General features: G+C 57.0%; 102 protein-coding genes and 1 pseudogene (2 of these 103 cut by a window edge). 40 read left to right on the plus strand and 63 right to left on the minus strand.

Annotated elements, in window-relative coordinates; all coding sequences use genetic code 11:
• The 6 genes from glmM to RDV48_10940 form a co-directional block, all read right to left on the minus strand.
• Nucleotides 1–1346 carry the 5' portion of a phosphoglucosamine mutase gene (gene glmM / locus RDV48_10915; protein MDQ7823296.1) on the minus strand. 28 nt of this gene lie to the left of the window's left edge, so only the first 1346 of its 1374 coding nucleotides appear in the window; its start codon is at nucleotides 1344–1346; its stop codon lies off the left edge, out of view.
• Nucleotides 1343–2692 carry a hypothetical protein gene (locus RDV48_10920; protein ID MDQ7823297.1) on the minus strand — a complete coding sequence of 450 codons (1350 nt, stop codon included), beginning with the start codon at nucleotides 2690–2692 and terminating at the stop codon, nucleotides 1343–1345. The genes glmM and RDV48_10920 overlap by 4 nt, the downstream gene beginning before the upstream one ends.
• The gene (locus RDV48_10925) at nucleotides 2689–4548 is read right to left on the minus strand and encodes an alpha-amylase family glycosyl hydrolase (protein MDQ7823298.1); all 1860 of its coding nucleotides are present in this window, start codon (nucleotides 4546–4548) and stop codon (nucleotides 2689–2691) included. The genes RDV48_10920 and RDV48_10925 overlap by 4 nt, the downstream gene beginning before the upstream one ends.
• A gap of 116 nt (nucleotides 4549–4664) precedes the next feature.
• Nucleotides 4665–7187 carry an HNH endonuclease signature motif containing protein gene (locus RDV48_10930; protein MDQ7823299.1) on the minus strand — a complete coding sequence of 841 codons (2523 nt, stop codon included), beginning with the start codon at nucleotides 7185–7187 and terminating at the stop codon, nucleotides 4665–4667.
• Nucleotides 7188–7495: 308 nt separating this feature from the next.
• Nucleotides 7496–7699 (minus strand): hypothetical protein, encoded by a 204-nt coding sequence (locus RDV48_10935; protein ID MDQ7823300.1) that lies wholly within the window; start codon nucleotides 7697–7699, stop codon nucleotides 7496–7498.
• Nucleotides 7700–7885: 186 nt separating this feature from the next.
• A complete protein-coding gene (locus tag RDV48_10940) occupies nucleotides 7886–8299 on the minus strand; it encodes a hypothetical protein (GenBank protein MDQ7823301.1) in 414 nt (137 codons plus the stop codon).
• Between the two features lie 840 nt (nucleotides 8300–9139).
• Here RDV48_10940 and RDV48_10945 point away from each other — a divergent pair.
• Complete coding sequence (locus RDV48_10945) at nucleotides 9140–9727, plus strand: hypothetical protein (GenBank protein MDQ7823302.1); 588 nt, start codon at nucleotides 9140–9142, stop codon at nucleotides 9725–9727.
• Nucleotides 9728–9743: 16 nt separating this feature from the next.
• Here the strand turns inward: RDV48_10945 and RDV48_10950 are convergent, their stop codons facing one another.
• Nucleotides 9744–10337 (minus strand): hypothetical protein, encoded by a 594-nt coding sequence (locus RDV48_10950; protein MDQ7823303.1) that lies wholly within the window; start codon nucleotides 10335–10337, stop codon nucleotides 9744–9746.
• Between the two features lie 260 nt (nucleotides 10338–10597).
• Here RDV48_10950 and RDV48_10955 point away from each other — a divergent pair, with 260 nt between their 5' ends.
• The 10 genes from RDV48_10955 to RDV48_11000 all read left to right on the plus strand — a co-directional run bounded on the left by RDV48_10955 (nucleotide 10598) and on the right by RDV48_11000 (nucleotide 23812).
• Nucleotides 10598–11935: a TolC family protein gene (locus RDV48_10955; protein MDQ7823304.1), complete on the plus strand. Its 1338-nt coding sequence runs from the start codon at nucleotides 10598–10600 to the stop codon at nucleotides 11933–11935.
• Nucleotides 11936–11963: 28 nt separating this feature from the next.
• Complete coding sequence (locus tag RDV48_10960; protein MDQ7823305.1) at nucleotides 11964–13466, plus strand: efflux RND transporter periplasmic adaptor subunit; 1503 nt, start codon at nucleotides 11964–11966, stop codon at nucleotides 13464–13466.
• Between the two features lie 2 nt (nucleotides 13467–13468).
• A complete protein-coding gene (locus RDV48_10965; GenBank protein ID MDQ7823306.1) occupies nucleotides 13469–14215 on the plus strand; it encodes an ABC transporter ATP-binding protein in 747 nt (248 codons plus the stop codon).
• A gap of 15 nt (nucleotides 14216–14230) precedes the next feature.
• Nucleotides 14231–15445, plus strand: coding sequence for an ABC transporter permease (locus tag RDV48_10970; GenBank protein ID MDQ7823307.1), 1215 nt, complete (start codon nucleotides 14231–14233; stop codon nucleotides 15443–15445).
• 135 nt (nucleotides 15446–15580) lie between these two features.
• A complete protein-coding gene (locus RDV48_10975; protein MDQ7823308.1) occupies nucleotides 15581–16561 on the plus strand; it encodes a protein-glutamine glutaminase family protein in 981 nt (326 codons plus the stop codon).
• A gap of 27 nt (nucleotides 16562–16588) precedes the next feature.
• Nucleotides 16589–16825: a hypothetical protein gene (locus tag RDV48_10980; GenBank protein MDQ7823309.1), complete on the plus strand. Its 237-nt coding sequence runs from the start codon at nucleotides 16589–16591 to the stop codon at nucleotides 16823–16825.
• 83 nt (nucleotides 16826–16908) lie between these two features.
• Nucleotides 16909–20940, plus strand: coding sequence for a hypothetical protein (locus tag RDV48_10985; GenBank protein ID MDQ7823310.1), 4032 nt, complete (start codon nucleotides 16909–16911; stop codon nucleotides 20938–20940).
• Nucleotides 20937–22175 carry a zinc ribbon domain-containing protein gene (locus tag RDV48_10990; GenBank protein ID MDQ7823311.1) on the plus strand — a complete coding sequence of 413 codons (1239 nt, stop codon included), beginning with the start codon at nucleotides 20937–20939 and terminating at the stop codon, nucleotides 22173–22175. Before RDV48_10985 ends, RDV48_10990 begins: the two co-directional genes overlap by 4 nt.
• 109 nt (nucleotides 22176–22284) lie before the next feature.
• Complete coding sequence (locus RDV48_10995) at nucleotides 22285–23145, plus strand: response regulator (protein MDQ7823312.1); 861 nt, start codon at nucleotides 22285–22287, stop codon at nucleotides 23143–23145.
• Nucleotides 23135–23812, plus strand: a complete 678-nt coding sequence (locus RDV48_11000; protein MDQ7823313.1) for a transaldolase family protein — start codon at nucleotides 23135–23137, stop codon at nucleotides 23810–23812. Before RDV48_10995 ends, RDV48_11000 begins: the two co-directional genes overlap by 11 nt.
• Before the next feature lie 11 nt (nucleotides 23813–23823).
• On the opposite strand, the gene RDV48_11005 is transcribed toward RDV48_11000, so the two are convergent.
• Complete coding sequence (locus RDV48_11005) at nucleotides 23824–25068, minus strand: adenosine deaminase family protein (GenBank protein ID MDQ7823314.1); 1245 nt, start codon at nucleotides 25066–25068, stop codon at nucleotides 23824–23826.
• A gap of 194 nt (nucleotides 25069–25262) precedes the next feature.
• On the opposite strand from RDV48_11005, the gene RDV48_11010 reads away from it, so the two are divergent.
• The gene (locus RDV48_11010; protein ID MDQ7823315.1) at nucleotides 25263–26063 is read left to right on the plus strand and encodes a hypothetical protein; all 801 of its coding nucleotides are present in this window, start codon (nucleotides 25263–25265) and stop codon (nucleotides 26061–26063) included.
• On the opposite strand, the gene RDV48_11015 is transcribed toward RDV48_11010, so the two are convergent.
• The 8 genes from RDV48_11015 to RDV48_11050 all read right to left on the minus strand — a co-directional run bounded on the left by RDV48_11015 (nucleotide 26026) and on the right by RDV48_11050 (nucleotide 39274).
• The gene (locus RDV48_11015) at nucleotides 26026–27621 is read right to left on the minus strand and encodes a radical SAM protein (protein MDQ7823316.1); all 1596 of its coding nucleotides are present in this window, start codon (nucleotides 27619–27621) and stop codon (nucleotides 26026–26028) included. The genes RDV48_11010 and RDV48_11015 overlap by 38 nt on opposite strands.
• Nucleotides 27611–28921: a hypothetical protein gene (locus tag RDV48_11020; protein ID MDQ7823317.1), complete on the minus strand. Its 1311-nt coding sequence runs from the start codon at nucleotides 28919–28921 to the stop codon at nucleotides 27611–27613. The genes RDV48_11015 and RDV48_11020 overlap by 11 nt, the downstream gene beginning before the upstream one ends.
• Before the next feature lie 6 nt (nucleotides 28922–28927).
• Nucleotides 28928–31729 (minus strand): preprotein translocase subunit SecA, encoded by a 2802-nt coding sequence (gene secA / locus RDV48_11025; protein ID MDQ7823318.1) that lies wholly within the window; start codon nucleotides 31727–31729, stop codon nucleotides 28928–28930.
• Between the two features lie 137 nt (nucleotides 31730–31866).
• Nucleotides 31867–33546, minus strand: a complete 1680-nt coding sequence (locus tag RDV48_11030; GenBank protein ID MDQ7823319.1) for a serine/threonine-protein kinase — start codon at nucleotides 33544–33546, stop codon at nucleotides 31867–31869.
• A 22-nt stretch (nucleotides 33547–33568) separates the two neighbouring features.
• Nucleotides 33569–35179, minus strand: coding sequence for a serine/threonine-protein kinase (locus tag RDV48_11035; GenBank protein ID MDQ7823320.1), 1611 nt, complete (start codon nucleotides 35177–35179; stop codon nucleotides 33569–33571).
• A 17-nt stretch (nucleotides 35180–35196) separates the two neighbouring features.
• The gene (locus tag RDV48_11040) at nucleotides 35197–36936 is read right to left on the minus strand and encodes a peptidase (GenBank protein MDQ7823321.1); all 1740 of its coding nucleotides are present in this window, start codon (nucleotides 36934–36936) and stop codon (nucleotides 35197–35199) included.
• Nucleotides 36937–36953: 17 nt separating this feature from the next.
• Entirely contained in the window at nucleotides 36954–37688 is a 735-nt protein-coding gene (locus RDV48_11045) for a metallophosphatase (protein ID MDQ7823322.1), read from the minus strand.
• 44 nt (nucleotides 37689–37732) lie between these two features.
• Nucleotides 37733–39274 (minus strand): amidohydrolase, encoded by a 1542-nt coding sequence (locus RDV48_11050; protein MDQ7823323.1) that lies wholly within the window; start codon nucleotides 39272–39274, stop codon nucleotides 37733–37735.
• A gap of 188 nt (nucleotides 39275–39462) precedes the next feature.
• On the opposite strand from RDV48_11050, the gene RDV48_11055 reads away from it, so the two are divergent.
• Together RDV48_11055 and RDV48_11060 are read left to right on the plus strand one after the other, a co-directional pair.
• Nucleotides 39463–39666, plus strand: a complete 204-nt coding sequence (locus tag RDV48_11055) for a hypothetical protein (protein MDQ7823324.1) — start codon at nucleotides 39463–39465, stop codon at nucleotides 39664–39666.
• A gap of 71 nt (nucleotides 39667–39737) precedes the next feature.
• On the plus strand, nucleotides 39738–40622 hold the full coding sequence (locus RDV48_11060; protein MDQ7823325.1) for a hypothetical protein: 885 nt from the start codon (nucleotides 39738–39740) through the stop codon (nucleotides 40620–40622).
• 3 nt (nucleotides 40623–40625) lie between these two features.
• On the opposite strand, the gene RDV48_11065 is transcribed toward RDV48_11060, so the two are convergent.
• Genes RDV48_11065 through RDV48_11075 form a run of 3 tightly spaced genes read right to left on the minus strand, consistent with a single transcriptional unit; the run spans nucleotide 40626 to nucleotide 43975 of the window.
• A complete protein-coding gene (locus RDV48_11065; protein ID MDQ7823326.1) occupies nucleotides 40626–41546 on the minus strand; it encodes a M28 family peptidase in 921 nt (306 codons plus the stop codon).
• 9 nt (nucleotides 41547–41555) lie between these two features.
• Nucleotides 41556–42947, minus strand: a complete 1392-nt coding sequence (locus RDV48_11070) for a hypothetical protein (protein MDQ7823327.1) — start codon at nucleotides 42945–42947, stop codon at nucleotides 41556–41558.
• Nucleotides 42948–42967: 20 nt separating this feature from the next.
• Entirely contained in the window at nucleotides 42968–43975 is a 1008-nt protein-coding gene (locus RDV48_11075; GenBank protein ID MDQ7823328.1) for an FHA domain-containing protein, read from the minus strand.
• Between the two features lie 340 nt (nucleotides 43976–44315).
• Here RDV48_11075 and mnmA point away from each other — a divergent pair, with 340 nt between their 5' ends.
• A complete protein-coding gene (gene mnmA, locus RDV48_11080) occupies nucleotides 44316–45407 on the plus strand; it encodes a tRNA 2-thiouridine(34) synthase MnmA (protein MDQ7823329.1) in 1092 nt (363 codons plus the stop codon).
• A gap of 140 nt (nucleotides 45408–45547) precedes the next feature.
• Complete coding sequence (locus tag RDV48_11085; protein MDQ7823330.1) at nucleotides 45548–45991, plus strand: hypothetical protein; 444 nt, start codon at nucleotides 45548–45550, stop codon at nucleotides 45989–45991.
• Nucleotides 45992–46106: 115 nt separating this feature from the next.
• Here RDV48_11085 and RDV48_11090 read toward each other — a convergent pair whose 3' ends face one another.
• Nucleotides 46107–46937 (minus strand): DUF1521 domain-containing protein, encoded by an 831-nt coding sequence (locus tag RDV48_11090; protein ID MDQ7823331.1) that lies wholly within the window; start codon nucleotides 46935–46937, stop codon nucleotides 46107–46109.
• 353 nt (nucleotides 46938–47290) lie between these two features.
• Between RDV48_11090 and RDV48_11095 the strand changes: the two genes are divergently transcribed.
• Nucleotides 47291–47602 (plus strand): hypothetical protein, encoded by a 312-nt coding sequence (locus RDV48_11095; GenBank protein ID MDQ7823332.1) that lies wholly within the window; start codon nucleotides 47291–47293, stop codon nucleotides 47600–47602.
• Here the strand turns inward: RDV48_11095 and RDV48_11100 are convergent.
• On the minus strand, nucleotides 47599–48510 hold the full coding sequence (locus RDV48_11100) for an alpha/beta hydrolase (GenBank protein MDQ7823333.1): 912 nt from the start codon (nucleotides 48508–48510) through the stop codon (nucleotides 47599–47601). The genes RDV48_11095 and RDV48_11100 overlap by 4 nt on opposite strands.
• A 103-nt stretch (nucleotides 48511–48613) precedes the next feature.
• On the opposite strand from RDV48_11100, the gene RDV48_11105 reads away from it, so the two are divergent.
• Nucleotides 48614–49582, plus strand: coding sequence for a dienelactone hydrolase family protein (locus RDV48_11105; GenBank protein ID MDQ7823334.1), 969 nt, complete (start codon nucleotides 48614–48616; stop codon nucleotides 49580–49582).
• Nucleotides 49583–49719: 137 nt separating this feature from the next.
• Nucleotides 49720–50682, plus strand: a complete 963-nt coding sequence (epsC, locus tag RDV48_11110; GenBank protein MDQ7823335.1) for a serine O-acetyltransferase EpsC — start codon at nucleotides 49720–49722, stop codon at nucleotides 50680–50682.
• On the opposite strand, the gene RDV48_11115 is transcribed toward epsC, so the two are convergent.
• Entirely contained in the window at nucleotides 50674–51102 is a 429-nt protein-coding gene (locus RDV48_11115; GenBank protein ID MDQ7823336.1) for an Rrf2 family transcriptional regulator, read from the minus strand. The genes epsC and RDV48_11115 overlap by 9 nt on opposite strands.
• A gap of 145 nt (nucleotides 51103–51247) precedes the next feature.
• On the opposite strand from RDV48_11115, the gene RDV48_11120 reads away from it, so the two are divergent.
• The 3 genes from RDV48_11120 (at nucleotide 51248) to RDV48_11130 (ending at nucleotide 54816) form a co-directional block, all read left to right on the plus strand.
• The gene (locus RDV48_11120) at nucleotides 51248–51988 is read left to right on the plus strand and encodes an alpha/beta hydrolase-fold protein (GenBank protein MDQ7823337.1); all 741 of its coding nucleotides are present in this window, start codon (nucleotides 51248–51250) and stop codon (nucleotides 51986–51988) included.
• An 81-nt stretch (nucleotides 51989–52069) separates the two neighbouring features.
• Nucleotides 52070–52636 carry a GNAT family N-acetyltransferase gene (locus tag RDV48_11125; protein ID MDQ7823338.1) on the plus strand — a complete coding sequence of 189 codons (567 nt, stop codon included), beginning with the start codon at nucleotides 52070–52072 and terminating at the stop codon, nucleotides 52634–52636.
• A 128-nt stretch (nucleotides 52637–52764) separates the two neighbouring features.
• Entirely contained in the window at nucleotides 52765–54816 is a 2052-nt protein-coding gene (locus RDV48_11130) for a clostripain-related cysteine peptidase (protein ID MDQ7823339.1), read from the plus strand.
• A gap of 42 nt (nucleotides 54817–54858) precedes the next feature.
• On the opposite strand, the gene RDV48_11135 is transcribed toward RDV48_11130, so the two are convergent.
• From RDV48_11135 to RDV48_11145, 3 genes are all read right to left on the minus strand, one after another.
• Nucleotides 54859–55632: a radical SAM protein gene (locus tag RDV48_11135; protein ID MDQ7823340.1), complete on the minus strand. Its 774-nt coding sequence runs from the start codon at nucleotides 55630–55632 to the stop codon at nucleotides 54859–54861.
• Complete coding sequence (locus RDV48_11140; protein MDQ7823341.1) at nucleotides 55629–57107, minus strand: PLP-dependent aminotransferase family protein; 1479 nt, start codon at nucleotides 57105–57107, stop codon at nucleotides 55629–55631. The genes RDV48_11135 and RDV48_11140 overlap by 4 nt, the downstream gene beginning before the upstream one ends.
• Nucleotides 57108–57292: 185 nt before the next feature.
• On the minus strand, nucleotides 57293–58411 hold the full coding sequence (locus tag RDV48_11145) for a cysteine desulfurase family protein (protein ID MDQ7823342.1): 1119 nt from the start codon (nucleotides 58409–58411) through the stop codon (nucleotides 57293–57295).
• Between the two features lie 228 nt (nucleotides 58412–58639).
• Here RDV48_11145 and RDV48_11150 point away from each other — a divergent pair, with 228 nt between their 5' ends.
• Nucleotides 58640–59785: an AAA family ATPase gene (locus tag RDV48_11150; GenBank protein ID MDQ7823343.1), complete on the plus strand. Its 1146-nt coding sequence runs from the start codon at nucleotides 58640–58642 to the stop codon at nucleotides 59783–59785.
• A 92-nt stretch (nucleotides 59786–59877) separates the two neighbouring features.
• On the opposite strand, the gene RDV48_11155 is transcribed toward RDV48_11150, so the two are convergent.
• The 6 genes from RDV48_11155 to RDV48_11180 form a co-directional block, all read right to left on the minus strand.
• Nucleotides 59878–60876, minus strand: coding sequence for a hypothetical protein (locus tag RDV48_11155; protein MDQ7823344.1), 999 nt, complete (start codon nucleotides 60874–60876; stop codon nucleotides 59878–59880).
• Nucleotides 60877–61044: 168 nt separating this feature from the next.
• Nucleotides 61045–61296 carry a hypothetical protein gene (locus tag RDV48_11160; GenBank protein MDQ7823345.1) on the minus strand — a complete coding sequence of 84 codons (252 nt, stop codon included), beginning with the start codon at nucleotides 61294–61296 and terminating at the stop codon, nucleotides 61045–61047.
• Nucleotides 61297–61382: 86 nt separating this feature from the next.
• Nucleotides 61383–61760, minus strand: a complete 378-nt coding sequence (locus RDV48_11165) for a gamma-glutamylcyclotransferase family protein (protein ID MDQ7823346.1) — start codon at nucleotides 61758–61760, stop codon at nucleotides 61383–61385.
• Complete coding sequence (locus RDV48_11170) at nucleotides 61760–62173, minus strand: gamma-glutamylcyclotransferase family protein (GenBank protein ID MDQ7823347.1); 414 nt, start codon at nucleotides 62171–62173, stop codon at nucleotides 61760–61762. The genes RDV48_11165 and RDV48_11170 overlap by 1 nt, the downstream gene beginning before the upstream one ends.
• A 33-nt stretch (nucleotides 62174–62206) precedes the next feature.
• Nucleotides 62207–62605: a hypothetical protein gene (locus RDV48_11175; GenBank protein MDQ7823348.1), complete on the minus strand. Its 399-nt coding sequence runs from the start codon at nucleotides 62603–62605 to the stop codon at nucleotides 62207–62209.
• Between the two features lie 204 nt (nucleotides 62606–62809).
• Nucleotides 62810–63532, minus strand: a complete 723-nt coding sequence (locus tag RDV48_11180) for a DUF4143 domain-containing protein (GenBank protein MDQ7823349.1) — start codon at nucleotides 63530–63532, stop codon at nucleotides 62810–62812.
• 123 nt (nucleotides 63533–63655) lie between these two features.
• Here RDV48_11180 and RDV48_11185 point away from each other — a divergent pair, with 123 nt between their 5' ends.
• Nucleotides 63656–63913: a hypothetical protein gene (locus RDV48_11185; protein MDQ7823350.1), complete on the plus strand. Its 258-nt coding sequence runs from the start codon at nucleotides 63656–63658 to the stop codon at nucleotides 63911–63913.
• A 781-nt stretch (nucleotides 63914–64694) separates the two neighbouring features.
• Complete coding sequence (locus RDV48_11190; protein MDQ7823351.1) at nucleotides 64695–67040, plus strand: HNH endonuclease signature motif containing protein; 2346 nt, start codon at nucleotides 64695–64697, stop codon at nucleotides 67038–67040.
• A 110-nt stretch (nucleotides 67041–67150) separates the two neighbouring features.
• Here RDV48_11190 and RDV48_11195 read toward each other — a convergent pair whose 3' ends face one another.
• The 9 genes from RDV48_11195 to RDV48_11235 all read right to left on the minus strand — a co-directional run bounded on the left by RDV48_11195 (nucleotide 67151) and on the right by RDV48_11235 (nucleotide 76385).
• Complete coding sequence (locus tag RDV48_11195; protein ID MDQ7823352.1) at nucleotides 67151–67882, minus strand: hypothetical protein; 732 nt, start codon at nucleotides 67880–67882, stop codon at nucleotides 67151–67153.
• 18 nt (nucleotides 67883–67900) lie between these two features.
• Nucleotides 67901–69736: a C10 family peptidase gene (locus RDV48_11200; protein ID MDQ7823353.1), complete on the minus strand. Its 1836-nt coding sequence runs from the start codon at nucleotides 69734–69736 to the stop codon at nucleotides 67901–67903.
• Between the two features lie 124 nt (nucleotides 69737–69860).
• A complete protein-coding gene (locus tag RDV48_11205) occupies nucleotides 69861–71702 on the minus strand; it encodes an ankyrin repeat domain-containing protein (protein MDQ7823354.1) in 1842 nt (613 codons plus the stop codon).
• A 47-nt stretch (nucleotides 71703–71749) separates the two neighbouring features.
• The gene (locus tag RDV48_11210) at nucleotides 71750–72331 is read right to left on the minus strand and encodes a Mov34/MPN/PAD-1 family protein (GenBank protein MDQ7823355.1); all 582 of its coding nucleotides are present in this window, start codon (nucleotides 72329–72331) and stop codon (nucleotides 71750–71752) included.
• Nucleotides 72332–72347: 16 nt separating this feature from the next.
• Complete coding sequence (locus RDV48_11215; GenBank protein ID MDQ7823356.1) at nucleotides 72348–72890, minus strand: ubiquitin-conjugating enzyme E2; 543 nt, start codon at nucleotides 72888–72890, stop codon at nucleotides 72348–72350.
• A gap of 1 nt (nucleotide 72891) precedes the next feature.
• Nucleotides 72892–73149: a hypothetical protein gene (locus RDV48_11220; GenBank protein ID MDQ7823357.1), complete on the minus strand. Its 258-nt coding sequence runs from the start codon at nucleotides 73147–73149 to the stop codon at nucleotides 72892–72894.
• A gap of 1 nt (nucleotide 73150) precedes the next feature.
• Nucleotides 73151–74302 (minus strand): ThiF family adenylyltransferase, encoded by a 1152-nt coding sequence (locus RDV48_11225; protein MDQ7823358.1) that lies wholly within the window; start codon nucleotides 74300–74302, stop codon nucleotides 73151–73153.
• Nucleotides 74299–75093 (minus strand): hypothetical protein, encoded by a 795-nt coding sequence (locus RDV48_11230; protein MDQ7823359.1) that lies wholly within the window; start codon nucleotides 75091–75093, stop codon nucleotides 74299–74301. The genes RDV48_11225 and RDV48_11230 overlap by 4 nt, the downstream gene beginning before the upstream one ends.
• Before the next feature lie 728 nt (nucleotides 75094–75821).
• Nucleotides 75822–76385 (minus strand): Uma2 family endonuclease, encoded by a 564-nt coding sequence (locus RDV48_11235; protein MDQ7823360.1) that lies wholly within the window; start codon nucleotides 76383–76385, stop codon nucleotides 75822–75824.
• 338 nt (nucleotides 76386–76723) lie between these two features.
• On the opposite strand from RDV48_11235, the gene RDV48_11240 reads away from it, so the two are divergent.
• The 4 genes from RDV48_11240 (at nucleotide 76724) to RDV48_11255 (ending at nucleotide 78618) form a co-directional block, all read left to right on the plus strand.
• A complete protein-coding gene (locus RDV48_11240) occupies nucleotides 76724–77197 on the plus strand; it encodes a hypothetical protein (protein MDQ7823361.1) in 474 nt (157 codons plus the stop codon).
• A 465-nt stretch (nucleotides 77198–77662) separates the two neighbouring features.
• Nucleotides 77663–77929 (plus strand): hypothetical protein, encoded by a 267-nt coding sequence (locus RDV48_11245; protein MDQ7823362.1) that lies wholly within the window; start codon nucleotides 77663–77665, stop codon nucleotides 77927–77929.
• Entirely contained in the window at nucleotides 77930–78280 is a 351-nt protein-coding gene (locus tag RDV48_11250) for a type II toxin-antitoxin system PemK/MazF family toxin (GenBank protein MDQ7823363.1), read from the plus strand.
• A gap of 116 nt (nucleotides 78281–78396) precedes the next feature.
• Complete coding sequence (locus RDV48_11255) at nucleotides 78397–78618, plus strand: addiction module protein (GenBank protein MDQ7823364.1); 222 nt, start codon at nucleotides 78397–78399, stop codon at nucleotides 78616–78618.
• 227 nt (nucleotides 78619–78845) lie between these two features.
• Here RDV48_11255 and RDV48_11260 read toward each other — a convergent pair whose 3' ends face one another.
• Complete coding sequence (locus RDV48_11260) at nucleotides 78846–79976, minus strand: hypothetical protein (protein ID MDQ7823365.1); 1131 nt, start codon at nucleotides 79974–79976, stop codon at nucleotides 78846–78848.
• Nucleotides 79977–80049: 73 nt separating this feature from the next.
• The gene (locus tag RDV48_11265; GenBank protein MDQ7823366.1) at nucleotides 80050–80208 is read right to left on the minus strand and encodes a hypothetical protein; all 159 of its coding nucleotides are present in this window, start codon (nucleotides 80206–80208) and stop codon (nucleotides 80050–80052) included.
• A 140-nt stretch (nucleotides 80209–80348) separates the two neighbouring features.
• Between RDV48_11265 and RDV48_11270 the strand changes: the two genes are divergently transcribed.
• A complete protein-coding gene (locus RDV48_11270) occupies nucleotides 80349–80537 on the plus strand; it encodes a hypothetical protein (GenBank protein MDQ7823367.1) in 189 nt (62 codons plus the stop codon).
• Nucleotides 80538–80590: 53 nt separating this feature from the next.
• On the opposite strand, the gene RDV48_11275 is transcribed toward RDV48_11270, so the two are convergent.
• A complete protein-coding gene (locus RDV48_11275) occupies nucleotides 80591–80974 on the minus strand; it encodes a type II toxin-antitoxin system PemK/MazF family toxin (protein MDQ7823368.1) in 384 nt (127 codons plus the stop codon).
• Nucleotides 80964–81197: a hypothetical protein gene (locus tag RDV48_11280; GenBank protein ID MDQ7823369.1), complete on the minus strand. Its 234-nt coding sequence runs from the start codon at nucleotides 81195–81197 to the stop codon at nucleotides 80964–80966. The genes RDV48_11275 and RDV48_11280 overlap by 11 nt, the downstream gene beginning before the upstream one ends.
• Before the next feature lie 547 nt (nucleotides 81198–81744).
• Here RDV48_11280 and RDV48_11285 point away from each other — a divergent pair.
• Nucleotides 81745–84174, plus strand: coding sequence for an HNH endonuclease signature motif containing protein (locus RDV48_11285; protein MDQ7823370.1), 2430 nt, complete (start codon nucleotides 81745–81747; stop codon nucleotides 84172–84174).
• Here the strand turns inward: RDV48_11285 and RDV48_11290 are convergent.
• The 5 genes and pseudogenes from RDV48_11290 to RDV48_11310 form a co-directional block, all read right to left on the minus strand.
• A pseudogene (locus tag RDV48_11290) lies at nucleotides 84152–84424 on the minus strand (DUF86 domain-containing protein). The gene RDV48_11285 and the pseudogene RDV48_11290 sit on opposite strands and share 23 nt — an antisense overlap.
• Before the next feature lie 21 nt (nucleotides 84425–84445).
• Nucleotides 84446–86365, minus strand: coding sequence for a protein kinase (locus RDV48_11295; GenBank protein MDQ7823371.1), 1920 nt, complete (start codon nucleotides 86363–86365; stop codon nucleotides 84446–84448).
• A 13-nt stretch (nucleotides 86366–86378) separates the two neighbouring features.
• Entirely contained in the window at nucleotides 86379–88553 is a 2175-nt protein-coding gene (locus RDV48_11300; protein MDQ7823372.1) for a hypothetical protein, read from the minus strand.
• Nucleotides 88553–91270, minus strand: a complete 2718-nt coding sequence (locus RDV48_11305) for an SNF2-related protein (protein MDQ7823373.1) — start codon at nucleotides 91268–91270, stop codon at nucleotides 88553–88555. Before RDV48_11305 ends, RDV48_11300 begins: the two co-directional genes overlap by 1 nt.
• 150 nt (nucleotides 91271–91420) lie before the next feature.
• Entirely contained in the window at nucleotides 91421–93103 is a 1683-nt protein-coding gene (locus RDV48_11310; GenBank protein ID MDQ7823374.1) for an NERD domain-containing protein, read from the minus strand.
• Nucleotides 93104–93289: 186 nt separating this feature from the next.
• Between RDV48_11310 and RDV48_11315 the strand changes: the two genes are divergently transcribed.
• The 4 genes from RDV48_11315 (at nucleotide 93290) to cysK (ending at nucleotide 97292) form a co-directional block, all read left to right on the plus strand.
• Nucleotides 93290–93838, plus strand: coding sequence for a type II secretion system protein GspG (locus RDV48_11315; protein MDQ7823375.1), 549 nt, complete (start codon nucleotides 93290–93292; stop codon nucleotides 93836–93838).
• Nucleotides 93839–93979: 141 nt separating this feature from the next.
• The gene (locus tag RDV48_11320; protein ID MDQ7823376.1) at nucleotides 93980–95179 is read left to right on the plus strand and encodes a cysteine desulfurase family protein; all 1200 of its coding nucleotides are present in this window, start codon (nucleotides 93980–93982) and stop codon (nucleotides 95177–95179) included.
• Nucleotides 95172–96308, plus strand: coding sequence for a hypothetical protein (locus RDV48_11325; GenBank protein MDQ7823377.1), 1137 nt, complete (start codon nucleotides 95172–95174; stop codon nucleotides 96306–96308). Before RDV48_11320 ends, RDV48_11325 begins: the two co-directional genes overlap by 8 nt.
• Nucleotides 96309–96323: 15 nt before the next feature.
• Nucleotides 96324–97292, plus strand: a complete 969-nt coding sequence (gene cysK, locus RDV48_11330; GenBank protein ID MDQ7823378.1) for a cysteine synthase A — start codon at nucleotides 96324–96326, stop codon at nucleotides 97290–97292.
• 27 nt (nucleotides 97293–97319) lie between these two features.
• On the opposite strand, the gene RDV48_11335 is transcribed toward cysK, so the two are convergent.
• From RDV48_11335 to yedF, 5 genes are read right to left on the minus strand one after another with little or no spacing between them, the layout of a single operon-like run.
• Complete coding sequence (locus RDV48_11335) at nucleotides 97320–98147, minus strand: HesA/MoeB/ThiF family protein (protein ID MDQ7823379.1); 828 nt, start codon at nucleotides 98145–98147, stop codon at nucleotides 97320–97322.
• A 9-nt stretch (nucleotides 98148–98156) separates the two neighbouring features.
• The gene (gene selD, locus RDV48_11340; protein MDQ7823380.1) at nucleotides 98157–99203 is read right to left on the minus strand and encodes a selenide, water dikinase SelD; all 1047 of its coding nucleotides are present in this window, start codon (nucleotides 99201–99203) and stop codon (nucleotides 98157–98159) included.
• Entirely contained in the window at nucleotides 99178–99465 is a 288-nt protein-coding gene (locus tag RDV48_11345) for a DUF3343 domain-containing protein (GenBank protein MDQ7823381.1), read from the minus strand. Before RDV48_11345 ends, selD begins: the two co-directional genes overlap by 26 nt.
• Nucleotides 99458–100612: an aminotransferase class V-fold PLP-dependent enzyme gene (locus RDV48_11350; protein ID MDQ7823382.1), complete on the minus strand. Its 1155-nt coding sequence runs from the start codon at nucleotides 100610–100612 to the stop codon at nucleotides 99458–99460. Before RDV48_11350 ends, RDV48_11345 begins: the two co-directional genes overlap by 8 nt.
• Nucleotides 100613–100614: 2 nt before the next feature.
• Nucleotides 100615–101202, minus strand: a complete 588-nt coding sequence (gene yedF, locus RDV48_11355; protein ID MDQ7823383.1) for a sulfurtransferase-like selenium metabolism protein YedF — start codon at nucleotides 101200–101202, stop codon at nucleotides 100615–100617.
• A 124-nt stretch (nucleotides 101203–101326) separates the two neighbouring features.
• On the opposite strand from yedF, the gene RDV48_11360 reads away from it, so the two are divergent.
• The 4 genes from RDV48_11360 to RDV48_11375 all read left to right on the plus strand — a co-directional run bounded on the left by RDV48_11360 (nucleotide 101327) and on the right by RDV48_11375 (nucleotide 105067).
• Nucleotides 101327–102853 carry a response regulator gene (locus RDV48_11360; protein ID MDQ7823384.1) on the plus strand — a complete coding sequence of 509 codons (1527 nt, stop codon included), beginning with the start codon at nucleotides 101327–101329 and terminating at the stop codon, nucleotides 102851–102853.
• 102 nt (nucleotides 102854–102955) lie between these two features.
• Nucleotides 102956–104053 (plus strand): carbohydrate porin, encoded by a 1098-nt coding sequence (locus tag RDV48_11365; GenBank protein MDQ7823385.1) that lies wholly within the window; start codon nucleotides 102956–102958, stop codon nucleotides 104051–104053.
• 27 nt (nucleotides 104054–104080) lie between these two features.
• Nucleotides 104081–104824, plus strand: coding sequence for a SagB/ThcOx family dehydrogenase (locus tag RDV48_11370; protein ID MDQ7823386.1), 744 nt, complete (start codon nucleotides 104081–104083; stop codon nucleotides 104822–104824).
• Between the two features lie 3 nt (nucleotides 104825–104827).
• Nucleotides 104828–105067, plus strand: a complete 240-nt coding sequence (locus RDV48_11375) for a hypothetical protein (GenBank protein MDQ7823387.1) — start codon at nucleotides 104828–104830, stop codon at nucleotides 105065–105067.
• 9 nt (nucleotides 105068–105076) lie between these two features.
• Here RDV48_11375 and RDV48_11380 read toward each other — a convergent pair whose 3' ends face one another.
• A complete protein-coding gene (locus tag RDV48_11380) occupies nucleotides 105077–105994 on the minus strand; it encodes a bifunctional enoyl-CoA hydratase/phosphate acetyltransferase (GenBank protein ID MDQ7823388.1) in 918 nt (305 codons plus the stop codon).
• Nucleotides 105995–106005: 11 nt separating this feature from the next.
• Nucleotides 106006–107076, minus strand: a complete 1071-nt coding sequence (gene buk, locus RDV48_11385) for a butyrate kinase (protein MDQ7823389.1) — start codon at nucleotides 107074–107076, stop codon at nucleotides 106006–106008.
• Between the two features lie 392 nt (nucleotides 107077–107468).
• Between buk and RDV48_11390 the strand changes: the two genes are divergently transcribed.
• Entirely contained in the window at nucleotides 107469–109001 is a 1533-nt protein-coding gene (locus tag RDV48_11390) for an aromatic amino acid ammonia-lyase (protein MDQ7823390.1), read from the plus strand.
• A 106-nt stretch (nucleotides 109002–109107) separates the two neighbouring features.
• Here the strand turns inward: RDV48_11390 and RDV48_11395 are convergent, their stop codons facing one another.
• The 7 genes from RDV48_11395 to RDV48_11425 form a co-directional block, all read right to left on the minus strand.
• Nucleotides 109108–110934, minus strand: coding sequence for a hypothetical protein (locus tag RDV48_11395; protein MDQ7823391.1), 1827 nt, complete (start codon nucleotides 110932–110934; stop codon nucleotides 109108–109110).
• A 209-nt stretch (nucleotides 110935–111143) separates the two neighbouring features.
• Nucleotides 111144–111761 carry a hypothetical protein gene (locus RDV48_11400; protein ID MDQ7823392.1) on the minus strand — a complete coding sequence of 206 codons (618 nt, stop codon included), beginning with the start codon at nucleotides 111759–111761 and terminating at the stop codon, nucleotides 111144–111146.
• Nucleotides 111762–111782: 21 nt separating this feature from the next.
• Nucleotides 111783–113375 (minus strand): protein phosphatase 2C domain-containing protein, encoded by a 1593-nt coding sequence (locus RDV48_11405; protein ID MDQ7823393.1) that lies wholly within the window; start codon nucleotides 113373–113375, stop codon nucleotides 111783–111785.
• A gap of 13 nt (nucleotides 113376–113388) precedes the next feature.
• Nucleotides 113389–113622, minus strand: a complete 234-nt coding sequence (locus RDV48_11410; protein MDQ7823394.1) for a SelT/SelW/SelH family (seleno)protein — start codon at nucleotides 113620–113622, stop codon at nucleotides 113389–113391.
• A 73-nt stretch (nucleotides 113623–113695) separates the two neighbouring features.
• Nucleotides 113696–114460 (minus strand): TatD family hydrolase, encoded by a 765-nt coding sequence (locus tag RDV48_11415; GenBank protein MDQ7823395.1) that lies wholly within the window; start codon nucleotides 114458–114460, stop codon nucleotides 113696–113698.
• Nucleotides 114457–115221: a PilZ domain-containing protein gene (locus tag RDV48_11420; GenBank protein ID MDQ7823396.1), complete on the minus strand. Its 765-nt coding sequence runs from the start codon at nucleotides 115219–115221 to the stop codon at nucleotides 114457–114459. The genes RDV48_11415 and RDV48_11420 overlap by 4 nt, the downstream gene beginning before the upstream one ends.
• Nucleotides 115222–115237: 16 nt before the next feature.
• A protein-coding gene (locus tag RDV48_11425) for a PilZ domain-containing protein (protein MDQ7823397.1) crosses the window boundary here: on the minus strand, nucleotides 115238–115343 show its 3' end. It continues 665 nt past the right edge of the window; the window shows 106 of its 771 coding nt (coding positions 666–771); its start codon lies beyond the right edge, outside the window; its stop codon occupies nucleotides 115238–115240.

Consider the following 115343-nt stretch of genomic DNA (forward strand, 5'->3'; position numbering starts at 1 on the left):
TCCCTTGTGAAAGCCCCCAGGGCATCTTCTGCAGCAGCCCGGGTCCTCGCTTCGGCGAAAACCCTTATGATGGGCTCGGTGTTCGAGGGTCGAACATGGAGCCAGTATCCCGGGAAATCAAGCTTGAGGCCATCGTCGGAATTGAGAAGGGCTTTTCCCTCATAACGCTTTTTGAGCTGGCGGACAAGGCGCGAGGCCTCTTCCCTGCTCCCGGGAATCTTTGCCTTCACGAGGCAGTATGCGGGAGCCTTCTCGGCAAGCTGTGAGACCGTGAGGGACGTTTTTGCCATGGCTTCAAGAATTACCGCCATGGCCGTGAAGCTGTCCCTGCAGGGATGGATGGCCGGGATGATGACGCCGCCGTTCCCCTCTCCTCCCACGGCCACTTCACCGCCAAGAGCGCACATCCGCTCGACGACATTTATTTCACCTATCCTTGTGCGCACGACAGGCACCCCGAATTCAGCAGCCACGTCATCAATGGCCCTTGATGCCGAAAGGTTGGTCACCACCGTGCCCCGTCTCTGCCCGAGGATGTGGCGGACCGCAAGGACCAGCGTCATGTCCTCACCCATGGGCTCACCTTTCTCGTTGACCACGGCAAGCCTGTCGGCATCGGCATCCTGAACAAAGCCCACGTCGGCCTCCTCGGCGGTGACCTTCCTGCACAGCTCGGTGATATTCTCCGGGAGAGGCTCGGGGGGATGGGCGAAGGCGCCGTCAGGGATCTCATTGATGGCCGCCACGGTGCAGCCCAGCTCCTCCAGGAAGCGCCTCGAGAGGACGGCCCCTGCGCCGTTCGCGCAGTCCACGGCTACCTTGAAGCGCCGCTTCCTTATTGATTCCACGTCAAAATAGGAGAAGAGCTTCTCGAGGTGGGGTTTCGTCGGATCGGCGACTCTTTTCACGGGACGCTGTTTATCGACGCCTGCAAGGGAGAACTCGCCCTGGTGGTAGATATCCAGAAACTCCTTCACCTGGATGCCGTTCAGGAAGAGGCCCTCGCTGTTGATGAATTTGAGGCCGTTCCATTCCTTGGGATTGTGGCTTGCCGTTATCTCTATTGCTCCCGAAGCCCGCGCTTCCCTGGTGTATATCATGATGGAAGGCGTGGGGCAGATGCCGATATCAACAGGACGGCAGCCCACGGAAAGAAGCCCCGAGAGCACGGCACCTTTGATCATTTCCCCGGAAGTCCGTGAATCGCGGCCCAGAATTACCGTGCCCCCTCCCACGTAAGTACCGAAAGCCTGTGCCATGGCAGCGCAGAGCTGCGGGGTGAGGCTCTCGCCCACGATACCCCTCACTCCTGATATGCCAATCTTCAGCGATGTCTTGATTTTCATTTCACCATGGGGGAGAAAAGGTGGATGATGGTATCGACCTTTTCCTGCGCCCTCTCCTTGCTCAGGTCCTCAACATAGATTCTCACCATGGGCTCGGTGGCAGAGGCTCTCAGGTGAATCCAGCCGGTCTCGGTGTCAAGCCTGAGACCGTCTCCTGTCTCTCTCCAGTCGCCCGGCATGAGCCTGGGCATCTCGTTCACGATGGAATATGCCCGGGGAAGGGGGCATGCAATCTTATCCTTTACAAGATAAGCCTGGGGAAGGCGGCCCACAAGGCCCGCCATGGGCTCGCCGCTCAGGGCCATGGCTTCAAGCACCATCGCAATGCTGAGAAACCCGTCAAAGGCAGGCTGAAAGGCCGTAACGGCAACTCCGCCGCTCCCCTCGCCCCCGATAACGGCATCTTCTATCAGCATGGTCTCTGCCACGCTGGACTGTCCCACTCCGCTCCTGAAGAGGGGGCAGCCCCTCGAGCGGGCCACTTCCTCAACCATCCGTGAGGTCATCACTGTCGAGACCACGGCCCCCGGGTTCTTCGCCAGGTATGCCTGGGCGATAAAAGGGAAAGTATACTCCTCCGAAAGGGCCTCTTTATGGGAAGTGATGAGAGAGATGCGGCTTACGTCGCTGTTGGTGACGAAGCCGGCGTGCGCCCCGAGGACTCCCATGATGGAGGCCACCTGCTGCGCATTGCGGATTCCCGGCTCAGGATCATGGGGAAAGAAGCCGCTCGGCTCATTGTTTACCGCGATGATTTCGCATCCCAGGCGGCTGCCCAGCTCATCAACAAGGCCCGCCCCGGCTCCGTTGCAGCAGTCAATTACCGCCCGCAGGCCTGCCCGGCTTATGGCATCGGTATCAACAAAGGCACAGAGCGCGTCCAGATAAGAGCTGAAGGAGCGGTCGAGAGCCCTGGCATGGCCCAGGCCGTCAACGGCCACCTTGGCGAACTGGCCAAGGTGATAGAGATCGAGGACTTCGTCGCCCTGAAAGGTATTAAGATAGGTGCCTTCACTGTTGATGAAGGTAAGGGCATTCCAGTCCTTGCCGTTGTGGCCTGCCGAGATGGAGATGGCGCCCCTTGCGCCGAGTCGCTTCACCATGAACTGGAGCACAGGCGTGGGGCAGACGGCCAGATCCAGGACATCGCAGCCCGTGGAGACGAGTGCTGAAATGGCGGCTTCATGGAGCATGGGGCCCGAAGGCCTCGTGTCACGGCCGACAAGCACAGGGCCTTCACCCAGGTATGTGCCGAAAGCGCAGGCGAAATTCAGCACAAGCTCGGGAGTGATGGTCTCCCCCACTATTCCCCTCACTCCCGAGATACCAATCTTGAGAAGCTTCATGAGGTGCTCCTGAGAAGGAGAAAGCTTTCACCGGGAACGGAGGGAATGGTGAGCCTGCCCTCTTTCACCCTGAAAGAGCCTCCTCCCGGCAATTCGTTAAACAGGCGGTGCTCGCTTATCCCGTGAAGGCCCGCTTCAAGCTCAAGACCCATGCAGGGCACGGGGGAGCGGTTTGCCACCAGGATGACAATTTCGTCAAGGGATTCGCGCTTGAAGGCAAAAAGGTCCTCACCGCCATGGAGGATCTCGAAGCCGCCCTCCGCCAGGGCCGAAGAGGAGCGCCTGAGGGATATGAGCTTCTGGTAAAGGCTTCTGAGCTCCCCGTTCCAGGCCTCGCTGTTCCATGGGAAGCACTCCCTGCAGCCGGGATCACGCTTCCCCGAGAGGCCTATCTCGTCGCCGTAATAGACGGAGGGCACTCCGGGATAGGCGAAAAGCACGGCGGCTGCCATGGCGGCCATGCGCCTGTTCCCCTCGAGGATATGAAGGATCCTTGGCGTATCATGATTGCTCAGGAAATTAAACTGCCTCCTTGCGGTAATCCAGGGGATCGCTGCCATGAACTGCTTCCACGTGGCAAGGAGGTCACACGTTGAGAGCTTTTTCACCTTGATCTCCTGGAAGCCCTTGATCCACCAGAGCTCCTGGTGAGAGAGCCAGCTCCAGAAAGGGAAGGCAAACCCCTGGTAGTTCATCGAGGCATCGAGCTCATCGCCGCCAAGATGGGAAGTGCCGTCGAAAAAGTGCTCCCCCACGAGATACGCCTCAGGGCGCTCCCCCTTGATGACACACCTCAGCTCCCTTCCCACCTCGTGGCCGAGCTGCTGCTCGCCCTGCCGCGCGAGCATGTTGGCCACGTCTACTCTCCACCCGTCGATGGAATAGGGCGGCTTCATCCATTTCCTCACCATGGAGTTGTCGTCGCGGTACATGATGCCCCGCAGGACCTCGCTGCGGTAATTGAGCTTGGGAAGGGTCTTTACTCCCTTCCACATCTCATATTCCCCCGGATGCCGGTAGAAGGTGAAAAACTCGGCACTGGGAGCGCCGGGATCCCTGAGGGCCTCCTGGAACCAGAGGTGGAGCACGCCGCAATGGTTGAGGGCCACATCCAGGATCACCTTCATGCCGCGGCCACGGGCGCTCTCCATAAGGTCGGCGAAGGCATTGTCACCGCCCAGGGAGGGATCGACGGAAAAGTAATCTATGGAGTCATACTTGTGATTGCTGGGAGCTGTAAAAATGGGATTCAGGTAAAGGGCGCTCACTCCCAGGTCAGAGAGGTAGTCAAGCCTGTCGGTGATCCCCTTCAGATTCCCCCCGAAAAAATCCACGTTTCCTGCCTGCTCATGGGCAAGAGGTGCCTCGCCCCAGGACCTTTCAATACGGGTGTAGCCATCGTAGTGGTAAGCACCGTCAACGGCAAAACCCTCGCCCTTGGCGAAACGGTCGGGAAAAATCTGGTAAAAGACGGCGCGGTCTGTCCAACAGGGGTGCTGATCGCCCGCCACTATCCTGAAGTCGCTGCTGTCAGGCAGGGTTGCCCCCGCAAGGCCTGAAGCAGTGTACCACCACACCTTCCCCTCGTGGAGCAGAAAGAAGCGGTAGTGGTTCACCTTTTCATGGACCTTCAGAGTGCCCTCCCACCAGGAGGAGACTCTGTCGTCGTAAGCCTTGTGCATCGGGGAGATCTCCTGCTCCCCGTCAGGGGAGGTCCTGAGTGCCACCTTTTCCGGTACAAAGGCGCAGGGCATGCGAAGCCTCACCGTCACCTCGTCTCCTATGGAAGGGGCAAGGGACGAGACGAAGAGCGGCGAGCCGTCATGATGAATTCCTTTGAGCAGCCTGGTATCCATAATGATATGATTCTCCGTCTCCTCCTCTTTTTCCGCTTTTCAGAAAACCGGGGACTCTCTTATGGATGGGCCCTGCCAGATGATTGTTAAAAACCAGAATCGGGAGGCCAGTCTGTTCAAAGCCTTTCTTTTGAGCCGTTCCCGTACACCAGGAAAGGCTCCCCGTCTTCAGAGGATCCGAAGGTGAAGGTGAGGTCGTGAGGCGACCGGCCCCCGATGGTGAGGGTCCTGAGCCTGTGCAGGATATGGAGGTGGTGTGCCTCGCAGAGCACGATGAGGTTCCACTCGTCATCGGTGCCGCCCTGGGAGCGCCTGATTATGTGATGGACATGGAGACCCCGCCGGCATCGGCAGCCGGGGACCTGGCAGCGGAAACGGTCGCGCTTCAGGATCTTGTGGTGATGGGCAGCTTTTTTCAAGGTTCTCTCGGTCCTGAGATAATCAGCGAGCAGAGCGGCAAGGAATCTCTCTTCCGGGAGTCCGAGGCTGTCGGCGTCTTCCGCCTGGGCAAGCCTGGAGAGAAAGGCATGGGCCGCGAGGTTCCAGACTTCATAGAGCTCCCGGGGGAGGAAGAACTTGATTGTCATAGCGCCTCTCCCCGCCGATGACGAACCGCCGCCTGAAAGGATGTCCAGGAGGAAAATCTCCTCGGGGCACTCACCCATGGGGATGGTGCAGGCTTCCAGGGCTTTTTCCAGTGACTGATGACAGGAACACATTGGGTTTTCGCATCCATGCCCATGGGGTGCCTGCTCTTTCCCATTGCATGCCCCCGCATACAGAGGATCACTCCCCGACTGGTTTTCGAGGCCCGCACACAGGCGCGAATCTTTTTCAATTTTCGTGGAAGCCCCAGAGGCCCTCATCTCTTCCACATCGCTGAAATACTTCCAGGGCGCATCGAGGCGCCTGTCCCGGTAGACGACGAGCTCCTCGTCGTCTGACCGAAGAGGCCACGAGAGATTGAGAGAAGGGCCTGTATACCAGGACCCGCTCCTTATGATGTCCTGCACCTTCTCCGGCAGGTCATGGAATCTCTCGTCGGTGACATAGCGGAATCCGGGAAGGAGCGTGTAGGTGTGAGGGACCAGGCAGTCATATTCAAGGATCCGGGTGACACGCCCAGCCTCTTCCCTGAGGTCCGCCGTGGGCACGCTCGCAGCGTAAGCGATCCACTGCTTCTCATTCCTGGAGTCCGCCACGGGAAGAATGAGGCGGGCCTGCTCCCTGGTGATGACGCCCTTTTTGAAGGCTTCTTCTATGAGGGAGTGGCGGTGGAAGCCCTCGGCGAGCCTGATGAGCTGGCGGGTCTGGGCCATCGAGAAGCCGCAGCGATCCACGGCGTAGTCCTCGATGAACTCAAAGCCGAGAAGGCGGTTGAGCTGCCTCTCGTCCACCGCCCGCAGGAGCATCCCTGTGGCCACGTCGAGCCTCTGGCGGATTGAGGCGGCCTTGATGAGGCGGCTCGCAATCGCCCTGGCAGAAACCGCGCCGGCTTCCCCGCCCTGCCGGCATTCTTCCAGCCACGAAGGGAAGAAGATGCTCCAGGGTGATGACCACGGATTTTCACCGGCCTCTCCCGCGCCATCCTGCCCGACAACCTCATCAGGATTGTTGATGCGGCGGTTGCCCATCCGCCTCTTCAAGAGAGGCACCCGGGAGAATATGGGGCGATTCCCGGCGGCATCAATGGCCGGAAGCTCCGGAGCGACTATCCCTGAGGCCAGGAAGTTCGCAAGGAGCGCCTCGACGAAGCCCGCCATGGGCCCGTCGTAGTGCTCTTTGTCCCTGAAGAGGGAGAGGGCGAAGTCCCAGGTGAGGGCAAGGGAGGGCGCCACGCTGAAGTACATCATCGTGCCCTCGGCGCCGTGCTCATCATCGCAGGCCTCGCCCGCTGTGGAATCCATCGCTGCCTCGGCGCAAGATCCCTGATCCGCCGCAGTATTCTCACCGCACCCGGAGGCTCGCCTGCCCGCCATGCTGCTGCCGGAAGGGGTCACTGATCCGGCCTTTCCTTCCACGAGTGCCCTCTTCACCTCACGCTCGAAGCGGGAAAGCGGCATGCTCTCGGCAAGAGCGGCCCACTCCCCCTCGTTCTCAGGGGTGGCGACCCTCGAGAGGTGCCTGAGGGCGCTCTTGGCGATTTTTCCCTGGAGATAGGCTTCCCGGGTGAGGGGGAGCGACTTGAGAAGCTCGAAGTTGTGCATCAGCTCCGACGCGGTGCGCCCCGAGAAAGAGAGATGCTCCGTGGCGAAAGTCCCCATGGAGCGGTATCCCAACTGATCAACTCCTTTCGATTTCAGAGTAACGAGAAGGCCGCCAAGCACAAGATCCAGTGCCAGGCGGCCTCTGACTGCCTCACAGAGGGTGAAATCGATTTGAGATGCCCGCTCATCCCTGTCGATGGAGCCGAAGGACACGTCCTCCGAAAGCTTTTCCGCTTCGGGAATGAGGCCCTCCCTGGTGATCTTGATCAGGTGCTCGGGCCTGCATGAGGTTCCCGAAGGAATCTCATAAGGCTCCGGCAGAAGAAGCATGTCATCATAATCCTGAGACGAAAAAGGATCAGCGAGATGAAGAAGCTCCTCTTCATCTGGCAGGAAAGTCGAGTGAATGATTGAGGCATCAAACGTATCCATAAAATAATCATACCATATTACAAAGGGAAAATCAAACAGGTTGACCTCGTAAAACCCATTCACAGAGAGGATAGAAGCACATTGCAGGATGCCACCAGGAAGGCTGAAATATGGAAAGGGGGGCAAAAATGACCTTCCCTGCCATCAGGCGCCATCTACGGGGCCTTCAGGCACTCTTCCCGCTGTCTCAATGAGCCGCTCCCGGCCACCGGCTTGCCCGGAATTTTTTTTGCCAAGCCACACCGGTCTGATACATAGGGGCAAGTTTTTAGCCATCTAAAGCTTTTTCCGAAATCAGAAGGCTTTTCCTATCCGTCAAGGATACTACTTACATGGTGACCCTTGGCGCGTTTGGAAGTGTTCTGACAGAGAAAGAAGCTCTCGCCATCCATAAGCAAGGTCCTGAAGCTGTTGTTTTCAAGCTTCTTGAGCTTGCGCAGAGCCTTCAGAAAGAGATTGAAGAGAGACAGCGCCTCCAGGCGAAGCTTTCTGAACTCGAGCAGGAGGAACATAAGGCAGACATTTCGACACCATCCGGCTCACTATTGATGCCCTCTATGATAATCTTGCGGAATACATCAAAACAGGGAAACTACCGCCATTTCCCGAATCAGCACCTTCAGGACACTAAAAACTTACAAGCCTCCTTTTTCCATATTCCCCTGGAGAAAACACTCCGCTTTTGCTTCAGGGACCTGTCAGAAGGTGGAGGCTTTGTTCAGGACAGCCCCGCAATTGCTGCACAGGCTCCCCTGTGCTCCAGAATTGAATGTGGAATTGCAATACTCGCATACCATCAAATCAGTTCTGGCTTTCAATGCGGGAAAGACATACAGGTAGCCATCCATATATTCTATTGAGCATGCCTTTTCGTGCACCAGGTGCAGGAGCACTTCAATAACCTTGGTTTCTTTTATGGAGAGCTCCGATACGGCACGTGCCAGGGTGATCTCGCCTCTGTTCTCCCTTGCTATCCGGTATATCTGCTCTCTTATCCACCGGGGGTTGTTTTTCTTCATATCCTCGCATAGGCGGCATGTGGCTCTTGCAATGCCTGAAACCAATTGTCTTGCCGCATAATCAATGACTCTTCCCGTAAATTCATCCATCATACTTGAGCTTTGACTCCGGGGGGGCAGGGGAGCACCCCTTTCGCCTCTTCTTGCACTCGTGCGTCTTTCCGGTTCAACTGGCTCGAAGCGGAACATCTTCATCACACCCTTTTATTCTCCTGAGATAATCATACACTGTCCTGAAGCATGAGTATGTATTATTTTACCAAAGTCTGAGCAAGCTCACGAGGTTTTTTCTCTTGAGCTGAGCACAGGCAATGGCAGGAAAAGCTCCAAACACAACGTTGCATTGACGTGAAGGACTGACAAGCGGCGGTTCGTGGCTGCCGCAGTTTCTCCCTTTTGAAGTGGACCGGAGACCTCTGGCGCCTTATCGCCGGCGGAAGCGGGAGGCCCGGGAGAACTCGTCCGCTGTAACTGAAGAAATTATCCTCAACTGAAGAAATAAGGGTAGTAAGGGCTCTGGTTCTGCGCTTACAGGACAGGGAGTTTCAGCTCGCTCTCCAGTCTTTTTCCTCGCACTGACGCACCGATTCCCGAAATTCTTCTCTTTTTGATCCCTTTTCACCGCCCTCCGCCGGAAAATTTCCAGACTTTTCCCGAAATTTCTTGTATACTATCTTCTGAGGCCGGGGGGCGCCGGGATCTAAGTTCCTATCCTCCAAAAACCTCTCCGGGCTTCAGTGTGCTTGCTTCAAAGAGGAAGGCGGCGGGGGCCAAAGAATATTGAAATGATACCTTTGCCTTTTTCAAGGTGAGAAAAGTCATCTGCAAGGGCAGGAGTTATTTCGATATCGTCGGCATCTGGTCGGGCCTGGTATTCAAATCCTACCGCAAGACGGACAGGGGATTCTATCTCGCTGAGTGAGAGGAGGCGCCATGGAAGATAAAATTGACTACCACCGCTTCATGGAGTCCATGTTCTGCGGCTGGTGCTACGATAACAGGATCGAAGGCTACCGGCGCTACGAGAATGTCTATAACTATCTGGAGCACCAGCTTCTTGAGCAGCACAAGGTCGGAGTATCCCTCCACACGGCCTGCGGGTACAAAAGCCCGAGGAGATTTCACCACAAGATGAGGGACTGGCTCACGCTCCGGGATCCCATACCCATGAAATTTCTCAAGGCCCTCAAGGTGGACATGGATATCCTGGAGACCACCCTGAACCTCGACAGGAAAGAGTTTCAGCGCATCGTCGAGAAAAGGCCCGTACCGGCCGTCTTTGTCATCTGCCGCTCCCCTATAGCTCCCCAGACCTGCAAAATCCCCCCCTCGGAAACCGAGGAGGAGGCCATAGAGTATGTAAGGAAAGTGGCTGTGACGCACAAGATTCCCTGCCTCATCGAGTGCCCCGAGATAAAGACCATCTGGTGCGATCCCGAAGGCAAGGTGCGCAGCACCCTCTTCCCTCCCTCAATGAAGGTCACGGCGCGCCATGTCAGGTTCTCCTTCCTGAGGGAATGAGCCGGCTGCGGGAAATTCAGTCCGAGCCTCCCAGGGCCGAAGCCCACTTGTCGGCAATCTTCATCATGACCTTGAACCTTTTTGCCGCTGACTCGGCTATCATCAGGGTAATCTCGGTGTTGAGGTCATAAAGGATGGTGAGGAGCTTGACAAGGTGCTTCTGGCGGGCCGCCTCGTTGATGACGGCCATATCCCCGGGGTCAGGCACATCGGCCTTTTTCGCCATAATGGAGGGAGAGCGGCTCCCCCCGGCGATCAGCCATTCATTATGCGCCACCTTATCAGCATCCCTTTCTTCCAGGACTGGTGCTGCCATTTCTCTGCCGGCCGGTACAGTCTCCTGAGGCAAAGACGGCTTCCCGGCAGGGACCTGCTCAACTCCTTCCTGACGGGTTTCCGCCGCGGGCCTGCCTTCCCCCGGGAGGCACTCCTCTCTGCGGCTCTCAAAGGCATCCCACACTATCTCATAGTCATCCTCGCCTGCCTTTTCCTGGTCAGCTCTTTTCAAAAACTGCCTCCCAAGGCCCACATGCTGCATGTTCTGAAGAAACCTCCCAATCGAGGGGGCCGTGATGGCCGCCATTGCCATAAGATCTCCCGTGAGTGTCATTGTGCTCTCTCCTCTCTCTTGTGCTCACTATCAGTCTAACAGCTCCATATTGCATGGCGATGAACAGCACTTTAAATTCACTGAGGTTTTTGTTACAATTTTGTGCAGCCTTTCAAGGGAACAGGCTCCATGGGTGCCGGAAAATGTGCATGGCTGGGGTTCAGCCCATGGCTTCATGCTTACCAAGGAGGAGAATTTCGCAGGGCACAGAAATTCGGGGAGATTTATCATGACCGGGTGGGATCGTCATAGGCGTGAAAATGCGTGCTCTCATTATTATCTGCGTGCTGTGCTTCTGCCTTGGGCCAGTCCCCGCGAAGGCAGAGGATAATGCCGTGCTCACCGTGACAGAATGCGTGAAGACAGCCCTGGGACACCACCCCGATCTCCGGGCGGCAGAGGGGTATGTTGAGATCGCCCGGACAAAAGTGGCACAGTCCCTGAGCCAATGGTACCCCCAGATCACGTCGATGTCAACTCTTTACCATCAGACCGCGCAGACGGGCCAGGGGGTGTTCAGCCCCTCGTCACTAACCCCCAGTACCATCGGCACCGATATCCCCGCTCTCAATCCCAGCTCACTGGCGATTTATGACTACTATAACGGCGGCATCACCGCCAACCAGCTCCTCTACGATTTCGGCAAGACCTCTTCCAACGTGCTGTCGGCGAAAGAAAACCTCAATGCTTCCGAGTATGATCTGCTCACGAAGCGCCTTGAGATTGTCTTCAACGTAAGGCAGGCTTTTTACCAGGCCGTCGCGGCAAAGAAGACCCTCGAGGCGAAAGCCGAGGCCGTCGGGCAGCAGCAGGAGCATCTCGACCAGGCCCGGGCCTTCTTCAAAGAAGGCACAAAATCAAAAATAGATGTCACCAAGGCCGAAGTGGATCTCGCCAAGGCCCGGCTCGATCTCATCAAGGCGGAGAGTTCATGGAAGACATCGCTCGCCACGCTCTACAACAAGATGGGAATAAAAAACGAGGTGCGCCATGACCCGGAGGATCCGCTCAGCGTGGAGAAGATCGAGATAGATCTGAATGAGGCATTCGGCGAAGCGGAAAACCAGAGGCCCGAGCTGAAGAAGTTCATATCCAGCATCAAGAGCTACCGGGCAAAAGGGAAGGCGGCCAAGGTGCAGAACCTGCCGGCACTCTCGGGCATCGCGAATTACAACTGGAACGGCAGCCAGCTGCCCCTCCCTTACAACTACTATTACGGAGTCCAGCTCAATTTCACGCTCTTTGACGGCCACAATGCGAGCGCCCTTGCCATGGAGGCCGAGGGGAACATCCATGTGCTTGAAGCACAGAGGGCATCGAAGCTCCAGGATATCCGCCTTGAAGTGGAGCAGGCCGTCCTCTCCCTCAGGGATGCCGAAGAACGGGTGGCTGTCACCGAAAAGTCGCTCGCCCAGGCCGTGGAAAACTATGACCTGGCAAAGGGGCGCTACGAAGTAGGCCTGGGGACAGGCATTGAATTCAACGACGCGAGGGTCTCCCTCACGGGAGCTAAGACTGATTCCATATCGGCCCTCACCGATTACCAGATAGCGAAGGCAAAGCTGGAAAAGGCCCTGGGCCTTTTCAGGGACCAGTGAACGATCAAGAGGAAACGGGAAGGTACCCATGAAGAAAAAACTGATAATCCTGGTGGTGGTGCTCTTTCTCGGGGCAGCCGCCTACTTTATCATCAGCCAGATGAATAAATCAAAGGGGAAAATCGAGTACCTCACGGCGAAGGTCACGAAGGGCTCCATCATCACCCAGGTCTCCACCACGGGGGAGCTCCAGCCGGTCACCAAAGTGGACATCGGAGCACAGGTCTCCGGGAAAATCACGGCCCTCTATGTGGATTACAACAGCCGTGTAAAAAAGGGGCAGCCCATCGCCATGATTGACACCTCCATCTACCGGAGCAAAGTGACGCTTGGAACGGCAGACCTCAGACAGGCCCAGGCGAACTATTCCCAGGCCCTCTCAGGCTATGAGAACGCCCTTCTCAACGTGACAGTGGCCTCCCACGAGATTGAGACGGCCAGGAGCGATGTGAAGAGCTCCGAGATAGCGATCCTGAAGGCCAGGGATGAAGAGCGCTCGAAAAAAGCCGAGGTCGAGAGCGCCCAGGCGAAAATGAAGAACTCCCTTGCCCAGCAGAACCGCTACAGGGCTCTCTATGCAAAGAACTACACTTCACAGACTGACAAGGAGAAAATGGAGACCGACTACTCCATGGACAAGGCAAGCTACGACGCCTCCCAGGCCCGCTACAAAAATGCCCTGGACAGCATCGACTCGGCGAAGGCCTCACTGGAGCTCTCCCTCTCGAAGTTCAGGACCCAGGAGGCGAAGAAATTGTCACAGGAGGCCCAGGCAGCCTCATCGAAGGCCCAGGCGGAATCGGCGGCTGCCAAAGTGCAGAGCGCCCAGGCAGCCCTCAAAGAATCGCAGATAAACCTGGACTACTGCACCATACGCTCGCCTATTGACGGCATCGTCATTTCCAAGGAGGTGGAAGCGGGGCAGACAGTGCAGGCTTCATTCCAGACACCCAAGCTCCTCACCATCGCCAGGGACCTGAGGCAGATGCAGATCAACGCCGATGTCGATGAGGCCGACATCGCCAGGGTGAAGCTCGGGCAGAAGGTGCAGTTCACCGTGGAGGCTTACCAGTTCGAGAATTTTTCCGGGAAAGTCTTCCAGGTGCGCTCATCCAAGTCCAACCAAGGCGTCGTGACGTACCAGGTCATCATAAGAACCGACAACAGGGACCTGAAGCTCAAGCCGGGCATGACGGCCACCGTCAATATCCACACAAGCCAGGTCGATGACGTGATAAAAGTGCCCGCGAGCGCCCTGCGCTTCAAGCCTGACAGCATCGCCAATTTTCCCTACCCCGCAGGTTACGTGAAAAAGAGCCAGGAAGCTGCACAGGAAGGCGAAAAAGGAGGAAAGACGTCCCGCGAGGTCTGGGTCCTTGGGAGTGACAACAAGCCAAGGCCTGAAAAAATCGAGCTGGGCCAGGGGGACAGAAAGTTCGTAGAGATGACGGCCGGATCCCTGAAGGAGGGCGACTCCCTCATCACAGGCGCCAGGCAGGATTCAAAGGCGCCGGAAGGCACCTATAAATAGCCATGGCCGTTATCAGGACAGAACACCTCACCAAGACTTTCAGGATGGGCGACATCGAAGTCCTCGCCGTGAGGGATCTCTTTCTTTCCGTGGAAAAAGGCGACTTTGTCTCCATCATGGGCCCTTCAGGCTCGGGGAAAACATCCCTGATGAACATCCTGGGATGCCTTGACAGGCCCACGAGCGGGAAATACTACCTTGACGACAGTGACGTTTCCACCTTGAGCAAGGATGCCCTGGCCACGATCAGAAACAAGAAGATCGGCTTCGTGTTCCAGAACTACAACCTTCTGCCCAGGATCTCCGTGCGGGAAAACGTCATACTTCCCCTCCTTTACCGTGAAGAGAGCCTTACCCGCAGGGAGCAGCTCAAGAGGGCCTCGGATGCGCTGGAAATGGTGGGCCTCGGGGAGAGGATGCACTTCAGCGTAAAGCAGCTTTCGGGCGGACAGCAGCAGAGAGTAACCATCGCAAGAGCCCTGGTGAACAGCCCCACGCTCATCTTTGCCGATGAGCCCACGGGGGCGCTTGACACAAGGGTAAGCTTCGAGATCATGGGCATTCTCCAGCAGCTCAATGAAAAGACCGGCATCACTGTGGTGATGGTCACCCATGACCCCGAGATGGCGCAGTTTTCCAAGAGAGTGATAGCCTTCCGCGACGGGATGATCATGGAGGACACCCGCGTGGCGGTCCGTTCCAATGCGAATGAAGAGCTCAGGAAAATAGAAGAGAAAGAAAAAAAGTAAGGAGCCCTTGTTCCCATGCTCTGGCTGAACATCAAGATTGCCCTCCAGGCACTCTTCGTCAACAAGATGCGGTCGCTGCTCACCATGCTGGGCATTATCATAGGCGTCTGCTCAGTCATCATCATGATCTCCCTGGGGGAGGTCACCAGGCACAACATTTACAAGCAATGGGCAGACCTGGGAACCAACACCATCTATGTCAACAACAGCCAGGAGGCCAGAACGGGGATCCAGCGCATCCAGGGAACGAGGAAGTACCTCCAATACGACGATGTGACGGCCATACAGGAGGAATGCCCCTCAGTGCTCTATGCGAGCCCCGTCTCCACCACCCCTGTCCTTGCCGTGTACCGTGACCAGAACTGGAATACCACCATCTACGGCGTGTCGGACACTTTTTTCGCCATTGAAAACCTCGAGACAGAAGAGGGAAGGCTCTTTTCCGACCGCGATGTGGACAACAGCTACAAGGTCTGCGTCATCGCGAAAAAATCCGCCGAGAACCTCTTTCCGGGGGAGAATCCCCTGGGAAAAATCATAAGGGTCAAGGGAGTCCCCCTCACCGTCATAGGCGTCCTCAAGGAGAAAGGGCAGTCCAAGGGAGGCGCCGAGGCGGAAGACAAGATCCTCATCCCCTCCACCACTTATAAAATCTATATTGACGGGAGCCGTTACGTGGGCTTTATTGAGGTCCTCGCGCAGAGCACCCTGTCAATCGGAGCAGCATGTGACGAGATCCGCGGCCTCCTTCGCGAACGCTACAAGAAGAGCGAGAGCGGGGCCGACGTCTTTGAGATAAAGACGCTTCTCGAGCTCCTGAAATCGGCACAGGCATCCCTTGGGATGATTGCGCTCTTTCTTGTTTTCGTGAGCTCAATCTCACTCATTGTGGGCGGCATCGGCATCATGAACATCATGCTGGTCTCGGTGACGGAGAGAATCAGGGAAATCGGGGTGAGAATGGCAATCGGGGCCAAAGGGAGAGACATCATGCTGCAGTTCCTTGTTGAATCCGTCGTGCTCTGCATGGTCGGCGGCCTCATAGGACTCACCCTGGGCTTCCTCATTACCATCGCCATTGAGACCGCTTACAAGTGGCCTCTCATGTTCTCGTTCTCGGCAGTGCTTGTCTCACTCTCTTTCTCCGTCGCCGTGGGGGTGATCTTCGGCTTCTTCCCTGCCCTTAAGGCCTCGCGATTAGATCCGATAGAGGCGTTGAAGTCCGAGTGATGGGGATTTGTGGAGAACCCGGCAATGTGGTATAATGGGTGGCAGGAAGACTATCCCGGCAGCCTCAATCCCAGCAGATACCTCTTCTCGCTATGAAAAGCTTTTCGCGGGGGTACCCGGAAAAAGGAGCGTGCCATGGCCATTATTGACAGGAATGTCTCTGAAACCGCGCATCTGCCGAACCTGCACACCTCCCCGGGGAAAGCCCCGGAGGCCCCGCCTGCGGGGGAGCAGCAAAAGCCTGATACTGATGAAAAGGAGCCGGGAGCATCTTTTTCCCCGGGAAAAGAGCTTGCCTCTGAGAAGAAGCAGGGCGCCAAGGAGCAGGACGGCTCGCTTTCGGATTTTTCCTCCACGTGGAAAAGCGCCCTGAAGCCCGGAGCGGCCGCCGCCCCTGAAGCCGCACTTTCCCGGGGCGCTCCTGAGGCCGGCGAAAAAAATGCCAAGGAAGCGCCTGCCCAGCTCAGGCAGTTCCAGGCCGACCTCAAGAAGGAGCTCGGCCCCAGGGCCGACGTGAACCTCCAGATGGAAGGGGCGGCCATGGCGGGAAAAATCCCCACGACCTCGGAGCTCAATGATCTTTACCGCCAGATCCGCGACGACAAGTCCATTCCCTGGGAGTTCCTCGGAGAGGGATGCTACGCCAGGGGGCATGTGGCCGCCGACAGGCTTATGAAAGCCGGGGTGAACGTGGGGAAGCTCTTCGCCAAGGTGGACGAAAAAGAGCTCGACAATCCCCAGAGCCGCCTCAAAGCCCAGAACAAGGTCTCAAAAGGCTCCTGGTGGTATCACACGGCTCCTTTCGTGATGGCGAAAGATGATGCCACGGGGAAAGTGGAAGGCTACGTCATCGATCCCTCAATGAACAGGGAGCGCCCCATGAAGGCCAAGGAGTGGGTCGATGCCATGTGGAACAAGAAATTCCCCATCGACGTCGATGTGAACCATCCCGATGTCTATGAGCCTCCCGGCAAGGGAGAGCCCTCAGGCCCCGCGCCCTTCTCTTCTGAGCGCTTCAAAAGCAACATTGAGCACGCCAGGCTCACCAACGGCGATTACACCGATGTCCTGGCCTTTGAAAAGGAAAAATACTACAAGCTGCACCCGCCTCAATAACGGGCAGCCTCCCAAGGAGATGAAGCCATGAGTGACGACCCCTCAATCACTTTTGTGGACAGAGTGAAAAAGCTATGGGCGCCGCCTGAGAGCGCAAGCCACACCGTGCTCTTCAGGAGGAATGCCGCCTTTTATTCAGTGGAAAGCAGCAACAGAGCAGCGCTGGAGGCCCTCACCAGGTCCGCGGAGACGGGAAAGCCCGTAAAGGTCACCTCTCACGGCGTCTCCATGCGCATCATCGAGGCAAGCATCGAAGAAGCATAAAAGAAGCCCTGCACAGAAAGAGGATCTCCCCCCGCGCCCTGCCGAAGTGGAGCAGTGAGCGTGGAAAAGGGAGGAAAGAGCAGATGCGCAGGCTCCTTATGCTTATCGCAAAAATCCAGGCCTCCATATTGCGTGCGTTGGAAAAACTGCCCTTCTGGGCTGATACCGTGCGCTTTGCATCATTCCTTTGCTCACCGGTGGTGAAGTCGGCAGCCTTTGCGCTGAAAGTCTTTCCGGGCTTGCGCAGGCTCGATGGGCTCCTTGAAATCGAGAGCCTCAGGCGCCGCCACCCGATTCTCCTCGCATTCTCGCTCATCTATGTCCTCTGGCGCGGCCTGCGCATCACGAATCTCGGCCACATAGGCACCGATCCCATAATTTACCCTCTTATCGGGGCGCTGTCCGGATTCAATCCCTTTCTGGGCATGGCATGCGGGGTGATATATGGCATTGGAGATCTGATCCAGAAATTATTCAAGCCCGACATGTACGGGGCGAAGGGATGGGAAGATCCCAACTACTGGGGCGCCATGGCGGGATATGCCGTGTCTTATTCGTCTCTTGTGATCATGGGCCTCCTGCCCGGCCTGCTTGCAAGGATCTCAGGCCTCATCGTGCGGGCAATTCTCAGGAGGATCTTCTTCAGGCGTATGGCCGCCTCGGCCGATGGAGCCCAGCCCGCCGCTGCCGTCACCTATTCCTTTGCGGAGCTTCTCGCACGGGTAGCCGGCGCTTATGCGGGCGGCTACGTGGTGATGGATAAAATCGCTCCTGTCACGGAGCTTCCTGCCTTCTACTGGAGACCCCATCCCGATGTCTCATGCCACCACCTTGAGGTCAACACGCACCTCCGCGGCAGGGCCGATATCGGCGCCACAGGGTCGTCCATAGGGGCGCTTGTGTCTCCTCCCCCGGAGGAACCGCCTCCCCTTTACACCTACCAGGTGGCCATGAAGGTGATGCCGGCATCAATTGCAGCCGACGGGCGCTCCGGCGCGTGGATCTATGCATGGGTCTATACGCAGGACCCGGCCTGGGCGGCCCTCACCTCGAGCATCACGTTCACGCTCTCGGGAGCCCAGGGCTCATGGGTGCGCCTTTCAGGCCAGCAGTTTACGGGGACCTACCAGATGGCCTACGCCACGGCCCTCATGCCAGGCGAGGTGAAAGGGAAAGGCCCCTTCTCCGCAGGGGTCACCGCATCATGCGTGACCCCTGCGGGTCCCCGCGCGGCGCAGAAAACCATCATCCTCATGCCTTCCACCCAGGGGAGGCTGGTGGTGAGCACACAGCCCGAGGGAAAAGGCGCCCTCGTCCCTGACGGGAAAGACACCCTCTGGGTCTGGGCCCGCCCCGAGCTTCCCGACGAGAGCCCGCCGGAGAAGTACGAAGCTATCCTCGCCACCCTGCACTTTGAAAAAACAGGCCCCCATGCGGACTGGTGCATTCTCGGGCCCAGGACCGACACGGTGGGCTACAAGGGTGTCTATTGCATGGCCTCGCCTCCAGGCGGCGACATGAAGCAGACGCCCCCTCCCTCGGTGTCAATCTCCATCACCGCCAGGGACGGCGACAGCATCCTGGCGGCAGCGCATACCGTAAAGCTCCTCCCCCTCCCGGTCCTCAAGGCGGCTCCCCTGAGGCCCAATGTGATCTTCGGCGCCCCCGGCCCCACCGAGGTGAAAATCGCGGTGGAGAATCCCGGCGCGGGAAAATGGGAGTTCAGCGCCGAGACGGCTTCACCGGAAGCGCTCTCCGTGGAGGTGGAGGTAATTGACCAGAACAGGGCCCGCGTGCTGCTGAAGGCCCTGAAAGAGCCTTCGCCCGGCGAGGCCCGCCAGGACTATTACCTCACCGTGAAGGCCGAGAGAGAGGGCTTCGTGCTCGAGGAAGAATTGAGGGTGAGCCTTGCCCGTACGGGCATCGTCCTCGATCCCCCCTCCTTCACCATCACCGGTAACGGGAAAAGCTTCAAGACCCTTTATGCTGCAGTGATGGTGCCCGTGCAGGGGAAAGGCATCGTAAACGACGTGAAGGCAAGCAGGCATCTTATCTTTGAAATTGACGAAGCTACCGATAAAAAAACGAGGAACTATTTCACCTTCCTGGCCTTTGAGTGCTGGGACGCCGACTGCAACGAAGAGAGAGCCGGCTACAAGGTGAATACGATAAAGGAGGTGCCTGCCGAGGAGAGAAAACTGAAGGCCACTTACAAGGTGACGGCATCGACGTCTGGCGAGGGCCTCAGATATGTCGAGAACCTCGAGGTCACGATGATACCCATCTACAACGGGCCGGGAAGCGATGACTGGCTGCGGGAGCTTGAGAACACAAGGACAATCATAGACAAGTATGTTCCCGAGAGCTACCGACCAGACTTCCACAGGATCCTTGAAAAAAAAGCACAGCTTCTCGGCGCTGAAGGCCTCGTGGAGCTCAGGAGGAGGATATTCAACATCGCCTGCCTCCTGATTGAGGCTGACGGCCTGAAAGGCTACGAAGACGTTGATAAATGGGCCACAAGGATCACCACGGTGCTCAATATCGCCGAGTGGGGAGGCGACCTGGCCTTCCAGGCATTGGCGTCAACCTACATGGGCCCCGTGGCAGCCATGTTCGCCTCGTATATGAAGTCCCTCTTCATCTCCGCCGTCGTGGCTTATAACAACGGCGACTCTGTCGAATCATGGGTGAACAGCAACTTCAGCCTTTCCATGCTCACCGACATGGGCATCTCCCTTGCCGAAGGGACCGTCGTGAATATCGAGACCATAAGAAAATATGTGAAATCACCCCACAAGGCCTGGGCAGTCTTCTGCACCTACCATTTCCTGAAAAACATCTACAAAGGCCAGTCCCTGGTGGAGGCAGCCCGGAACGCGGCAAGGACCGCCACGGAAGAGGCCCTTGTCACATGGCTGGGGGGAAAGCTTCGGCAGAACGGCGTCAAGGTCGAGGAAGGCGGCGAGCCCGGCGACGACGGCGGCAAGAAGCCTAAAGACGGCGATGACGCCGGCAAAAAGCCCAAGGACGACGGCAGCAAGAAGAAGCCTGAGGATGACGGCGGCAAGAAACCCGACGGGCCGGCCAAAGAGTTCCTTGACGGGCTTGAAAAGAAATACCCCAAGGGCACCGACCGCATGGACCCCAAGGAAGTCCTGGACATCCAGTCCGATCCCCAGAAGGTACGCACCCTCAAGGAAGGGCCCGAATACCTGCAGAAAGCCTATAACGAGACATTGAAAAAAGAGTTTTATGACAAGCATGACAGTGACCTGAAGAACTGGGCCCGCGATAATGTCCCCGGGATGAAGGACAAGACCCTGAGAGTTGACGACTTCCGCACCCCCGGCAGCAAAGAGAGCAGCGTCAACACCGACAGGGATTACCGCCTTCAGTATTACAACAGCGCCGACGGCAAATGGTACGAAGTCCCTCTGAAAAACTGGGAGCAGCATTCCCGGCAGTGGTACAAGGATCGGGGCCTCGATGCCGACGGGCTGAACCAGATGCCCACGGACCGCCACCACAACGAGTCAAGCACCGACTATGCCACGGAGCACATCGACCCCGCGACGGGGAAGAAAGTCGCCACCGAGACCGACGCGGATACAGGGCAGCAGAAGTCGCCCATTCAGGATGTGAAAGACGGCAAGGCCGCCCTCAAGGATCCAGAGGATCTCGGGAGGATGTACCATACGAAAGTGCTGGAGGCAAAGACACCGCCCGAGAAAATCGCCCAGCTCCAGAAGAGCGTGAGCACCCTCCAGAAACTTGCCAATGCTTACAAGAAAATGGGCTACAACGTAAAAGACGTCCCCCCGAGGCTCAAGAAGGCCATGGAGCTCCTCGTGGACGGTGACGGGAAAAAAGTGCCGGGCGCCGATGACTATTCAAACCTGAACGCCACACCCGAAAAGATCGCAGAGTTCAACAGGAAGCTCAACGAGGCAGGCTACAGGGATATTGACGCCGCCGCAAAAGACTCGGGAGATTTAATGGGAACCCTCAAGATAGCGCAGAAAGGGAGTCCCTCACCGGGCCCGTCGACGCCCCCTGAAAGTCCCCTCACATGGCACGATCAGGGGTATCAGGATGACAAGGAGCAGCAGTGAGAAAGACAAGAAATGCCCTTCCTCCCTTCGAGAGCCTCTGGCTCATGCCCGGAGAGCTTCCGCACCTGCTCTCCCATTACGGCATCGCCGGTCTGAAGCTTCCCGCAGGCCTGGAGGGAGCCTCCCGGAATGCGCCGGCAAGAACCCTCCTTGAAATCATTGGCACAAGCACCGGAAGCGAGGCCGACGCCCTTCTCAGGGAGCACCTTGAAGCATTGGCCTCGCCGGGAGCCTCCTTCGGTATATGGCGGAGCTTCCACAGGAGAGAGCCTGCCCTTTTCCGGGTTTACTCCCACAGGGAAAAACCCTCGGTGCTCACCATGGCCTCCCTGGAAGGTGACGGCTCCCTTACGGTCTCCTATCCATTCACCGCCGATTCCCTCCTGGATTGGCTCATGGCGCCGGTCTCAGCCATCGAAAGACCTCCCCTCACTCGGGGGAGCTTTCCCGGCCTCCCCTCACCTGCCCTCAAGGTCCTTTTTGCCATTGCCGATATATTCCGTAACAGATATCCATTGCCTGAACCTGCCTGGGAGCCCCGCGAGGTATTTTCCTTCACCGGTGAGGAAGTCGCCGGCGAGGCAGCCGACGCCCTTGAGGGAAGAAACAGCCACTCGCTGATAGCGGGGCTTACGGCACTGAAGGCACTCCCTGCTGAGCCCTTACCTACCGAAGCCGTGGAAGGGTACCTTCTTGCCTTCATGGGTGAAGGGCTTCTTGCCCTGGAAACGAGCGCGGAAACTGAGCGCTATATTGCCAGATCCCCCTTCCTCTGGGCGATACGCTGCCTGGCATGGTGGGACGTGGCCTTCAGGGCAGGGCCCCTTGAAGAGACCGGCCCCGGAGGAGAGGAAAGCCTTACGGTGTTTATGGCCACTGGCCTCTGGACCCTCAGCAGCAGAAAAAGCGGAAATGCCTCTTACTCCACTCTCGGGGTCCATGGGAGCGGGGAAGCCAGGGAAATGCTCTCCCTTGTAATGGCGGGGCTCGCAGCCCCTTCCTCGGGGATTCCGGGGGCCCCGGCAATTGCTCCCTGCAGTCCGCCCGCTGTACATGGTGAGCGCTTCTGCCGCCAGTGCGGGGGTAGCCTTACTCAGGGCGCTTTATTCTGCAGGCACTGCGGCAAGCCCATCGCGCCTGAAGGGGCAGAAAGAGCTTACTGCATTGCCTGCGGAGCCCTCCTCACCGCTCAGGCCCGGTTCTGCAAAAAATGCGGAAGCCCGGTATCATCCTGACAGGCACCTCGCCCCGGGGAGGAAAAGGCAAGGTCCTGCCAGAACTTTAAGTGAAAGGTGGGCCCCGGGACTGGCGACACCGCAAGTCACCACACAGAGGAGAAATGCCATGTCAGAGACTATGCCTTCTGTCCTTCTTATCACCCATGACTCCGAGACGGTGGAGTCGATAACCGATATGCTCATGGAGGTGATGAAGGTCACCTCCATGGGACTGTTTGACGATGCCCTCCAGCACCTCAGGAGCGAGCCATGTGATGTCATAATAATGGACTTCCTCCTTCCTGGCATATCAGGGGTGCCGGCCCTGGAAAAGCTGAGGGAAGCCTGCCCCCGGCATCCGGTGGTGATCCTCATGGAGAGCGACCAGAATGAGACAGCCCTCGCAGCTCTCAAGGCAGGTGCCCGGGACTTCTGCATCAAGAAAAACCTCACAGGCGTCCTCTTAAGGCATGTGATAAAGCGCGTCACCCTCCTGCAGAGCCTCAGCAGGGAGCATGAAGAGACCATAGAAAAAGAAGCCCGGGAGCATGAGCTCCAGGGGCTTGAGCGCCTTTCCTCGCTGCACCACAGATGCATCGCCTCCAGGGTCTTGGGGATTGCCGATCTCTCCGAGGCCCTCCCGGGGCCCTTCGAAGAGCTGGTGAACGAATACGAGGCCTCGGTGCGGCTTGCCATGGACGAGCGCTTCTACAGGCTCGATCACAACGTTGCCTCCAAGCTCAGGGAGCTCGGTGACTGCCTGGGGATGTACAGAGCGGGCCCCCGGGACGTCATGGACATCCACATCCATGCGATGAGTAAAATCATCAGGGAGTCAACGACGCAGCAGAAATTCCAGACCTGCATTGACGAGGGGAGAGTGGCCCTGGCGAGGCTCATGGGGTACCTCACGCTCTTCTACAGGAACATGTCCCTTTACCTGAACCCTCCCTCGCCCTGTGGCCGCGGAAAAACCGATGGACGGTGAAGAGGCCATGATGCTCTGCATAGACTCAGCCGACTTCGAGGAGCTGCGCACCTCTGCGGCAATGCCCTTCATTGCCGGAGCCACTACCAACCCCGCCCTCATCGGGAAAGCCCTGGGGAAGGAAAAGGTCACTATTGAGGAGCTCCTGGCCTTTCTTGAAAAGGTCCGCTCCCTCGTGAATGGCCATCTTTTTGTGCAGACCCTGGCAGACGATGCAGCAGGAATCATAAAGGAAGCGCGGCATATCCATGAGGCACTGAAAGCCCGTTGCATCATCAAGATCCCTGCGACAGAAGAAGGGCTGAGGGCCCTCGGCATGCTTGAAACTGATGGCATCGCCACGGCGGCGACTGCCGTCCATACAAGCACGCAGGCATACCTTGCCCTCCTGGGAGGCACCCGGTATGTAATCCCTTATTATTCCAGGATGGAGACCCAGGGGCACCAGGGGCTCGAGAGAATAGGGGACCTTCTGTCACTCACGGCGGGCACCAGGGGAGAGCTCCTTGTAGCCTCGGTGAAAAATGCCGCCGATGTTCACCACCTGCTCATGGCAGGCGTGCGGTGCCTCACCCTCCCTCTCGCGGTGATAAGGGAGATGTGCCAGTCACCTTTTACGGAAAAAGCGGTAAGGGATTTCAGCGCGAAGCTCTCATTGATCACCTAGGGAGCAGGGTATCAGAGCCTGCTGTTGACGAGGTTTATCTCCTTCACAATCTCCCTGTGGAGAATGCCCTTGAGGGCCGGCGGCAGGAACATGGCATCGATGGCGTAGACAATCATATTTTCCACATCGCGGAGAGAGCACCCCATATCCTTTATGGCTTTCAGGTACTCCTTGTTCAGATCGGTGTCGCACACGGCGGGATCGTCGGTATTGATGGTGGCCTTGCCGCCCATGTCATAGAACTTCTTGAGGGGATGGCCGGCAAGGGAGGAGACTGCGCCGGTCTGCACGTTGCTCGTGGGGCACATCTCAAGGGGAATCCCCTTTTCCACGATCTCCCGCGTGAGCTCCGGGTCTTCAAAAACCCTCACGCCATGGCCGATGCGCTCAGCCTGGCACTCGTGGAGCGCCACCCTGACGCTCTCGGCACCCCGGGCCTCTCCGGCATGGAGGGTGCGGTGGATGCCTTCCTGTGCCGATTCGGCAAAGACAGGGGCATAGGGATCGGCGGGAAACTTGGATTCATCACAGGCCAGGTCGAGGCTGGTGAACTTCCCGAAGCCTGACGGAGCGGAGAGGCCGCCCGAGGACTCCTTCTCCCACTGAAGGGCGCCCTTCTTTACATACTCTTCGGTAAGATCCTCCATCATTTTCGCGTTGATGACGCCGCCATGGCGCGGGATTACAGAGGTGAGGCTCACCACTATTCCTGTTTCCTTCTCACCTTCACGCACCCCTTCAATGACGGCATCCATGACCTCCCGCAGATCAAGGCCTGCCGGGGCCGCCATGATCTCGGGCGAGAAGCGGAGCTCCATGGCCTTGATGTTCTCCTCCTTCGCATCAAGCACGCACTGCCTGCTTATATCCTTTACCGCCTCGGGCGTCACAAAGAGCTGGCTTATGATGTCAAATTTCTTAAGAAAGTCAGTGAGGGTCTTGTCCTTGTCGGTGACGCAGACATAGGGCTTGAGGGTCTCCGCCGTGTGGGCAGGGAGGGGAATCCCGTATTTCCCGGCCACCCTGAGGATGGTCTGGGGCCTTATGGCGCCGTCGAGATGGCGGTGTATATCCACCTTGGGAAGCCGTGCTATGGCCTTTTCGAGAAGAGCTTCATCGGCCTCGACCCGGGCGCACCTTTCACCTGAAAGCTCAATTCTGTCAGATTCCCGGCAGGGATCCTCATGATGCGCCTTGCCCTGTGAAGAGGCGACGGGATGATAGCCCTGGCCGCCTGCGGTGCCAATTCTGTCCATAAAGAAACCTCCTGCCGCTTTCTGCCATTTTCAACTATACCATGAAGCAGGGGCACCCCTCAAGGGGGCAAAAGTAAAAGAAATGTAAATTTCCCGTCAAGGAGCCTCATGATGCAGGGCGGCAGAAAAGTGCCACCCGCCGGCGGGAAGGAACCGGCACGGGTAAGGGTGAAATACTGTGAGGGAGGTGGGATATGGAACCAAAAGAACCTATGCAGGATCAACCCGGGGGCAGTGAAAGCCCCGGTGATTCGCCGGTGGCCCCGGCAGCACCTGAAACCCCGGCAGCGAAAGAAGTCCCGGCAGCACCAAAGGCCACGGCGGACCCATCGGCCGCCATCAAAGATCACAGGGCTATTGATGCCTATGAAGCTCTCGCCAGGAAGAGAAAGAAAAAAAGCCTCATGCTCGCCATTGCGGGCTTCGCCATCGTCGTCATCGGCACAGTGATCCTTTTCACGCTCAGCCAGAGCCTCCAGGACAGGCTCATGTACCACTACGATTTCGATAAATCGGTCTCGGGGTGGGTGCCCATGGGGTCTCCCCTCGGCACCGTCACCCGCGTGCCGGGTCCCCCGAGGGATGGAAAGGCTTCAGGGTGCCTCTGCTATGCCTACCGCGCCACGCCGGGGGGCTTCACCGGTATCGTGAGATTTGTTCCCACCCTGAAATATCTGTCAAAGATTGAATTCTGGTGCTACTCGGAACACGAGGCGGAGCTTACCGTGGGCCTCGAGGAGGATGACGGCTCATCGTATCTCTACGTCTTCAGCTTGAAGCCCGGCGAATGGAAGCAGATATCCGCCCTGCCCGAATCCTTCGTGCTGAACCGCTCCTCAAAGGATGAAAACGGGATGCTCGATATCGATCAGCTCTCTCCCAAGGTCCTTTTCGCCGACGTGAGCGGCCTCAAGGGTATGCAGTTCGAGAGCCGCTTTTACCTTGATGACCTGGTGATTACCCGCAGGAAGGACAATGCCCCGCGGAGCCTGTGAGCGACGCCTTTCTTACCGGAAGATGCACACCTTGTGCTTCCCGGCGCGGAAAAAGCTGCGCGGCAAGATCGTCCATCATCCATGCGATCAAGGTTTTGCAGTGGCTGCAGAAAGCCTCGTCAAGAGCATAGATGTCGCCATGCTTGACGGCCGCCTCGTCGGCACAGCCGCCGCCGCATATGCCGAGCCCCACGCAGTCCCGGCACTGCTCCATCAAAAGCGGCGTCCTTCTTGCCCAGCATCCTGTAAGCTCGCCATGGAGAATGCGGCTGCCGATGTCTTTCTCGCTCACGTGGCCCCAGAGAAAGCGGTGATCATCGGCAGCTATCTGGCAGGGGCCGAGGAAGCCGTCGGCGCAGAGGGCAATCTGGCCTCCGTAACCGCCGCAGTCGTGGACCCAGGGCTCCTCGTTGACAAAGGACTTCACTTTGCGCATGATACGGTCTTCATAGATGCCGAAGCGCCTTAAAACCTTGAAGGCCCTGATTATCTCCTCTGTCACCTCCGAAGCCGGCACTTCCAGGTCATTGCCGGGAGGAAGGCCCTTGAGAATGTTGAAGCCCAGGCCCCGGCACTCAAGGCGTGTGGCGAAATACTCGGCTATCTCCTCGGCGTCCCTGTAGTTATGGGGCCCAAGGGTGCATGAGATGCCGCAGCGGCCAAGGTGCTTCACGATGAGCCTGTACCCCCTCACTGCGTCCTCCCACGATCCTCTCCCGTCGCGGTAAACTCTCATGGCATCGTGATGGCGCGCCATGCCGTCAAGGGAGACCGAGACGTTTACGGAAAAGCGCTTCAGCTCCCTGGCCAGGTCCTCATCAATAAGGGTGCCGTTGCTCACTATCGAGACCTCGACAGGCCGGTCCTGAAAGGCTCCCTGGCGCTCCCTCTCTCTTATGTAGGCAAGTGAAGCCAGAAAAGTCTCCCTGTTGAGAAAGGGCTCGCCGCCGTAGTATATGACTTTCGGCTCCAGAACGCCTGCAGGGAGAAGGCCGGCAAAGAGGTCAATCCCGGCACGGGCAGTGGCAGGATCCATGAAGCTGAACGGGAATGAGGTGGGCTTCCTCTGCTTGCTCTCCACCGAGCAGTAACGGCACCTCAGGTTGCAGTCGTTGGTGGAGAGAAGATACATGAGGCTTATGGCGGGTGAGAGAAAGCGGGGATTGTGCCTCCAGGCGGCAAGGAGATCACTCTCCCTCCCCCCGGCAGGCACAAGGAAGCCATTCTCGATAAGAAGACCCGCCGTCCCGAAGGGATCGGAGCTTTCGGCGCTCCTGAGCAGGGTGAGGTATTCTCCCAGCATCCGGGGCCGATGAGGAGGGGAAAGACAGGCCGCAAGCTGCCTGTCGCCATAGAGCTTCCTGAGGGTAAGGGAGTGATAGAGTGCATGATAGCCTTTGCCCTTGAAAAGAAAGGCAAAGGGAGAGGGCTCTAAAAGAGCCTCTTCCAGAACGGCGCCCCTGAGGCTCTCCTCTCCGTAAGCCCAGGGCGCCCGCCCCAGCAGATCGCGGCACTCCTGATATCCGGCAAGGGTGAATTCAGCGCTGTCAAAGGCCATCGGCATTTCCTCCCCTGGAATCCCCCGCCAGGATTCTTTCCATGACGGCCTCGACGAGGCCTTCCAGGAAATCGCACTGGAAAGTGCCCTTCCCCGGGGCCTTTTCACCGGGACCGGCGAGGCAGAGGCCGCCGCATATCCCCAGGGCGGGGCAGCGCCGGCACTCGCTGTGTTCGAGAGGAAGGGGAGGCAGGAAAGGAGGATCGCTCATGAAGGGGCACCTCGAGACCTCCCCGCCGGGGGCGAAAGAGAGCTGCCCCCCGTAAAGAGCGCAGGAGGCGGCGATGGGGAGACCCGCAACAAGGGCATGGAGCCTCCTGCCAAGGCTGATTTCACGGATCCCCCTCTCCCTGAGCCACTCAAAGCACTGAAGATAAAGGGAGGCCAGGGCCCTTCCTCTTCCGGGGCTCCCCTTCATTCTCACGCGCACTGCCTCTCCGCCCTGCCGGGCCCACTCAGCAATAAAGCCCCGGAAAGGAGAGATGCCTTTCTCGTCAATCGTTATAACGGGAATAACGGTAATGCTGCATTTCCTGAGGCCCATGAAGTTCTGCTGCCTCAGCGCCGGCCCCGGCATCTCAACAAAGACATCTGCCTCATGGAAGCCGTAAAGAGGCATCACGGGAAGCGAAGAGGCGAGCGAAGCCTCTGAAAGAAGGGCGATAAGCCTTAATCCCTTCTCCCTGAAAGCGGCGAGACAGGCCCGGTCCCTGGTGCCGGGCACAGGGAGCGGGCCTTGGGCGGACGATATGATGAGGGCCTGCAGTGAATCGATCTTCACTGCGGCCTCAAGAGTCTCTGTAAAAAGTGAGGCGCTCACAGGGGCAGTTCCGCGGCCAGGGGAGATGCCGCAGAGGTCACAGCAGCAGAGTGGGCCGCCGGCATCGATATAAAGGGCCTGGAGGGCCCGGGGGCTTGGAGGCTCCCCTGGAGGCCTTCCCCCGCCGGGGGATCCATCTTCCTTGATAACAAGAAAGGAGGCACCTGCAAGGATCTCTATAAGCTCCTGGGGATCACCGAAAGGCGCCAGGGCTGTTGAGAGGCCAAGGAAATCGTGAGCCTCCGTGGAAAGGCTCCCGAAAAAGGCTTCCAGCCCCTCTTTCCCCCTGATCTTCACAAGGGTGCGGCCGTTGAGGAGAAGGGCCTCCCTGCCCCGCCGGTAACAATGCACCCAGGGAGCCATAGTCACCTTCGCCCCGCCGGTGAAAAAGGGCTTCCATAGCGAAAAAAGGGCGTCATTTCTCCTGGAAATGCTGCCAAGGATTCTCCCGCGAAGGTCCTTTGAGGGCGCTCGTACCATGGGGGGTTATTTTCTCAACTGAAAAAGTCTCGGAGGAATATGGAAAAGGGACCGCACCGTCTCGGTGGCCACACCGTCCTTCATCTCTTCGAACAGGGTGTGGGCCTCTTTAAAGTAAGCGAGGTCGGGATCCTCCTGGCCGTAGCCGCGGAGCCATATTCCCTCGCGGAGGTCGCGGAGGGCGGTCTGCTGGGTGATCCAGCCCTCGTCGAGGATTGAGAGGAAGACATCCTTCAGAACGGCACTCATCGCCTCCCTGCCGAACTGCTCCTCGCGACGGTGGTAAAGCTCAAGGGCCTTGTCAGTGCAGTGCTTCGTGAGGTCCTGGGCCTTGGTGAACTGGCGGCCGTCAAGGGCGCTCCCCTGGATATCCAGCAGGAATGCCACGTCTTTGTCAATGGCGGCCTGAGTCCCGGCGGTGACCTTGCCCGCCCCTTCCTGGTGCTTCTCTACTATGAACTCTATGGCCCGTGCCATCATGTCCTTGACGGTGGTGCCCAGGTCGCTCCCTCCAATGACGGCGTCCCGGTCTTCGTACACGACCTCGCGCTGCCTGTTCAGCACGCCGTCGTAACGCATCAGGTTCTTCCTTATGTCAAGGTTCCTCTCCTCGCAGCGCTTCTGGGCTACCTCGACGGCCTTTGCGGCAAAACCGTTCTTTATGGGCTCGCCATTCGGGAAGCCCAGCTTCTCCGCCAGGCGCTTCACCTTGTCGCCGCCGAAAAGGCGCATCAGCTCATCTTCCAGCGAGACATAGAACTGCGAGACGCCGGGATCGCCCTGGCGTCCGGCCCTTCCCCTGAGCTGATCGTCAACCCTCCGGTCCTCGTGGCGCTCTGAGCCGATTACGGCAAGCCCTCCCAGGCCTTTCACCTGCTCCTTGGCCTCGTCACAGACCCCTTTGAACTTTGCAAGCGCGTCGGCATAGGAGATCTTTCCTCCCCTGCTCTCTTCCAGCGCCAGCTTTTCAGGGTCGCCGCCTAGCCTGATGTCAACGCCCCGGCCCGCCATGTTGGTGGCCACCGTGACCATGCCGGGCCTTCCGGCCTGGGCGATGATGGCCGCCTCGTCGGTATGGTTTTTGGCATTGAGGACCTGGTGGGGTATCCCCCGCTCCTTTAATAAAGCCGAGAGAAGCTCCGACCTCTCGATGGACCTTGTGCCTATGAGGACCGGCTGGCCCCTGCGGTGGAGCGACACGATATTATCGGCAATGGCATTGAATTTCTCGCGCTCAGTCTTATAGATGAGGTCCGGCAGGTCCTGCCTTGCGACAGGCTTGTGGGTGGGGATGACGACGACGTTTTTCCCGAATACCTCTCCAAATTCCTGGCTCGCCGTCTGGGCCGTGCCGGTCATGCCCGCAAGCCTGCCGTAGAGCTTGAAATAATTCTGGTAGGTGATCATCGCGAGGGTCTCTGTTCCGGGCCTCACGGGAACGCCCTCCCTGGCCTCGATTGCCTCGTGGAGGCCTTCGCTGTAGCGCCTTCCCGGCTGGAGCCTGCCGGTGAACTCGTCAACGATGACGACCTCGCCGTTCTTCACCACGTAGTCAACATTATTGCGGTAGAGAGCTTTGGCAGTCACGGCATTCCTCACGAAGGAGACCATGTGGAGATTGTCTTCGCCGTAAAGGTTGTCCACGCCGAGCATCTTCTCCACATGGGCCGTGCCGGCCTCGGTGAGAACCGTCGAGTGGTTTTTCCTGTCAACAGCGTAGTCCTTCCCCTCGGCAAGGTAGCGGGCCATCTCGGAAAAGAGCTCGTAGGGAGGCTGCTCCCCGCCGCTCTGCCTCGAGATGATGAGGGGCGTGCGGGCCTCGTCGATGAGTATGCTGTCCACCTCATCGACAAGGGCAAAGACTTCCTTGAGATCTCTTCCCACCCTTGTCTCCCTGTCGTGGGTGAGGTTGTCCCTCAGGTACTGGAAGCCGAACTCGTCATTGGTGCCGTAAGTGACATCTGCCCTGTTCGCCGCTATGCGCTCCTCTGTCGTCATATCCTGTTTTATGACGCCGACGGAGATCCCCATGAACTGGAGGGCTTTGCCCATCCATTCGGCATCTCGCGAGGCAAGGTACTCGTTGGCCGTCACCACGTGAACTCCTTTGCCCGCAATGGCATTGAGGTACACCGGCAGGGTCTCCATGAGGGTCTTGCCTTCGCCTGTCTTCTGCTCCACGATGGCTCCCTCGTAGCACGCCACGCCTGCCATCACCTGCTCGTCAAAGGGGCGCATGTTCAGAACTCTTTTATCGGCTTCGCGCATCACGGCATAGGCTTCGGGCATGATCTCGCCAAGAGCCTCTTCCCGGGTCTTCCCCGCCGCTTCGAGCGCGGCGATGCGCGCCTTGAACTCGCCGGTCTTTGCCTGGAGCTCCCTGTCGGAAAGTGAGGCCACCTGGGGCTCAAGGGCATTGATCGACGCGGTAATATCTCTGTAGTAAGAAATGCCATGGGCGCCGGTGAGATATTCCATTACCCGGTGAACCGCTGAGCTCACCGCGGATTCGACCCTTGATACAAGGGAGGGCTCCTCCAGGGTGGCAATAGCCGTGGGAGGAGGAGGCGCCGCCTTGGCGGGGGGAGAGGGAGGAGCATGCACAGGGGCTTTATCCTCTGCGGCTTTCCTGTTGCGGACGCGGTGGGGCTTCTCTCCTGCCGGCTGCGGTGAAGCAGGCGTAAAGCTGTCGCCTGCCCCCCGGGGGGAAGGCTCATCGCCGCCCGTTGCGGATGGCTTAGAAGCGCCGTCCCTCAGCGGGGTGATTCCGCCTGTGCCCTGGCTCCCTGGTATCCTGTCAATCTGCATGGTGCTCCACCTGAAAAGGATCGAAGCCTTTGCTCCCTCAACGGCGAGAAGGCCGCAAAGCCTCTATTCTGCCACTTTTATTCTAGCACAGGCTTTCTCCCGGGCCTATTAAAAAAATGTTAAAAGTTCCCCATCCTTCATTGAGCCTTGCCTTTCTTCTTCGCATGGGGCGCGGGAAGGGGAGGGGCCACGAGGAATCCCTTGGTGTACTGCCACCGGTAATGGACTTCCTCCATGGCGATGACGGCCCTGGGGCCTTTCCACGGCTCCGCCTTGCGGTATTTCAGCAGGGGGATCAAGTCTGAGATCTTCCATACCATCATGCATTTTATCACTGAATCATCACTGTTCACGTTGAACCTGATTTCTTTTCCACCGTCTATCAACGCTCCCGGAGGATCTGAGCTGAAAGCCGCAAGACGGCAGGGAATCTCCATGAATTCGCCGGTTCCCTTGAGATAACTGTCATTGACGGGCATGGCCAGAAAGCACCTCACCTTGTGAACCCAGGCTCCCGAGGAGACCGGGCTGTGGTAATGGGCCCTGAAGCACCAGAACACTTCAATGGTGCCGCCGGGGGGTATTCTCTCTGCCGAAAGGGTCACATAAGGCGCACCAGGAACAAGGTCACCGGCGGAAGACTCTGTAAAATAGAGAAAGGTATCTCTGTAAGGAACTCCGCTGTCTCCAAAGTGGAGGCTGAAGCTTCCCCAGGGGGGATACTTGAGCGTGGGAAGGAATGAGACCCGTGTGGCCCTGGGTACCTGCTTTTCCCAGTCCTTGGGAACCTGAGGCATCCTGCCGCTGAATTCTGCCGGTGCGGGAGTCGTGTATATCACTCTCGGCACACCGGAAGCTCCACGGGGAGAATTGCCGTGCTCCTCATTTACTGCCAGGAGTTTGATCAGCACTACCAGAATCACCACAATAACCTGTACCATTTTCAAGAAAAAATCAAAATAAGTGGGGGCAGTGCATGGAGGAAGCGGATTTGCAGCGGGGGCAGGGAGCGGGTTGAGCCTCTCTTCCTCTTTGCAAAGAGCAGCCTTCATTTCCTTCACCGACTGGAACCTCTCGGCGGGATTCATCGCAAGGGCTCTCATTACAAGGGCCGACAGGGTACTGTGAGCATCGGGGCGGAGGTCGCTCACCGGGGCAAACTGGAAGGGATGGTCCTGGGGGTTCACTCCCGTAAGAAGATGATGGAGCGTGGCGCCAAGGGAATAGATATCAGATCTCTCGTCGCTCTGAGCTTTTCCATAAGTTTCGGGGGCGGCGTAGCCGGGAGTGCCGAGAAGCGACGTGTCAAGGGGCTTCCCTTCCTTGAAATAGCGGGCAATGGAAAAATCTACAAGCTTGAGAGCTCCCTCCTTTGAGAGCATCATGTTGGCAGGCTTGAGGTCGCGGAATATGATTCCATTTTTATGGAGCACCTCGAGAACCTCGCAGATGACAAGGCCCCAGGCGAGAACTTCCTTGAGGGAGGGGAGATGCTGTTCCGCACGCTCTTCAAGGGTGATCCCTTCAATAAACTCTTCAATGATGTAGCACTGGCCACCAAGGGTGAAGTAATCTGCCACGGCGGGGATATTGGGGTGCCTGATCGTCGTGAGGATGGCGATCTCCTTGAGGAAGTGATTGTAGGCCTCCTGCTCCGTTGACTGTATTTCAGAGGGCTCCCTCGTGACCTTCATGGCCCACTGCCTGTCTGCTACAAGGCTGTCCACAAGGTACACCCTGTTCATGCCTCCCTCGCCTATGAGGCGGACCACCTTGTACTTATTCTCAACAACCGTTCCTGCAGCAAGCTCCGGCATAGTGACCCTGCCAGTCCTTCCTCTAATTTTTCATTATCATGAAGCCTTTGGTGAAAACCAGGCTCTCATGCTTGTCGGTGAGCCACAGCAGGGCCCTGGGGCCGAGCCAGGGATAGTCATGGTCATAGGTAAGCTCAGGTACACTCTCCGCGGGCCGCCACTTGATAAGGCCCTCGACGGGCGTGCCTTTGCTTGACACCTTAAAATTGAACTCCCCATCGTGGCCCGACCAGCGGGTAAGAGTGGTGATGGAGCTCTCCCCATACTCTCCCGGCAGCTCCGTGAAAGAGCCGGCGCTGGTCAGATAGGTCACATCCTGGGGCATCACGAAGCATACTTTCATATGATAGCTGCCAGGCTTATTTATGACACAGGAAAACTCTGCCTCCTGGTCGCCGCCGGGCTCAAGAGACTGGAAGGCAAGCTTGAGCGAAGGCTTCACATCGAATGAAGGCGAGGCGTTGAAAGTATTCTTATAGATGGTGAGGAACCTGCTGCGGGGAACCCTGTATGATGAACCCGTGGCTATCGTGAGAATACCGGGCATACCCGAAGCCATGCCATACCCTGCGCCCGGTGAGGGCTCCTGAGCAGCGTAGTAACGGACCACCCTGGCGCTCGCCGCCGGTGAGGGTGGCGGGGTGCTCTCAGTGTTTATTTTACACGAAGACATGTGGGAAACAAGCCACCACACTCCTATTATGAGAGTTATCACGATCTGGAGAACTGCTTCTATCGTAGTGCACCCGATCCCCGTAGACTGCACAGTCCCTGCCAGGCCCGCGGGAGGCGAGGGGAAAGACGGCTGCAGCGGAGGCGCCATGGGAGCGATGAGCTTGGGGAGCACCTTCTGCAGCTCCTTTTTCATCTCATCGACTGAGCTGTAGCGGTCGGAAGGCCGCGCGCTGAGAGCCTTCATGATTATCTGCTCAAACCTTGGATTCACGCCGCTGCGCAATTTCTCTATGGGCTCGAACCTGAGAGGATTGTCCTGGGGGTCAGCGCCGGTAATGAGGTTGTGGAGCGTGGCGCCCAGAGAGTATATGTCAGAGCGGGGATCGCTCTGCGAGGTGCCGTATGTCTCGGGGGCGGCGTATCCTGGTGTCCCCAGCAGTGTCGTGTCCCTGGCCTGGCCGTCCTTGTAAGTGCGGGCAATGTCAAAATCAATAAGCTTCACCTCTTCCGAGGGGGAGAGCACTATGTTCGCCGGCTTGAGATCGCGGAATATTATCTTTTCCTTGTGGAGGGCCTGGAGGGCATTGCAGAGCAGGATGCCCCACTCGCAGACCTGACGCTCGCTGGGGAGGTTGTGCTCGAGGTACTTGTCGAGGGAGGTGCCCTCGAGAAACTCCTCGACAATGACATACTGATCGCCGAGGGAAAAATAATCCTCGATGCGGGGAATGCAGGGGTGCCTCGTGGACATGAGGATCGAGACTTCCTTCAGAAAGGAGTTGTAAGCCTCTGCATAATGGGCGCCAAGCTCACTGCGGGGTTTTGTCACTTTCATGGCGAAAACCCGGCCCCCCTTGAGGGTCTCCACCATGTACACCGTGTTCATGCCGCCTTCACCGAGAATGCGGCGCACGCGGTATTTTTCCTCTATCTCGTCACCGGCCCCGAAAACTGCCATATGCCAGAGACTCCTTGCTAAGAGGCCCCGTACTCAAAGAGGGGCTCGATATCAACAGGGACCTCGTAAAGCCTGCTGAAGGTCTCCATAAGGTGGGAGGGGCAAGCCCCGTACTTCCTGAGGAACTGCCCGCTCCCCTCATAATCGCCCCTGGCCTGGATCTCCAGAAGCTCACGGGCCAGGGAGCGGTTCGCCTCGGCAAACCTGCTGAAGTTTATCCTGTATGTCCCCGTGAGGCTGTCGTACGAGAAAGCCCCCTTTTCCATCATCCAGTTGAGCTGCACAAGGGAGCCCCTGCCGTGGGACTCCTCGATGCCGAAGCGCACCGAGCGGAAGATGCCGGCAAGGTAGGAGACGCAGAGACTCTTGAAGTCATCGCGGCTGATCACCCCCTTGTCCATAAGGAACAGCTGGTTATAGACCGAGAGGGCGTCGGCCTTGCACTCCTCGATGCTTGAGTAGTTCTCCTTGAGGCAGACCCTTGTGTCCTTCCTGGTGCCGTCGGGGAGGGCAATGAGTCCGGGACCGAGGCCATGGGAGAGCTCGTGAAATACGGTGTCCCTGAAATAGGCCTCAAAGGTCACGAAGGGAAGCTGCTCCTTCATAATCACCTTCTGGGCGATAGGATAGGTGCTCCCCCTGAACTTACCCTCCATGATGTTCTTGAGCATCACCTTCTTGCAGCCTTTTTCCTTCCTCACGCGCTCGTCGTTGGGAAGGGCAAAGGCCGCCGTGTGGATGCCCGAGCGGGCGTCTCCCGCCGAGTAAATGAGGTGCACGATCCTTATGGGCGAAGAAAAATCCTTATCCAGGTTCTTGTCGGCCCCGGGAAGGGGCAGGTTGGCCTCCATGTCCCTCAAGTGGCTCGTGTATTGCTCAAACTTCTTCGCCTCGCCGGGTAGGTTCAGGAACACGTAAGCCTCAAAGGAGGCCTTGTAGTTGAAAAGCTTGTCTTCATAGACCTCGTAGGGGCCGATCACCAGGTCCAGCAGGCTTCCCTCTATGGACATCCAGGCGAGATCGCTCTCGAAATAATCATTGGTCCTTAAGGCCCTGGCCCTCTTTGCAAGGAAATCCCTGAGGGTTCCGTTCTCAGTTATCCGCGAGGCCTCCTCAAGAGCCCGCGCCGTCGGCTCAAGCAGGTCGGCATATTCCTGGGAATAGGGAACGGCCGCAAGGTCCTTCCCCTTTCTCCTGATGACGGTGAAATCGCTCGTGAAAGCCTCCCTGTCCTCGGGATGAAGGGTGAGCCAGCTCTCAAGCTCCTCCTTGGTCATGTCGGCAGGGTAGAAATTGGCGCCGAGAGGGCGCTCCCTGTTCCCGAAAAAGGGATGGAACTCATTGAGCCTGTCAAAAGGGCCGAAATTAAAAAGAAAATATTTGTAGGTAAGGCGGTCAAGAGGATCGGCCGATTTCTCGAGGATCTTCTTTATCTCCTCGTTCCTGGCGGAGACCTGCCTCAGGAAGATGCGGTCAACATAGCGCGAGGCTTCTACGAGGTGCTCAAGGACATGGCGGTCTTTCCCGGAGAGGAGGGTCTTGTCATAGGTGATGGCCACCGGGTAGAGCTTGGAGAACTGCCCTTTCAGGTAAGCCGTCTTTTCAATGCGGGACCAGTAGAGGGGGCCAAGCGACGGGGGGAGCCCCAGCAGATCCTTCTCGGCCTTTTTGGCCTGGAGGCCCGCCGTATCCGCCATGGCCCATGGGGACAGGAGCAGGAGCAGGAATAATGCCGCAAAGAGCGTGGTTCTTTTCATCGTAATTCCTCTTTCAGTTATTCTTTCCCCTTCAGCGTGACGGCCGTTCCCACGGCAAGCTCAAGGCTCCCGAGAAACTCGCCGTAGGCGCCGCCATGGGTGATAAGTACATTCCCGACGCGCTCAGGCTTATCAAGCCTGTCATGGGAATGGCCGCCTATGATCACATCCAGGGCAGGGAAAGCCCCCGCGAGCTCCCTGTCTTTTTCAAGTCCCAGGTGGGAAAGGAGGATCACCAGGTGGGGCTTCTCAGGGGCTATCTTTTTCAGTGTCCCTGCAAGTGCCTCCTCGGGAGAGGTCATCGCCATGTGGCGCTCGGGAAGCTTCACCGGGGGGCTCACTCCTAAAAGTGCCACTTTGAGCCCTCCCGATGTTTTCATGGCAAAGGGCGCAATCCCCGGAGGGAGCTCACCGGAAATGTTGGCGCAGAGAAAGGGAAATCCCGCTGCGGCGAGGAGCTTTTTGAGGCCCCTTATGCCCCAGGAGAGATCGGCCTCTCCAAGGGCCACGGCATCATAACGGAGATAAGCCATCACCTCCGCCATGGGCATGCCATGGTTCTGGTCGCAGAGGGGGCTTCCCCTGCTCCAGTCGCCCGAGTCCAGAAGCAGGACCTCTCCCCTCTTTGCGCGGTATTCCTTGACAAGAGTAGCTATATATTTCATTTTCTCCACGTTCCCGTGCAGATCGCCGGTGTAAAGGATCCCCAGGGGGGTGCCCGACCCTATCCCTATCTCCAGTTCTTCCGCCATGACTCCTCCTTCTCTTCGGGGCGACTCAAGGGTCCCCCATGGAATTACCTGATGTTCTTCGCTCCAGGGGTATCTGCCCCTTCAAAAAGACATTCCCCCCCCACGAAGGTCTTCAAAATCCTTATTCTCCCAAGCTCTCCCCCAGGCGTCTGCAAAGGGTTCATTGAGAGTACCGTGAAATCAGCGGCCATCCCCTCGGCAAGCCTTCCCGGGGAGCCTTCCCCGCGGGAGAGGAATGCCGCATTCCCGGTGTAAAGCTCCAGGCCCTCACTCACCGTGAGCCTCGATGGCTTCGTGGGATGGGTTGCCGCCGCTTCAATGCCGAGGAAAGGATCCAGAGGGGTCACATCGCTGTCGGACCCTCCCCCCATGACAATGCCTGCCTCCTGGAGCTCTCTCAGGGGGTTCGTCCTTCTCATCCTGCGGAGACCGAGGCGCCGGTGATACATCTTTCCCTCGCCGCCCCACAGAGACTCAAAGGCAGGCTGCACCCCAAGGGCTATGCCCAGCTTTGCTATCCTCTCAATATCAGACACTGAAGGGAGCTCGCAATGCTCAATCCTGTGGCGGTGATCTGCCGCAGGGTGCCGTGCAAGCGCTCTTTCGTATGCATCGACTGCCTGGCGGATAGCCCTGTCGCCGATGGCATGGAGGGATATTTGAAGGCCTTCGCTGTGTGCTCTCTCAACGAAAGAAAAAAGCGCCCCGTCGTCAAAGTAAAGAATCCCCGCCGTATCGGCCCTGTCCTGATAAGGCTCCGAGAGGGCCGCAGTCCAGGAGCCGAAAGATCCATCCACCAGGAGGCATCCGCCGATCCTTGGGAGGCCCCTCTCTTTCACCCAACGGATGTCCGTTATCTGCGGATAAAGGACCACACGGGGCCCCAGAGGAAGGCCTCCCTCAATGAAAAACTCAAGGTCCTCAGTGGTAAAAAGGCTTCCCCCCTCAAGGGCGTGGACAGTCGTCACTCCCCTTGAAAGAGCGAGCGCCGCGGCTTTCATGCAAGCCTCGCGCCTCTCGCGGTCGCCTGTGCTCTTTGAGAGAACCTGGCGGATCCAGTCATTGGCCTTCCCGGCAAAAATCCCCTCACTCACCGCATGCGACGCTATGGCCTCCGGCAACGAAAGGCTCTTAAGGGCCGCGGTGTTGACGACACATGAATGGTAATCTCTTCTGAAAATCACCAGGGGTCTTGTGGCCTCGGCCTTATCCAGGTCATGCCTTGTGGGCCTCCTCCCCTCACTGAAGAGCGACTCGTCAAAACCGAAGCCCTTCTTCCACTCCGCCGTCTCACCCTCTTCCTCTCTCAGGATTGTTATCATCTCATCGATGCTTTTTGCCGCCACCAGGGAGACCATTGTCATATGGAGGCCTGTGTGAAGAAAATGGGTGTGGGTGTCAATAAAGCCCGGCACAATGAAGGCTCCCGCCATATCAATGACCTCACAGGTTCCGCCGGAGAGGGCGTCAATGTCGGAGGTTTTTGCAAGAGCCCTTATCTTCCCCCCTTCGATGAGCATGGCATCGCAGCCCTGGTGCTCCTGGCCGACAAAACGGGCATTCTTGACAACGGCGGCAGTGCTCATTGGAACCTTTCAATGCCTCCCCTGATCCTCTCTCCTTTCTTACACCACCTGAAGGGTTACTCCTCTTTTCAGGGCAAATCAAATAAGAAGGGAAAAACCGCTCTCTGTGGAATGAACACTACTGACGGTGCCGGAATTGCCCGGTAAGACCGGTAAAACAAGCCGGACCATGAGGTGACACCTTGTACGTGCATACCTTGGACAATCTTTTCGAGCACAAGTGCCAGGTCAAGGATATGAAGCTCTCGGGCTTTAATCCTGAAACGCTGAATTACTACTGCAAGGAGTGCGGGGGAAAGCTCATCCTCAAGCGCACGAAGCCGGCAGACGAATTCATCAACAAACACGCGTCGCTGAAACTCTCCAAAAGACTTCTCGAGCTCTGCTCTTAGGATCATTCACGCCCCGCATGGAGAGCCTTGCCCCCCGGACCACAGGGGGATTAGTAAGCCTGGAGGTAGCTATGATAAGGAGACACTCTGAATTTATCACTCTTATGGCTGCATTTCTGCTGGTGCTGTGCCTTGCAGGCAGCGCTGCAGGGGCGGAAAAGCAGCAGTTCAAGGTGGACCTCAATGACACCGTAGTACTGCAGTCAACGAACGGGAGCAGGCTCCAGTGCTATTTCTTCACTCCCATAGGGAAAGAGAGGCCCCTCCCGGTCTTGATCATAGTACCGCCCGGAGGGCAGGAAGCGCGGACCATGTTCCCTTATGCACAGTATTTCGCCGGCGCCGGCATGGGCGTCTTCTGCTTTGATCCCCAGGGAAGGGGAAAGAGTGAAGGCACGGAGGATTACAATGGGCCCTGCCACCAGGACGACGTGACGACGGTGATAAAGTACCTCAGGAGCCTCCAGGGCGAGGTTGACAAGAGAAATATCGGTATCATCTCCTTCTATGACGGGACCACCATGGCTCTGGGGTCGCTTTTCAAGAACCCCACCCTGGACGTGAAATACCTCATCGACCTTGAGGGGCCCGGCACAAGAGACGACTGCACGAAAATGCGGTGCCCCGTACCCAAGGGCGTGGTGCTTGACGACTTCTTCTGGAAGGAGCGAGAGGGGATCCGCTACATAGAGAGGATATTCTGCCGCTACCTGAGGCTCCAGTGCAAGACGGACCATGCGATGAACGAAGACAAGGCTTATGCAATCGCAATGTACAACAAGGCCCTCAAGGGAAAATCACCATGGGCCCGCTGTAATTTCAACGGCACATACCAGGAGATGGATCCCTCTTTCCAGGGCAAATACCAGTGGCTTCGCTCAGCCGACAAGGACACCCTGAACCGCTTTGTGCAGGAGATGGGCCAGATGGAGCCCCTCCCGGAGTCGATCAAGTAGGGATCAGATATTATTCATGCGCTCGAGCATTCTCTCGATGACGGCCCCGACGATGCCAAGGCTTTTCTCGCTTGTCCTCTCGAGTACGTCACCGGCAGTATGCCATTCAGGATAGGTGAAATCTATGATGTCCAGCGATGGGATCCCCTTCCTGAGAAAAGGGATATGGTCATCGTCGAGGCAGATGTCGCTTCCGGAGAAATAGTCTGAATAACCGAGCTCTGCCGCCGTGGTTTCCATGAGCTTTGAAAGAGCCGTCGTCGAGTTGAGATCCCTGTTCACCGCAAGATTTCCGTCACCAATCATGTCAAGCAGCAGCATCGCCTTTATCCTGCCGAGGGAGCCGTCCTTCACGCTCTCCTCGACAAACCTCCTGCTCCCGTAAAGGCCGTCAGACGGGGACCACTGCACAAGGGCCTCCTCGCCGTCAAAAAATACCAGCTTTGTGGTGAAGCGGTGCTTCTTGCCGGGGAGAATCCTCGCAAGCTCAAGAAGGGCCGCCGTGCCCGATGCATTGTCGTTTGCGCCCACGAAGGCGAACTGCGGAAAATACTTGGACTCGTAATGGGCACCGACGATCACGACGCGCTCCGGGTCTCCCGGGACGATGGCGGTGATATTCTTCATGACCACCTTGCCCAGAGGAGTTTTTGCCTGGAAGGTATCTTCTGTCACCGGGAGACCGTCCTGCGAGAGGGACGCCACCAGGTAAGCCCGCACTTTTTCCAGGGCCTGCGAGCCCGGCGGCCGGGGGCCGTATTCCAGGATTCTGGTCATATGACCATAGGCTCTCTTCTCATCAAAAGCGGGTCTGCCCTGCCAGAAAAAGCTGAGCAGGAGAAGGGCTGCTCCGCACAGGAGCGGGATCGCCGCATAGGGGTAATAGCTCTTCCAGAGAGGGAGAGTCGCCTTCCTTCTTCCCATGATCAGGCTTTACCACAGGAGCTGGAGCGATTCATCGGAGGGGGTGTAAAGAAATATCTGCTCCCTGAAATAGACATTCTCAGTATCTCCTCTTTTTTCTCGCTTCTGGAAAGTGGAATAGTCGATAATCGCTATGGATTCGCCTTCAGGCGACCACACAGGGCGGCTTGTGGCTCTGTTCTTGTCGTCCTTGAAGAGCTCCTTCAGTTTTTTTCTATGGATATCATAGACAACATAGCTCCCTACACGGGATGAGCGGTCAGGCTGCTTGAGAATTATGGCGTCGCCCCTGGGGGACCAGTATGCCTCCGAGGGATTGACGGCCACGGGGAGAAAAGAGATTGAGACTCCCTTGACGTCGCTGATGAGGCTCCGGCTTCTCTCATCCTCAGGCTTATCGGTATCGATATAGTTCCACAGTATCCTGTCGCTCCTGGGGGACCAGAGGGGATTCTGGTACACCCAGTCCTTTTTCAGGGAGAACCTCACAAGAATATCCCCCAGGGAAGTGAGGACCACCATGGACGACGCGCCGGCTCCATCGCGGCAGGTAAGGGCAATCTTGCTGCCGTCGGGCGAAAAGGCGGCATCCATTGCGCCCCGGGAATCCTCAAGGATTGTCCTGGATTCTGAAAGAAGGTTCTTCCAGTCAATCCTGTAGAGAATGAAGCCCTTCTGCTGGGCTCCCCGCTTCTCTATCAGCACCCTGCGAAAATCACCGGACATGTTCCTGAAGAAAGGATACTGCCCTCTCCTTTCCGTGAAAAGGCCGCCGCGGGGGAGAGGCTCCTTGGAGGAGCTGCCGAGGGTGGCAAGATAGTAGAGAGGCTCCTTCTCCTCGGCCCTGGAGGATTTGAGAACCACCCGCTTTTCGTCAGATGAGAGGAAAAAATCAGTGACGCCGTCAAAAAGCTTGTCAGAGTACCCCTCGCCGAACCGGGCGCGGAAAAGGCCGCCGCTCCTGGTAAAATAGAGAGTCCGGCTGTCCTTCGCCCACTCGGCCTTGTCAAACCAGGTGCGCTCCCTGAGGGGGGAAACCTCGAAGCTGTCAATGGAGCCCATGCCCATGAGGCCGTCACCCGACGAACAGGCAAACCTTATCCCGTTGGGGGCAAGGGCAACCTTGAGGGGAGCGGCCTCCTGGCCATCTGCGGGGTATACCTGGAAAAGCTTGTTTTTCCTGGGGAAGAAAAGGGTCCTGCCGTCAATGAGGAGGATGTCAGGAGGCCCGGTCCAGGAGACGGTGGGCTTGGCAGGACCATCGTGCTCTCTGCCAATAAGGTACTGGAGCTGCGTGACCTTCTGGACTTTGAAGAAATCCTTTGCCTGGGCAGCCCCATGGAAAAAAAGCAGAACAGATAAAAAAATGAAGGCCCCTCTCCTCCATTTACCCCTTTTCACTTCCCCATCTCCTTTGAACGTTAAAGCCTTGCAAAAGTAAGCTCTGTCTTCCCGATCCTTATCACGTCCCCGCTCTTGAGGCCTGACTGCTTTACCCTCTCGTTATTCAGGTAAAGACCCGACGTGTTTCCCATGTCATGGATAAGGAAGCTTGAGCCCTCAGCCATCGAAATGACGGCATGTCTTTCGGAGACCTCTTCATCGTCTTCTATGACAAAATCGCAGTCAGGGTCCCTGCCGCAGGTAATCTGCGACTGGGACTCGTAAAAGCTGAACTTATAGCCCGGGTTTGCTCCCTTCCTCACCGTGATGGTGGCGATGACCCTGCCCGTGGGACGGGCCTTCTTCTTGGGCTCAGCAGTCGATACTGGCGGGGCAGGCCGGGGCTCCTCCCGATCCTTCAAGGGGGGCGGTGAGGATTTTTCCTCTCCGGGATAAGGCTTTTTAGATGAAGAGCAATCATCGCAATAGACCATCCCTGCGAGGACAGGCTTGCCGCAGCGCTCACAGACGCTCTTGCTCCTGCCGCCAAGCACCAGCCTGAGAACGATAAGGAGGATTATAAGGCCTCCCACACCACCTGCTATCGGGATTGTGTACTTGGTGATGTCAAACTTGGCTTTCTCTGCCGGAGCTGCCGATGCTGAAGGCGATGCCTCGGGAGACACCGATGCTGAAGCTGATTCCGTCGGCGAGGCCCCGGGAGTCATGCTTTCCGATCCCCCCGGCGAGGGAGCGGCAGAGGGGGTGGAAGATGCCTCAGAAGTGGCGGCGGGACTTGTCTCAGGTGGAGCAGCGGGACTTGTCGCTGGAGCAGCGGAAGGGGCTTCTTTCGGTTCGGCTTTTTTGTCCTTGGCGGCAGTGCTCCCGGCAGTCTTTTGGGATTCTGTTTTCGCCGCCACAAGGATCTCCCTGGATTGCGCCGGCGAGGCAAAAGACGCGTCAAGCTTCAGGACAATCGCGAGGAGAAAGGCAAAGACAGCGAAAAGGACAAGCTTACTTACTCTCGGTTGCAATGTGTTCAGCATATATTCAAATTCCTCCCAACAAGACTGAGCTCTCTGATATGATGCTCTCTGTAGTATCCATAGCGGTGAATCGAAAAGGTAAAAAACCCCTCGCCTCCTGGTGCCGAGGCCTCGCAGGAGTTCACAGGGGCGGGATTTCACCGCATCTTCATAAGTATTTTTTAATCGTGGACAAAAATCCTTTCTCCATGGCAAATTTTTTCGCGGTGCACCTGCAAGGGCTTCATGAAATCGGCAAGAGGATAATGAGAAGCTTTTCTCGAACCTCGCCAGGGAATTTTTCCCTATCCTTGGAAATGAGGCTTTTGAAAATGATTTTCTGCCATCAGGGAGCTCCGCAATGAAGCTCCTTGTCGGGATGAGCGGTGGCGTTGATTCTTCCGTGGCGGCAGCCCTTCTTAAAGAGGAGGGCCACGAAGTCACAGGCGTCACCATGAAGGTCTGGGAAGGCGGAGCGCCGCAGGGGGGAGGGCGCACCCATGAAAAACATTCCTGCTACGGGCCGGGTGAGCTCCATGACATTCAGGATGCAAAACTTGTTGCAGAGCTCCTGGGCATTCCTTTCTCTGTTATTGACCTCAGCGAGGCGTACCGCCGGGAAGTCCTTGAATACTTCAGAGAGGAATACCTTGCCGGCAGAACACCAAATCCCTGCATCCGCTGCAATTACAGGGTGAAGTTCGGCTTTCTCCTTGAGAAGGCGGGCATGGCAGGAATTCACTTTGACATGTTTGCCACCGGCCATTATGCAAAGAGGTGCTTTGATGAAAAGACGGGGCGGTATGGCCTGGAAAAAGCACTTGACAGAAAAAAGGACCAGTCATACTTCCTCTCGTACCTCACCCAGGAGCAGCTCGGCCGTACCTTGTTTCCCCTGGGAGGGCTCCTCAAGGAGGAGGTGCGCTCTCATGCGAGGCGCCTCGGCCTCTCCGTCACCGAAAAGGCAGAAAGCCAGGACTTTCTCGAGGAGAGCTGCCGCTCCCTCATCTTTGAAGGCAGGGTGAGCGAGGGGCCCATTGTGAGCGAGGAAGGGACAAGGCTCGGGACACACCGCGGCATTGTCTATTACACCGTCGGCCAGAGGAAAGGGCTGGGCATCTCGTCACGGGAGCCTCTTTATGTCATCGGGATAGACGCCCCCCGCAACACCCTCGTGGTGGGGCCTGAAGAGAGGCTTTTCTCACGGGGGCTCATTACCGGCAGCCCCCGCTGGATAGCCTTTGAGAGCCCCCCGCGGAGCCTTCGGGCAAGGGTCCGCATAAGGCTTGCCCACAGGGAGGCCGAAGCGGAGATCACCGCCATGACCGGCGGCAGGCTGAAAGTGCTTTTTGAGAAGGCTCAGAAAGGCATCACACCCGGGCAGGTGGCAGTGTTTTATGACGGTGACAGGGTCCTCGGGGGCGCCATCATAGAGAAAAGGGAAGAGCGTTAGACGGCAGAATTTCCGATTCATCACACCATGTTTACAAAAAGCTCATATTCCGGCAACATATTGTTTACAAAAAGGCCGTGACGCCCGGCGGTACGACCTGTCTAAACAGGCAGAGAGACAAAGGAGAGGGAGGAACGACAATGAGCCCCAGAAGCTACAGCCTCAAGAACCTCAGAAAGATGCAGGCCCTTTGCGCGCCCCAGAGCGTCGAAAAAGAGAGCACCTTCATCGTGAACTTTCGGAAGCTCGCGGCAAAGCTCCGGGAAGAGTCAGCCACGGAGAGGGCGGCGCAGGATTTTGACCACATGGCGGAGTGGATCACCGGCAAAGTGAGTTACTACCGGGGGCCCCTGCCTTGTGCCGACCAGCTGGGATCCTATTACGAGATAGCCCTCATGGGCTATGAAAAATTCTACGAAGGCCTCGCAGAGGTCTCTCTCTTTTTCCGGGATCAGGAGGGCTCCCACCTTGATGAGGGCCTCAGGCTCGCTGAAGAAGGCGAAGATCTCCACAGGGAGATGGACGCCCGCATCAGGAGGGAAAAAGAATGGTACGAGCGTGAAATTCCTTATGCCGTCGCATAATTGAGCATTATTCCCGTGAAATAACCGTTCATTGACTTTTCATGACAAGACTTTTCATGACAAAAAGGAAGGGGAGCCTCTGCCCCCCTTCCTTCAGATTTCTGCGGTATATTCCTTACGCGGCCATCTCGGTGCCTGATACGGAGTACCAGCTGTCCACATCCCTGTCGCCGAGGTAGGTGTCGCCGTCGCCCTGGGCCTCGTCGGCCGGCCGTGAGTCAGTGAGCACCTGGGTCCCTGCGGCGCTCGAGTCCACATGGGTGGTGCCGGCGCCGGAGTATATGTCCATTGACTGGAGGGTGCCGTAGCCATTGGCATCGTCGCCGCCGGTGGAGTTCATCGTGACCTTGGTGCCATCGGGGAGGACATAGGTGCTCGTGGCGGATTGCCACTCCCACTGGCCGCCGTCGCTCTCCGCCACGTGGGGATCTCCCCATATGGTGCTGGACTGGCCGCTCTGGGGATCAGTGATGGTGGAGGTCGAGTTGGCGGCATCATAGGAAATCTGGTAGCCGCCGGGCGTGGTGGTCAGCATGGTGTTGTCGGGATTCTGGACCACGGAATAGCCGTCTTCCGTCGTGGTAGTTACCGTGCCGTCATCTCCCGTGGAAGTCACCGGCTCTCCCGAATCAGAATCGCTCTCCGATAAGGGCTTGAAGCCGTCACGGTCAAAGTCGCAGACCATGACTCCCGTGCTCCCGTCGGGCCTGGGCCTTGAGAGGACCGTGAAGTCTCCCATGGACTGCTCACCTGTCGTGCCATCGGTTCTTGTGACGTTCCAGCCCCTGCCGTTCTGCCGCGATGCCTCAAACTGGGCGCCATTGTTCTGGTTGGTTAATGACCACTGGCCTTCACCGGTGCGGTGACCGCTCACGAGGTCCCCAGCCCTGTTGTGCCCTGTTCCCGCTCCGTTCTTCACTCTGCCGATCCCTTCGATTACTGACATTGCCGTCTCCTCCTTTATTCTTTTTCTGCCCGATTAGACTCTCTCCCCGGGTCCCGGTCACAGGCTTTTTGTAAACATTATGTTGCCGCATTGTAACCATTTTGTAAAAATAAATTGAATAAAGCTCACACACCTTTTCACGGGGGGAAAAGTCTGCTATGATATGAGGTAGAGCAGGTCACCGCTGACGGCTCCCTGCACTTATACCTTAAAAGAAATGAGAGGTGTTCGCGATGAAGATCCGTGCCCTGTTACTCACCGCGCTGATGATGGTCTTGCTTGTGTTCTCTCCCCCGCTCGTATGCGCGGGCTGAGGGTCTTCATCATCTCTGGGTCAGGGAGCCGATGAAGCAGTGGGAAAATTCTTCAACTTCATCTCAAGCAGCCGGTACGACCTCGCCTACGGCCTTTTCACGCAGGCCCTCCAGTCGGGGAAGCCAATGGACCGCCTGAAAAGCGAGCTCAAGGAAGGCACGTACCTGATTTACAGCGTCACCACGAAAAAAATCGATGCCGCCACCTCCGAGGTGCAGACCCTGGTGACAGTGGCAGGAAAAGGCGATTCCAGCGCCTACCTCCAGTCAGACGCCTCGGGTGAGAAGAAAAACTTCCTCTTCACAGTGAAAAAGGAAGGGACTCAGTGGAAGATTGACGGCTACCGCTAGGGGCTTTTCACCGGAGCAGTGCCCTGGGAAGCTGAGCCTTCGCCGGAAAGCTTCTTCAGAAAGGCAGTGATGGCCTCCGTGGGCTTGTCGCCCGGGACGCCGAGCTCTGTGTTGATGGTTTCATGGGTCTTGTTTATTGCGGGAACCGCTTCGGCCGCCCCCCCGGCGGCCTTTATCTTTTCTGCGAGTGCTTCAGACTGCTTTTTCGAGTCACTCCGCGATGCCACATAAAAAATCAGGAACGAGGGCATCGCTTTCCCCTTTTCCACGTGGTTTACCGGCGAGGCGTCCTCGAGGGTCTTCCTGTCCTCTCCGAAGGCCTGGGCATACATATGGTAAGCCCGCCGTGCAGTGTTGGTCCCCATCTGCCGGGGGATGTCGTAACCGGCGCCGTCAAGCAGGATCGTGCCTTTCAGGATCGAGGGGGAAAGGCCCTCGGCGCCGAGGTATTTCTCATCGGTGGAGACAAGCGCCGCGAGGTGAGCACCCGCAGAGTGGCCCATCACAAAGATATTCTTCTCATCGCCTCCATAGGAGGCCGAGTGACGGTAAACCCAGGCAAGTGCCGAAGCCACATCCTCCGCATGGACTGGGTGTTTTACTGCCGGCGAGAGGCGGTAATTCACCGTGACATAGAGGCAGCCCTCACCGGTGAAAAAACCGGGCTTCGAGCGGGTATGGCTCTTGTCACCCCTGGCCCACCCGCCGCCATGGATGAAAACCACCACAGGATGGGCCTTCCCTCCCTGCGGCACATAGAGGTCGAGGGAGGTGAGCTTTGAGGAGGAGCCTTTCACCTCGCGGTAAGGGATATCGCTCACCAGGCGCCATGAGCTCCCGGGAGCCTGAGTCATGACCGCTGCCCAGAGAATTGAGGCAATCAGCAGAGCTCTCACTATGAATCTCATGGCTCCGCACCTTCTTCCTGGTGAATTCTGCCCTCCCGGAGCGGGGATTTCTTTTCCCTCCGGGAAGGTGAAGGCGGCCCGGCCATGGAAATAGCACTTCCTTATGGATCCGAGGCACTTCACAAGACCTTTTCTCTCACTCCTCACGGTGATCCTTCTCCTCGCCGCGCCGCCCCTTTCTGCTTCTGGAGGCGACGGGCGGCTCCTCGCAAGGAGGGCGATGGGTGAAAAGAGCGGCATCGTCATTGAGAAGCTCTCTTACCTGTCGGGGGGCCTCAAGGTGAGGGGCCTTCTCTTCACCCCCCGCCATGAGGGCGGCGCAAGGCTCCCCTGCGTGATCTTCTGCCATGACGGCATCTCAGGCATCTCCAGGGAGCACCGCCTCTCGAGCATAAGGCTCGCCAGGATGGGATATGCCGTGTTCTGCCCTTCATACCGGGGGGAAGACGGCTCCGAGGGCACCGTGGAGATTGCCAAGGGGGAAGTGACTGACGTGCTGAGCGCCATGAAGCTCTGCGCCGGCCTCGACGGCATTGAGGGGAGCCGGATGGCCCTTGCCGGGGCATCCCACGGAGCCCTGATCTGCGTCCTTGCGGCAGCGCGCACCAGCGAGCCGAAAGCCCTGGTGGCGGTGTACGGGGTCATGGATATCTACAGGTGGTGGCAGTATCTCAGGGACCAGGGCAAGCTCGGCGCCGACGGCATATCGACCAGGACCTACGGGAAGGGCCCCGATGACCGCCCCCTCTCTTTTCAGATCCGGAACGGCCTCGGCGTTGCCGGCAAAATCAAGTGCCCCGTCCTGATACTTCAGGGGGAGAAGGACACCACCGTCCCTGCTGAACAGGCGCGCCTCCTCAGGGATGAGCTTCTCCGACACGGCATTTCCGTTGAAATGGAGATTTACCCCCACTGCGCCCACGGTTTCCTCATCTATGTCCCATGGCTTCCCGACAGGGACATCCTCAAGGGCGAGCGCGAAGAGACGGAGAAGGCCTGGAAAACCATGGAGGAGTTTCTTGAAAGGCACCTGAAACAGGAGCGCAGCCCCTGCGGCGGCAAAGCCCGGTGAAGGCCGGATCCCTTTGAAGGGAAATATACTTTCTTCCCTGCAAGGGAGCCATCGAATCAGAGCCCCGGTCATCATAAGAGAGGAAGGAAAGCTTATTGGCAGAAGAACTCATGGAATCCCTGAAAGGAGGATCTGTTATGACAGACGGAAACAATCTTTCGATTACCGCGCAGAAGAACCGCGAGACCTGCGAGCTCTCATCGGTGGTGGGCAGCCTCTGCTCCCATATTCATCACGTGATGAGCACTTACAGGAGAAAGGGCCTGGAGCTCCCCCTCCCCTCGAGAAACTCTATCATTGAGATAGTGGAGTCCCTGAGAGCCGTTATCTTCCCGGGGTACTTCGGCACCTCGGAGCTCGACAGCAGCAATATCTGCTTCCACGTGGGAGCCACCCTCGATCATGTAAGACGGGCTCTCCAGGAGCAGATAAAGCGGGGCCTCTGCTTTTCCTGTGATGACACCAAGGAAGACTGCAGCCTCTGCTCCAGGAAGGCCCTGGATGCCTCGGAGCATTTCATGGAGCGCCTCCCCGCCATCCAGCAGCTCCTCACGACAGACGTGCAGGCCGCTTATGAAGGCGACCCCGCGGCCATGAGCCCCGACGAGTGCATCTTCTGCTACCCGGGAATCCTTGCCATCACCAACCACCGCATCGCCCATGAGCTTTACCGCCTTGGCATCCCGCTCATCCCGAGGATTATAAGCGAGCATGCCCACAGCATCACCGGCATCGACATCCACCCCGGCGCCACCATAGGCGAAAGCTTCTTCATCGACCATGGAACAGGCGTCGTGATAGGTGAGACAGCGGAAATCGGGAAAAACGTGAGGCTCTACCAGGGAGTGACCCTTGGCGCCAAGAGCTTCCCCCTTGACGCCGACGGAAAGCCCATCAAGGGCATCAAGCGGCACCCCATTGTGGAGGACGACGTGATAATCTACTCGGGAGCCACGGTCCTGGGAAGGATCACCCTGGGGAAAGGATCGGTGATAGGCGGCAACGTGTGGCTCACCTCGAGCATCCCGCCGGGTACAGTGGTGACGCAGGCGGGGACCAAGGACGGGAAAAAGAACTCTGAAGGGAAATCCTTAAAGTGACTTTTTCTGTTTGTTCCTGTGAAGCGCCACCAGCTCTTTCAGTGTGAACGAAGAGAGGCAGTCCGCCATCTTCTCCGACACCGCCTCCCATACATCCCGGGCGGCGCAGCGCGGAGAGCGGGAGCATACCGAGGGGGTCTCCACGCACTCCACGAGGGTGATGGGCCCCTCGAGGTGGTAAAGTATGTCCTTCAAGGTGATGTCTTCGGGGCTTCTCGCGAGGACATAGCCGCCTTTCGCCCCCCTGGTGGAGGATATGAGGCCCGCTGTCTTGAGAGGCATGATGAGATGCCAGAGGTACTTCTCAGAGATCTCCTGCCGTGCTGCGATATCCTTGAGAAACAGCCTCCCTTCCCCATGGTGAAGGGCCAGCTCAAGCATGAGCCGCATGCCGTAGCGTCCCCTGGTAGAGAGTTTCATCGCGCCTCCCGCGTGAAAGAATTGAATGTATTATACCACGGCCCCATGCCACCGTCAAACAGAGCCGGCCTTAAGCGGGAGCCGGGGCCTTTGAAGGGATAGCATGCCAGCCGGAGAAGACTTCTTCACTGAAAGGAGAGTGAACATGGAATACCACAGCTGGTATAGCCCTTCACTGGGCCGGGAGATGAAGATAAAGGTTTACGGTCATTATGGCAGGGCCCTTCTTGTCTTTCCGGCAGCAGGCGGGACCTTCCATGAATTCGAAGACTTCGGCATGATAGAATCATGCCGCCATTTTATTGATGAGGGCAGGATCAAGATATTTGCCGTTGACAGCGTTGACAACGAGTCCTGGCTCAACAGAGCTCTGCACCCTGTAGACCGCGCCCGCAGGCATGAAGATTATGAGCGCTATGTGATAAACGAGGTCGTCCCTTTTATCCGGAATCATTGCCGCAACGAGGACCGCTTTCTCCTGACGGGCTGCAGTATGGGAGGCTCTCATACACTGAATTTCATGTTCCGTTATCCATGGGCTTTCGGAGGCACCATTGCCCTCAGTGGAGTCTATGGGTCGGGGTATTTTATCGGAGAGTATATGGATGAGTATGTGGCACAGTTTTTTCCCCCTGTCTACCTGCCCGGCCTCAGGGATCCCCACAGCTTTGAACTGCTTCGCTCAAGCAGCCTTATCATATCGGTAGGACAGGGTCCGTGGGAGCGCTCATGGGATTATGACTGCGTGGAAGACGCAGGGACAATGGCCACCATCCTTGAGAGGCTCGGCATCCCTGCCTGGGTTGATTTCTGGGGGAATGACGTAAGCCACGACTGGGTCTGGTGGAAAGTACAGCTTCCCTATTTTCTCGGTAAAATCGTATAATCCAGGGAGTTGTTGCCATGAAGATTCACCTCTATCAAGTGTCCGCTTTCACCGATGCCCTTTTCGTATGAAAGGAGTCCCATGATGATAACCACAAAGGAGCTCTGCCCGGCGCTGTGGCCTGATCTTGAGAACCTCTTCGGGAAAAACGGGGCATGCGGGGGATGCTGGTGCATGTACTGGAGGATAGAGAAGGGAGTGAAGTGGGAGGCCGTAAAAGGCATTCCCAATAAGGAGCAGCTCAGGCAGTCGGTCCTCGCCGGAAAGGTTTACGGGATCATTGCCTATCATGAGGAAGAGCCCGTAGGATGGTGCACCTTCGGTCCCCGCAGGGAATTCCCGAGGCTGGACAGGTCTCCCAGCCTGAAATGCGACGATGCTGACCAGGTCTGGTCGCTGCCCTGTTTCTTCGTAAAGAGCCGGTTCCGCGGGCAGGGCGCAGGCAGGGCCATGCTCAGGCATGCAATAAAGGCCATGCAGCAGAAAGGCGCGAAGCTCGCAGAGGGATATCCCTCGAAACCCGGAAAGGATGGCAGGTACATCGCTGCATTTTCATGGACAGGAACGATTTCTCTTTTTGAGAAAGAAGGCTTTGTGAGAGCCGGCGACAGTGAGAAGGGAAAGCTCCGGGTCCGCAGGGCGCTCTGAACTCTTTACTGGGAGTGAGAGATGGCTGAAAGTTAACAAAATGTTCTCCTTTTTTGTGAGACCGGAGTGCCCTTTTCGAGGTATAATTAGAATAGGGTTAATAGCGTCACTTGTAAGGGGGCACTCATATGGACAACTCACTCAATCCATTGAGCTCAGGAACACCGGCTTTCCAGCATCTCCCGGCATCGCCCGGAAAAACCGCCGAAAGCAGGGACCGGTCCGCCGCAGGTGAAGAGAGAGCCGGGGACACCTTCGAAAAATCCTCGCCACGAAGCGAGAAAAAGGTGAAACGTGAGCAGCACGCTCCCTCTGAAAAAAAGTCCGGTGAGAAAGAATACACCATTCTTGCCTACATGGACGGATGCAACAACCTGGAGGACTACATCCTGCAGGATCTCAAGGAGATGGAGGGGTGCCCTTCCGACAACTATAACCTTGTCGTCCAGCTCTCGCGCTTCCAGACGAAACCGCTCACGGTGCTGTTCATGGCCGAGGCACTGAGCCAGGCTTTCAAGAGCCCCGAGTTCAAGGAATCCCTCCGGCAGCTGCTCCCGGATTCCGATCTTATCTCAGAGTATTCCCAGCATTTCAAGGATCCTGAAACCTGCCGGAGCATCTCCAGCATTCTCCTTCAGAAAAATCCCGGCCTCAATGACAAGCTCGATGAGCTGGTCTCCGGAAAGGTCAAGGAGGCGGCGGGGCAGAGCAGGGCCGTCGGTGATCTGCTGAACGGGACTGTGGCAGAGATCCTCAAAGGCGTCGCCGTAAACGAGAAGGAAAAAGAGAAATCAGAAGAGGCTGAGGACAAGAAATCCAGCTCCCCTGGAGCCCCGGTCTCGATAAGCACCCTCGGCTCTTCCGGGCCGTCCCTTATCGAGCTGCTCGGCGATGAGCTCGGCCAGAAGAAAGAAACCGATGTCGCTTCCGATTTTCTCAAAGCCACGGCGGATTTTATCAGGGGCTCGGGGGAGAAGGGGTCGGTAGGGCTCTTTTCGGGTGCCGGTGCACAGGCGCCGGCGGGAGGCAACGTGTTCTTCGTTGAATCGCCGGGCAGGGAGGGGGCGAAGATTACCCAGGGCGACTACAGCGAGGTTATCTCGGAATCAGGAGGCAGGGAGGCGAATACGGAGCCTGCATGGCGGGGCGTGCGGCGTTACAAGGTCGAGCATCATAGAGATTCTACTAAAATACACTCTCCCGTGCTCAATGACCTCGGGCATGTCGATATGTCATCGGGCAAGACACTTGCCGATTTCCTGACCTGGGGCATCAAGAACTACCCTGCAAAGCACTATATCGTGATATTCAGCGATCATGGCGCCGGATTCATGGGCGCCGAAGAAGACAGGGGAGCCATGATGTCGATGCCGGCCATCAGGGAGGCCCTTGAGAAAGTGAAGGAGCAAACCGGTAAGAAGCCGGATATCATCGCCTTTGACGCGTGCTTCATGGGGCAGGCCGAGGTGGCGAATGAGCTCAAGGACTCGGGGAAGTACCTCATTGCCTCCGAGGAGGTCATCGGCGGAGACGGCTACCCTTACAGTGCAATCCTCCCAAGAATAGATGAATCAATCGCCGAGGGCAAGACGGATCCCAAGGACATGGCGAAGATAATCATGGAAGAGGCGGAGGGTGCCAACGAGAGCGCGACGATGACCCTCTCGACTCTCGATCTTGGAGCAATCGGCAAAGTCATGAGCGCCGCCAATGATCTGGCGAAAGATATCCTCGCAGGGAAGGCCGATATCGACGATGTGAGGGATTCCCTCAGGTACACGCAGCACTATGATCACTACACTCCCGGCCCTGGCCCTTACAGTGACTTCCGCGATCTCTGGGATCTCGCGGACTGCATTGAGAATAATCCGAACATCAAGAACCGCGACATCAAGAAAGATGTCGCTGAGCTCAAAAAAGCCATCGAAGCCTCTGTGGTCTTCGAGCAGCACAATGATGACGAGAACTACGAAAGATCCCATGGCATGTCCATTTACGCCCCGAGACGGGAGGACAGTGTTGACGAGGCCCTCTTCAGCCAATATGACGAGCTCTCCATTTCGAAGCACACCAAGTGGAACGAGCTGATAAAGGAGCTCACGAATTATGACGGGAGCGAAGGCGATGCGGGAGAAAGAAAGTCGAAGCTCACCTTCATCCCCCTCAGGCGGAGAGTCTAGGAGCCCCTGTCCACCAAAGAGAGCCTTGGAGCCAAAGGGTTTTCAATAGACCTGAACGGGGAGGCCTGCCCTCACCGCCAGGTCTCTTATCATCTCAAGCTCTTCCTTCTCCAGGGGCTTCAGATCCCGGGCAGGATGGCCCCGGTCGAGGGTATAGAGCTGAATCGACCGGGACTTTATCGCTTTCAGGCACTCAATCCACGAATGCACATGCTCCGAGGTGAAATTGCCATCGGCGCCTGATGCAAAGAGAGCCTGGATTATTACGGGCATCGAAACCGCAAGCTCCGAGAGGCTCAGGACGATGTCCCCGAGAGTCATTTCCCCGCATGGGCGGTTGTAACGCTGGAAGAAAGCCTGATCCCCGCAGTCGAGCTTCATTATGGCAGCATCCAGGCCGGCCAGGGCTTCCCTGGTCTTTATACTGGTGGCCATTGAGGAATTCGAAAGAATCGTCGTCTTCGCCGATGGGGCGTAACGGTCCCTCAGGTGTGCGACCTCACCGGCAATGGCCCCGAAATCGGGATGAAGGGTGGCTTCCCCGTTCCCTGAGAACGTGATATAGTCCGGAGGGACTGGAAGGGCCTCGAGGGCTGCGCCAAGGGCTTCTCTCACCATGGGCACCGTGGGAAATCCCGGGCCGGATTGAAGGCCACGGACATGGCGGTCAGTCCATCCATACTGGCAATAAACACAGTCAAAAGAGCAGGTCTTTGCCCCTGGAGGCATCAGGTTGACCCCGAGCGAGAGCCCGAGGCGCCTCGAGTGGACAGGGCCATAGATAATGCCCTGCTTGGGTCGCAGAAGATGACTCATCTCACACCTCTCTTCTCGAGGGCTTCGCCGAAGCGCCTTATCCCCTCTTCTATCTCCTTCTCATTGAGCTGCGATATGGAAAGCCTCACAAATTCCGAGGGCCCCTGCTCAGGGAAGAAGCTCCCGCCATGACATGCATGGACGCCATGGGGGTGGAGCACGCTGTTGAGCTCTTCGACAGTCAGCTTCGAAGGGAGCTTTACCCAGATGAGGTATCCTCCAAGAGGGCGGCTCCACTGGATATCCGGGGCCAGGTGGCGCTCCATGGCCTGAAGCGCCACCTGCATGCGCTTCCTGAAGACGCGGTGAAGCCTCTTGAGATGCCTTTCATAGCATCCCGTTTCACAGAAGTGGTGGAGTGCCCTTTGTATAAGGTTCCCGCTTGAGAGGTCGGTGTATCTCTTCAGTATCAGCGCTCTCTCTATAAACTCCGCATCTGCAGTAATCCAGCCGATTCTCAGGCCGGGGAAGAGGGTTTTGGAAAAGGTCCCCAGGTACAACACGACATTCTGATCATCCATTGATTTTATGGGGAGGGCGACTTTCCCGAAATATTTCATGTCCTCCTCGAAGCCATCTTCCAGAAGGGGAACCCCGTGGCGGGCGCAGATGCCCAGCAGACGCTCGCGGTGATGATGACCCGTGGTGATGCCGGTAGGGTTATGGAAATTGGGGATGGTATAGACAAAGCTCACAGGACCCCGCGCCAGTTCCTGCTCCAGCATGGCAAGGTCCATGCCATCTTCTTTCATAGGAACGCCGGTTACCGTGGCGCCATTGATCTTGAACAGGGGGAGCGCCAGTGAATAGGTGGGAGATTCCACGACAATCCTCTGCCCCGGACCTGAAAGAAGACGCGCCACTATGTCCAGGGCCTGCTGTGCGCCGTTTGTGATGAGCAGCTCCCTCTCTGACACGCTGATCCCGTGAAGCCGGAGGCGCTTCGCCAGATGCTCCCTCAGAGGCTCATATCCCCGGTGCTGCGAGTACTGCAGGGAAGCCGCGCTGCAATTCTGGAGCACATGATTGAGCGAGGTGCGGAATTGAGAGACCGGGTAAAGACGCGGATCGGGCAGAAGGGCTGCAAGGTTCACCATGGAAGCTCCCTCTTCAGTATGTGGAGGGCTCTCCGGGGTGAGGCTTGAAAAAGTCTCGCAGAGGTCCTGCACGGGGTGAGAGGTCCTTTCCTTCCAGCAGATGATGCTTTTCCTGCCGGGATGGTAACCTGCCTCTCTTCGCCGCTTCCTCACGATATTATAGGAGCCGGGACGGCTTTCCAGATACCCCAGGGCCTGCAGCTCCTCATAGGCCTGCGTGACCGTCGAGCGGTTGACTCCGAGGGAGTCGGCAAGCTCCCGCGTGGGAGGGAGTGGATTTCCCGCCCCTATGAGATCCTGATCGAGGTAGGATCTGACTTCGTCTATGATCTGCCTGAAAAGGGGCTGTGCGCCTGACCTGTCAATTTTTATCAGCATGGTACTCTCTCCTTGTCACTTGTCTCGAGCCGCTGAGATTACTATACCCTGAAAATTGGCACATGTAAACAGCCAATTCTTCGGCAGATGGGGTCATCCAATTTTGTCACAAAGGGCCTGCATGTGCCCTGGAAGGAAAAATGCTCCTCCAGAGGCGCCAACGAGCGGTTTGTCTGGCGGAATGACTATTTTATCGCGCTTCTTATGATTTCGACGGCCCCTGCGATATCAGACTCGGTGGTCATGCGCCCTGTCGAGAAGCGGAGGGCCGAGCGCCCTTCTGCTTCAGTCTTTCCCATCGCTTTCAGCACGTAGGAAATCTCGGTGCTTCCGGAATGGCAGGCGGCCCCTGCCGAGAGAGCCAGGTGAGCGCCGACTTTTGCCACGAGAGATGATGCATCGACTCCCGGGATTGAGACATTGAGAGTGTTGGGGAGCCTCCTGTCGCGATGGCCGTTGAGGACTATGCCTTTAAAGCATTCCTGAAGCTTTCCCTCAAGAAGGTCTCTCATCTTCTTAAAATGCTGCTCTTTGTCTTCTCTCGCTTTGAGAGCGATCTCACATGCTTTCCCGAGGGCCACAATGGAGGGGACTGCCTCAGTCCCTGCCCGCCTTCCCCTCTCATGGCCTGCGCCGAACATGAGTTTTTCAAGCTCAATGCCTTCCCTGACATAGAGAGCGCCCACTCCCTTGGGGGCATAGAGCTTGTGGCCTGCCATGGAAAGCATATCTACCCCCAGGGATTTCACAGAAACGGGGATTTTGCCGATTGACTGGGCCGCATCGGTATGCACCGTCACACCCCGCTCCCGTGCAATCGCCGAGATTTCCTCGAGGGGCTCGACAGTTCCCACTTCGTTGTTCGCATGCATGATCGTTACGAGAATGGTGCGGGAGGTGATGAGCCTTTTAAGGCTCGCCAGGCAGACAAGGCCATTTGCATCGACATGAAGGTATGATATCTCGGATCCCTGAGTTTCCAGGTATTTACAGACTTCCAGCACTGCGGGATGCTCTATGGCGCTCGTAATGATGTGGTTGCCCCTGCTCCTCGCGGCAAAAACGAGGCCTCGAATGGCATGATTGTTTGACTCGGTGCCGCCGCTCGTGAAGACGATCTCGGAGGGCATGCAGTCCACAAGCTGCGCCACCTGCTCCCGGGCCTGCTCGACAGCTTTTTTTGCCGCTGTTCCCAATATGTGAGAGCTCGAGGGGTTACCGAACTGGTCCCCCAGCCAGGGCAGCATGGCATCCCTCACCTCCTGCTCCACAGGGGTAGTGGCATTATAGTCCAGGTATATCATAGATAATACCGCCTTCCTGAAAGCATGGGCCTGTTCCGTCGCGGAAGCTCATCTCTTTTAGCGAACCAGCATTATGAGAACAGGTCCCTGCCCATGATAATGCACGTGGGGATGAATAGTCCAGAATATATTCAACAGCGATTACGGCTCCCCTCCACCACGGCTCAAACTCGCACCAGGCTCACATTATTTCCTTGACAACTCCAAAAATATATGTAAAATGGAGTTATGTATTCCAGAATAATTAAAGCACCCCGGAACAAGAGCTTTTTCCTCTTTGGACCCCGCGGCACGGGCAAGACGACATGGGTGAAAGAAGCCTACCCCGGCGCCCTCTATCTTGATCTGCTGGAGGCGGGGCTTTACAACGATCTCCTGGCCTACCCTCAGAGACTGGAGAATCTTATTCCCCCAGGCTTTGAAGGATGGATAATCATAGATGAAGTGCAGAAAATACCCGAGCTTCTGGACGAAGTGCACCGGCTCATCGAAAAGCACAAGTACAAATTCATTCTCACCGGCTCTTCAGCGAGGAAAATAAAGCAAAAAGGGCCAAAGGTAAACCTGCTGGCAGGGCGGGCCCTGAGTCTCTCCATGGATCCCCTGACCGTTTCGGAATTGGGACCCGATTTTAACTTGAATCATTCACTGCGATACGGTCATCTGCCATCTGCCTGTACCGAGGCCGATCCTGAAGCATATCTTGAGAGCTATGTGAAGACCTATCTCAAAGAGGAGGTTCTCCAGGAGGGATTAACCAGAAGCCTGGGGCCCTTTTCAAGGTTTCTGGAAGCCGCAAGCTTCTCCCAGGGCTCACCTCTCAACATTTCTTCTGTGGCGCGGGAGTGCTCTGTCCAGCGCAAAGCAGCGGAAAACTACTTTACCATTCTGGAGGACCTCCTTATCGGTTACAGGGTCCCTGTGTTCACCAGGAGAGCAGAAAGACGGCTCACTCACCATCCAAAATTCTATTTTTTTGATGTGGGAGTATATCGCACCATAAGGCCCATGGGCCCCCTCGATCAGCCCCATGAAGCTGAAGGCATTGCTTTTGAAACACTCCTTTTTCAGGAGCTGAATGCAGTGAATTCAGCTCTGAGCCTGGGTTATTCTCTCTTTTACTGGAGAACCTCGAACCAGGCGGAAGTGGATTTTGTGCTCTACGGAACCAGAGGGTTTTTCGCCTTTGAAGTGAAGAGGACAGGGAAAGTGACGGACCGCATGCTGAGCGGATTGAAATCCTTTCTGAAAGAATACCCCCAGGCCAAAGGATATTTCGTTTACGGGGGAACGCGGCGCTTTTATCAGGACTCAGTTGAGATTATCCCCATGGATGAGATCCTGAGAGCGCTGCCCGGCATTCTCACCTCCTGACAAACGCGCAGGAAATGCGGGCCTCAGTATCAGTCACTTCCTGCCGGCGAGAGGAATTCCAGGGATACTTCATCGCACCGGCAGCCAATGTTTCACGGAGCCTTCACCGGAGCCTTTTCTGGTTTTACCGGGCCTTTTTGAGCAGGGGCATCGCTTACTTCAAAACCTGTCTTCTTGACGACGGCGCCGTTTACTATCACGTTGAGGGTGTAGCGCCCGGGCTTCAGGGTGCCGCTGGGGAGAATGTGGAAAAAATGCAGGACAGGGTCCTTTTGATCGGTTTGCACTTTACTGCTCTCGCCTCTTGAGTACCCGCCGGGCCCCAGCCACCAGAGGGCGATGGAATCACCCCATATTACGTTATTGAACTGGACCTGGCAATGAAAGGTATCAGTTGTTTTAAAGGTTTTCGTGGCCTCTATCGGTGATTCAAAGTTCTTGCAGAGAATCAGTTTCTTGACTGTTGCCTGAGTTTTTGCGCCAGGGGTGACGGGCATCGGGGTGCTGGCCGGGAGAGGGGCTTTCCGGAGGTCGCTCCCGGCGTCGTCAAGATGGGAGCCTGGCTGGATACATTGTTCAAGGTCCGGATGACCCAGATAACTGCGCTTATAATCAGGGATCATGGCGAGGACCTTTTCCACGGAATTGCCTGGCTTCAGCACGTACCATTCAAAGCTCCCCATGGTGAAGCGCCCTCCGTTGCCACCCGCCACCTGCCCCGAAGTCCGCAGGATTCCCGTTCCTCTCTCTCCCACTACCTCTATGGTCATATATCCCATGCGGCCATCCGTAAAGAAATCCTGAAGGTAATTCGGCTGTCCGACAGGCGCAGTGGCGGTCACATTGCCAATATCCTCCCGGATGCCCGTGGATTTCCGGATCCACTCCGCTGACTGGATATAGTTCTCCCCGAGGACTTTCCGCCCCCATGCATCGCGCTCCACAACGGACCCTGCGGGAGCGGTCTTTGTATCTCTGTTGACACCTTTGGCACCTTTGCCCCATTGCGCGCGGAACAGGGCCGGCACACCGAACGCCAGCAGCATCAGCACGACAAAACATCCCACGAGGCCCTTGACAGGAGTACTCATCGAAATGCCTCCTCTTGAAGAATAGGAACTTCTCTTTCACCTTTCCCCGGGGCTTATAAAAAACCTTCAATGTGGACGCTCCTCCCCGCCGGGTTTTGTCTGCGGTGCGGAGCCCTGTGGTGCACCGTGAGCCCAGGGGAATTCTCACGGCCTCAGGCGTCAAATGCCTCACCTGCCGCGGGGGAAGATGATGGTGAGGCGGTGGGGCGCCCTGCCCCTTATGATGAGGTGGCCCTCGTGGAGGCACCTGAGGTTCCAGTCCAGGACCCTGAAAGCCCCTCCAGCGAAAAGAAAAGGCCCATGCGTGAGGATGATCGTGAGAGGCTGAGACGGGGCGGAGCAAAAAAATATTTTCAGCTCTTTGACAGTGCCGGTGAAAAGCCGGGCGAAGGACTTTATCGCTGAAAGTCCTTTCCCCATTTTTCCAGGCAGTGCCGAAGGAGATACTTTTCAATGTACCCGGCAGGAAAACCATGTTCCTCCATCCCTTCAAGCACAATACCCACTTATTCACCTGAAGGGCAGACCTCCTCCCGCCGCTTGTTGACGACTTCATAAGTGAAGCACTTTACCGGGAAGTCCCCGAACATCACTTCAAGCGCTTGCTGCCGGTAAAAGCGAGGGGCTCCCTCCCTCAGGTCGAGCTTTTTCTCGGCGAGATCATCGATTTCATAGAGCACGCCAAGGACAAAGTCGCCCGGAGAAGTGACCACATCGAGCACACCGCCTTCTCTTGAGGCTGCATACTTTGAAAAGGCAAGCCGGTAATTGTCAAGCCGGGCAATGCCCTTCTTCATATAAGAGCCCTCTTCCCCGCCCTCCTTCATTGTCTCTGCAAAAGATGGGCCGTTCAGGCAGCTCCCATAAGCAAAATAGTATTTCATCAACGATTCCTCCCCTGGATAAAAGCCCTCCAGTCACCTGAGGCGACAGGCTCTCCGCATGACATGGCATATTCCCGGTCACTGAAAAAATAGACCCAGCACTCAAGAGTGCCCGATCCGTCAAGGCTTACAGGCCTCTTTTCCCTCTCGTAGAGATTGCATGATCCCTTTTCATCGTAGCCTTCAAGCCGGTCAAGCACCCTGAGCGAGTCAGCACCCTCAAGCTCATACACTTCGCCTCTCACCGGGGAATCGCCGCTCTCTTCCAGGAGACCCGGGTACCCTTCCCGGGGAAAGTGATAGAGCACGCCCTTCACGGAGCCATACCCGACGAACCTCCCCAAGCTCTCCTTGTAATGGCGGTGATTTCCGAATCCCCTCATCAAAGTTCCATAGACGAAAACTCGCTCCATGACCACATAGTTCCCCCCCGCGAACTCCATATCCTACCGGCCCGACAGTGAACAGATGCTCTCCTGTTCAGTCCAGTAAGAGCCGTCTTCCACGTCAATACAGAGAAACTGGTCATAGCCAAGATCCAGGTAAAGGACTCCGCTCACGGACCTGCCTGAAACCCTCACCTGGAGCACGCCGCAGTCAGTTCCAAGCGGCACCCTTATGGTGATGGGCCCGCCGGCCCTGCTCCCATTGCGGTAATAAGCTGTGCCTGATGAGGTGCGCGCCCTGCTCCCGTTTGAGTAATAGACATTGCCGGCATCGTCGGTGAGCCTGCTCCCGCTGGGAAAGTATGCCCCCCTGGCATGAGAAATTGAAACGGTGCCTGCAACAATGAAGAGAGCGATAAGCACAGAAGAGATCAGAAAAAGACGAAAAGCTCCTCTCATAAGGCACCTCCGCAAAAAAGTTTTATGCCCCCGTGGAAGCGGGAATGGATACGGCAAAGATTTTGATAAAGTGGGCAAGGATCAGCACAAGGGCAATAATTCATCCCTTCATGAGCATATAAAACACCTCAATCCAAAAAGTGACATCCCGGGGGAAATACTTCCACCAGGCCACAGGGGGAGCAACAAAGGGAGGAGGCTCATCTAGAGGCAGAACCAGGGGAGGGCCGTTACCAGGTCGTTGAGCTTCATCGGCTGAGGCGCCCGGCATATGACATATCCATGGCGGGCGCGGCCTTTGTTTTCATACAGGAATTTCAGCAGGTGGCGCCCGTCGGCTGGAGAGGGGTGCTCGGTCCATTTCGCTTCTACAGGCGTGAGAGTGCCTTCCTTTTCGATGATATAGTCGATTTCCATCCCGTCTTTTGAGCGCTGGTAGTGGAGCGTTCCCTCCCTCAGGTAGCACAGTCGCTTCCAAAGCTCGATACCGACCCATTGTTCAAAAAGAGGGCCTGGATTTGCCAAAACAAGCTCAGACGAAGGCATAAGCCCCGCCGCGGCATTTCTCACTCCCGTATCGAAGAAGAGAAACCTCGGCGTGGAGAGAAGGTTCTTCCTCCGGCTTCTTGTATAGGCTGGAACGGTGAACCCGATGAACATATCCTCCAGAAGCTGGTAATAGGATTTTACCGTCGGCAGTGTAACTCCTGTCTCCAGGGAGAGCGTCGCATAGTTGAGAACTCCTCCGGATTCTGTCGCTGCGAGCCGCAGGAAGCGAACAAAGGCTCCCCAGTCCCTCACGAATGCCTCCCGCCTGATTTCCTCTTCGAGGTGAATAAGCGAAAAGGCACGCAGCAGCTCAGGGCGGTCCACCTTATCGGCGGCGACGACACCGGGAAGAGCGCCATAAGCCAGGCGATCAATCAAATCCCAGGAAGGAAAAGGGTGAGCCGGTCCATTCCCCTCATTCCATGAAAAGGGCAGCGGAGTTTCCGGACAATTATCCTGGCCCCGCGGAGCCGGGTGTTCTGCAGAGGTTAAAGGGTACAGATGATGGAGAAAACTTCTCCCGGGAAGGAGATTCGCTCCGATTTTCCGCAGCCTCCTCGCGGAACTGCCGCAGAGAACGAATCGCCACCTTTTTTTATCGCTGTCATAGAGATGCTGCACTGCATCGAAAATGGAAGGAACCGACTGGGCTTCATCCACAAAGACATACCGGGTCTCTTTCCCTTCGGGAATCGCCTTGCAGAGAGCAATGAATTCGCCAGGATAAGAAAGATACCGGGACCGTTCACCGGGGTCTGAAAAGTCTATTTTTACCGTGTCTGACGGCAGCAGCGCGTTCAGCAGGGTGGACTTCCCCGTCTGCCTTGCACCAAAAATCAGGTGAACATAAGGCCTTCTTAACTTCTCCCTGAGAGGGCCTGTGTACCATCGGTCAAACATTTTACCACTAATATAAAATTGATTTTATATTTATAGCACTATTCTAAAGCACAGTGAGCAGTTTGTCAACATATCTCGGAGAGATGAAGACCGTTCACACTCTTTTACCACAAAAGCCTCTTCTTCTTATATTTCTCCACATCCCGGCCATCTATGACCTGTACAATTGCTATAAGGCGGTTTATGTCAGCACCTGCATTGCCAGGAAGAGCTCAACAAAGATTTGCCTTCGGATTAAGACTGACTTTTTTGTCCCAATAGGCTATATTAGTCAGCCTGACAATCAAACGCGCCATCCTGAGCCCAGAGCTTTGATAAAAGGATTCAAATCTGCCTCTTTTCGTTCCCGGCGAGAGCGTTCGAAATTTGCAGGTGACCTGAAACCACACTGCTGCTTAGAAAAAATACATCTTTCTCCCGCAAAAACATTCCCCCGGCGGCAGCCAGGTCTGAAACCCGGGGAAACCGGCCCAATCCTTCGCTCAGTGCCGCATTATGGCCTTCAGAGTCATTTTTGACCTCTTCGCCCCTTTCAGGCCCTCTGAAGGGCATCCTTTGACGACCTTTTATCCTCTCTGTGATAAGGTTTCAGAGAGGTGACCTGTTTGATATTCTCTCACTGATATGCTATGATATAACCATGGATACACATGTAACCCAATCTGTTGCCGCCCTGTTTCTCCCAGATGAAGAAGAGCTTCTTCACCTCGGTGATTCCTTGCCTTCCAAGGATTACGAGGACATGCTCCTCCTCCCGGAGCCTTATGAGCTCCCCTCGGAGACCCCCTGCAGGCCCGAGCACCTGGTCAAGATCACCAGGGAAGGCCTTATCCCAGAGGCGGAAAAGCTCACGGAGGATATCACCTTCGGCTCCATCGACAGGGATGAGCGGGCAGCGCGCATTGATTTTCTGATCTGCGAGGCAGTCCACGGCCGCCTCGCACTGGATCTTGTACTCGGCGGCCTTCTCGTCACTCTGAAAACAAAGGGGGTTGATCAGTTAGGATACCGCTCCATGGGCACTTTCGCCACGGAGCATCTCTCATTTTCTGGGCGCACCGCGTCGGAGCTGATGCACAACTTCGAGCTTCTCAGGGCGCTCCCCCTCACGCGGGAGGCCTATCTTGAGGGCAGGATCGCAAAGAGCGCCCTCAGGCATCTCTCGAGAGTCATCACGCCTGAGAATGAGTCCTGGTGGCTCGCCATTGCAGAGGAGCGCTCCCTGTGCGGCCTTGAGAGGGAAGTGAAAAGGGCTCTCGCGGGAGAAAATGCCGATGCTCCCGCTTCCGGGGAAAGCGATAAGGCACACGATGCTGAGCCTGAGGGCACGATGCTATATTTTAGCGTACCGCCCTCCCTTGCCCTCACCTGGGACTTCGCCCTCTCACTCTTCCAGGACAGGGAGCACTATGACGGGCCTGTCTCAGGCTTTGTCGAGGCGCTTCTCGCGAATTTCCTGGCCTCGGGGAAAGCTGCTCCAGAGCTTCCGGCCCTCTATAGAGAGGGGAATCGCCCCATATTTTCACGGGTGCCCCTCATGAAAAGGCGGATGGGAAACCGGCGCATCGGCGATCCCGATGAGGTTATCGGGGAGGACGGCGAGGGGCAGGCATTCGGCTCTCCCTGGGAGCTGCCCTGGAGCATCCATTTTCCGTCGTGGCTGGAAGAGGCCCGGTCCGGCGGAGAATACGCCGGGGTCTCCGCCAGGGCGGTTGCGAATCGCCTCCGGAGGGGCGCAACCATCCGCCAGAGGCTCGACGTGGCGGCGGGGATGCTCCTTCGGGCGATGGATGAGCGGCAGCTCCACCGCCTTCTCGGCTATGAGTTCATCGAGGATTACGCAGGGGAGTGCTGCGGATTTTCGATGGCTCAGACCCGCCAGCTCATCAGGCTCGCCCAGGGATTCCGGCGCCACTCCCTCACTGAAGACGCCTTCAGGAAAGGTGTCATCACCAGGGAGCAGGCACGCCTCATCCTCCCCCTCGTGGACTCCAGGAATGAATCTCAGTGGATTGCCTATGCCGCGAGCGTGCCCACGGCGGACCTCAGGGAAGAGGCGGGGCGTGTCGCCCGGATCCTTGAATATGACTGCCTGGTCCCCCACAATTATGCGCTCCTTCCCGGCTTCCGCTACGTCACCGACGAAAGGTTTCACGAGCTCCCTTCGGAGGTGCAGGACTGCATAAGGATAGGGTCCTGGTATCAAGGCCCCTCTCTTTGCTCTTCGTGGCCTCTCGCGTCAGACGACGAGGAGCTCGTTGCAGGACGCGACAGGCGCTTTGATGCGCCCTGGAAGTATTTCAGCGATGTCGATGAAATGCGCGCCTCCGAGGCCTCCATGGAAATTGAGAAAAACTCAACCCTGTGTGCGGGGCAAAAAGCCCGGCAGCTCTGCACCATCGCCCGGGGTGAGAGTCCCGAAGAGACCTTCCTGGTGGATATCCTCTCGGCAGGAAATCTCCCGCAGATGGCAGGGAGCTCCATGATGATAAAATTCTTTCTCCCCCGGGAGCTTGATCATGTCTGGAACGTGGCGGCACGGGCTTTTCTCAGTCATATCGCTCAGGCGGAAGGCGCCGGTGCCACAGATGATGCCTTGGGTGGCCCTGAAGAAAGATTCATTGCCGCCCTTCTAGCCGACTATCTCACCACCGAGGGAACCTTGAAAAAGGCGGCCCATCACCATAAAATCCTGAAGCGCGACCGGTTCCACTGCCAATCCCCCGGCTGCCGATGCCGCCGTAATCTCCATGTGCACCACATCATCAGGCGCTCACAGGGCGGCACCGATGACCCCTGGAACCTCATTGTGCTCTGCGAGGCCTGCCACCTCCACCTCCTCCACGGCCTGCGGACCCTCACCGTGAAGGGCAGGGCGCCTTACGAGCTCACCTTCACCTTCGGCTCCCTCTCGGAAGGCACCCCTTTCCTGGTCTATGAAAAGGGTCTCCTGACGCGGGTTCCAGCGATTCCATCAATTGCATGACATCTCGATGAGAAAGGTCGGAAACGTGGTCACCGATCCTGAGCCGAGAGCGGCCGGATAGGGTGAGCGTCAACAAGAGGAGCTGATTAAAGGGGCCGGCAGCCGGGCGGTCAGCGGGATTCCGGCTCTCCATCTTCATATTCCGTCACTTCCTCATCGATTTCGACCTCTTCCTCAGAGGGCGCCACCGTTGCCGCCCCCTTGTCGGTGGCCTCCGCGGGCGGCAGAGGATCGGCTCCCTGAGCGCCCTCGTTCTGCGCCTGCTCCATCTCTGCCAGGGCCGCCGGGTTGAAGTGCTCCGGGGTGAGAAAGCCGCTCTCCTTCATCATGCTCATCATTGCGAAGGTCTCCCGGGGCTCCATCGCGACGAGCGATTTAATGGGAATTCTGCCGTACTCGAAGGCAAGAAGCGTTTTACCGGTATCCTTGATTATATTGTTCATGGAGGTTCCGCCTTCCTCAGGCCGGACATTCCTTACCTTGCCGAGGGAAAAGCGGAGAGGAATCCTGAGAAACCAGAGCACGGCCGTGATGGTGATATTGCGGGAAGTCAGGGTGATCACCTGCCGGTCCATGAGGGACCTCACGGCGGTGTACATCGCCATCAGCCCTCCGAAAGTCCAGAAGGAAAGCCAGAAGAGCAGGAAAAACCTGACCGGCAGAGGGGTTTTGGGAGCGCAGAGCGCGAAAGAGGCGAAGAGCTCACCCATGAGCCACCCGCAGAGCCAGAAGCAGAGAAAGCAGCCCCCCGCCACCTGCTTTTCTGAAAGGACGCTTATTTCCAGGGTATTCCGGCTCCTGGTGAAGGTTGCCGTTCCTCCCGGCACGAGTGGGTGCTCCATTGCCGCCTCCTCATTTTTCTACTGCGTCAGGAAATTCGCGTCGGCCGCCGCGCCGCGCAGATTAGCGAAAGTGGGGACCGACGGCTTCTGCTCGCCGGCCTTCCAGACATAACAGTTGTAATAGCTTGTGTTGTCGCAGTCTTCCCACTCAAGCTCCTCATCGACGGCGACATTGGCGTCATTGTCGTCGGGGAAAGGGCTTTCGGGAGCGACGGCCCGCGGCCCTGGAGGGGCGGCATCCTTGCCACTGGGTATTATATTGTACACGTAGCCTCTCACAAAATTATAGCCTGAGGGCGCATCGGTGGGGAGGGAATACCATGTGTTCCATGAGGTGTCACGCCATCCAAAGCTCACATGGAAGGTCTTGTCGCTCTCATTGTACCCGTCAATCACCACGCAGTGGCCTCCTGCCCACTCATCCTCCTTGACTTTCCTTATGAGCATGACGCAGGGTCTCGAGGCCTTGATTTCAGCTATCAGGGTGTCCCTGTCAAAGGAAGCGGGGTCGTTGATCTCATAGCGCTTGTCCTTGGAGGCCTGGTAGCCGCAATAGGTGATATTCTTGCCGAAGGTGAAAATCCCGGCATAGGAGCCATCCTTGGAATAATTCATCTTGACGAGCACGCCGTTTGCGAAGCTTATCTTCGCTTTCGTGTCGCTGTCGGGCTCGCCGTTGTTATATTTCAGGTCCTTGCAGGTCGCATCGGCGGCATTGATTGAGATTCCCCTTGTCTTGGTCACGTAATTGTCAACGCCGGTGAAGGTGTACCACTCGGGAACCCTGTGGTAATTGAAGACCTCCGAAAAGGCTGTCGCCACGCATCCCACAAGGCACCTGCTGGAGCTGCCGTCATCCTCGGCCTTCGGGTCCATGGGGCACCTGTCGTTATAAGGGGTGAACTGGTGCCAGGCCGCCTTGAGGAGAGGACCATACACTGCGCGTTCCTTGCCGGTGTCATAAGCCTTGCCTGCCAGGTACTGGTTCCAGAGGGCGCGGTTCTTGAGGCCTTCGCTCGCTGAGATGTTCAAGCCTTTCGGGTGCGCTCCAAGCCTCATTTTCACATCAAGCCGCACAATACTGGCCAGCAGGTTCGGCGTGCCTGGTGCTGAAGAATACGGCGAATCGAAGGAATAGGCCAGGACGGGAGGCGCTGCATCGGCTCTGTCCGCAGGGACCACGACATACCCTGCAGGGGCCAGCATGAAGGCATAGGCAAGGGCTGCGCCTTCCTTATCGCTTATAGCTTCACTGGAGGAGATGGAGAAGCCTGCCGCCTTGCTGGAATCGAGGAAAGCCTGTGCCACGGTCCGGGCCGACTTTTCATCGATTCTCCCGATGAAGACGGCCCGCGGAAGGACCCGGGTGCCCCTGTTCTCGGTGGTGAATCCCCACACGGGGCCCTGCTCGGTGGTGCCGTCGGGATGGACGGCTTCGACCTGCCAGCGGTACGCGGTGCCGTAATCAAGCCAGTCTTCATAGTTGCAGTCCATCGAGAGGTTCCTGGTGACTTCCTGCCCATCGGCCACCTGCACCGATTCCACCGTGGTATCGTAATCCTGGCTCCGGGCAGTCACGGTCACCGTGCCTGCGGGAATTCCTGAAATGACATAATTCCCGTCCTTGTCGGTGACAGTGGCCTGGTTGCCTGCTGATATTGCTATGCCGTCCAGGGGGACCAGCGAATCGGAGTTTACGACCACTCCTTTAATTGTTCCCCCCCCGGAGAGTGTCGCACCTCCCGTTCCCCATATCCGGGCCGCTCCGCTTCCGCTGTCTGATCCGCACCCTGCAACGGAGGAGAGAGCGCAGAGAAGAAAAATAAGAGCCAGAAGAGCTGAATTCCTTTTCATAGTTTTTACCGCCTTTTTTGCTTTTTTGTTTCTCTGACCCGCAATAGAATAATATTACCACATTGAGAACATAACTGACAAGGTAAAACTTGAGTGACAGAAAGAGTTCAGAAGGGGGTTGCCTTTATGGAGACTCTCCTGCGCCGCGGGCCCTCAGCACCCCTTCGATTTCTCCCTTCGCCCAGTGGAGCGGCGGAGCGCCCTCCCTGTTCACTGCATTGACCTCAGCATTATGGGAAACGAGAAACTCCACGATTCCTCTGTGATTCTCTATCACCGCCAGGTGAAGAGGGGTGAACCCGTCATCGTCGCAGGCATTGACATCGGCGCCATTCATCAGCAGGAATTCCACGATCCTCTCGGCGCTCTCTCTGCACGCCAGGTGAAGGGGGCTGAGGCCGAAGCCGCCCTTTTCGTTGATGAGGGCGGGGGTTCTGGTCAGAATATTTTTTATGGTCTCTAGATTCCCTGATTTTATCTCCCTGGCAAGCCTGGCGAAGAGCTTCTTTTGAGAAGGGGCCGGGAGTATTTCCACAAAGGAGGTTATCGGTGATTTCTTTCTCAGCGCTTCATCAAGAATGGCAATCACCTCTGTGTGTCCCCCGCGGCGGGCCCATTTCAACGCAGTCGAGCCGTAGGCGTTTTCCGCATCGACCCTGGCGCCCTTCGAGATGAGCAGCTCGACAATAGCCCTGTGCCCCTTTTCACTGGCCCTGTGAAGGGGCGTCGTGCCGTGCCTGTCTTTTGCATTCACCCCGGCTCCATGGTCGATGAGGTACGCGGCAATCTCTAAGCTGCCGTTGTGGCAGGCGATATGAAGAGGTGTCCAGGAGTTCTTGTCCTTCAGGGCTGGAGATGCGGGGTTCTCGCGGACTGCCTGCTTTACTTCCTCAAGATCGCCGGTCTTGATCGCAGCGAAGATATCAAGGCTTCTGCCAATCCTGAAGTCCCGGCTCACCGCTTTTCGCGGAGGCACCTGGCGACTGCAGGCTGATGCCGAAGGCGAAATGGGCTTGAAAGCCTTTGGGGAAAAACAGGGAGGAGGGGGGGTGATGGCGGCAAGCAGGCTCTTCACCGCCTCGGCATGAGGCGGCCGTTTTTGAGGAGCCACCTCCACCATGGCCATGATAAGCCTGTCAAGCTCTTCAGGCACCGAAGGGTTGAGCGACCGGAGCGGCTCAAAGTGGAAAAGCCTCCGGGAGCTCTCCTCGGGGTCTTTCCCCGTGAGAAGGTAATGCATAAATACCCCGAGCGAGAAGACATCACTTGCCCGGTCCGCTTCCCCCCTGCACTGCTCGGGCGCGGCATAGCCTCTCGTGCCTATGGCGGTGCCTTTCTGAAGGGGAGCGAAGACTTTCACGATGCCGAAATCGACGAGAAATACTTTCCCCTCATGGAGCATCACGTTCCGGGGGTTCAGGTCGCGGTAGAGGAGAGGGGGATTCAGGGTATGAAGGTAGCAGAGGATCTCCACGATCTGAGAAAAGTAGCCGAGGGCCTCGTCACGAGGGAAAGGAGTCTTCTTCCTCTCCTCGATAAGGGCTTCAAAATCCTTCCCGTCAATGAATTCCATGACCAGGTAATGGGAATGCGCTCCCGTTGAACCCTCCTCTTCGCAGAAATAGTCAATGACCTTGGGAAGGCCTCCGTGCTTGAGCTTTGAGAGGAGTGTCGCCTCCTCCCTGAACTTTTTCTCCCGGTAGCTCCTCTCCTGCGGATCCTGGGAGTCCTGGGGGGACAGCAGCATCTTCTTCACGGCGACGATGGTGTCAAGCCTTGAATCATATGCTTTGAACACACAGCCCATTCCCCCTGATTTTACCATGGAAATGATACGGTAGCGGTTATCCAGCATAGGCTGCGAAGCCTGCGGTGAAGGGGCTTTCGCAAGCTTCACGCCGCAGGACGGGCAGAACTTTGCTCCGGAGGGACCGCATTTTTTGCACACACCGCAGAACAATTTCATAAGAGCCCTGCCTTTCCTGTCCTCCCCCGGGATGCATCAAGACTTTTCTAGATCAGGCACGCAAGGGAATCATCAATCACCCTGCCCTCTTTCTCCAGGCTCTCACAATGAGGTCCTATAAAGCTCCTCACTTCGAATCTGACGGGATCTATCACCACGCCGAGTGAATAGGGATGGTTGAAAAAAGCCCTCTGCGTCGCCCTGTCGGTCCCGCTGAAAAAGGCCCCGAGGTTCGGGTGGCTGTGATACCACCCGATGATGATCTTCCCCTTCTCGAGATGGGACTGGGCCCTGTTCCACAGCTCCGTGCCCATTCTGAGCGACACCGAGGAGTTCCTGAAATCAAGGCTTTCCACCGAGTCGGTGATGATTGACAGGTATGGATAATTATGCCTGACGCGGTAGGGATACTTGTAGAGAGTGCCTATCAGCAGGCCGCCGAGTTCATTTCTCTTATCGGACTCGAGATGGGCGACGATGGTCTCATGGCAGCGCTCGGTGGTGAAAATCAGGGGCTCGTCAAAGGAGGAGCCGAGGATCCTCACCGCCTGAAGCCAGTCCATCCCGGCAAGCAACGCGGAGATATCATTGATGATCAGGTCACTCTCGACATTCTTCCACTGAAGCACTCGGCACCTCAAATCTTTACACGTCGTTCCAGGAGCCTTTCGTCTCGATGTTCTTCCATATCATCCCGGTCTTTTTCGCCCTCTGCTTCAGCTCATCAACGACCACCGACGGGAAGGCCGAAGGCTTCTGTTTGAGAGCGCCGATATACCAGGTGCAGGCGGTGCTGTTGGCGGGAGATTTAGTGTTGATGATAAGGGGATCAAAAGCAAGGAGCTTCATGATCCTCTCCACGAGGAGGTCAAGCCCCTCGGTGGGGAGCCACTTCGTCCCCAGGCAGATCTTGCCGCTCTGGAAGATATTGGGATTCCAGACGGGAGTGAGGACCTTGGCATAGGGCTCCTCGAAAGGATACCTCCGGGGAAGGGTGATTTCAATATCGGAAGCCTCCTGGACCGCCGCAGGATAGGACTCATCACGGGCAGTGGGTATCCTGAGGCGTATCTTGAGCGTGGAAAGAGCGCGGTCGCACTCAAGAAGCTGCACCCTTCCCGGGTAAAGCGACGCCATGTTCCTTATCCTGGCGGCATCTTCCTCACGGCGCCTTTTCAGGGCCTCCATCTCAGCGCCCACCTGCGGTGAGCACCGGCTGAATCTCCAGGGTATCGCCGTCATGAAGCTCGGCCCTGATGAGGGAATGGGAAGGATTCAGCGTCTTTCCCGTCGTGGCGTTCACTATCGTGTAGTCGGTATCGCTCGGCAGCGACCAGTTGGTGATGGCGCCGTCTATGAGGTCGCCCACCGTGTTCTCGCCGGGGATGGTGATCTCCGCTTTTCTGGACTTGTCGGCAGTTCTCAGGATCAGCTTGAACTCGCTCATGTCATTCCTCCATTTCCAAAAGTATCTGGGTATCATCCCTGGTGAAGTGCATGAACTTTACCGGGACCGCCTTGCGGCTGAAGCGCATTGAAAGCTCATCGAGCGTAATGATATCCTTGATGGTGATGTCATTGGAATGAGTCCTGCAGGCCCCGCAGAGCGCCAGGGACTCGTCGAACCTCCTCACGTTGTCATCTATTGCCCTCGACAGGCCGCAGTTCCTGCAGGTGACGTCAAGGACCAGCTTGTCGCTGAGAGAGAGCACCAGGCTCTCCTCGCTTCCCAGAAGCCTTGCATAGTCGGCTCCCGGAACGTTTTTTACTTTGAAATAGTGGCTGTCATGAAAGATGGAGGAACAGAAGCACTCCTCCTGGTGCGAAAGATGAGTGACCGTCGAATTGAGGCTGATGGTGTCGAAATAAAGGCGCACCGCGCCCTGGGGGCCGCCGGGATGATTCCTCTGCAGAAAGAGTGAGCAGAGGATCGATCCGGCAAGGCTTGCGGTAATGGCCGTAGTGGGTATCTTTTTCTCTTCATAGGCTTTTTTCCGGAGCCACCCGCATGAGTAACGCTCCCTGATCTTCGCGTAAGCGGAGGGAGGGAGGTTGCACTGGTAACAGGCGCACCCCCTGTCCCGTGAGAAGGGATACTGCTCGATGCAGACATACCTGCTGTCAATGGCGGTGTTGTAAAGGTCCACCCGGGCCCAGAGGCAGAGCTCGTTGAGCCTTATCCTGGCCTCGTAATTGTCAACGCAGCAGAACAGGGCGTCATAGCTTTTCATATCTCCTATCCTGAGGGTTTCCCAGAGGTCACCCGTCTCAAAGGTCGTGTAAACCTTGGGATCAATCGCCCTGCAGGCTTCCGCCGCCGCTTCAGCCTTGAAGCGCCCTGTATCCTCCTCTTTAAAAAGGACCGATCTTGTGAGATTGTGTGTTTCAATCCTGTCAAAATCAATGACATGGATATGGCCTGTCCCCAGCAGAGCGAGGTTCTTGAGGACCTCGTTCCCCGTGGCGCCCGCTCCCACGACCACCACCCTGGCTCTCTTCACCTGCTCCTGGTCAAACCAGTCAATAAGGGAATGGCGCTGGTACCGCTGCTCCTTCAGCGCTCCAGGTGGCCTTTCTTCTGCCGTGTCAATGTCCTTCATTGTATCTCCAGTATCATGGACCTGTGACTTACGGTAATCTCATAGCCGAAAACGGGGTGATCGGTAAGAAGCCCCCTTATCCTTATGGTCCTCCCCTGGAGGCCCTTCAGGAACCGGCTTCCCCCCGAGGCCCTCACCGTGCCTTTGAAGACCGTCATCTTGAGGCCGTTGTTCCAGGAGCGGTCCTGGAACATCACCGCATAGCTCCTCCCGTCGCGGCTCACGTTCACCCTCGGGACATATCCTTGAAAAGTGATGACCTGCCCGACATACCGGGTGTAGTTATTCAGGGTGACCACGGCGGGCACGAAGGCGGCGCCGATGGAAAATGGCCCATTGCTGCTGATAGGCACTATTTCCATTGAATGACAGGAAACGCATCTGCTCCCGTTCATATCCCGGAGCACCTGCACGCTCAGCGCCTGGTAATGGACCTTGCATTTCCTGCACTGGAAGACATCGCCGGCAGGGTCTATCATGCGCCCCGTGAAGGCGTCATGGACATCCTTCAGGTCGCCCTGCCTGAAGATGCCGGTGTCGCTGTCGTCCAGGTTTCTCATCACCAGCCCCGGCACCGGCCCGGCCCTGGGGCGGTAGGCAAACTGCACCTCCTCTTTCTGGGGAACCTGCAGAGCCGCCTGTTCCGAGAATGTCACAGAAACGGAAGGGGCACGAACGGGCTGTTCTGCCGGAACGGAATGAGCCTGTGCCGGCCGGGAAGCCTGACGGGGTGCCGGGCGGGGAGATTCCCTCTCCATAAGGCCCAGAAAGCGCAATATCCTTTCAATCATCGCGACAATTCCTCTGAAAAGCCAGTAAATGAGCCCCGGATATAAGAACACTGCTGCGAAAAGAAATGCCACTCCCGATGGCAGGGCAGAGCTCCAGTCCCCCCTGACCAGCGCACCGACGCATTCCGCCAGTAAGCCAAGGCCTACACCCAGGAAAAAGAGCGCCTGGAGAAAAAGGCATCCGAGGTTTTCCCTCAAAGCATTCAGTGGTCATCACCGCTCTCTTCATGGTCCCCCGGGCGCCGGCTTGCCGGGACTTTCTGCAGCTTAAGGCGCGGCACTCGCCAGGGTATTCTTTTCCCTCTCCTCCCATTCCTTTCTGCTCCGGCATTCAGATATCCCCCGCCACCCCCTTCTCTTCTATTAAAAGTATAGCGGAGAAAAGTGACACATGGATGTCAGTGGGGAAATATTTCGAGAGCACCTTTCTTCATGGAAGCCAGGCGGGTGCCAGCACTTCTTGAGTTATTCCTCCCGAGAGGAAAACGGGCGCCGTGATGGAAAGGAGAGGCTATGAACAGGGTATTCGTCTATGGAACTCTGATGAGAGGACTGGGTAATCACCAGCTCCTGGAAGGCCGGGCAGAGGAATGCTGGATTTACCGCTCCTGTGACCGGGCTGCCGCAGAGAGAGGGCATCTGCCTCCCTGGAGGCGACTGGGCACAGAGCCGGGGTCTTACAAGAAAATAGAGACTCACTGCTTCACAGCGGTTTCGCATTTTTCCGGTTATTCAGGCCACACCTGCGAAAGAAGCACTGAAAAACCGGGGAAAAGAGCGGGGCGGAATTCAGCGGCTTCAGAAAGCTTCTGGGTAAGAGCGTATGATTCTCCCTGAAGCACATATTCTTCGAGAGTCCTCTCCTCAGGGCTCACAATCCAGTAATTCGTCACACCATGACGTGCATAGAGCTGGAGCTTTGCTACCCTGTCATAGCGTAAGGTGGCAGGAGATAGAACCTCCACGACAAGATCGGGGGCTCCCTCTATGGCCCTCCCTGTGATGATCGCCTTTTTTCCCTGTGAGACATAGATTATATCGGGCTGGGCAATTGAGGTGGCGCTTAATATGACGTCCACAGGTGCATACAATACTGTACCAAGCGAGTGGGTTCTCGAGTGGGTGAAAAGAATGAACGAAAGATTGCGGGATATCATCTGATGGGCGGTTCCGGGAGCAGGGGTCATCACAAGCTCTCCTTCGTGTATCTCATACCGGTTCCTGTCGTTGGGAAGGGAAAGATAATCCTCATAAGTGAGGACCACCGGCTTGGGACCTATGGATTCCGCCATCTCTGTCACCTCACCCTGATTGTAGCACACCGGATAAAAAGGGTCAATTGATGAGGCCTGTCATGGTATTGCTTTAATTCAAGTATAATGTTTTCCTGTTGTGATAATATTTCCCGGATGTTAAAGAAGAGGGCATTACTGTAAACATTTTGTGGCACTTGCACAGGGGAGAGGCGCTTCCCTTATGAGAGACAATAGCCTGCACCTGTATATATCAGGGAACGCACAGTGCGGATCATAGATAAGCCTGAGAAGGTAAAAGGGAACTGCCAGGGAAATTAATATGACAGATGAAGAAAAGAGAACAAAGGTTATGAATATAAGCGGGAGGTATGGACATGGGATTTCTTGATTCTCTGAAAGAGGGTGCGAAGAAGCTGGCTGACAGGGTGACCGGTGGCTACGGGAAGGTGGAGTTTGAAATCAATAAGCTGGACTTCAGGCCAGGCGAGGAGATACAATTCACCATCAGCATTGAGGCTACGGGGGAGCTGAAGGCCAAGCGGGTGCTTGTGCACCTGCATTCACAGGAAAGCACCAGAGTTGAGGTGGAGGTCACAAAGCCTGAGGGCACCACACAAAAAGAGATGAAAACCTATCTGGAAACCAAGAACCACGAGTTTGAGGTCCATGGCCCCCTGGAGATGAAGGAGGGGGAGACCAAAACCATCACCGGCAGGATTCTCATCCCCGGCGACTGCCAGCCCACGTTCATGGGCACACACACCACTCATGAGTGGACGGTTGAGGCCGATGTGGATGTGCCGATGGGCAAGGACCTGAAGTCGCTTAAGACGATAACGGTGCGGTAATTGTCACCGAGCACCTTTTGATGGAATTGGAGAACTTCTCATGGATGTTATCAAACAGCCCGACGGGGCGAAAGAGCCGTCACAGAGCAATGGGGACGGCGCGGCAGGTGGGGCCTTTCATGCCTTGACTTCCACGGAATCCCGCTGCTGACCGAATCGACGGAACTGGCGCGCCTCGCCATTTACCGCTGGCTCAAAGAGCGCGAGAAGGCAATGAACCGCAGGTCGATTGAAGAATATGCCGCACAGTTCGGCGGGACAGGGCACTTCTGCGAGCCAGTTTTTTCGCCGATTTCTGTCATCCTCTATGCAACCTCTAAACCTCACTCTTTTTATCTCATTTTTTTCACTCTTCGCTCAGCCTTTTCATAGAGTCCCTCATGAAGACGGCAAGTCTCTGCTCTAAGGGCAGTCTTGACGTGCCACACTACATGCCATATAATAATGGCAGGAGGTGTGGCATATATGGCACGTGAAACGATGCGCAATTTCCATGTTCCCCTTCCCGAAGCACTCTACAAAAGGCTCCGTGAAGAAGCGGCACAGTCACACATGACATCTACAGAGCTGGCGCGTCTCGCTATTTACCGGTGGCTCAAAGAACGAGAGAAATTAATGCTCCGCAGATCGATTGAAGAATATGCCGCGCAGTTCGGCGGGACGAAATACGATTTTGACGAGGATCTCTCCGCCGCTTCTCTTGAGCTCATGCTTTCTCAGGAGGAGCGCTGAATGAAACGCGGAGACGTGTACCGGGCCGAGCTCGTACCTCGCTCAGGATCAGAGCAGCGGGGTGTCCGTCCCGTGATAATTGTTTCTCATGACGGCTTCAACGAAACGCCGGGCTGGCGGTCGGTCATAGTGGTTCCTCTCTCCACCTCACCTGCGCAGGCAGGGAGAGGCCCTACGGCGATCCCTCTCGCCGCAGGCACAGCCGGCCTGGGAAAGGACAGCATCGCCCTCTGCCATCAGGTCACCACACTTGACCGCTCAAAGCTCACACGGCATATGGGAGCATTGTCTGCACCGCTTCTTGCCCTGGTTGAAAAAGCCATGAAGATAGTTACAATGGATAGGCACTGACCTGCCCATCCATTGTAACTATCGTGATTGTGCGGTGAATTGAAGAGTTTTGCCCCTTTATCGACTTTCTGATATAATGGGATTAGAAGCCGCGTCAGCCGAAGAGAGGAATCGCCATGGAAAAAGGTGACCTACCTCTTTCAAAGCTTTCATTTGAACAGAAGCTGCACCTTATGGAGATCCTTTGGGCAGACCTCACCCAAGATGAAGCAGTCTTCCAATCCCCTGCCTGGCATAAAGCGGTCCTTAAGGATCGCGAGAAGGCATGGGCGGGAGGAAAACTCACTGTGTCGGACTGGGAGCACTCCAAGAAAAGAATCAAGAAGAAGGTTTCATGAGGATAAAGCTCCTCGGTGCGGCCGAACAGGACGGTGAATGAGCTCATCGCCCGTGGGGGGCCCATGCGCCATGAGTTGATATACCGGATGGTCGAAGAATTCCCTGAGTCATTGATTACAGGGATCTCCAGGAGGGCACCCTTATCGCCTATACCGACACCGTCAGCGAGGAAAGAGCCTGATGAGCGGCGGGAGATAAAGCTCCCGGGATTCTGAGGGCCCCGGAATTATAAGGAGCTCTCCCATGGCCTTCCGGACTTCAGGTCATCAATAACCTGGCTGGTTCTGAAGTGATTGGCCGGATCGAGCCACAGCAGACCGGTAAGGGTGCTCAGGGCTTTCTGGAAGTCACCCAGGCGCCACAGCACAATACCATATTCCTTGAGGCACTCCAGATATGGCCTGTTTCCGTTATAGCTGCTGCAGAGCACGCAATTGAAGCCTTCTTCCAGAGCGATGTTCCCTATTTCTATGGCGGTCTCAAAATGCCTTGCTGCAAGCCTGAGGGTATATTCACACTCCGTGTCTTCGATCAGCCACATCCCCAGCAGGCAGTGGGCATCGAGGCACCGCAGATCTTTCGCAAGGAGCTCTTTAAGAATACTTCTCGCCTGTCTATTGTCGCCGCCTTCGTGACACTCAATAGCACGCAGGATCGGATGAGAATCCGATCTGACCTCACAGAGATCATCTATGGCATTTTCCATTTCGAAGAGAGGCCTCGGGCCCGCAGCTTGTATTGACTGCAGAATGTCAGCCTCTGGATCATCAGGATCCCATCGGATTTCTTTATCCGGCTCCCACATCCCCCGGGAAAAAAGCTTCAACGGTATGAGCCTGAGGGCCTTCACGTCAATGCGGTGAGCCTTTATCTCGCCGGAGAGAAATTGAGTCCTCTTGAATGTCCAGGCCCGGTTCGGCACCACCGACAGGACTTCTCCTTCCACCACCTCTGCCGTGGAAGAATGCCGCAGCGTCACAGGCTCTCCCGTGGTGAGGTTCCTGCACACAATCGCTCTTTCTTTCACTGCAAGCGCCGCAAACTCCAGAAGCCCGCCCTCTGAAGACTCCCCTTTTCTCTCCGCGGCGAATACCTTTCTTTCGGGAAAGGTGACGCGGCAGCTCCTTATCTTCGATGCGAGATCCCTTCGCAGCGCTTCGATGATATGTTCCTCAAGAGTGTGGTGCCATTCCAGGGGCGCCTCGAAGGAGACCTCGATATGCTCGGTTCTCTCGCCGACAAACACAATTCTCAGGCTTCCGCCGGCTGCATTGAATTGAGCCGCGACTGAACGGAGCGCTTTTATAATCTCATGTTCCGCGATTTCACCGAGGGTGAGAGTGATTTCCGTTTTCATGGTGCCTCCTTTGCCGCTTTTACCGGAGCTCTGATTTTCCTGAAATCCACCTCAGTTTTCAATAATCGGCCGCTTATATCCTGGCGCAGCGCCGTGCCTCTTCACGGAGGTCTGCCGCAGGCACGCTGGCGAAATGAGCGATCCATTGGGCATCATTTTTCAAGTCAACGGCGGGAGAATGAGGCGAGTCAGGGCACTTCTGCGAGCCAGTTTTTTCGCCGCTCTCTGTCATCCTCTATCAGCCTCTGAACCTCACACTTTTTGTCTCATTTTTTTCACTCTTCGCTCAGCCTTTTCATTGAGTCCCTCATGAGAGCCAACAATAATCATCAGGCCAGGCAGTGTCTACCGATCTCGCCCAAGGGCAGACGTGTGGATAAAAAGACGCTTACTTTACCAATGCCTTCCTTATGGATTGTGGCGCTTCGGCCAGGAAAAGGCGATACCGATTCAGGGATCGCAAGACCAGAGCAAGTTCAGGAAGCTTTCAACGGCCCATTGATTCCCCTGAGCCGTGAAAGCTATAATCTCGGCATCCTGAAAAAATCACTGGCCGTCTAGAGGATGGTCTTCGTACAGGCAAGGCAGGATGATCCGCTTCAGTTTCTCCGCACTCATAGACCCGCAAGGCCGAGGCTCACCATGAGGGATTCGTTCACAAGCTTCATTGTTTCGGGAGAAAGCTCACCGCAATGGCCAATGATTCTTGATTTGTCAATGGTTCTTATCTGGTTGAGCAGGACCAGCGAATTATTCCTCAATCCCCCCTCGGGAGCTTTGACCTCTACCTCGGTCTCATAAAGGCTCTTGTCTCCCGAGGTGATGCAGGCGACAATTGTCACGGGACTGTAGAGATTGCCCACATCGTTCTGAAGGACCACACAGGGCCTGATTTTTCTTTGTTCACTTCCTCTGGCGGGGTTCAGATCCACAAGGAGGACATCGCCTCTTTTTATCATCGCTTTCTTTTTCAATGGCGGCTTCTTCTCAGCGGTCATGAATGGAATCCTCCTCCAGGGAGGACCATTCCTCGGCAAGAGCCCTGTCGCGATCAGCCCGGGCGAGGTATCCTTCTTTAAGTCTCTTTCTCAAAAGCTCTTTCTTCAGTTCCTGCGCGTGGATCTCAACAGCTTCTGCGATGAACCGGCTGCGGCCGTTTCTTTCCGCCACTTCATTGAGAAGATTCAGCGTTGAGAGGGGCATTGAGATGGTAAGCCTCACACTTTTTCCTTGTGACATCAGGATCACTCCAGTTATGATGCATAAATCTTATGCAATTATTTTACATCATATTTATGTGAAATTCAAGATTACAGGTGATAAAGGTTGAATTTTTTGACCGGAATCAAGCTGCTCTGATGACTTTTTCATTGACAGCTCAATCTCCCGGCAATAACGGCAGGCCTGGATTATCTCCCCGCCAATGAGTCTGTCAGGCATGATGTCGGTCAAGTATCTCTTATAGGTCTCACTCTGCACGCAGCGAAAATATTTTTCTCGCTCCCCTTTCCGCCTCTCCCCCTCTCTCGCATCACCGCAGAGAGCCTTATCTCTTCGCTGGATGGGCTTTCATGGGTTTTTGCAGGAAAAATCGCAAAACAGGCCTTTCGGGCCACTCATGGGCCATGTGACGATGGCTTCCAATCTCAATACACACAAGCATTTCTGCAGATGACCATTTTGACAGAACATTGCTGTTTCTGTATAATATATATAGGATTCAAAAGTATCCGCTCTGTCTTCAATGATTCATGAAAGGAGGACTATCGTGAATACCGGCGTGATCCGCGAGTATCCCGGATACGAGGCCGTCATGGAGGGCGGGCAGGTCTTCAAGGCATGCCCCGGCCTCCCGCTGGTCACGTACGGCGCCGACGAGGTGCTCTCGCGGGCCGACGGGCGAAACATCTTCCGCGATCTCACCGGGGAGATTCTGGACTGGAACCTCTGGTGCCTCTCCCAGGCGGGGGTGAAGCTTGACCTTCTGATCGGGGAAACGCTTCTCTCCATGAACGGGAAGCTCGAGAGGCTCGGCTACGTGAGGACTTCCGACTTTGTGCGCGAAGAGCTGGGGATTTCCTCCAGGAGCGGCTATGAGCTGATGCGGAATGCGAAGGCCCTTCAGAAGCTTCCCCTCATCAGGGAGGCTCTTGAGGAGGGGCTTCTGCGCAAAAGCGCGCTGCGGTATCTCTTCCAGGTCGTGACGCCTGAGACCGAGGCGGAGTGGCTCCCAAAAGCCATGCGGTGCACCGTGAGGGAAATTGAGGAGGAGGTGAGGAGCTATAAATCAGGTGCCGGTGAAGCCGGCACAGGTGCTTCGGGAGATGCTGAAGGCGGCTCCCGGGGGGGCGGCATCAATACCTTTGTCGCCGGGGATGACGACGAGGAGGGAGTGGGGAGCCTTGCCGTGCAGGTGCGGGTTCCTCTTTCTTTTGCCGCGAAATGGGATCGGGCCCTTGAGGTCTTCCGAAGGATGGAAGAAGCAGAGCTCCCTTCGGAGTCATTCGTGGAGGCTCTTCTCGCCGAGTTCGCCGCTTCGGCGCCGCTTGATGGGCTCGGGGCACAGTGCTCAGAAGCGCCTGGTGCAGAGGGCCGGGGCCATGCTGCAGGGAGATCGGAGACTCTGAGAGCTGTCGGGACTCATGAAGCCGAGGGAGTTTCTCTCTGCCACGAGCAGGGGAAAGGCTCCCATGAGACCTCCCATGGCTGCTGCGCCACCAACGGCAGTGGGGCACACTCTCACGACGGCATTGATGCTTCCGGCACCGGCGAAAGAGGCGCCGATCCCGCCATCGGGGAGAAGGCTCTTCTCCTTGGCACTCTTGCAGGGGTAATCGGCTCCCTCGATGACGAGGCCTCCTTCGGCGAGCGGGACAGGGAGCTTGCGCGGCAGGTCCACAGGGACCTCGAAGAGGTGTCGCACCTCTGGGAGTTCCTCCCCTGGAAGACCGTCACGGTGGAGCTTCCCCCGGAGTTCCAGGCTCCCGCACCTCATCGGCCCGATGCCGATACCGCAGTCACCCCGGACGGAACCCTGGTGCGCCCCCAGATCGATCCCTTCGAGACATTCGCAAAGCTCCGGAAGATGGCGGCCCTGCGCAATTCACTCTCTTTCTACCAGGGGCGCCTCCTGCGGACCCTCAACAATTTTGGCCTCTACAAGGACATGCTCTTCCTCTCCCTCGGGCACTATACCAGGGAGCGCCTCGGAATGTCCCGCAGCACCGCGTATTCCTTAATCTCATTAGAAAGGAGTTATCTGGAGTATCCCGATATGCTGGACCTCGTGAAGGTGGGCAAGCTCACCCCCGAGCAGGCGCGACATCTTACCAGGGTCTTCATTGAAGGGACCCGCGTCCAGGGGGCGTGGCTCTCTTATGCCCAGGAGGTTCCTGTCGCCACCCTCATCCAGGCTGTTGAGGGTTTCCTTCGTTTTGCGAAGAGGGCGGTCCACAAAAAGTGGGACATCGCTCCCGAGGCTTTCGAGGTGGCCGTCACGGGGAGGTCCGTCAAAAGGGTACCCCCCGCACTCTCTAATGCCACGGAACGCAGTGGGGATAAGGGTTTGGATGCGCCAGTCCAGATGTGTACACAGGAGCCTGGGACCCCCTCCCGCAAGGATGGGCTCACCCCTGTCATCTGGCAGGTCACTGCGGGAGGGGAGCACCCTGAACTCCCCGAGATTCTGTCAATCCTCTCGGGAGAGATCCCGAAAGAAGGGACCTTCGAGTCAAACCCCAAGGAGAGGGACGCCCTCATCCGCTTCTTCCTGAAACGGGACCTCATCCCCCTCTGGAACCAAGCCGTGAGGCTCTGGGCCGCCGGCAAACAGGAGAGGGCCGCCGAGGGCGGAGAGGAACTCGCCCTCTTCATCGAGGCCCTCCTTGACAGCTTCCTCTCCGCCTGGGACATCCCCGAGAAAAGGGACATCCACCACCGCACCCTTGCCCGCGACCGCTACCAGTGCCAGGCCCCCGGCTGCCGCTCGCGCCGCAATCTTCACTCCCATCACATCATCTTCCGCTCCCACGGGGGAAGCGATAAGCTTCACAACAGAATCACCCTCTGCATGGCCCACCACCTCAGGTGCCTCCATGAGGGCCACCTCATCATCAGGGGCACGGCGCCCCACGGCCTCATCTTCCCCCGCGGCGGGAGGGCCGACCGCGCGCTCCTCACAGATCAGGATTGTTCCTGAGGAATACCCCGATGGAAATGGCAAACTTCCTGAAATCACCGAGGTCATTGCGCAGGATTTCCAGGATTCTTTCATTATCCACTTCCCAGTAGCGATGAACCACCAGATTCCGGAATCTGGACATTTTCTTCAGGTTCTCCACAAGCTCCGGATCTTTCAGAATCCCATCTCTTGCGAGTATCTCCAGCGACTCTGCATTGCTTTTCGGAATGTCAAGGTTACAGGCGGCGATGATATGATGCGTCATATTGAATACGGTCTCGGTATCCCCTCAAATTTCTGGCACCTTGCCCTGCTTTTTTTCAACCTGCTCCAAGAGTTCTGCAGCGCTCCTGTCCTCCGGGCACTGCCTGCAGCAGTCCTCCAGCAGCGTCCGGGCTTCCTGATACTTTCCCGCCAGGGAGAGATACCTTCCTATAATTACTGTAATTGCTCTTTCCTCAGGCACAAGGCGCAGATAACTCTCCAGGTGAAGGACTGCCTCATTGTACTCTTTCAGCTCGCCGAGGGCCAGGCCCAGGTGCTTGAGGACTCCGGCTTCGTCGGGGGTGAAGTGCAGGACTTCCCTGAGGTAAGGGACTGCCTGGTCATGGAAGCCTTCCCTGCAGAGAAAGCAGCCCAGCTCGCTCTTGATGGCGAGATTGTCTTTTTTCAGGAGCGCTGCTTTAATGTAATGCTCGCGGGCATCGGAGAGAGAGCGCTGCTTTGCAAGGAGTCTTGCCATATGGAGTTCCGCGTCAGCGTGGCCCTCTTTCGCTGAAGCCTTCTTATAGAGCGCGAAGGCTTCGGAATCTTTTCCCAGGAGCTCTTTCGCGTAACCGCTGCGGAAAAGAATATCGGGGTGATCGCCCATCTTCAAAGCGGCGATCTCAAGGAATCCTTCAAGCTCCTCTATCCTGCCTCTTTCAAACAGGAGCGCCGCTTTCTGCTGCACCAGCCTTATGTCACCAGGGCGCTTTTTCAGCGCCTCCTCAATCTCTATTTCAGCCTCAACAGTTCTGTGGGTCCTGAGGAGATGCTGTATCCAGTGAAGTCTCAGGCCATCCCATGAAGGATGATCCTTAAGGAACTCCATCAGGACTTTTTCCTCGTCTGCAGGGTTCTCGACTGACCTGCAGTACTCTATGGCAAGCTCTTCATCAGCCGGGGCCGACTGGAGAAGGTTTCCGAGAATTGTCCTGGCTTTCTCTTTATTCCCGATCTTTCTGTGACACCGCGCAATGAGGCTTATCACCTCACTGGTGCCAAGGCCGAGCTTTCGCGCTTTTACCAGGCACTCCAGGGCCTTTTTATGGTCCTTCCCCTCCATGTGGTATTTCCCGCGGTGGAGCCAGAACTGGGGGTCGCAGCTTTCCGCCTGAGGGAGGGCTGATGCCTGGTAACGCTCCTGGAGCTTGTGCAGCACCGGGAGAATATCTGCAGCACTCTTAATCCTCATTGAGGGATCTTCCTTTATGCAGTTCAGGATAAGGCTGTCAAGGTCGTGCGATACAGTGCTGTTTATCTTCTGAAGCGACGGGAAGAGATATAGGTCGCTCCCCTCCTTTTCCCTGGGATCTATTCCGCTCAGGAGGTGATGAAAGGACGCACCGAATGAGAACAGGTCGCTCTGGGGGACGGAGCGGGCCTGGAACTGCTCGGGCGCCATGTAACCGGAAGTGCCTATTCTGACAGTATCTCTTGCCTTGGAAGGGTTGAAATGCCTGCTGGTGCCGAAATCCACCAGATAGACCTTCCCGTCGGCGCAGAGGATGATGTTTTCCGGCTTCAAATCCCGGTGGATAAGAGGCGAGGGGAGCGAGTGGAGATATTCAAGGATTGTCGCCACCTGCTTCATAAGAGTAAGGGCCTCGGCCTCCTGGAGCATGCCGCCCTTTTCTTTCAGGACCTCTTCCAGGTTCTTTCCCTCGATGAACTGCATGACGATGAACTGGAAAGACTGCTCCACAAAGCTGTCATATATCTCAGGGATGCCGGGATGCCTCAGGTCCGAGAGAAACTGCGCCTCCCGGAGGAACAGCTCTTCCTCTCTTTTATCGGCTGGATCTATGGGGACACGCTGCTTTACGGCCACGCTCCTCTCGCGGAACTGCAGGTCCCAGGCTCTATAGACCCTCCCGAAGCCGCCCCGTCCGAGGCTCCCCGTGATGCGGTAACGGCCCTTCAGAACCTGACCGGGCCAGAATTTCATATTCCCTCCCCCTTCACACTCCCAACACTCCCCTGAGTCTGTCCACAAGCCCTCTTTTCCTTGAGCTCAGCACTTCAAGCGATACTGGATCGATACCATACTGTAGGCAGGAGGTAAGACCGGCCCCCCTCAGCACGAAAAAATCATTTCCCCGGCCATGGTACCACTGGCTGAAGCCCTTCATTTCGGGGAAAGCACTGCTATTCAGGCGAATGACGCTTTGTATCGGGTCAAGATTCTTATCAATCTTTTTCAGCGAACGGCATACCGCGCACTCGGACTTTTTGCCGTCAATGCATGAGGTGCACACCTTCATCCCGCAGGACTCACACAATGAATAATGACTCGCACATGCTGGCTTTCCGCAGGAGGGGCAGCTTTTCACGTCATCGCTGCAAAAAGTCTTATTGCAGACATGACAGAAATATTGGCAGAGGCTGCAGAGCTCTTTCCCGCATCCGCTGCAGGCGACGAAATGATCAGTGCATGATTCAGCCATACATTCGGGGCATTTCTTGGCATGGGCCCCGCAGACCGGTTTGTTGCACCTGTTACAGATCACTGCGCAGGCGGGGCAGATTTTCTTTGAGTCTCTTTGACATTCTTTCAACTGCGATGCCGCGCATGGGCCGCAGTACTCCCTGCCACAGAGAGCGCATGCAACATAATGCTCAATACAATTAAGCGTCCTGCATTCCGGGCAGGGTTTAAGATGCTCGCTGCAGGAGGGCTTCCTGCAGGTGGCGCAGGTACAGGAGTGGCTCAGACAGAGGACTTTACCATCCTTGTGGCATGTCATATATTTTGTCGAAGAGCACGGGCAGCTTCTTTTACCGCAGACGGAGCACTGAAGGAAATGATCGTGGCATGAGTATTTCCCGCACTCCGCACACATTTCTCTGTCAGTTTCGCAGAGGTATTCGCCGCATGTGCTGCACTGCGTGTTATGGACAGTGCAGAAAAGCATGCCGCATTCCCTGCAAGTCTTGGTGCAGAGCGCACAGCCTTCCTTACCGCAGGCGGAACATATTGCTCTGTGGGTTTTACAGCCTCTCTTACCGCATGCAGGGCATTCTGCCAGGCACTCATCGCAGATAATCTTCCTGCATGAGGGCACGGCGCATTCCAAATGGAAGCAGGTGCTGCATTTTTCCTTGCTGCAGGCCCCGCATTTCCAGATGTCACTTCTGCAATGAACCCCATGACTCTCGCAGAGATGGAACTCACGGAGAGACGCGCCGCATTTGGGGCAGAGAATGTCCTCGTATCTCTCCAGGAAGAAATCATACTCTATGACAAAAGGGAACTTCTTCCCATTTTTTGACACTTCCAGTATATTCCTCAGCAAGGGAACACAATAGGTCGTCACGCTTATGAGGGAGAGCTCGAAGGAGACCTCGTAGCGCTTTTTTATCTCTTCCAATGACTTGTTCTTGTTTTTTTCGAACTCCTGGGGGGTGAGGGTCTTATCCTTGAGGGCTGTTGCATAGTCCCTTCGGTAAAACTCCTCGGCAGTGAGCAGCTCATCGCTGCTTATCTTTGTGAATTCCGACTCCAGGGCGGTCATAAGGGGTTGAACCTTTATTTCAGCGATCTGGTAAGCTTTCTTCTTAAGCTCCTCAAAGGGCTTCCCCGGCAGGACTTTCCCATCAAGAGGAGGGCTGTCGGCAATCCCTGCATCCTTGAGCTTGAGGAGGAGGGGGTTTACCATCTTGCCCGACGAAGAATCCACCAGCACCGGGAAGAGCTCTTCTTTCTTCTCGTCGGTGGTGATGGAAAGCTTGAAGTTGAACCGCGTAAGGCAGCGGTAGAATAGTCTTGATTCTGCCAAGGTGCCCTGACATGCCGCAAAGGCAAGGCCACCAGGGACTCCTTTGTACTTCGCCAGATCAGAGGCTGAAATGTTCAAATAGCCGCAGGAATAATGGCGTGTATCGTTATAAGCCTCCCTCACGGAGGTAAGCACAGGGGAGCCGAGGGTGATGAAAGCATAATCGGCATGAAAGGGAAGAAGCTCCCTGTTGAAGCAAAGCCTGAGCTGGGAGCTGTTTTCAAAGAACTTCGAGAGGTCTGCAGGAAGGCTCACCGTCCACAGGTCGTCACCTCCGGGGCTATACTGCACCGCAGCATTGTGGAGCCTGAAGAACTCGCCGAGGAAATTCTTGAGAGTTTCTTTTTCAAAGAGCATCAGTCATCATCAAGGTGAGGGAGAAAGACATTGCTCGCATTGATCTCGCCTGCCATTCTCCCTCCCTGTTCCAGTTTATCGCCAAGCTTGCGGTATAAGGTCTCCCTCACCTCAGCCTCGCCCTTTGATTCAATGAGGATATTCCAGATGAGATCGTCAAAATTCTTGTCCTCGAAAGAGAGGCCCAGGATAAGGTCTATCTGCCCTATGGCAAGCTCGAAGAGCTTCACCTTCTTTTCCAGGATCTCCAGTATCACGTCCTCTATGGTGCCCCGGAGTGACAGGTTGAAGACCAGCACCTTCTTTTTCTGCCCTATTCTCTGGAGCCTCCCGATCCTCTGCTCAAGGCGCATGGGGTTCCACGGGAGATCATAATTGACCACTGACCGGCTGAAATGATGAAGGTTGAGACCTTCGCTGCCGGCCTTCGACACAATGAGCACCTGTGAAGGCTCCGCAAACTCTCTCAGCGCCGTCAGTTTCTCCTGGTTGGTGCCTCTGTAAAGCGAGCATGGTATTCTGTTCTCAGCCAGGAACCTCCTTAGATACTCCTGCGTGGGAACGTGGTCAGTGAAAAGCACCACTTTTTCATTGAGAGTAGTGATGAGGCTGAGGAGCCTTGACGCCTTTGAAGGCCTTGTGATGGCTCTTGCTTTCATTTGAAAGCGCGAGAGCATTTCACACTCGCTCCCGGTAAAATTCCAGTTCTCGCTCTGCAGAAGGTTCCCGATGCTCTCGGCAATGGCCATGGGGCTGCTGGTAAGGCGCTGCTGAAGCATCATGAGGGCAAGCTTGCGCATAATCTTCTGCCTTGCGGAGAGGCTCCTGATGAAAGCAGTCGCCTCCTGGTAGAGGGAGAGCTCTTCGCTTGAAGGCTCCACTTTTAATGTCTGAGCTTCTCTCTGGGGAAATTTCACAAGCGCCGACGCTCTTCTCGTTCTTACCATCACCTCGGAGAGGAGCTCCTTGAGCTGGTCAACATTCCTGGGCCTCCTGCGGTCCTTTTTATCAACGTAGCGGGCGACGAAATCCCTTTCATCTCTGAGGTGCCCAGGCCTCAGGAGCGTGATGAGGTTGAAGAGCTCCAGAAGGTCATTGTGAAGCGGCGTGGCGGTGAGAAGGAGAATATAGTGCTTCCTCAGGGAATGCAGCATTTTCCAGCGCTTCGTCGTGCGGTTCTTCGCGAAATGGGCCTCGTCCACGATAATCATGTCCCAGTCCTGCTTGAGGAGACTGGCCTTCACCTCTTCATTTCTTGCCGCAGTGTCAATAGGGATAATAATGGACTTCTCCCTGAAAAGTATCTCCGGAGAGTACTCCCCTGATTTGTATACAAAGAAATCCCTTTCAAACTTGTCCCTCATCTCCTCTCTCCATTGGTCGGTCAGGTGGGAGGGCACGATGATGAGCACTCTTCTCACCAGGCCTCGGGCTCTCAGTTCTTCCATGATGAGGCCCGCCTCGATGGTCTTGCCGAGTCCCACTTCGTCGGCAAGCAAAGCCCGGCCGCGCATAGTTTTTAGAACTCTCTTTATGACCTTGAGCTGATGGGGCATCTCCTCGACTTTATTGTGCTCTATGGTGATAAGGCTGTCGAACCCGAGGGTCCGTCCGAAAAACTCGGCCAGGTAGTAACTGGCGCCATAGGAAAAGAGTCCGGGACTTTTCTGGCTTACCTTCTGAGAAATGACGGGGTCTTCTTTTATTGAAAGCTTTGAAGGCTTCTGAGGCGGGCCTGATGATTCAAGGGGCTTCATGGCTCCGCAGCACGAGCAGAGAGAGTGGCCTTCAAGCAGGGGGGTACCGCAGGAATTGCATTTTTCATAGGTAGTCTTGATGAGGTACATCTTCTCCAGGTCATTCCTGAGGCTCATGACCGTCTGATAGCGAAGGCTGCGGTCGGGCTGGGCGCATTTTACGATTATGCTTTCGAACTCTTTAGGCAGTGAGCTGTTATAGCGCGAAAGAGACTCCAGAGGTTTATGGCCAGGGAATTTTTCCGGGGCCTGGCCCGTGACAAGAAGAAACAGAAGCCTTCCCAGCGCATAGATGTCTGACCTGTGATCCGACTCTCCCTTATACTGCTCGGGGGGAGCATAGCCTTCAGTTCCAAGGCAGTGCGTGTCGCGGGCACGCTTGAAATCAAAGGCTCTCGCTATGCCGAAATCTATGAGATAGGGCGTCTTTCCCTGCAGAATGATATTCTCAGGCTTCAGGTCTCTGAAGACAATCTGGGGGCTCCTGGAGTGGAGGTACCACAGGACTTCGCAAAGCTCACACCCCAGTTCAAGCACTTCCTCCACGGGAAGAGGGAGCTTTTTTTTCGAGAGGCGATCCGCAAGCGTTTCACCCGGGATATACTCCATCACAAGGCAATATGAGGAGTTATGGCGGAAATAGGAGTAGACGCGGGGGATCTGCTGGTGGTTCAGGGAGGCCAGCATATTGGCTTCCTTTTCGAAAAGGCTTTCCATCTCCCCGGGGGAGAGCGCCGTGCCCTGGGGTGAGAGCATCTTGATGACGACGTCTCTTCTGAGGCTCCCCTGCTTTCCAAGGTAGACAACGCTCATTCCGCCTCTTTTCAGGACTTTCTCAACCAGGAACTCATGGTTCAGGATCTCGCCCGGTGTAAGCACCTTGATGCCTCCAATGGCAGACAGATTAAAGCTCAGTTCAAGGGCAGGAATAAAATAGGAGTATGTAGTGTTTATGAGCATGTTTTACAGAAGAGCTTGCCTTTCCTCTTTCAGTAATCTATCTGTTTAAAGGCTTCAGACCTCACCAAAGATGAAGCAGTCTTCCAATCCCCTGCCTGGCATAAAGCGGTCCTTAAGGAAAGCTTCGCATATGAGAGTGACAGCAGTGTGTCAGTGCGTCGGGGAGAGCGCGGCGAGGGCCTCCTCGTCGCCCATGACGATGAGGTGGTTCCTGGGGCGCGAGAGGGCCACGTAAACGAGCGAGACATCCTTGATCGTGTGGCTGTTCAGCTCTGTGAGTATAACCACCCTGTTTTCCAGGCCTTTAAATGAATGGACGGTGGAGAGCTGGACCTCTGTCGGCGTCGAAGGAGCTTTCCTCAGCACGAAGTTCCCGCAGGTTTCTCCCTCAACAAAGCCTGAGCTGTTCTCCTTCTCGACGCTCCGCATGGAGAGCACCGTGATATCTCCTGGCGAAAAGCCTTCCACGGTGATGAGGCGGTGGAGCAGCTTTCCCATCTGGGAGATCATCTTCCTTTTATCTCTGCAGGGTATCATCTCGACGGAGCGCCCCGAGGGGCCGCGGGGGGTGAAGGGAGCCGGCGATGAATAGAACCGGGAGATCACCTGTGAGATCGCTTTTGTATTGCGGATATTCTCATTGAGTGAAAAGGTCATGCCGGTGAAGGGGAGCTGCAGCTCATTCCTGTAAATACGCTGGTTATCGTCATAGAAGACGTAGAACACGCCGGTGTCGGCGCTTGCGAGGGCACCTTCCAGGGCCGTCCACCACAGCTCATGAAAATCCTGGCCTTCATCGACGATTATGGCGTCGAAGAGGAGGCGGGGCTCTCTGTTCATTGCATCGAGGAGCACCTCGGGGAGCTTCTTTTCAAAGAACTCCCTGCCCTGCTGCTGCTCGAGGGGGATGCCCGCCGCGGTGGCCATGTCAAAGCAGAGCCGGTGAAAATTGGCCGCGGTGAGCCCTGGGATGTCCGTCACAAGGCGCTGCAGGAACTCCGACAGGGGCCTGTTATAGCAGGTGAGCAGGGTCCTGAAGCCTTCCTGTGCGAGGCGCTTTGCTTTCTCCAGCGCCATGAAGCTCTTCCCCGAGCCGGCGCATCCCCCGATTGCGGCCTTCCTGTTGCGGCTCAGGAAATCCAGGAGCCTGAACTGCTGCTCCGTGAGGTGGACAATCTCGCGCTCCTCTTCGTCGGCCGTAAGCCTGAGAGGGTTTTCCAGCGTCACGGTCTTGGCGAGCATCCATTCCAGGGTGCTGATAAGAGCCTTGTAATCGCTGCTTCTGGCGGAGCGCTTCCTCCTCCAGAAGGAGAAAATCTCTTCCAGGCGACGCGGGAGGTGCTGCATATCCTCGCAGTCTATTATGATGTCGGGGGGTGAGTCGGGAGTGATGTCGTACGAGGGCTTCTTCACCTCGGGGAAAGCAACGGCGTGGTAAAGCTCCACGAAGGTGTCCTTCCAGGCCCTCAGGGACTTGATTTTCTCAAGAAGCGCATACTTGCTCCTCGTGACCTGCTTGAAAGGATCGTCGATTTCATGCTCATTTCCGTGAAAGTCGATGGAGACCCACTGCCGGCTTTTTCCCTCATACCGGATTTTGCCGCCTTTCACCTCTATGAGGAGCACGCCGAACTCAGGGTGGGCCGCGATGAAATCGGTCTCGCCGTCGTAGGGCTGGCATTCTCTCCCGAGGCCGAGCCACGCGATATGGTAGAAGACCGTCCAGGAGTCGCCGAGCTGCCTGGCACACTCGTCATAGAGGCGTATCTCCGCCTTGCTCTTTGATTCTGACCGGGTTTTAGCTGAAAGCTTGTCGGGAAATATGCGGCTCATTGATACCCCCCCTCTGGTGATTCGCTATGGTAAAGACAATTCCTATCGCGCCGGCGGTGAACCGCCAGGACCAGTGAAAACCTTACTTCTGCAGGCATCCGGTGCGGGAAGAAACCCTGACCATAACAGGATATCACCCGGGGATGTTGAAGTGATTCCTATCCAAGAAAAAGAAGGACTGGTGCCATGAAAACATTGGTGAGTGCAGCACTTGTCACTGCCTGCTGCCTGGTCGTCCTTAGTGCGGGAAACCTCCAGGCGTCGGAGCAAAAAGGACCATGCCTTTATTCCCAGGCATCGCCCACTGACAGGCAGACCCTTGAGAAGGTCGAGGCCTATTTCCTGCAGCAGAAGGCCCAGGCGCAGGCCAAGGCCTGCCTTTCAAACCTCAAAAGCCTTTCCACGGCCCTTGATATGTATCAGAGTGACCATGGCGGGAAATACCCGGCGGGTCTTGAGGCCCTTGTTCCCCGCTACCTGACCAGGATGCCGCAATGCTGGGCCTGCTGGAAGGACACCTACAGCGCTACCTACAAGGTCACCCAGGGAGGCAGGGGCTTTTCATATTGCTGCGGCGGCACTTATCATCAAGTGATCGGCCTGGGTCCCAATCTTCCCGCTTATGACTCAGTAAAAGGCCTCGCACCGGCAAAGATTCCCGAGGTGCAGTGCACCGATCCCGACGTGCTGAACCATCCCCTGGTGAAGCAGTTCCAACAGCAGCAAAGGCAGTGAAATAACCAGGCCCTCCTGGTCATAATTCCCCCTTGCACCGGGCGCCCTAAAATGCTATAATATCTATAGATTTACTGGACATTTATCATCCCTGTGGAATAAGGTTTCAGCACGAATCCTGGAATAAGGACTCAGCACACAATGAGACAGGCATACCTTGACCACAATGCCACCACTCCCCTTCACCGCGGGGTCCTGGAGAAGATGCTGCCCTTCTTCGGGGAGCACTTCGGCAACGCCTCGAGCACCCACGGCCCCGGCAGAAAAGCGAGAAAAGCCGTCGAGGAGGCCAGGGAGCACGTGGCGCGCCTGATAGGCGCTTCGCCCGATGAAGTATTCTTCACAAGCGGCGGCACGGAATCGGATAACCTTGCCCTCACCGGCGCCGCAAGGGCACTCCGCGCGAAGGGAACCCACATCATCACAAGCGCCATAGAGCACCATGCAGTCCTTCACTGCGCCGGGCACCTGGTGAAAGAAGGATTCACCGCCACCATCCTTCCCGTTGACAGGCACTGCCGCGTGAACATTGAAGATCTTGAAAAAGCCCTCAACAGCGGCACTATCCTCGTGAGCATCATGCATGCCAACAACGAGACAGGCGCCATTCAGCCTGTTGAGGAGCTCGCCGCCATTGCGGGAAAAAGAGGAGTGCTCTTTCACACCGATGCCGTGCAGACGGCAGGGAAGCTTGCCATAGACGTGAAAGCCCTGGGTGTGGACCTCCTCTCCCTGTCGGCCCACAAGATCCATGGCCCCAAGGGTGCGGGCGCCCTTTACGTGAAGAAGGGAACGCCCCTTGAGCCCATAGTCTTCGGCGGCGCCCAGGAGGAGGGGAAGCGGGCCGGGACTTACAATGTGCCCGGCATCGTGGGCCTCGGGGAGGCGGCGCGCCTTGCACTTACCTCGCAGAGCGAGAACTCTGGCTACATGGAGGCCATGAGGGACGAGCTCGAAGAGGGGATTCTTGACGGGAATTTCGGCGGAATCATCATTACCGAAAGAGAGGGGAGGCTCTCCAACACCCTTTCGGCGGCCTTCCCGGGATACGACAACAAGGTCCTCATCGCATGCCTCGACGATGAGGGGATTGCGGTATCATCGGGAGCGGCCTGCACGGCAGACTCGGAAAACCCTTCGCACGTGCTTTCGGCCATGGGTCTCTCAAAAGAGGCGGCGCGGAGCATCATCCGCTTCTCTCTGGGAAGCGGCACTTCTGAAGAGGATATTGACTACACCCTCGGGGTCCTGAGAAAAGTCCTGAAAAAGCTGAAGCCCGGGAGGGGCTCTTTCCTGGTGGGGGCCCTCTCGTACCTTCGAAAGGAGAAAGTCCGTGGCTGAGAGAGTGGAGAAGCTCCTGATGATGTTCTCCGGAGGCACCGACACCACCCTGGCCGCATCGAGGATCCTGGAGAGCAACGAGTGTGATCGCCTGTACCTTGTGACGTTCTGCAACGGAATATGTGTGAGGGTTGACCGCTCAAAGATCCATGCCGATGAGCTGATCGCCCGCTACGGCGCCGACCGCGTCTCCCACGAGATCATCTACGTCACCGAGATCTTTCACCAGATCCGCTCGCCCCTCAGAGAGCTCATCACCCGGTATGGCTCGACGCTGGTCTTTGATCTCTGCTGCCGCCTCTCCATGGAGACCATGGCCATCATTTATTCCCGCTCCCACGGCATCAGGCATGTCTGCGACGGCACCAACATCGACCAGGGCAGGCTCTTCCTGGAGCGGCCCGAATACCTGAGGATAAGCAAAGAATTCTATGGCACGTACGGCATCTCATATTTCAGCCCTGTGTATGCAAAATCGGGAGGAAGGCTCGGAAGGCGCGACGAGCTGGTGAAGCAGGGCTTCACCGTGGGGCCCGCATTCCTGGAAAACCTGAATATCTCCTGCTGCCTCTTCCAGCAGCCCTTCTGCCTCATGGCCTTTCACACCTTCTTCTTCACGTCGTTCCTCTCCAGGCTTCCCCTTCTCTCGGGCGTCATCAAAAAATTCAATCTCCCTCTTGAAAAAGCAATGAAGCTCCGCATTGACCGCCAGCAGATCGCCCACCGGATCATCAGGGAGCGCGAGGAGTTCGACAAGGCAGGCTTTGAATCAGGCTCAGTGAGGATCCAGGAGCACTTCTGCACCACGAAGCTCTGCGGGCAGAACACCATCGAGATCGCCTTCCCCCGCGACACGGTGATAGACACGGCGATCCTCGGAAAAGAGCTCTCGTCAAAGGGAAAAGTTACCATGGAGGGGACGATGCTTCGGCTCAGGACTGACGGGCTCGACATGGTAGTCTTTCCCTCGGGGAGGGTTCTCATCGAGGGCACCCGGGACAGGAGCAGGGCCGTATCGCTCTATGAGAGGCTCCTTGCGCCCCTGGAGGTCTTCTCCCGGCCCGGCGCGGAAAAGGCTGCAGGTCTCCAGGCCCCTGCCATAGAAGACTCATGGCATACAATTCCCTGAAAAGGAGGCACCCTCATGGGCTTTTTCAATGACAACTCCATGACCATCGGGAGAACACCCCTTGTGAGGATAAACCGCATCGTTCCCGGTAACAAAGCAACGGTCCTCGCCAAGATCGAGGGGAGGAACCCCGCCTACTCCGTAAAATGCCGCATAGGCGCCTCTATGATCTGGGACGCCGAGAAGAAGGGGCTCCTTACCGCGGGCAAGGAGCTCATCGAGCCCACGAGCGGGAACACGGGGATTGCCCTGGCCTTCGTGGCGGCATCGCGGGGTTACCCCATCACCCTCACCATGCCTGAAACCATGAGCATCGAGCGCAGGAAGGTCCTCAAGGCCTTCGGCGCAAAGCTCATCCTCACCGAGGGAGCCCTCGGCATGAAAGGCGCAATCGCAAAGGCCGAGGAGCTTGCCGCCGGCGACCCGGGGCATTTTGTCCTCCTCCAGCAGTTCAAAAATCCCGCCAATCCCGAGATCCACCGCCTCACCACGGGTCCCGAGATCTGGGAGGACACGGGGGGCGCCGTCGATGTCCTCGTGGCAGGCGTGGGCACTGGCGGCACCATTACGGGAATATCTCGCCATCTCAAGCTCGACAGAGGGAAAAAGATCCTCTCCGTGGCCGTCGAGCCGGCCCTCTCGCCCGTTCTCACCCAGACCCTCCGCGGCGAGCCGCTGAAGCCGTCGCCCCACAAGATCCAGGGAATCGGCGCGGGCTTTGTGCCCGACATCCTTGACCTTTCGATGGTGGACAGGGTTGAGCAGGTCACCAACGAGGAGGCCATAGAGTTCGGCAGGCGCCTGGCGCGGGAGGAGGGAATCCTCTCAGGGATCTCATGCGGCGCCGCAATGGCAGCGGCAGCACGCCTCGCCTCCGAAGAGGCCATGGAAGGGAAAACCATTGTCGTCATCCTCCCCGACTCGGGAGAGCGGTACCTGTCCACGGTGCTCTTTGAGGGCCTCCTGGACGAGACGGGGGCCTGAGAGAAGCCCGGAATCTCACCATGGCCGCTAAAAGGACACCGATGAGAACTCCATGGCCCTCAGATCTATGACGAGCATTCTCTCTTTGAGGGCAGGACCTTCGCCGGTGATGATCCTGCATATCTCGGCAGACTGGAGCGAGGCGATGACGGCGGGGGTGAACGAGGGGTTCCCCAGGCTCTTTTCAATGCCGTGGGTGCGGCCCGTCGGGCCGTAAAGCTCCCTGATGAGGTTCCTCGGGGGATACTGCGTAAGGACCTGGCCGTACCATCCACCGATGGCGCCATGGACAAGGGGAATCCCCTTTTCAATGCAGGTGTCGGCAAGGGTGATCCTGGCGGGGATGCTGTCGAGGCCGTCGGCCGCCACATGGGCTCTTTCCAGCAGAGTCCCTCCATTTTCGGCAGTCAAAGCCTCCCTGCGGGCGATGACCTCCACGGCGGGATTGATTGCCGCCACCCGGGCCGCGGCCGCCGCAGCCTTGGGAGAGCCCAGCAGATCCAGGGTCGAGAGGAGCTGCCTGTTCAGGTTGTGCTCGGTAAAGACGTCAGGGTCGATGGCCACAAGAGTCCCCACGCCTGCCCTCGCGAGCTCCTCGACAAGATATCCCCCGAGGCCGCCGCACCCCACGACAGCCACAGTGGCCCTGAGCAGAGCAAGCTGCCTCGAGGTGTCTATGGTATTCCTGTTGCGGGCATAACGGGCGGGCATGAGACCTGTCGTAAGAGCTGCCTCGTCAATATCGCGGAGCCCCAGATGAAACTCCCCCGCAGCCTCCCTTTCATCAGCAAGGGAGATCAGGCCGTCCCTCGAGCGGCCGGTCAGGAACTCAAGAAGCTCTGGGTGCTGCTCCACGGAGCCTCCTTACGGCACAATCTCTATATGGCCCGGCGGGCCCTCGGTGATCTCACCGATAAAGGCTGCCTCCGCGACGCCTTTTGCGGCGAGCTCTGTCCTGAGGGCATCGCATTTCTCCCGGGGCACAAAGATGAGCAGGCCGCCCGAAGTCTGGGGATCAAAGACAAGGCTCACCAGGTGCTCGTCGAGGCCCTTTCCCATTGTGGCATGGGGAGAGTAAAAATCTCTGTTCTTGTGGAGTCCCCCGGGCATGAGGCCCATGGCGGCATATTCGAGGGCTTCCTTCACACAGGGGACCGATGAGAGCGAAATCCTCGCCCCCTTTTTCGAATAATGGAGGCACTCGTAAAGGTGGCCCACGAGGCCGAAGCCGGTGACGTCGGTGCAGGCGTGCACACCCACCTTCATCATCGCCTCCTGGGCATCCCTGTTGAGGGTCGCCATGGAGCGCGTGATCTTTTCCACAGCCTCTTCGGAGGCCATTCCCCCCTTGAGAGCCGTGGAGATTACGCCGGTGCCCAGGGGCTTGGTGAGGACCAGGCAGTCGCCGGCCCGGGCGCCGTTCTTGGTGAGGACCCTGTCGGGGTGGATGAGGCCCGTGACGGAGAGCCCGTATTTTATCTCGTCGTCCATCACGGAATGACCTCCCACGAGGACGGCGCCGGCTTCCTGGATCTTCTCGAGGCCTCCCCTTATGATCTCCCTGGCAATAAGCTGGTCCATCTTTTTGGCGGGGAAACAGAAAATGTTCATGGCCGTGAGGGGCTTCCCGCCCATGGCATAGACATCGGAAAGGGAGTTGGCTGCGGCTATCTGGCCGAAAAGGAAAGGATCATCGACGACGGGCGTGAAAAAATCCACCGTGAGGATGAGGGCCATATCGTCGCTCAGCTTATAGACGCCCGCGTCGTCAGGCTCGTCCATGCCCACGATGAGGTTGGGATCCTTTTTAAAGGGGAGGCCGCAGAGGAAGTTGGCAAGGTCCGCCGGACCTATCTTGGAGGCTCACCCCGCGGCATGGGCATGCTCAGTGAGGCGTATCGTCGTTCCCATCTTGTGCTCCTTCCGGAATCAGGCTATAGGAGTCTCCCTGTTTTCTGTACGCCGCCGCGGGAGAAACCGTGCCCCCGGCGAGAGCTCTGTAAGCGGCTTCCTGGTCGCGGCAGAAAAAGATGAGGGACATGCCGCAGTCCGTGACAATTGACCGCGGGTTTGGGATCATGTCGCACCATATGCCCTGCCCGGCAAGGAGGCTCTCAGCCTTGATAACCTGGTGAATTGATCTGAATGTGACTAGACACTTTTCTTCATCCATGGCGCGAATCCTTTATGGCACCGAGGGCAGAGAGGAAAGCTCCTATGTCCTCATGGGAAGTGCTGAAACCAGGTGAGACCCTGAGGGTCCCTGCCGGGAAGGTCCCGATGGTGCGGTGCGCCAGGGGGGCGCAGTGAAGGCCGGGCCGCACCATGATGGAAAACTGCCTGTCGAGGGCATGGGCGAGAGCTGCAGGATCATGGCCTTCCATGGTGAGGGAGACTATTGCCACGGATTCACGGGGCGAAGCCGTGCCATGGATCGTAACCCCGCCCAGGGAGGAAAGCCCTTCGATAAGGTGCGCCATGAGGCTTCTCTCATGGGCGCCGACGGCTTCTACCCCATGCTCCAGGATATGCCCGGCGGCTGCCTCCAGGCCGGCAAGTCCCACGACATTGAGGGTGCCGCACTCAAACCTGTCGGGGAGGAACTCAGGCATCTCCTCGCTCTCCGAGAGGCTTCCCGTGCCGCCGAAGAAAAGAGGCTCAAGCTCCATGCCCTGCCGCATATAGAGCACCCCTGTCCCCATGGGGCCCATGAGGGATTTATGGCCCGAGAAGGCTGCCATGTCGATGCCGTCCCGCTCGGGCGCAAGGGGAACGGCGCCGGCAGTCTGCGCCGCATCGACCAGCAGAGGCACTTTGCCCTTGAGGGCCGCCACTTCAGCGACAGGGAAAAGAGTGCCGGTCACATTGGAAGCGCCGGTCATGACAATCAGGCGAGTCTCGCCGGTGAGTGCCTCCTTGACATGCCGGGCTTCAAGGCGCCCTTCTGGAGTGCATTGCACGATGGTGAGCTTAAGGTGTCTGATCTTCTCCAGGTGCCTCAGGGGCCTCATGACGGCATTGTGCTCCATGGACGTCGTCACGACGTGATCGCCTTCTCTCAGGAAGCCGAAAAGGGTGATGTTGATGGCCATGGTGGCATTGGAGGTGAAGATGACTCTCGCCGAATCGCTTACTCCCAAGAGCTGCGCCACCTTTTCACGGGCCCGGAAGACGATTCTCCCCGCTTCTAGGGAGAGCCTGTGGCCCGACCGTCCCGGGTTTCCTCCATGGCGGGCGAGGCACTCCTCCATTGCCTTCAGCACGCCGGGAGGCTTGGGGAAAGAGGTGGCGGCATTATCGAGATACAAGACATGCTGCATGGTCAGGGACGCACCACCCTGTCGGAGCCTGCCAGGATCTGCAGGATCTCATACATATTGGATACTTTTCCCGCCTTCACCTTGTCCATCATGCCGAAATAGTCAAGACAGGTGCCGCATGAGTGGATCTCCAGGCCGGCGCACTCCAGATCCCTGAGGGTCTCAAGGAATGCCGATCCTTCAACGGCGCAATGGACTCCGCGGTTCAGAAAGACAAGGGCGGTGACTGCCGGCGTCACCTCGGGCAGGGTTTTCAAGAAGGCCCGCATCAGAATCCGTCCAAGCTCCTCGGGACCCACACCTATGGTATCGGAGTTCACGTAGGCCGTCACCTTGAGAGAGGCTTTCAACGGCACTTTTTCAATGGGGCCTGAAGATTCTTTCCTTATCTCTATCACGAAATCATTCTCACGGGTGGTGCCTGTCACGGCGCAGCCCCACGTCTGGGCGAAGCGTTTCACGTTCTCAAAGGCGGCGCTCGAGTCAACAAGAACCCTGAGGGCGCCTTCCTCCATCTCCTCAAGGGCCTTTTTCGTGCTCACCACGGGCCCGGGGCAGCTCAGGCCCCGGCAGTCAAGCTCTTTCACCATGGGATCCTCCCCCGGGGGGATTATTTTCTTCAGGTCTCCCCCCTGCCTCACTATTTCGCGAAAGCCATGAAATTCCTTCCATGGCAGCCCTGAAGAGGGGGTCCGCCCAAAGGAATAAGAGGCCATGCCGGAGAAGAGACAAAGGCACGCCAGAGAGCCCGCCGGAGAGGAACAGACGGTGAAGAGCAGATATTCAGGCAGGATTCTTGTCGTAGATGAGGAGCGCAGCACCATTGAGTTCATGAAGCGCTTCCTGAACGAGCTTGGCTATCATGCCGAGGGAGTAATCGGCGGTGAGAAGGCCTTTGAGGAGGTTCAGAAGCACCACCCCGACCTGGTCATCACCGAGATCATGACGTCGGGCATCGACGGCTTCGAGCTCACCAGGCGCCTCAGGGCGGAGAGAGCCACCAGGACTCTCCCCATAATGCTGATCACCGCGCAGAAGAGCAAGAGCGCCCGCATGCGCGCCATTGAGAGCGGCGCCGACGAGTACATCACCAAGCCTGCCGACAAGGAAGAGGTGGCGAAACGGATCCACTCGCTCCTGGAGCTCAACTTTTACCGCTCCCTCGTCGATGAGAAGAGAAAGCTGGACACCGTTATAGACGGCATGTCCGACGCCATCCTCATCCTCGAGCCCGATCTCACCCTCTCAAGATACAACAGCGAGGCACGGAAGCTCCTCGGGCTCAGGAAAAAGCCCCCGAAAGGCTTCAGGCTCCTGGAGCACCTTTCGGAGTCCTTCAAGCTCTCCTTCGACAGGAGGAAGGTGGAGCAGGGGAAGCGGAAGATTGAGCAGTTCCGCATGGTGAGGCCCGAGACAGACAGGATGAAAGCCCTCTACCTCTCGGGCAAGGCCACGTACCTCAAGGATCCCCTGGGGAACACCTCCAGCATCGTCATCACCCTCCGCGACGTCACCGAGAGAGTCAGGGAGGACCTACAGAAGGAGGCTTTCCTCTCGTCAATAAGCCATAAGCTCAGGACACCGGCAACGGTCCTCACGGGGATGCTCAGGCTCCTGAACGACGAGAACTTCGGGCACCTCACGGAGCACCAGAAAAACTTCCTGGAGAAGATCTTCGAGAGCGCCTCGACAATCTATTCCCTCATCGAAAAGCTCATTGCCTTCAACGCCCTCACGCGCAAGGAGCTCATGATGGAGGGAAAGCATATCAGCCTCAGCGAGTTCTTCAGGGACTTTGAGGGCCGCATCAGAGAAAATTATGCCCTCAGGAAGTTCACCCTGAAGCTGCAGGACCTCTCCCACCTGCCTCCCTGCTTTTTCAACCCCCTGCAGATGGAGATGATCTTCTGGCACCTCATAGACAATGCCATCAAGTTCAATGACAAGAAGCGGCCTCTTGTGAAGCTCTCCGCGAGGCTCGTCACCAAGAAGAAGATCGAGGTCGCCATAAGCGACAACGGCCCCGGCATCCCCCCGGAAAACCATGAGCTCATATTCACGGGTTTTTACCAGTATGAGCGCATCTACACCGGCAACGTGGAAGGACTGGGACTGGGGCTTGCCATGGCGCGCAAGATCCTGGAGGGATGGGGCCAGAAGATATCCTTCGATTCCACCATAGGCAAAGGCACGGTCTTCAGGTTCACCCTTCCCACGGTGGAGCCTCCCGCACCGCTGTAGCCCTTCAGGAGGGACCATTGACAGAATCCTTACCTGAGGCTTTGAAGGATTTTATCCCAGGGGGGAGAAAAACAGTGGTTCATTATGCACAACGGGGGTCCTATGAAATATTTACTCGTCATCGCAGCGCTTTTTTTCTCACTCACAGGCATGCTCATGGGACAGGAGGAAAAGCCGCCTGAAAAAGCGCCCGAGGCGCCCGCCCAGAGCAAAATCAAGACCAATCTCTATCTCCAGGGGAGCTGGTTTGACAACACCGAGGACCTCTTCGGCCGCACGAGCGACCTTCGTTATTTCAACGCCAAGGACAATGCCATCGACCTGGACATGGCGCAGATCTGGATCATCAAGGATCCCCTGGTGAAGAACCTGGGCTTTGATGTGAAGCTCACGGCGGGGGAATACGGAAAGCTCATCCATGCAAGGGGCCTGGGGGCTCCTGATGACAGCTTCGACCTCACCTCATGCTGGGCCAACTATACCTTTCCGGTGGGGAAAGGCCTCCTCTTCGGCGCGGGAAAGATGGAGACCTATTTCGGTGCCGAGAGCTACATCGCCTGGAAGGATCCCAACTTCTCCCGCTCCTTTCTCTGCTGCTATGCCCAGCCCATCACCCACACGGGGATCAAGATGGCCTATCCCTTCTCCGACGCCCTGAAGGTCAACGCTTTCGTGGTCCAGGGATGGGACAACTACCTGGACAACAACTCGGCGAAATCGCTGGGCTTCTCCCTCGAGGCCTACCCCTCCGAATCGGTGGCGATGTATTTCAACGCCATGACGGGCCCCGAGCAGACCGACAACAACGACAGCGTGAGGACCCTCTTCGACTGGGTGGGGGCTTTCAAGCTCTCGAAAAAGCTCTCGCTGCTGTGCAATTATGACTACGGGAGCGAGCAGAACACGCCAGACGACGGAACGACCTCCACGTGGGACGGCTTTTCCCTTATCGGCGTCTACGAGTTCACCGACAAATTCAGCATCGCCGTGAGGGGAGAGACATTCAACGACAACGGAGGCTCCAGGACGGGCGCCACTCAGAACATCAAGGAGTTCACCATCACCCCGCAGTTCAAGGTGGGCAAGAATATGATCATCAGGCCCGAGTATCGCTACGACTGGTCAAACGTGAACGGCTTCTGCAACGGCACCAAAAACAACCAGACCACCTATGGAATCGGCGTCATGATGCTGTTCTAGGAAGCCACATGGGGGGAGGAGCGCGCAATGGAAGAAAAAGTGGGTGACCTGTTCCAGAGAGAGACTGTCTACAGCCCCCGGAAGATGGCGGGGGGCTTTCTTGACTGGTCAAGCAGGCCCGAGTCTTACAAGATTTACCAGGGGGCAAAGACTTACGAGCTCCCGAAGCCTCAGAGAGAGGGAGGTGTCGCTCTCCATGACCTTCTCAGCACCCGCAGGAGCATCCGCTCATTTTCATCGGAGGCTCTCTCCGCAGGCGATCTCTCATACCTCTTGTGGGCTTCCACAGGAATATCCCATGGCGCTGCGGGGTATGAGTTCCGCACGGCGCCTTCGGCAGGAGCCCTTTATCCCATAGAGACCTACCTGGCGGCGGTGAACATCGAGGGCATCCCGCCGGGAATCTACCATTACCGCATAAAGGAGCATCTCCTCGAGGAGATAAGGGAAGAGAGGAGCACAGGCCAGGAGATCGCCGGGGCGGCCCTTGGCCAGGAGATGTGCGCCGAGGCTCCCGCCACCTTCGTATGGACCGCCGTCTTCTTCCGCTCCAAGTGGAAATACCGCGAGCGGGCCTACCGCTATATCTATATGGACGCAGGGCATATCGCCGGGAACCTTGCCCTGGCCGCCGTGGCCCTTGACCTGGGCTCTTGCCAGATCGGGGCCTTCTATGACGACGAGATGAATAAAATTATTGGAGTTGACGGCGACGGCGAGAGCGTCATTTACCTCTCTGCCGTGGGCCATCCCTCCAGGAGCGAGAGGTGAGCCATGGCAGAAAAAAGAACCATCAATGAAAGGGAAGTGACGGTCGTGCCCGCAGAGAGCATCCGTCATGAAAAGGAATATATCAAGACCCTTTCCTGCAAAAAATGCGGAGGAGCGTACCGCTTCACCCAGCAGGCCCTCTTCCCCGAGGAGAAGGTCGATCTTCTCGTGGTGGAGTGCACGGCCTGCGGCCAGCAGGAGGAGCTTTACTTCGACATCAGCAGCTTCTTCGGGAAGCCCTGAAAAAAGGCTTTATTTTTTCTCTCCGAGCTTTCCCGCGTAGAGCACGTTAAGGGCTATCGAGTAGAACTTGCACTCTGCGGAGTCGGCCCTGGAAGTTACTATCACGGGCTTTTTTGTCCCGAGCATCACTGCGGCGGGGATCCCCTTGCCGAAGTGGACAAGCCCCTTGAAGAGACCGTTCCCCATGTCGATGCCTGAAACGAAGAGGACGTCGGCATCGCCGGCGACTTTTGACTCTATGCCCTTCTCCCTCACCGACTCGCTTGAGATGGCAAGGTCAAAGGCCAGGGGGCCGTCTATCAGGGCGCCTTTCAGCTGGCCCCTGTCGGCCATCTTTGACAGGATGGCGGCGTCAACGGTGCAGGGTATCTTATCGCTCACGGTCTCCACGGGCGCCAGCAGGGCAATCTTGGGCTTTTCAAGCCCCATGAGATGGTAAAAGCCGATGCAGTTCTCCAGGATGGCCTGCTTCTCCTCGAGGGTAGGGGCGATATTGATACCGCCGTCGGTGAGGGAGAGAAACTTGTGATACCCCGGGAGCTTGATAAAAAAAATGTGGCTCACGAGCTTCCTGGTGCGAAGGCCCGTATCCTTGTCCAGCACGGCCTTCATCAGTGACGCTGTCTGCACGTTTCCTTTCAGGACAATATCCACTTCTCCCGAGGAGGCCCGCTTCACGGCCTCCGGCGCCGCCTTCTCTCTGTCCTCCACGTGGACCAGCCGGTCTTCCCTTACCTTATAGCCTGCAGACCGGGCCAGGGGAAGGATGGCATCCCTGTTGCCTATGAGGGTGCATTCCACAAGGCCGGCCTCTTCGGCTTCCTTGACGGCCGCGAGGACTGTGTCCTCTTCCGCACCGGCGACAGCCACCTTCATCGGTGCATATTTTTTTGCCATGGCAACTATTTCGTCATAATCATTGAACATAAGGAGCTCCTTTACTGATAGATTTTTTCCTGTTCCTGGCCGGAAAGCACTTCATGGACGGCGCGGGCAAGCGATTTCATCTCCTCCTGGCCGGGGTAGAGATGGACGGGGGCGATGAAGGCGACACGCTGCGATATCCAGGACGTCACCATCTTCGAGCGTGCGAGGGACCCCGTGAGAAGCACGGCGTCCACGGTCCCGTTGAGAGCTGCGGCAAGCCCCCCAATGGTCTTGCTTATGAAATAAGCCATCGCCTCATAGACCAGGGCAGCATGCTTGTCGCCTGCCGCGATGCGGCGCTCCACCTCGACGCAGTCATTGGTGCCCAGGTGGGCCAGGAGGCCACTGCCGCGGGTTATCTTTTTCACCAGCTCTTCCTTTTTGTAAGTCCCCGAGAAGCAGAGCTCCAGGAATCCCAGCATGGGCAGCGTTCCTGCCCGCTCGGGCGAGAAGGGGGCCTCGCTGTTCGCGTCGGTGCTGTCAACAGCTTTTCCATTTCTGAGCGCGACGACAGTGATGCCGCTCCCCAGGTGCGCGACGATGAGATTGAGCTCGTCAAAATCTCTTCCCTGCTCCCTGGCATAGCGGTGCGCCACGGCCCTGCAGTTGAGGGCATGCCAGAGGCTTTTCCGGGGGATCTCGGGAAAGCCCGACAGGTGGGCAAGGGGAGAATACTCGTCAACGCTTATGGGATCGACGATATAGGCGGGAATGCCGTATTCGACTGAGAGCTCATGGCCTATGAGGGCCGCCAGCATGGACACATGGGGCGACTGGAGACGCCCCTGGCGGATGTCCTCGACGAGGGCGTCGCCGACGCGGTAAGTTCCCCCCTCAAGGGGCTTGAGGGGGGCCCCGCGGCACGCGAGGGCATCAAGATGACCCAGGCCCTCGTGCTTCTTGAGAAACTTTTCCACAGCCTCCTTGCGCAGCGGAAGCTGATCAATAAGTCGTTGGCACGCCGAGAGCTCAGCGGGGCCATGCCCGAGATCCTCAGCGGCCACTTCTGTATCGCCCCTGAAAAGAGCCACCTTGGTGGTCATGGAGCCGGGATTCACAGCAAGAATAAGCGGTTCACTCATAAGGGCACCTCGTTTTTTCTCTGTAAGAACATATATTTTCCCTTTCACTCTTTTTCCCTTCTTGGCTCCCTGCGGAAAAAGCCATGGCTTAAGGAAGGACATGGCCTCCCGGGCCGTGAAGGTGATTTGATGAAACAGGGATCCCGGGGGCAATGAAGGGCTCGTCGGTGGAACTGATGACGGCAGTTGTTTTCCTCTCCCCCGTGATGCTCTTCGCCCTGATAGACCTTGTAATCACGAAAAAGAGGAATGATCGAGGAGCATAGGGTATCATGAAAAAGGGCGCTGATTTTAACCGCCCCGGGGAGGAGTTGACAGGGTCCCTCCCTGTGGTATAATACTGAAGATTTCGCAGGATTAGCGATTGATCACGATATGAGCGTGGAGGAGCCATGACGGTTGTTCTGAACGGAAGCAGTCTCACCATAGAGGACCTGGTGAGGGTGGCGCGCTTCAACGAGAAGGTGGAGCTTGCCCCCGAGGGAGTGGAGAGGATAAAAAAATGCCGCGGTCTTCTTGAGAGGAAGATCGAGGAGGGCGAGGTGATGTACGGTGTCAACACCGGCATCGGCGAGTTCTCCGAAGTGGCCCTTAACGATGAGCAGGTCCAGCAGTTTCAGAAGTACCTTATCTACAACCACTCCGCCGGCATCGGGAAGCCCTTCCCCGTTGAATACGTGCGGGCGGCCATGACAGGCCGCATCAATGTGCACCTCCATGGCAACTCGGGATGCCGTCCCGAGATCACCCAGACCCTTGCAGCCCTTCTCAACAAGGGCGTCACGCCTGTCGTATGCGAAAAAGGCTCAGTGGGCGCCTGCGGAGACCTCTCGCCCATGAGCCAGATTGCCCTCCTCATGATGGGAGAGGGCGAGGCATGGTATGAAGGGCAGCGGATGCCCTCCAGGCAGGCCATGGAAAAGGCGGGAATTCCCATCCCCGGCCTCAAGGCCCGCGACGGCCTTGCCACCATCAACGGCTCCAATTTCATCGCAGGCATCGGATCCCTTGAGATCTACGATATCGAGCGCTGGATCAAGCAGGCGGAAATCGCATCGGCCATGTCCCTCGAGGCGCTCCTGGCCAACATGAAGCCCTATGACGTAAAGCTCCATGAGCTCCGCGGCTTCAGGGGCGCAATCACCTGCACGAAGAATCTCAGACAGGTCATGGAGGGCTCGGACCTCCTCACGGGGAAGCTCAAGGTGAAGGTCCAGGACGCCTATTCAATGCGCTCCACCCCGCAGGTGATAGGCGCGGCGCGCGACCACCTGGCCTATGCAAGAAAGCAGTTCGAGATTGAGCTCAACGGCGTCGGTGACAACCCCATATTCCTCCCCGACGAGGACCGCGTGCTCACGGGGGCCAATTTCCAGGGGACGCCCATCAGCCTTCCCCTTGACATGGTGGGGGCGAGCGTCTGCATGATAAGTGTTCTTTCGGAGCGCCGCCTCAACAGGCTCCTGAACCCGGCCCTCTCCGTGGGTCTCCCGGCATTTCTCACCAAGGGCGCAGGGATGTACAGCGGCCACATGCTCAGCCAATATACGGCGGGGATGCTTATCGTGGAACAGCGCATCCTGAGCACCCCGGCCTGCATCCATTCCATCCCCGCGGCGGCGGACCAGGAGGACTTCGTGAGCATGGGCATGAACACGGCCCTCAAGACCAGGCAGATCCTGGAAAATGCCTGGGGAGTCCTCGCCATAGAGCTCATTGCCGCCGCCCAGGCCCTCGATTTCCGCTCCTTCGGCTTTGGGAAAGGCACGAAAGCGGGCCACAGGGCCGTGAGAAAAGTGGTGGAGCATCTCGAGGAGGACCGCCCCCTCTTCACCGACCATAACAATATGATGGAGGCAGTGGCGCAGTGCAGGGTGCTTGAAGAGGTGGAAGAAGCAACAGGCCCCCTGGCCTCGAGCTGGTAGTAAAAGCCTTATCCCCTACCCGTTTATCGGTATGGAATGGGATACATACAAAAGAAGCCTTCCGGCGTGCCGGAAGGCTTCGTACTTTTCTCATTCCCCTCGGTGACTATGACTGCTGCGCCTCGGCATCATCGTCAACAAGGGATTCTCCCTCAGGGCGTTTTCCCTCGCGGGGCTTCTCCTCCTCCTCCATCAGAAGAGGCTTGCGGCTCACGGGCCGCGGAGGCTGCTGGGTGCGCTGCGTCACATAGTCGCCTGTGGGGGAAGGGATGTTGCCCCACGACGGCATGGAGGGCATGGGAGGGTTCGCCACCCATGAGGGTGTCTGAGGGTAGGGAACGGCGTTGGGATTGAACTGCTGTGCAAGATAGGGGATATCGGAAGGCAGGAAGGCGTTGATGAGGGCAAAGGGCAGCATTCCCGGCCCGCCAACCATCATCATCATCATGGCCGACTGCATGCGCGATGCTTTCTGCTGCACCATGAGCATATTCACGAAAGACTGCCAGTCCTGGCCTGGAGGAGCCTGAGGGCCTCCCGGGCCCGGTGCTCCCGGCGGGTAGTTGGGGTATCCCGAAGGCGGCGGCATGGGACCCGGAGGTGCGCCCGGATAGCCCGGAGGACTGCCTGGAATGCCGGGCGGGTAATTTGGAAATCCCGGCTGGGGAGGGACAAAGCTCTGTCCCGGTCCCTGGGCTCCCGGTCCTGCGCCGTAAATACTGTATCCCCCGTATGGATCGCTGCCCTGGGCAGCCCCATAGGGATCAGGGGGGGCGACGTTCTGGCTTGTCATGAGATATTCTCTGGCCTTTGCCGCCAGGTCGGGCGGTATCTTGCCGCTCCGCCCCAGCTCAATGAGGTTGCTGGCCCTCATCGCCACGATATCCTCGGGCGACATGGGCCGGCCCCTGCTGAGGGAAGCCATGGCCGCGTCGTTTAATTCCCGCTCCTTCTGGAGCACCGCCTCTTTCTGCTGGGGCGAGAGGCCGGCCATGAGCTGATCTATTTCCTTGCCGATGCGGTCCGGCGGGGGACTGCTGCGCTCATGCTGCTTCTGAGCCTCTGCGTCATAGGCACGGACGAACTGGTGGGCCGAGACGGCAAGGTGCTCCATCTTGGGCTTCCCGGTGGACTCGTCCCTGTCGTTGAGGATGAGCTGCGCCATGTTGTAAAGCTTGAGCCTTTTGCGGTCAACACCGGGATTCTCCCCGGCCTGCTTGTCGGTCATCATCTGGGAATAACGGTCATAATCCTGGAGAGTCTTGCGGGGCCCCTTGAGCCTCCACTTCTTCCAGAAGGAGAGCTCCTTGTTGCCGCCCTGGTCCTTGAGGGTGAAATCCACCATCTGCTGGAGGCGGTCTTCCGCCTGCGCCATGGGAAGATCGGGCACAAGCGCGAGGGGAACGCGCCCCGAGAAGACCTCGTTGAGGAGCTTCTTGTTGTCCCTGGACATCTCCTCAAAACGCTCCGTGCGCCGCGCATCGGCGGCCGGCGCTGAAAAAAAGTCGGGGCCATGACCCGGAGCCTTGGGAGCACCGGCCTTTCCGCCATCGTCAAGTACCGTGAACTCAGCGTCAATCACGGGGGGATCTTTTTTCCATGTCGATATGACAGGCGGCTCCTCTTGAGGCGCCTCCCCCTTTGAGCCTCCTATGGAGAGCTCCCGGAGCTGATCCATCTGGCGGAACTGTTTTGCATCTTCAAGCGTGACGGGCAGGTATGCCTCGGTTCCCTGGCCTGCCGATGGGGATTCATCGGCGGCTTCTTTCCCTTTTCTCCCCAGCTCTCCTGTCTGCTCCCCCGCCACCTGGGCCCTCTGCTGGACCTCCCTGGCCGTGGTGCCGTCACGCCCCGGCGTGATGGAGTTCTGGGCCATTCCCACATGGCTCGCGTTCTGAAAATACTGGTTTGGCGTTATCCTTACTGGTTCCATGGTCATCACTCCTGGACAGAGATAAACGTGCACTCTTCCACGCTTATCTTACCACAAAGAATTTGATGAGGTCAAACAAGAGCCCATGGAATAAGGGATGGCATCTTTTCACGCTGCGAAGGAAAAAACGGCACTTTTTCCATAACGGGGCGCCGGGGCGCTTTTGTTAACATATTGTTAATTTCTGGGGCAATCGGCATTGAAATGGGTCAGGAGAGGGATTCATCGCTCGCGAGGAGCCCGAGGACCGCTCCCATGGCCTCTGAGAGCTTCTCCAGCGACAGCTTCCCCTTTTTCTTTGTCCTGATGAGGGGAACATGCAAAAAGCCCGCCAGGGCGGGGATCTTTTCACGCTCAAGGGCGTCAAGCACCATAAAAAGCACATTGTTGCACACATAGGTCCCGGCATGGAACGAGAGCCTGAATGGAAATTTCCGGCTCCTGGAGAGCTCCTCCATCTTTTTATAGGGGATTGTGGTCCAGTACGCGAGGGGTCCCCCCTCCCTTATGAGCTCATCGTGGGGCTTCTGTCTCCTGTTGTCAGGCCGTGTGGCATGGTTCACATTGAGAGCGATACGCTCAAGGGAGAGCTTTGTGTACCCTGCCGCCTGCCCTATCCCGAGGATGATATCAGGGGTGCTCGACCTTGCTGCCCGCAACACTTTCTCCGCAGCCTTCTCAAAGACGACGGGGAGAACCATGTGAGTCACCGCAGGGGGAATAAGGCCCTGCTTCTTCATGGAGCGGAGGAGCATGGTGGCGGAGTTTACCTTCCACTGGAGGAAGGGCTCAAAGCTGTAGATAAGTATCGATCGCCCGCGGCCCACAGGCTGCCTCCTTCTTATCATCTATATCCGCTTGGTGAACTTCACGATCACGACGGTGATGTTGTCACGGGTATGGTTATCATAGGCACGGGATATGAGGCGGCGGCAGATCCTCCTGAGGTTGCTGTTTCCGCTCTCTATGACGGCCTTGATCTCCTCGTCCCCCACGACGTCGGTGAGGCCGTCAGAGCAGATGAGGAAATAGCAGTCGCCCCTCACCAGCTCGCGGCGGGCATCGGGCACAAGATGGATGCCCTCCCGGGGCCCTATGGCCTGCGTGAGAACCTTGGCGCCCCTCATCTTTTCGGCTTCCTCCCTGGTCTTGAAGGTGCCCGAATGGAGGGCCTGCATCGCCAGGTTGTGATCCTCGGTGAGCTGTTTCAGCTCCCCGTTGTTCAGGCGATAACAGCGGCTGTCCCCCACGTGGGCGACAAATACCTCATTCTCAAAAGCCACGATGGCGACGAGCGTAGTGCCCATCCTGCCCTCATGGGCGGGGATGCCCTCGAGAATATTGACCTCCAGCAGCACATCATTGGCTTCCTTGATGAGGGTCTTGAGCTGATCCTCGAAATTGGCCTGCGGCACCTCCTCCAGCATGAGAGGCATTATCCGGCGCTTCAGCTCCCGCACTGCCAGGGCGCTCGCCACTTCGCCCTTCTGATGGCCGCCCATGCCGTCGCAGAGGATGTAGAGGCCCCGCTGCTTCACGCTCCTGCCGCTCACCTTCATATGATCAGGGTGGGCGTAGCCGAATTCCACGGCAAAGAAGTCATCCTCGTTGTTGTCCCTCACGGGGCCCAGATCGCTGATGCCGAATGACTCTATGACGAAGCGCGTGTCGAGGTTCTCCTTGGCCTCGTCGAGGAGCTCGCCTATTTCCTCGAAGCTCGCCGCCTCGGGATAGCCCTCGCGGTATATCTTTCTCACGATGAAATCGTCGGTACTGATGGAGCCTTCCAGGAATCTTTTGAGGCGGGCGAGCATCTCCCCCTCCGGGAGCGGCTCTTCATCAGCCACCAGCGGGAAGGGGAACAATTCCACGCCCTTCACGGTGATCTCTCCCTTTTCTATGGTGCTCGCCACCTGAAGGTGCATAAGCTTCTGTGCCAGGGCAAAAAAGGACTTGAGGAGCTTTATCTTCTCAAAATTTCCCACGGTGCCCCAGATGGCGGAAAATTGCCTGTAGGGCTCGCCGCGGCCGTTGCAGGGGGCATCCACTACCACGAAGGAGCTGTCGCCGTGATGAACCTGGTCCCTCAGGCGGCCCATTTCCTTGTACGCCTTGTCCCTCACCCCCCTGGGGGCGACGAACTGCGGCGAGAGGTTGGGCTTCTCGTCAACGGCCAGGGCGCCGAAAGGCTCGATCTTCACAATCCTGTACTTGTTCTCTATGAGGTCGGTAAGGCCGGCGGGATCTGCGGAAAAATCCAGAATGGCGTACATGCGCACCAGGGGAATCCTGCACTGGGGGCACTCCCTGTGCTCTCTCACGTCCAGCCATTCCTCGCATTTCTCGCATTTCACATGGAACACGGAGCGGGCGCACTGCTCGCAGAGGCCCTGCTCATCTCCCACTATCTCCTCGCATTGAGGACAGATGAACTTCCGCATAGTCGCTCCTTCCTCAGCTTCCTTTCCCCCGGCTTTCCATGAGCTCGAGAATCTCCTCTGTCTCAGGGAAACGGCCGCATTTCTTCTTGGAAAAGATAAGCACTCCGTCAAGGGTGACCTCAAAGACGCCGCCGCCGCCGGCAATAAGCTCCGGCTCCACGCTGAGGGCGCTTTTTATTTCGGCTGCCATACTGGAAGCCCTGGGGAAATAATTTCACATGGTACAGTATTCAATGGAGAGTTTCATGGCATGCTCCTTTCCAGGTTTCTCCCTTTCCCATGGTATTCTCCCCCCCGGCCCCTTTTCCCCCATCTTTTTCTCAGGACTCGCTGGCCAGAAATCTCCCGGTGTTTTTTTCAAGCTCTGCGAGGACCTCCTGAAGGCCGATCCCTTTGATCTGTGCAATCATGGCTGCTGAGAGGGCCACATTGGCAGGCTCGTTTCTCTCTTCACGGCGGGGGCCCAGGACGGGCGAATCCGACTCAAGCAGCAGGACCTCAAGCGGCAGGGCCTTTACGAGCTTCTGCTTCTGAGCGGAATGGGCCACCGAGGGGGGGATGGAGAAATAAAAGCCTTCCCTTGCCCCTCTCTCAGCATAGGAAGCCCTGCCGTCAAAGGCATGGAGGCAGACCCTGGCGGCCCGGTGCTCCAGGAGGAACTCAATGGCATGATGGCCTGCCGACCTGCTGTGCACAATGAGGGGGAGGGCGTATTCCCGGGCGGCGGCGATGAAAAGTGAGAAAATCTCTCTCTGGAGCTCCCTTGCCCCGGGATCGTCCACCATACGGTAATCAAGACCCACCTCGCTGATGGCGGCGATATCGCCCCTGTGCCGGCCGATTAAATCAAGGGAACGGCGGGCCTCGTCAATACCGAGCAGCGCCGGGTAATGACCGAGGCATGGCCGGATCATGGGGAACTGCGATGCGAGCTCCAGGATCTTCAGGTTGTCACGGTAATCCTCGCCGGCGGAGAGAATTGCCCTGACTCCCGCGCGCTTTGCCCTCTCAAGGACATCGTTCCTGTCGCTGTCAAACTCCGCGCTGGACAGATGGGCATGGACGTCTACCATCGAAGCCTTCACTCGCTCTCTTCGAGGCAGAGTGTGGTGAGATAGGAATTGAGGAGAGAAACCTGCTTCTCTTTCATCTTGGTGAACACAATGCCGTACGTGTAACTCTTCCGGGGGGCGTCAGTCTTTTGATGGACAATCTTCCCGTTGCAGTAGAGGGTTTCAAGATGGCGGTAAGGCCCCACGCGGAACCCGAGAATATCCTTTTTGCTGATATCAATATCGGTGCTGACGAGCATCCCTCCGATTCCCAGATCGAGGACGGTGCCTACGACCTGCTGAAGAGGGAGCGCTATCGAGAGGGAGAGCTCGACGGGAATCCTTGACTTTTTCCTGCGCTGCGTGGAAAATCCCACGGCAATACCATACCTGTCAAGCACGTAGGCGGCCCACGAGCCTTCCAGGTTCTTCTCGGTGTCGGCAAACTTGAGGCCCGCCGTGTAGTCACGGGTGGTCTTCCTCTGCCTGCTCCACACGACCTGCATCGTCACCGCTCCCTCAGGAAACTTGCTCTCCCGGAGAAGCCCCTCGCCCTTCACGGGCGCTATCTTTACCAAGGCGCCGCTTGAAAGCTTCCTGTCACAGGAGAGGCGCATCCCCGTGAGGCTCACTTCCACGACGGCTGCCTTTATCCCCTCACCGGAGGGCAGCGTCACCTGCGCATCGATAAGGCACCGCACGCGGGGAGAAAACCGTTTCTCTTCGATAGCCTCCTTGAGGTCAAAAACTCCCTTGCCCGATATGAAGGCCTTGCATTTCAGGAGAAACTCCATGTTCCGGCTCCTCTCTTTACGGCGATTTTTCCTTGTGGAGGTGGGTGAGGTATGACTCCAGAAGCTTCTGCTGCATATCGTCGGGCCGCTCGTAGATCACCCCTGCGACCCACCGGCCCGAA

This window comes from Candidatus Eremiobacterota bacterium (genome assembly GCA_031082125.1).
Taxonomy (GTDB): Bacteria; Vulcanimicrobiota; CADAWZ01; order CADAWZ01; family Ess09-12; genus Ess09-12.

Coding starts and splice junctions, on each gene's coding strand:
- RDV48_11015 (MDQ7823316.1), bottom strand. CDS start 27,621: ATGGCCTTTGACAGCGCTGAATTCACCCTTGCCGGATATCAGGAGTGC.
- RDV48_11240 (MDQ7823361.1), top strand. CDS start 76,724: ATGGGATTTCTTGATTCTCTGAAAGAGGGTGCGAAGAAGCTGGCTGAC.
- RDV48_11255 (MDQ7823364.1), top strand. CDS start 78,397: ATGGAAAAAGGTGACCTACCTCTTTCAAAGCTTTCATTTGAACAGAAG.
- RDV48_11245 (MDQ7823362.1), top strand. CDS start 77,663: ATGGCACGTGAAACGATGCGCAATTTCCATGTTCCCCTTCCCGAAGCA.
- RDV48_11085 (MDQ7823330.1), top strand. CDS start 45,548: ATGAGCCCCAGAAGCTACAGCCTCAAGAACCTCAGAAAGATGCAGGCC.
- RDV48_11155 (MDQ7823344.1), bottom strand. CDS start 60,876: ATGAGTACTCCTGTCAAGGGCCTCGTGGGATGTTTTGTCGTGCTGATG.
- yedF (MDQ7823383.1), bottom strand. CDS start 101,202: ATGGTGAAAGAGCTTGACTGCCGGGGCCTGAGCTGCCCCGGGCCCGTG.
- RDV48_11345 (MDQ7823381.1), bottom strand. CDS start 99,465: ATGGATGAAGAAAAGTGTCTAGTCACATTCAGATCAATTCACCAGGTT.
- RDV48_11200 (MDQ7823353.1), bottom strand. CDS start 69,736: ATGAAAAGGAATTCAGCTCTTCTGGCTCTTATTTTTCTTCTCTGCGCT.
- buk (MDQ7823389.1), bottom strand. CDS start 107,076: ATGAGTGAACCGCTTATTCTTGCTGTGAATCCCGGCTCCATGACCACC.
- RDV48_11305 (MDQ7823373.1), bottom strand. CDS start 91,270: ATGCTCATAAACACTACATACTCCTATTTTATTCCTGCCCTTGAACTG.
- RDV48_11250 (MDQ7823363.1), top strand. CDS start 77,930: ATGAAACGCGGAGACGTGTACCGGGCCGAGCTCGTACCTCGCTCAGGA.
- RDV48_10925 (MDQ7823298.1), bottom strand. CDS start 4,548: ATGGATACCAGGCTGCTCAAAGGAATTCATCATGACGGCTCGCCGCTC.
- RDV48_11195 (MDQ7823352.1), bottom strand. CDS start 67,882: ATGGAGCACCCACTCGTGCCGGGAGGAACGGCAACCTTCACCAGGAGC.
- RDV48_11225 (MDQ7823358.1), bottom strand. CDS start 74,302: ATGAAGGACATTGACACGGCAGAAGAAAGGCCACCTGGAGCGCTGAAG.
- RDV48_11265 (MDQ7823366.1), bottom strand. CDS start 80,208: ATGACAGAGAGCGGCGAAAAAACTGGCTCGCAGAAGTGCCCTGACTCG.
- RDV48_10955 (MDQ7823304.1), top strand. CDS start 10,598: ATGCGTGCTCTCATTATTATCTGCGTGCTGTGCTTCTGCCTTGGGCCA.
- RDV48_11125 (MDQ7823338.1), top strand. CDS start 52,070: ATGATGATAACCACAAAGGAGCTCTGCCCGGCGCTGTGGCCTGATCTT.
- RDV48_11120 (MDQ7823337.1), top strand. CDS start 51,248: ATGGAATACCACAGCTGGTATAGCCCTTCACTGGGCCGGGAGATGAAG.
- RDV48_11395 (MDQ7823391.1), bottom strand. CDS start 110,934: ATGGAACCAGTAAGGATAACGCCAAACCAGTATTTTCAGAACGCGAGC.
- RDV48_11065 (MDQ7823326.1), bottom strand. CDS start 41,546: ATGGGAAGAAGGAAGGCGACTCTCCCTCTCTGGAAGAGCTATTACCCC.
- RDV48_11365 (MDQ7823385.1), top strand. CDS start 102,956: ATGAAATATTTACTCGTCATCGCAGCGCTTTTTTTCTCACTCACAGGC.
- RDV48_10970 (MDQ7823307.1), top strand. CDS start 14,231: ATGCTCTGGCTGAACATCAAGATTGCCCTCCAGGCACTCTTCGTCAAC.
- RDV48_11370 (MDQ7823386.1), top strand. CDS start 104,081: ATGGAAGAAAAAGTGGGTGACCTGTTCCAGAGAGAGACTGTCTACAGC.
- RDV48_11350 (MDQ7823382.1), bottom strand. CDS start 100,612: ATGCAGCATGTCTTGTATCTCGATAATGCCGCCACCTCTTTCCCCAAG.
- RDV48_11100 (MDQ7823333.1), bottom strand. CDS start 48,510: ATGAGATTCATAGTGAGAGCTCTGCTGATTGCCTCAATTCTCTGGGCA.
- RDV48_10945 (MDQ7823302.1), top strand. CDS start 9,140: ATGGAAGATAAAATTGACTACCACCGCTTCATGGAGTCCATGTTCTGC.
- RDV48_11405 (MDQ7823393.1), bottom strand. CDS start 113,375: ATGCGGAAGTTCATCTGTCCTCAATGCGAGGAGATAGTGGGAGATGAG.
- epsC (MDQ7823335.1), top strand. CDS start 49,720: ATGACAGACGGAAACAATCTTTCGATTACCGCGCAGAAGAACCGCGAG.
- RDV48_11020 (MDQ7823317.1), bottom strand. CDS start 28,921: ATGGTACGAGCGCCCTCAAAGGACCTTCGCGGGAGAATCCTTGGCAGC.
- RDV48_11160 (MDQ7823345.1), bottom strand. CDS start 61,296: ATGGGGAAAGGACTTTCAGCGATAAAGTCCTTCGCCCGGCTTTTCACC.
- RDV48_11005 (MDQ7823314.1), bottom strand. CDS start 25,068: ATGGACAGAATTGGCACCGCAGGCGGCCAGGGCTATCATCCCGTCGCC.
- RDV48_11140 (MDQ7823341.1), bottom strand. CDS start 57,107: ATGCTGATAAAAATTGACAGGTCAGGCGCACAGCCCCTTTTCAGGCAG.
- RDV48_11090 (MDQ7823331.1), bottom strand. CDS start 46,937: ATGTCAGTAATCGAAGGGATCGGCAGAGTGAAGAACGGAGCGGGAACA.
- RDV48_11205 (MDQ7823354.1), bottom strand. CDS start 71,702: ATGAAATTGTTCTGCGGTGTGTGCAAAAAATGCGGTCCCTCCGGAGCA.
- RDV48_11145 (MDQ7823342.1), bottom strand. CDS start 58,411: ATGATATACCTGGACTATAATGCCACTACCCCTGTGGAGCAGGAGGTG.
- RDV48_10985 (MDQ7823310.1), top strand. CDS start 16,909: ATGCGCAGGCTCCTTATGCTTATCGCAAAAATCCAGGCCTCCATATTG.
- RDV48_10935 (MDQ7823300.1), bottom strand. CDS start 7,699: ATGTTCCTCCTGCTCGAGTTCAGAAAGCTTCGCCTGGAGGCGCTGTCT.
- RDV48_11380 (MDQ7823388.1), bottom strand. CDS start 105,994: ATGTTCAATGATTATGACGAAATAGTTGCCATGGCAAAAAAATATGCA.
- RDV48_11235 (MDQ7823360.1), bottom strand. CDS start 76,385: ATGGCGGAATCCATAGGTCCCAAGCCGGTGGTCCTCACTTATGAGGAT.
- RDV48_11295 (MDQ7823371.1), bottom strand. CDS start 86,365: ATGAAATTCTGGCCCGGTCAGGTTCTGAAGGGCCGTTACCGCATCACG.
- RDV48_10960 (MDQ7823305.1), top strand. CDS start 11,964: ATGAAGAAAAAACTGATAATCCTGGTGGTGGTGCTCTTTCTCGGGGCA.
- RDV48_11185 (MDQ7823350.1), top strand. CDS start 63,656: ATGATGGAGAAAACTTCTCCCGGGAAGGAGATTCGCTCCGATTTTCCG.
- RDV48_11315 (MDQ7823375.1), top strand. CDS start 93,290: ATGAAAACATTGGTGAGTGCAGCACTTGTCACTGCCTGCTGCCTGGTC.
- RDV48_11010 (MDQ7823315.1), top strand. CDS start 25,263: ATGGAACCAAAAGAACCTATGCAGGATCAACCCGGGGGCAGTGAAAGC.
- RDV48_11215 (MDQ7823356.1), bottom strand. CDS start 72,890: ATGGAGGCCCTGAAAAGGCGCCGTGAGGAAGATGCCGCCAGGATAAGG.
- RDV48_11165 (MDQ7823346.1), bottom strand. CDS start 61,760: ATGAAATACTATTTTGCTTATGGGAGCTGCCTGAACGGCCCATCTTTT.
- RDV48_11360 (MDQ7823384.1), top strand. CDS start 101,327: ATGCCGGAGAAGAGACAAAGGCACGCCAGAGAGCCCGCCGGAGAGGAA.
- RDV48_10975 (MDQ7823308.1), top strand. CDS start 15,581: ATGGCCATTATTGACAGGAATGTCTCTGAAACCGCGCATCTGCCGAAC.
- RDV48_11040 (MDQ7823321.1), bottom strand. CDS start 36,936: ATGAAAAGAACCACGCTCTTTGCGGCATTATTCCTGCTCCTGCTCCTG.
- RDV48_10995 (MDQ7823312.1), top strand. CDS start 22,285: ATGTCAGAGACTATGCCTTCTGTCCTTCTTATCACCCATGACTCCGAG.
- cysK (MDQ7823378.1), top strand. CDS start 96,324: ATGGGCTTTTTCAATGACAACTCCATGACCATCGGGAGAACACCCCTT.
- secA (MDQ7823318.1), bottom strand. CDS start 31,729: ATGCAGATTGACAGGATACCAGGGAGCCAGGGCACAGGCGGAATCACC.
- RDV48_11300 (MDQ7823372.1), bottom strand. CDS start 88,553: ATGCTCTTTGAAAAAGAAACTCTCAAGAATTTCCTCGGCGAGTTCTTC.
- RDV48_11275 (MDQ7823368.1), bottom strand. CDS start 80,974: ATGACCGCTGAGAAGAAGCCGCCATTGAAAAAGAAAGCGATGATAAAA.
- RDV48_11105 (MDQ7823334.1), top strand. CDS start 48,614: ATGGATCCGAGGCACTTCACAAGACCTTTTCTCTCACTCCTCACGGTG.
- mnmA (MDQ7823329.1), top strand. CDS start 44,316: ATGAAGCTCCTTGTCGGGATGAGCGGTGGCGTTGATTCTTCCGTGGCG.
- RDV48_11420 (MDQ7823396.1), bottom strand. CDS start 115,221: ATGGAGTTTCTCCTGAAATGCAAGGCCTTCATATCGGGCAAGGGAGTT.
- RDV48_11375 (MDQ7823387.1), top strand. CDS start 104,828: ATGGCAGAAAAAAGAACCATCAATGAAAGGGAAGTGACGGTCGTGCCC.
- RDV48_10940 (MDQ7823301.1), bottom strand. CDS start 8,299: ATGATGGATGAATTTACGGGAAGAGTCATTGATTATGCGGCAAGACAA.
- RDV48_11030 (MDQ7823319.1), bottom strand. CDS start 33,546: ATGCCGGAGCTTGCTGCAGGAACGGTTGTTGAGAATAAGTACAAGGTG.
- RDV48_11075 (MDQ7823328.1), bottom strand. CDS start 43,975: ATGCTGAACACATTGCAACCGAGAGTAAGTAAGCTTGTCCTTTTCGCT.
- RDV48_11310 (MDQ7823374.1), bottom strand. CDS start 93,103: ATGAGCCGCATATTTCCCGACAAGCTTTCAGCTAAAACCCGGTCAGAA.
- RDV48_10965 (MDQ7823306.1), top strand. CDS start 13,469: ATGGCCGTTATCAGGACAGAACACCTCACCAAGACTTTCAGGATGGGC.
- RDV48_11000 (MDQ7823313.1), top strand. CDS start 23,135: ATGGACGGTGAAGAGGCCATGATGCTCTGCATAGACTCAGCCGACTTC.
- RDV48_11170 (MDQ7823347.1), bottom strand. CDS start 62,173: ATGGAGCGAGTTTTCGTCTATGGAACTTTGATGAGGGGATTCGGAAAT.
- RDV48_11390 (MDQ7823390.1), top strand. CDS start 107,469: ATGACGGTTGTTCTGAACGGAAGCAGTCTCACCATAGAGGACCTGGTG.
- RDV48_11050 (MDQ7823323.1), bottom strand. CDS start 39,274: ATGAGCACTGCCGCCGTTGTCAAGAATGCCCGTTTTGTCGGCCAGGAG.
- RDV48_11260 (MDQ7823365.1), bottom strand. CDS start 79,976: ATGAAAACGGAAATCACTCTCACCCTCGGTGAAATCGCGGAACATGAG.
- RDV48_11150 (MDQ7823343.1), top strand. CDS start 58,640: ATGTATTCCAGAATAATTAAAGCACCCCGGAACAAGAGCTTTTTCCTC.
- RDV48_11175 (MDQ7823348.1), bottom strand. CDS start 62,605: ATGAGAGGAGCTTTTCGTCTTTTTCTGATCTCTTCTGTGCTTATCGCT.
- RDV48_10930 (MDQ7823299.1), bottom strand. CDS start 7,187: ATGGATACGTTTGATGCCTCAATCATTCACTCGACTTTCCTGCCAGAT.
- RDV48_11060 (MDQ7823325.1), top strand. CDS start 39,738: ATGATAAGGAGACACTCTGAATTTATCACTCTTATGGCTGCATTTCTG.
- RDV48_10980 (MDQ7823309.1), top strand. CDS start 16,589: ATGAGTGACGACCCCTCAATCACTTTTGTGGACAGAGTGAAAAAGCTA.
- RDV48_11035 (MDQ7823320.1), bottom strand. CDS start 35,179: ATGGCAGTTTTCGGGGCCGGTGACGAGATAGAGGAAAAATACCGCGTG.
- RDV48_11230 (MDQ7823359.1), bottom strand. CDS start 75,093: ATGATTGAAAGGATATTGCGCTTTCTGGGCCTTATGGAGAGGGAATCT.
- RDV48_11135 (MDQ7823340.1), bottom strand. CDS start 55,632: ATGAGTCATCTTCTGCGACCCAAGCAGGGCATTATCTATGGCCCTGTC.
- RDV48_11190 (MDQ7823351.1), top strand. CDS start 64,695: ATGGATACACATGTAACCCAATCTGTTGCCGCCCTGTTTCTCCCAGAT.
- RDV48_11045 (MDQ7823322.1), bottom strand. CDS start 37,688: ATGGCGGAAGAACTGGAGATAGGGATAGGGTCGGGCACCCCCCTGGGG.
- RDV48_11320 (MDQ7823376.1), top strand. CDS start 93,980: ATGAGACAGGCATACCTTGACCACAATGCCACCACTCCCCTTCACCGC.
- RDV48_10920 (MDQ7823297.1), bottom strand. CDS start 2,692: ATGAAGCTTCTCAAGATTGGTATCTCGGGAGTGAGGGGAATAGTGGGG.
- RDV48_10950 (MDQ7823303.1), bottom strand. CDS start 10,337: ATGACACTCACGGGAGATCTTATGGCAATGGCGGCCATCACGGCCCCC.
- RDV48_11220 (MDQ7823357.1), bottom strand. CDS start 73,149: ATGAGCGAGTTCAAGCTGATCCTGAGAACTGCCGACAAGTCCAGAAAA.
- RDV48_11115 (MDQ7823336.1), bottom strand. CDS start 51,102: ATGAAACTCTCTACCAGGGGACGCTACGGCATGCGGCTCATGCTTGAG.
- RDV48_11130 (MDQ7823339.1), top strand. CDS start 52,765: ATGGACAACTCACTCAATCCATTGAGCTCAGGAACACCGGCTTTCCAG.